The organism is Curtobacterium sp. PhB25 (assembly GCF_004365375.1).
GTDB lineage: Bacteria > Actinomycetota > Actinomycetes > Actinomycetales > Microbacteriaceae > Curtobacterium.
On record NZ_SODR01000005.1, the window covers coordinates 223,304 to 338,646 of the forward strand.

103 protein-coding genes, 3 tRNA genes, 1 other RNA gene and 1 pseudogene (2 of these 108 running past the window's edge) are annotated in these 115,343 nt (G+C 71.1%); 72 read left to right on the forward strand and 36 right to left on the reverse strand.

Translation table 11 applies throughout. From position 1 onward, the window contains the following. Positions 1-639 carry the beginning of a bifunctional PIG-L family deacetylase/class I SAM-dependent methyltransferase gene (locus tag EDF51_RS11835; protein ID WP_166673254.1) on the reverse strand. Its footprint begins 717 nt before the window's first position, so only the first 639 of its 1,356 coding nucleotides appear in the window; it begins with the start codon at positions 637-639; the stop codon falls past the left edge of the window. Further along, entirely contained in the window at positions 636-1,673 is a 1,038-nt protein-coding gene (locus EDF51_RS11840) for an acyl-CoA dehydrogenase family protein (protein ID WP_133938464.1), read from the reverse strand. Before EDF51_RS11840 ends, EDF51_RS11835 begins: the two co-directional genes overlap by 4 nt. 110 nt (positions 1,674-1,783) lie before the next feature. On the opposite strand from EDF51_RS11840, the gene EDF51_RS11845 reads away from it, so the two are divergent. The 4 genes from EDF51_RS11845 to rplL all read left to right on the forward strand — a co-directional run bounded on the left by EDF51_RS11845 (position 1,784) and on the right by rplL (position 5,249). Further along, a complete protein-coding gene (locus EDF51_RS11845; protein ID WP_197068690.1) occupies positions 1,784-2,518 on the forward strand; it encodes a response regulator transcription factor in 735 nt (244 codons plus the stop codon). After that, complete coding sequence (locus EDF51_RS11850; RefSeq protein WP_133938462.1) at positions 2,515-4,035, forward strand: HAMP domain-containing sensor histidine kinase; 1,521 nt, start codon at positions 2,515-2,517, stop codon at positions 4,033-4,035. The genes EDF51_RS11845 and EDF51_RS11850 overlap by 4 nt, the downstream gene beginning before the upstream one ends. Before the next feature lie 266 nt (positions 4,036-4,301). Beyond that, positions 4,302-4,817, forward strand: a complete 516-nt coding sequence (gene rplJ / locus EDF51_RS11855) for a 50S ribosomal protein L10 (RefSeq protein WP_123292121.1) — start codon at positions 4,302-4,304, stop codon at positions 4,815-4,817. Between the two features lie 51 nt (positions 4,818-4,868). Further along, on the forward strand, positions 4,869-5,249 hold the full coding sequence (gene rplL / locus EDF51_RS11860; RefSeq protein ID WP_123938632.1) for a 50S ribosomal protein L7/L12: 381 nt from the start codon (positions 4,869-4,871) through the stop codon (positions 5,247-5,249). Between the two features lie 135 nt (positions 5,250-5,384). Here rplL and EDF51_RS11865 read toward each other — a convergent pair whose 3' ends face one another. Next, entirely contained in the window at positions 5,385-6,311 is a 927-nt protein-coding gene (locus EDF51_RS11865; RefSeq protein ID WP_131879269.1) for a hypothetical protein, read from the reverse strand. Positions 6,312-6,497: 186 nt separating this feature from the next. After that, positions 6,498-7,922: an amino acid permease gene (locus EDF51_RS11870; protein WP_123338869.1), complete on the reverse strand. Its 1,425-nt coding sequence runs from the start codon at positions 7,920-7,922 to the stop codon at positions 6,498-6,500. Between the two features lie 141 nt (positions 7,923-8,063). Here EDF51_RS11870 and EDF51_RS11875 point away from each other — a divergent pair, with 141 nt between their 5' ends. The 5 genes from EDF51_RS11875 (at position 8,064) to EDF51_RS11895 (ending at position 14,763) form a co-directional block, all read left to right on the forward strand. Then, positions 8,064-9,956, forward strand: a complete 1,893-nt coding sequence (locus EDF51_RS11875; protein ID WP_243698063.1) for an ABC transporter ATP-binding protein — start codon at positions 8,064-8,066, stop codon at positions 9,954-9,956. A 181-nt stretch (positions 9,957-10,137) separates the two neighbouring features. After that, positions 10,138-11,502, forward strand: a complete 1,365-nt coding sequence (locus EDF51_RS11880) for a cystathionine beta-synthase (RefSeq protein ID WP_131879267.1) — start codon at positions 10,138-10,140, stop codon at positions 11,500-11,502. 14 nt (positions 11,503-11,516) lie between these two features. Then, positions 11,517-12,662, forward strand: a complete 1,146-nt coding sequence (locus EDF51_RS11885) for a cystathionine gamma-synthase (protein WP_131879265.1) — start codon at positions 11,517-11,519, stop codon at positions 12,660-12,662. Positions 12,663-12,752: 90 nt separating this feature from the next. Next, on the forward strand, positions 12,753-14,159 hold the full coding sequence (locus tag EDF51_RS11890) for an MFS transporter (protein ID WP_131879263.1): 1,407 nt from the start codon (positions 12,753-12,755) through the stop codon (positions 14,157-14,159). A gap of 31 nt (positions 14,160-14,190) precedes the next feature. Continuing rightward, positions 14,191-14,763 (forward strand): substrate-binding domain-containing protein, encoded by a 573-nt coding sequence (locus tag EDF51_RS11895; RefSeq protein WP_165932355.1) that lies wholly within the window; start codon positions 14,191-14,193, stop codon positions 14,761-14,763. Between the two features lie 56 nt (positions 14,764-14,819). Here EDF51_RS11895 and EDF51_RS11900 read toward each other — a convergent pair whose 3' ends face one another. Beyond that, positions 14,820-15,401: a TetR/AcrR family transcriptional regulator gene (locus EDF51_RS11900; protein WP_159573139.1), complete on the reverse strand. Its 582-nt coding sequence runs from the start codon at positions 15,399-15,401 to the stop codon at positions 14,820-14,822. A gap of 225 nt (positions 15,402-15,626) precedes the next feature. On the opposite strand from EDF51_RS11900, the gene EDF51_RS11905 reads away from it, so the two are divergent. Further along, positions 15,627-16,883 carry a multidrug effflux MFS transporter gene (locus EDF51_RS11905; protein ID WP_134194986.1) on the forward strand — a complete coding sequence of 419 codons (1,257 nt, stop codon included), beginning with the start codon at positions 15,627-15,629 and terminating at the stop codon, positions 16,881-16,883. Between the two features lie 64 nt (positions 16,884-16,947). Continuing rightward, positions 16,948-18,966 (forward strand): helicase HerA-like domain-containing protein, encoded by a 2,019-nt coding sequence (locus EDF51_RS11910; RefSeq protein ID WP_134194987.1) that lies wholly within the window; start codon positions 16,948-16,950, stop codon positions 18,964-18,966. Positions 18,967-18,985: 19 nt separating this feature from the next. Here the strand turns inward: EDF51_RS11910 and EDF51_RS11915 are convergent, their stop codons facing one another. Both EDF51_RS11915 and EDF51_RS11920 read right to left on the reverse strand, forming a co-directional pair. Further along, the gene (locus EDF51_RS11915; RefSeq protein WP_134194989.1) at positions 18,986-19,630 is read right to left on the reverse strand and encodes a hypothetical protein; all 645 of its coding nucleotides are present in this window, start codon (positions 19,628-19,630) and stop codon (positions 18,986-18,988) included. Between the two features lie 292 nt (positions 19,631-19,922). Then, positions 19,923-20,010 (reverse strand) — tRNA-Ser (locus EDF51_RS11920). A gap of 121 nt (positions 20,011-20,131) precedes the next feature. On the opposite strand from EDF51_RS11920, the gene pta reads away from it, so the two are divergent. Continuing rightward, on the forward strand, positions 20,132-22,240 hold the full coding sequence (pta, locus tag EDF51_RS11925; RefSeq protein WP_134194991.1) for a phosphate acetyltransferase: 2,109 nt from the start codon (positions 20,132-20,134) through the stop codon (positions 22,238-22,240). A 66-nt stretch (positions 22,241-22,306) separates the two neighbouring features. Continuing rightward, positions 22,307-23,503, forward strand: coding sequence for an acetate kinase (locus tag EDF51_RS11930; RefSeq protein ID WP_134194993.1), 1,197 nt, complete (start codon positions 22,307-22,309; stop codon positions 23,501-23,503). Between the two features lie 309 nt (positions 23,504-23,812). On the opposite strand, the gene EDF51_RS11935 is transcribed toward EDF51_RS11930, so the two are convergent. Further along, a complete protein-coding gene (locus EDF51_RS11935; protein ID WP_131845678.1) occupies positions 23,813-24,487 on the reverse strand; it encodes an SDR family oxidoreductase in 675 nt (224 codons plus the stop codon). Positions 24,488-24,524: 37 nt separating this feature from the next. Between EDF51_RS11935 and ffs the strand changes: the two genes are divergently transcribed. The 12 genes from ffs (at position 24,525) to EDF51_RS11995 (ending at position 38,885) form a co-directional block, all read left to right on the forward strand. Next, an RNA gene (gene ffs, locus EDF51_RS11940) (signal recognition particle sRNA small type) lies at positions 24,525-24,621 on the forward strand. Between the two features lie 253 nt (positions 24,622-24,874). After that, complete coding sequence (locus EDF51_RS11945; RefSeq protein ID WP_132100068.1) at positions 24,875-27,691, forward strand: DNA polymerase III subunit gamma and tau; 2,817 nt, start codon at positions 24,875-24,877, stop codon at positions 27,689-27,691. Next, on the forward strand, positions 27,691-28,290 hold the full coding sequence (gene recR / locus EDF51_RS11950; RefSeq protein ID WP_111084231.1) for a recombination mediator RecR: 600 nt from the start codon (positions 27,691-27,693) through the stop codon (positions 28,288-28,290). The genes EDF51_RS11945 and recR overlap by 1 nt, the downstream gene beginning before the upstream one ends. Positions 28,291-28,406: 116 nt before the next feature. Next, on the forward strand, positions 28,407-29,672 hold the full coding sequence (locus EDF51_RS11955) for an aspartate kinase (RefSeq protein ID WP_123292139.1): 1,266 nt from the start codon (positions 28,407-28,409) through the stop codon (positions 29,670-29,672). A 32-nt stretch (positions 29,673-29,704) separates the two neighbouring features. Further along, on the forward strand, positions 29,705-30,757 hold the full coding sequence (locus EDF51_RS11960; RefSeq protein WP_132100069.1) for an aspartate-semialdehyde dehydrogenase: 1,053 nt from the start codon (positions 29,705-29,707) through the stop codon (positions 30,755-30,757). A 115-nt stretch (positions 30,758-30,872) separates the two neighbouring features. After that, a complete protein-coding gene (locus tag EDF51_RS11965; protein WP_134194995.1) occupies positions 30,873-32,360 on the forward strand; it encodes a malate:quinone oxidoreductase in 1,488 nt (495 codons plus the stop codon). A 46-nt stretch (positions 32,361-32,406) separates the two neighbouring features. Further along, positions 32,407-33,513, forward strand: coding sequence for an Rv2578c family radical SAM protein (locus tag EDF51_RS11970; RefSeq protein WP_134194997.1), 1,107 nt, complete (start codon positions 32,407-32,409; stop codon positions 33,511-33,513). Between the two features lie 153 nt (positions 33,514-33,666). After that, positions 33,667-34,920, forward strand: a complete 1,254-nt coding sequence (locus EDF51_RS11975; RefSeq protein ID WP_134194999.1) for an ATP-binding protein — start codon at positions 33,667-33,669, stop codon at positions 34,918-34,920. Continuing rightward, positions 34,917-36,146, forward strand: a complete 1,230-nt coding sequence (locus tag EDF51_RS11980) for a hypothetical protein (RefSeq protein WP_134195001.1) — start codon at positions 34,917-34,919, stop codon at positions 36,144-36,146. Before EDF51_RS11975 ends, EDF51_RS11980 begins: the two co-directional genes overlap by 4 nt. Continuing rightward, positions 36,133-36,834: a response regulator gene (locus EDF51_RS11985; protein WP_235035937.1), complete on the forward strand. Its 702-nt coding sequence runs from the start codon at positions 36,133-36,135 to the stop codon at positions 36,832-36,834. Before EDF51_RS11980 ends, EDF51_RS11985 begins: the two co-directional genes overlap by 14 nt. Next, positions 36,834-37,460 carry a thymidine kinase gene (locus tag EDF51_RS11990; RefSeq protein ID WP_134195003.1) on the forward strand — a complete coding sequence of 209 codons (627 nt, stop codon included), beginning with the start codon at positions 36,834-36,836 and terminating at the stop codon, positions 37,458-37,460. Before EDF51_RS11985 ends, EDF51_RS11990 begins: the two co-directional genes overlap by 1 nt. 375 nt (positions 37,461-37,835) lie before the next feature. Further along, positions 37,836-38,885: an LLM class flavin-dependent oxidoreductase gene (locus EDF51_RS11995; RefSeq protein WP_134195005.1), complete on the forward strand. Its 1,050-nt coding sequence runs from the start codon at positions 37,836-37,838 to the stop codon at positions 38,883-38,885. 91 nt (positions 38,886-38,976) lie between these two features. On the opposite strand, the gene EDF51_RS12000 is transcribed toward EDF51_RS11995, so the two are convergent. The 5 genes from EDF51_RS12000 to EDF51_RS12020 all read right to left on the reverse strand — a co-directional run bounded on the left by EDF51_RS12000 (position 38,977) and on the right by EDF51_RS12020 (position 44,446). Beyond that, positions 38,977-39,594, reverse strand: coding sequence for a response regulator transcription factor (locus EDF51_RS12000; protein WP_131879233.1), 618 nt, complete (start codon positions 39,592-39,594; stop codon positions 38,977-38,979). Beyond that, a complete protein-coding gene (locus tag EDF51_RS12005; RefSeq protein WP_134195007.1) occupies positions 39,591-40,616 on the reverse strand; it encodes an ATP-binding protein in 1,026 nt (341 codons plus the stop codon). Before EDF51_RS12005 ends, EDF51_RS12000 begins: the two co-directional genes overlap by 4 nt. Positions 40,617-40,766: 150 nt before the next feature. Next, positions 40,767-40,840 (reverse strand) — tRNA-Pro (locus EDF51_RS12010). Between the two features lie 91 nt (positions 40,841-40,931). Continuing rightward, entirely contained in the window at positions 40,932-41,888 is a 957-nt protein-coding gene (locus tag EDF51_RS12015; RefSeq protein WP_123292148.1) for a metallophosphoesterase, read from the reverse strand. After that, on the reverse strand, positions 41,885-44,446 hold the full coding sequence (locus EDF51_RS12020) for a transglycosylase domain-containing protein (protein WP_133938439.1): 2,562 nt from the start codon (positions 44,444-44,446) through the stop codon (positions 41,885-41,887). Before EDF51_RS12020 ends, EDF51_RS12015 begins: the two co-directional genes overlap by 4 nt. A 50-nt stretch (positions 44,447-44,496) precedes the next feature. On the opposite strand from EDF51_RS12020, the gene EDF51_RS12025 reads away from it, so the two are divergent. Together EDF51_RS12025 and EDF51_RS12030 are read left to right on the forward strand one after the other, a co-directional pair. Then, positions 44,497-44,655, forward strand: a complete 159-nt coding sequence (locus EDF51_RS12025) for a DUF4177 domain-containing protein (protein WP_017888699.1) — start codon at positions 44,497-44,499, stop codon at positions 44,653-44,655. Then, on the forward strand, positions 44,652-45,113 hold the full coding sequence (locus EDF51_RS12030; RefSeq protein WP_134195009.1) for a RidA family protein: 462 nt from the start codon (positions 44,652-44,654) through the stop codon (positions 45,111-45,113). The genes EDF51_RS12025 and EDF51_RS12030 overlap by 4 nt, the downstream gene beginning before the upstream one ends. A gap of 79 nt (positions 45,114-45,192) precedes the next feature. Here the strand turns inward: EDF51_RS12030 and acs are convergent, their stop codons facing one another. Then, a complete protein-coding gene (gene acs / locus EDF51_RS12035) occupies positions 45,193-47,145 on the reverse strand; it encodes an acetate--CoA ligase (RefSeq protein ID WP_134195011.1) in 1,953 nt (650 codons plus the stop codon). Between the two features lie 717 nt (positions 47,146-47,862). Between acs and EDF51_RS12040 the strand changes: the two genes are divergently transcribed. The 12 genes from EDF51_RS12040 to EDF51_RS12095 all read left to right on the forward strand — a co-directional run bounded on the left by EDF51_RS12040 (position 47,863) and on the right by EDF51_RS12095 (position 57,897). Continuing rightward, positions 47,863-48,966, forward strand: coding sequence for a TadA family conjugal transfer-associated ATPase (locus EDF51_RS12040; RefSeq protein ID WP_134195013.1), 1,104 nt, complete (start codon positions 47,863-47,865; stop codon positions 48,964-48,966). A 59-nt stretch (positions 48,967-49,025) separates the two neighbouring features. Further along, positions 49,026-49,826, forward strand: coding sequence for a type II secretion system F family protein (locus tag EDF51_RS12045; protein ID WP_166673536.1), 801 nt, complete (start codon positions 49,026-49,028; stop codon positions 49,824-49,826). A gap of 84 nt (positions 49,827-49,910) precedes the next feature. Next, the gene (locus tag EDF51_RS12050; protein ID WP_123938659.1) at positions 49,911-50,123 is read left to right on the forward strand and encodes a DUF4244 domain-containing protein; all 213 of its coding nucleotides are present in this window, start codon (positions 49,911-49,913) and stop codon (positions 50,121-50,123) included. Continuing rightward, on the forward strand, positions 50,107-50,469 hold the full coding sequence (locus EDF51_RS12055) for a TadE family protein (protein ID WP_123938660.1): 363 nt from the start codon (positions 50,107-50,109) through the stop codon (positions 50,467-50,469). Before EDF51_RS12050 ends, EDF51_RS12055 begins: the two co-directional genes overlap by 17 nt. A gap of 16 nt (positions 50,470-50,485) precedes the next feature. Then, positions 50,486-50,935, forward strand: coding sequence for a hypothetical protein (locus EDF51_RS20175; protein ID WP_207896142.1), 450 nt, complete (start codon positions 50,486-50,488; stop codon positions 50,933-50,935). Next, positions 50,911-53,718 carry a type I DNA topoisomerase gene (gene topA, locus EDF51_RS12065; protein WP_134195017.1) on the forward strand — a complete coding sequence of 936 codons (2,808 nt, stop codon included), beginning with the start codon at positions 50,911-50,913 and terminating at the stop codon, positions 53,716-53,718. Before EDF51_RS20175 ends, topA begins: the two co-directional genes overlap by 25 nt. Next, entirely contained in the window at positions 53,715-54,350 is a 636-nt protein-coding gene (tmk, locus tag EDF51_RS12070; RefSeq protein WP_134195019.1) for a dTMP kinase, read from the forward strand. The genes topA and tmk overlap by 4 nt, the downstream gene beginning before the upstream one ends. A gap of 61 nt (positions 54,351-54,411) precedes the next feature. Further along, entirely contained in the window at positions 54,412-55,554 is a 1,143-nt protein-coding gene (locus EDF51_RS12075; protein WP_123292158.1) for a DNA polymerase III subunit delta', read from the forward strand. Positions 55,555-55,602: 48 nt separating this feature from the next. After that, positions 55,603-56,238 (forward strand): TetR family transcriptional regulator, encoded by a 636-nt coding sequence (locus EDF51_RS12080; protein ID WP_134195021.1) that lies wholly within the window; start codon positions 55,603-55,605, stop codon positions 56,236-56,238. 46 nt (positions 56,239-56,284) lie between these two features. Then, a tRNA-Thr gene (locus EDF51_RS12085) sits at positions 56,285-56,357 on the forward strand. A gap of 194 nt (positions 56,358-56,551) precedes the next feature. Next, positions 56,552-57,355, forward strand: a complete 804-nt coding sequence (locus tag EDF51_RS12090) for a glycoside hydrolase family 16 protein (protein ID WP_134195023.1) — start codon at positions 56,552-56,554, stop codon at positions 57,353-57,355. 101 nt (positions 57,356-57,456) lie between these two features. Beyond that, positions 57,457-57,897 (forward strand): BLUF domain-containing protein, encoded by a 441-nt coding sequence (locus EDF51_RS12095; protein ID WP_123938665.1) that lies wholly within the window; start codon positions 57,457-57,459, stop codon positions 57,895-57,897. A gap of 3 nt (positions 57,898-57,900) precedes the next feature. Here EDF51_RS12095 and EDF51_RS12100 read toward each other — a convergent pair whose 3' ends face one another. Further along, positions 57,901-58,809, reverse strand: coding sequence for an HAD family acid phosphatase (locus EDF51_RS12100; RefSeq protein WP_134195025.1), 909 nt, complete (start codon positions 58,807-58,809; stop codon positions 57,901-57,903). Positions 58,810-58,938: 129 nt separating this feature from the next. Between EDF51_RS12100 and EDF51_RS12105 the strand changes: the two genes are divergently transcribed. The 4 genes from EDF51_RS12105 to EDF51_RS12120 all read left to right on the forward strand — a co-directional run bounded on the left by EDF51_RS12105 (position 58,939) and on the right by EDF51_RS12120 (position 63,704). Beyond that, positions 58,939-59,934, forward strand: coding sequence for a Gfo/Idh/MocA family oxidoreductase (locus tag EDF51_RS12105; protein ID WP_134195027.1), 996 nt, complete (start codon positions 58,939-58,941; stop codon positions 59,932-59,934). A gap of 73 nt (positions 59,935-60,007) precedes the next feature. After that, positions 60,008-61,516: a D-alanyl-D-alanine carboxypeptidase/D-alanyl-D-alanine-endopeptidase gene (gene dacB / locus EDF51_RS12110; RefSeq protein WP_243837122.1), complete on the forward strand. Its 1,509-nt coding sequence runs from the start codon at positions 60,008-60,010 to the stop codon at positions 61,514-61,516. 23 nt (positions 61,517-61,539) lie between these two features. Continuing rightward, positions 61,540-62,160 (forward strand): isochorismatase family protein, encoded by a 621-nt coding sequence (locus tag EDF51_RS12115; protein WP_134195029.1) that lies wholly within the window; start codon positions 61,540-61,542, stop codon positions 62,158-62,160. A gap of 116 nt (positions 62,161-62,276) precedes the next feature. Continuing rightward, positions 62,277-63,704 (forward strand): NAD-dependent succinate-semialdehyde dehydrogenase, encoded by a 1,428-nt coding sequence (locus EDF51_RS12120; protein ID WP_243837124.1) that lies wholly within the window; start codon positions 62,277-62,279, stop codon positions 63,702-63,704. Between the two features lie 19 nt (positions 63,705-63,723). Here EDF51_RS12120 and EDF51_RS12125 read toward each other — a convergent pair whose 3' ends face one another. The 10 genes and pseudogenes from EDF51_RS12125 to EDF51_RS12170 all read right to left on the reverse strand — a co-directional run bounded on the left by EDF51_RS12125 (position 63,724) and on the right by EDF51_RS12170 (position 73,247). Further along, positions 63,724-65,577 (reverse strand): ABC transporter ATP-binding protein, encoded by a 1,854-nt coding sequence (locus EDF51_RS12125; protein ID WP_134195033.1) that lies wholly within the window; start codon positions 65,575-65,577, stop codon positions 63,724-63,726. A gap of 7 nt (positions 65,578-65,584) precedes the next feature. After that, positions 65,585-65,800 carry a hypothetical protein gene (locus tag EDF51_RS12130; RefSeq protein ID WP_123292166.1) on the reverse strand — a complete coding sequence of 72 codons (216 nt, stop codon included), beginning with the start codon at positions 65,798-65,800 and terminating at the stop codon, positions 65,585-65,587. 160 nt (positions 65,801-65,960) lie between these two features. Beyond that, the gene (locus tag EDF51_RS12135; RefSeq protein ID WP_131881370.1) at positions 65,961-67,340 is read right to left on the reverse strand and encodes an MFS transporter; all 1,380 of its coding nucleotides are present in this window, start codon (positions 67,338-67,340) and stop codon (positions 65,961-65,963) included. Positions 67,341-67,528: 188 nt separating this feature from the next. After that, a pseudogene (gene ribA / locus EDF51_RS12140) lies at positions 67,529-68,182 on the reverse strand (GTP cyclohydrolase II); the annotation flags it as partial. 29 nt (positions 68,183-68,211) lie between these two features. Continuing rightward, the gene (ribD, locus tag EDF51_RS12145) at positions 68,212-69,276 is read right to left on the reverse strand and encodes a bifunctional diaminohydroxyphosphoribosylaminopyrimidine deaminase/5-amino-6-(5-phosphoribosylamino)uracil reductase RibD (RefSeq protein WP_243834077.1); all 1,065 of its coding nucleotides are present in this window, start codon (positions 69,274-69,276) and stop codon (positions 68,212-68,214) included. Positions 69,277-69,396: 120 nt separating this feature from the next. Next, a complete protein-coding gene (locus tag EDF51_RS12150; protein WP_166673255.1) occupies positions 69,397-69,954 on the reverse strand; it encodes a GNAT family N-acetyltransferase in 558 nt (185 codons plus the stop codon). A 2-nt stretch (positions 69,955-69,956) separates the two neighbouring features. Then, a complete protein-coding gene (trpS, locus tag EDF51_RS12155; protein WP_111084195.1) occupies positions 69,957-70,967 on the reverse strand; it encodes a tryptophan--tRNA ligase in 1,011 nt (336 codons plus the stop codon). Positions 70,968-71,009: 42 nt separating this feature from the next. Continuing rightward, positions 71,010-71,852 carry an exodeoxyribonuclease III gene (locus tag EDF51_RS12160; RefSeq protein ID WP_123292347.1) on the reverse strand — a complete coding sequence of 281 codons (843 nt, stop codon included), beginning with the start codon at positions 71,850-71,852 and terminating at the stop codon, positions 71,010-71,012. A gap of 282 nt (positions 71,853-72,134) precedes the next feature. After that, positions 72,135-72,407 carry an HPr family phosphocarrier protein gene (locus EDF51_RS12165; RefSeq protein ID WP_111086640.1) on the reverse strand — a complete coding sequence of 91 codons (273 nt, stop codon included), beginning with the start codon at positions 72,405-72,407 and terminating at the stop codon, positions 72,135-72,137. A gap of 69 nt (positions 72,408-72,476) precedes the next feature. Next, a complete protein-coding gene (locus EDF51_RS12170) occupies positions 72,477-73,247 on the reverse strand; it encodes a DeoR/GlpR family DNA-binding transcription regulator (protein ID WP_111086639.1) in 771 nt (256 codons plus the stop codon). A 252-nt stretch (positions 73,248-73,499) separates the two neighbouring features. On the opposite strand from EDF51_RS12170, the gene ptsP reads away from it, so the two are divergent. The 4 genes from ptsP (at position 73,500) to EDF51_RS12190 (ending at position 78,450) form a co-directional block, all read left to right on the forward strand. Beyond that, a complete protein-coding gene (gene ptsP / locus EDF51_RS12175) occupies positions 73,500-75,155 on the forward strand; it encodes a phosphoenolpyruvate--protein phosphotransferase (RefSeq protein WP_123292171.1) in 1,656 nt (551 codons plus the stop codon). 65 nt (positions 75,156-75,220) lie between these two features. Further along, positions 75,221-76,759, forward strand: coding sequence for a PTS mannitol transporter subunit IICB (locus tag EDF51_RS12180; RefSeq protein ID WP_165903544.1), 1,539 nt, complete (start codon positions 75,221-75,223; stop codon positions 76,757-76,759). Positions 76,760-76,849: 90 nt separating this feature from the next. Next, a complete protein-coding gene (locus tag EDF51_RS12185; protein ID WP_027466426.1) occupies positions 76,850-77,287 on the forward strand; it encodes a PTS sugar transporter subunit IIA in 438 nt (145 codons plus the stop codon). Next, positions 77,284-78,450, forward strand: coding sequence for a mannitol-1-phosphate 5-dehydrogenase (locus EDF51_RS12190; protein WP_133938424.1), 1,167 nt, complete (start codon positions 77,284-77,286; stop codon positions 78,448-78,450). The genes EDF51_RS12185 and EDF51_RS12190 overlap by 4 nt, the downstream gene beginning before the upstream one ends. Before the next feature lie 72 nt (positions 78,451-78,522). Here the strand turns inward: EDF51_RS12190 and EDF51_RS12195 are convergent, their stop codons facing one another. Beyond that, a complete protein-coding gene (locus tag EDF51_RS12195; protein ID WP_133938422.1) occupies positions 78,523-79,482 on the reverse strand; it encodes a diacylglycerol kinase family protein in 960 nt (319 codons plus the stop codon). A 186-nt stretch (positions 79,483-79,668) separates the two neighbouring features. Here EDF51_RS12195 and EDF51_RS12200 point away from each other — a divergent pair, with 186 nt between their 5' ends. From EDF51_RS12200 to EDF51_RS20180, 5 genes are all read left to right on the forward strand, one after another. Then, positions 79,669-80,934, forward strand: a complete 1,266-nt coding sequence (locus EDF51_RS12200) for an ice-binding family protein (RefSeq protein ID WP_166673256.1) — start codon at positions 79,669-79,671, stop codon at positions 80,932-80,934. 10 nt (positions 80,935-80,944) lie between these two features. Continuing rightward, positions 80,945-81,877, forward strand: coding sequence for an NADP-dependent oxidoreductase (locus tag EDF51_RS12205; protein WP_133938418.1), 933 nt, complete (start codon positions 80,945-80,947; stop codon positions 81,875-81,877). Between the two features lie 132 nt (positions 81,878-82,009). Beyond that, the gene (locus tag EDF51_RS12210; protein WP_133938416.1) at positions 82,010-82,555 is read left to right on the forward strand and encodes a DUF805 domain-containing protein; all 546 of its coding nucleotides are present in this window, start codon (positions 82,010-82,012) and stop codon (positions 82,553-82,555) included. 70 nt (positions 82,556-82,625) lie between these two features. Beyond that, a complete protein-coding gene (locus tag EDF51_RS12215; protein ID WP_123292176.1) occupies positions 82,626-83,204 on the forward strand; it encodes a DUF805 domain-containing protein in 579 nt (192 codons plus the stop codon). Then, positions 83,201-83,968 carry a DUF805 domain-containing protein gene (locus EDF51_RS20180; RefSeq protein WP_208321844.1) on the forward strand — a complete coding sequence of 256 codons (768 nt, stop codon included), beginning with the start codon at positions 83,201-83,203 and terminating at the stop codon, positions 83,966-83,968. Before EDF51_RS12215 ends, EDF51_RS20180 begins: the two co-directional genes overlap by 4 nt. Before the next feature lie 70 nt (positions 83,969-84,038). Here EDF51_RS20180 and EDF51_RS12225 read toward each other — a convergent pair whose 3' ends face one another. The 6 genes from EDF51_RS12225 to EDF51_RS12250 form a co-directional block, all read right to left on the reverse strand. Further along, positions 84,039-84,683: a TNT domain-containing protein gene (locus tag EDF51_RS12225; RefSeq protein ID WP_111086631.1), complete on the reverse strand. Its 645-nt coding sequence runs from the start codon at positions 84,681-84,683 to the stop codon at positions 84,039-84,041. Between the two features lie 52 nt (positions 84,684-84,735). Then, positions 84,736-85,506, reverse strand: a complete 771-nt coding sequence (locus EDF51_RS12230; protein WP_123292177.1) for a succinate dehydrogenase iron-sulfur subunit — start codon at positions 85,504-85,506, stop codon at positions 84,736-84,738. 1 nt (position 85,507) lies between these two features. Further along, entirely contained in the window at positions 85,508-87,301 is a 1,794-nt protein-coding gene (gene sdhA / locus EDF51_RS12235) for a succinate dehydrogenase flavoprotein subunit (protein WP_134195035.1), read from the reverse strand. A 49-nt stretch (positions 87,302-87,350) separates the two neighbouring features. After that, a complete protein-coding gene (gene sdhD / locus EDF51_RS12240) occupies positions 87,351-87,797 on the reverse strand; it encodes a succinate dehydrogenase, hydrophobic membrane anchor protein (RefSeq protein ID WP_111086628.1) in 447 nt (148 codons plus the stop codon). An 11-nt stretch (positions 87,798-87,808) separates the two neighbouring features. After that, positions 87,809-88,258, reverse strand: a complete 450-nt coding sequence (gene sdhC, locus EDF51_RS12245) for a succinate dehydrogenase, cytochrome b556 subunit (protein WP_131845642.1) — start codon at positions 88,256-88,258, stop codon at positions 87,809-87,811. A 78-nt stretch (positions 88,259-88,336) separates the two neighbouring features. After that, positions 88,337-89,572: a glycosyltransferase family 1 protein gene (locus EDF51_RS12250; RefSeq protein ID WP_235035928.1), complete on the reverse strand. Its 1,236-nt coding sequence runs from the start codon at positions 89,570-89,572 to the stop codon at positions 88,337-88,339. 188 nt (positions 89,573-89,760) lie between these two features. Between EDF51_RS12250 and EDF51_RS12255 the strand changes: the two genes are divergently transcribed. The 13 genes from EDF51_RS12255 to EDF51_RS12320 all read left to right on the forward strand — a co-directional run bounded on the left by EDF51_RS12255 (position 89,761) and on the right by EDF51_RS12320 (position 103,989). Further along, on the forward strand, positions 89,761-90,876 hold the full coding sequence (locus EDF51_RS12255) for a mannose-1-phosphate guanylyltransferase (RefSeq protein ID WP_123672266.1): 1,116 nt from the start codon (positions 89,761-89,763) through the stop codon (positions 90,874-90,876). 198 nt (positions 90,877-91,074) lie between these two features. Then, complete coding sequence (locus EDF51_RS12260) at positions 91,075-92,139, forward strand: BMP family ABC transporter substrate-binding protein (RefSeq protein WP_123292183.1); 1,065 nt, start codon at positions 91,075-91,077, stop codon at positions 92,137-92,139. Between the two features lie 138 nt (positions 92,140-92,277). Continuing rightward, entirely contained in the window at positions 92,278-93,798 is a 1,521-nt protein-coding gene (locus EDF51_RS12265; protein ID WP_123292184.1) for an ABC transporter ATP-binding protein, read from the forward strand. A gap of 77 nt (positions 93,799-93,875) precedes the next feature. Then, on the forward strand, positions 93,876-95,132 hold the full coding sequence (locus tag EDF51_RS12270; RefSeq protein WP_208321847.1) for an ABC transporter permease: 1,257 nt from the start codon (positions 93,876-93,878) through the stop codon (positions 95,130-95,132). Beyond that, positions 95,129-96,418: an ABC transporter permease gene (locus tag EDF51_RS12275; RefSeq protein WP_123338926.1), complete on the forward strand. Its 1,290-nt coding sequence runs from the start codon at positions 95,129-95,131 to the stop codon at positions 96,416-96,418. The genes EDF51_RS12270 and EDF51_RS12275 overlap by 4 nt, the downstream gene beginning before the upstream one ends. A 97-nt stretch (positions 96,419-96,515) precedes the next feature. Next, on the forward strand, positions 96,516-96,983 hold the full coding sequence (locus EDF51_RS12280; protein ID WP_134195101.1) for a cytidine deaminase: 468 nt from the start codon (positions 96,516-96,518) through the stop codon (positions 96,981-96,983). A gap of 5 nt (positions 96,984-96,988) precedes the next feature. After that, complete coding sequence (locus EDF51_RS12285; protein ID WP_134195037.1) at positions 96,989-98,287, forward strand: thymidine phosphorylase; 1,299 nt, start codon at positions 96,989-96,991, stop codon at positions 98,285-98,287. 120 nt (positions 98,288-98,407) lie between these two features. After that, entirely contained in the window at positions 98,408-99,520 is a 1,113-nt protein-coding gene (locus EDF51_RS12290) for an adenosine deaminase (protein ID WP_111086617.1), read from the forward strand. Between the two features lie 3 nt (positions 99,521-99,523). Beyond that, complete coding sequence (locus EDF51_RS12295) at positions 99,524-99,970, forward strand: PTS sugar transporter subunit IIA (protein WP_134195039.1); 447 nt, start codon at positions 99,524-99,526, stop codon at positions 99,968-99,970. Beyond that, entirely contained in the window at positions 99,967-100,245 is a 279-nt protein-coding gene (locus EDF51_RS12300) for a PTS sugar transporter subunit IIB (RefSeq protein WP_123292189.1), read from the forward strand. The genes EDF51_RS12295 and EDF51_RS12300 overlap by 4 nt, the downstream gene beginning before the upstream one ends. Before the next feature lie 101 nt (positions 100,246-100,346). Continuing rightward, positions 100,347-101,189: a purine-nucleoside phosphorylase gene (locus EDF51_RS12305; protein WP_123292190.1), complete on the forward strand. Its 843-nt coding sequence runs from the start codon at positions 100,347-100,349 to the stop codon at positions 101,187-101,189. After that, positions 101,186-102,862, forward strand: coding sequence for a phospho-sugar mutase (locus EDF51_RS12310; RefSeq protein ID WP_134195040.1), 1,677 nt, complete (start codon positions 101,186-101,188; stop codon positions 102,860-102,862). The genes EDF51_RS12305 and EDF51_RS12310 overlap by 4 nt, the downstream gene beginning before the upstream one ends. A 329-nt stretch (positions 102,863-103,191) precedes the next feature. Continuing rightward, positions 103,192-103,989 carry a hypothetical protein gene (locus EDF51_RS12320; protein ID WP_166673537.1) on the forward strand — a complete coding sequence of 266 codons (798 nt, stop codon included), beginning with the start codon at positions 103,192-103,194 and terminating at the stop codon, positions 103,987-103,989. A gap of 89 nt (positions 103,990-104,078) precedes the next feature. Here the strand turns inward: EDF51_RS12320 and EDF51_RS12325 are convergent, their stop codons facing one another. Both EDF51_RS12325 and EDF51_RS12330 read right to left on the reverse strand, forming a co-directional pair. Then, the gene (locus tag EDF51_RS12325; RefSeq protein ID WP_134195046.1) at positions 104,079-105,863 is read right to left on the reverse strand and encodes a biotin carboxylase N-terminal domain-containing protein; all 1,785 of its coding nucleotides are present in this window, start codon (positions 105,861-105,863) and stop codon (positions 104,079-104,081) included. A 79-nt stretch (positions 105,864-105,942) separates the two neighbouring features. Beyond that, positions 105,943-106,737: a Maf family protein gene (locus tag EDF51_RS12330; protein ID WP_134195048.1), complete on the reverse strand. Its 795-nt coding sequence runs from the start codon at positions 106,735-106,737 to the stop codon at positions 105,943-105,945. A 14-nt stretch (positions 106,738-106,751) separates the two neighbouring features. Between EDF51_RS12330 and EDF51_RS12335 the strand changes: the two genes are divergently transcribed. The 4 genes from EDF51_RS12335 (at position 106,752) to EDF51_RS12350 (ending at position 111,323) form a co-directional block, all read left to right on the forward strand. Next, positions 106,752-108,011: a TRAM domain-containing protein gene (locus EDF51_RS12335; RefSeq protein WP_131845634.1), complete on the forward strand. Its 1,260-nt coding sequence runs from the start codon at positions 106,752-106,754 to the stop codon at positions 108,009-108,011. A gap of 131 nt (positions 108,012-108,142) precedes the next feature. Next, positions 108,143-108,859 carry a response regulator transcription factor gene (locus EDF51_RS12340; protein WP_111086608.1) on the forward strand — a complete coding sequence of 239 codons (717 nt, stop codon included), beginning with the start codon at positions 108,143-108,145 and terminating at the stop codon, positions 108,857-108,859. Between the two features lie 5 nt (positions 108,860-108,864). Next, complete coding sequence (locus EDF51_RS12345) at positions 108,865-110,277, forward strand: ATP-binding protein (RefSeq protein WP_134195050.1); 1,413 nt, start codon at positions 108,865-108,867, stop codon at positions 110,275-110,277. Then, entirely contained in the window at positions 110,274-111,323 is a 1,050-nt protein-coding gene (locus EDF51_RS12350; protein ID WP_123292196.1) for a hypothetical protein, read from the forward strand. The genes EDF51_RS12345 and EDF51_RS12350 overlap by 4 nt, the downstream gene beginning before the upstream one ends. Before the next feature lie 600 nt (positions 111,324-111,923). Here EDF51_RS12350 and EDF51_RS12355 read toward each other — a convergent pair. Further along, the gene (locus tag EDF51_RS12355) at positions 111,924-112,178 is read right to left on the reverse strand and encodes an acyl-CoA carboxylase subunit epsilon (protein WP_134195052.1); all 255 of its coding nucleotides are present in this window, start codon (positions 112,176-112,178) and stop codon (positions 111,924-111,926) included. Between the two features lie 13 nt (positions 112,179-112,191). Beyond that, positions 112,192-113,787, reverse strand: a complete 1,596-nt coding sequence (locus EDF51_RS12360) for an acyl-CoA carboxylase subunit beta (protein ID WP_134195054.1) — start codon at positions 113,785-113,787, stop codon at positions 112,192-112,194. Between the two features lie 74 nt (positions 113,788-113,861). On the opposite strand from EDF51_RS12360, the gene EDF51_RS12365 reads away from it, so the two are divergent. The 3 genes from EDF51_RS12365 to EDF51_RS12375 form a co-directional block, all read left to right on the forward strand. After that, on the forward strand, positions 113,862-114,662 hold the full coding sequence (locus tag EDF51_RS12365; RefSeq protein ID WP_134195056.1) for a biotin--[acetyl-CoA-carboxylase] ligase: 801 nt from the start codon (positions 113,862-113,864) through the stop codon (positions 114,660-114,662). 4 nt (positions 114,663-114,666) lie between these two features. Next, on the forward strand, positions 114,667-115,215 hold the full coding sequence (locus EDF51_RS12370) for a PH domain-containing protein (RefSeq protein ID WP_165901355.1): 549 nt from the start codon (positions 114,667-114,669) through the stop codon (positions 115,213-115,215). A 66-nt stretch (positions 115,216-115,281) separates the two neighbouring features. Continuing rightward, positions 115,282-115,343: the beginning of a UDP-glucose/GDP-mannose dehydrogenase family protein gene (locus EDF51_RS12375; RefSeq protein ID WP_134195058.1), read on the forward strand. Its footprint extends 1,246 nt past the window's final position; only the first 62 of its 1,308 coding nucleotides appear in the window; the start codon lies at positions 115,282-115,284; the stop codon falls past the right edge of the window.

The following is a 115,343-nucleotide window of genomic DNA, read 5'->3' on the forward strand; positions in this document are numbered from 1 at the left end:
GTCGAGGGCGGCGCGTTTCCGCTCACGGACGGCGTCGGCCAACGGCAGGACCCGGGCTCGGTCCCACGGCTGTGCGGACGCGGACGGGTCGTCCCAGTGCCACGCCCAGATCGGGTACGTCAGCAGCGACACCCCGGCGGCCTCGGCGGTGACCGCTTCGGCGACCTCGCCCGCGATGCGGTGGTCCCGGTGACCGTCCCCGCGCCACGGCGCCACCACGAGCGTCGGTCGCACGGCGTCGTCGAGCGCTCGCCGCAGGGCGTCGGTGACCTCGTCCCGGTGCTCCCGCGTCCCGCCGTCGGAGATCCCGACCGACGACGCCGTCGCCCCGGGGTGCAGCGTGGCGAGGGCCCGGGTGAACTCGTCGTCGCGCACGGTGGCCAGCTCCGACGCCGTCGTGGTGGGGGAGTCCGGGTGCGAGCGCTCGCCGCGGGTGAGGAGCACGACGTGGGTGGGGAGTCCCGCGTCGGCTGCGGTCGCGATGAGCCCGCCGGCACCGAGGGTCTCGTCGTCGGGGTGCGGCGCGAGGACGACCACGGAGCCGATGCCGTCCAGGTCGACGGGTGCGGCCGACCGTGTGTCGAGGAACGGCGTCCACACCGCGGGATCGGTGCCCGGCTCGCGGTGGTCGAAACTCACCACGCGACACCGCCGCGCTCCGTCACGATGCGGCCGATCCGGGCGAGGTCACGGGCCCCGTGGTCCTGCAGCACGTAGAGCTCGAGGTCGGCGACCCGCGCCGCGACCGCGGGGTCCGAGGTCAGGGGAGCCGGGCCGACGGTGGCGACGACCCGCTCGCGCACGGCGTCCACCGCTCGGCGCACCCGGGAGCGCACCGTCTGGGCGAGCAGCGGCCAGTCGGCGTCCGGAGCATCGGCGGCCTCGGACCGGTCGATCCGGGCGGCGGCGTCGGCGAGGACGTCCTCGGCGTCCGCGAGGTCGAGCACGGTCGCACCGAGCGCGGCCTGCAGCAGTTCGGACTCCGGGTGGGCCGCGGCCAGCGCGCGCAGGACCCTGCCGAGGCCCACCGCACCGCCCCACCAGCATGCGGCGACGCCGATGCCGCCCCACGCGAAGCCCGGTCGCTGCAGGTACCAGCCGGGTGCGCCGACGAGCCGTGCCGTGGCACCGTCGAAGTCCACCGGGCCGCTCGGCACGTCGGGCATGCCCCGGGCGACCCAGGCATCGTCGTGCGCGGTGACGCCGTCCTGGCGCAGGTCCACGGCGACGAGGACACGGTCGTCGCCGGCGTGCGCGGTCACCAGCGCGTGCGACAGCGTCGACGCGAGGGAGCACCACGGCTTCGTGCCGGTCAGGAGCGCCGTGCCGTCGTCCTGGAGCGCGGCCTCGAGTTGGAGTCCCGGGCCCTCGGCGGCGAAGACGCCCCAGGTCGAATCAGCGGGGACCGGCACGTCGGCCTGCTGCAGGATGCCGAGCGCGTCGAGGTGGGGTTCGACGGTGCGCGCGGTCGCGACGTCACCCGCGGCGACGGCGGCGAGCGTGGCGAGGAACCCGCCGGCGGTCCCCGCGGACAGGAGCGGGGTGGTGGTGGCGAGCGTGCGCGCGGCCGTCAGACGGTCTGCCGGGCTCGAGCCGGGCCTCCCGGCCGTCTCCTCGATCCCCGCGGTGTCGACGTGCCTGGCGGACGGTGGCCAAGCGGAGGATCGCAGCATCCCCCCAACCTACGAAGGAGCGGCCGAGTGCACTCGGAGCGATCCACAGAGCGCGGAGGGGCGGTCCACAGACAGCTCATAGGAATTCCTCGATACTCGAAGACGTGACCATCTCCCAGCCTGCAGCAGCCCCGCGCCTCACGCGTGCCGACGGAACCCCGTTGCGCATCCTGGTCGTCGACGACGAAGCCAGCCTCACCGACCTGTTGTCCATGGCGCTCCGCTACGAGGGCTGGGACGTCAAGAGCGCGAACGGCGGGCAGGACGCCCTGACGACGGCGCGGGAGTTCAAGCCCGACGCGATGGTGCTCGACGTGATGATGCCGGACCTCGACGGTCTGCAGGTGCTCAGCCGGCTGCGGCAGAACAACGACGACACCCCGGTGCTGTTCCTCACCGCGAAGGACTCGGTCGAGGACCGCGTGACCGGGCTCACCGCCGGCGGTGACGACTACGTCACCAAGCCGTTCTCCCTCGAAGAGGTCGTAGCCCGGTTGCGAGGCCTCATCCGCCGCTCGCAGATCTCGATCTCCGAGGCCGGCGACTCCCGCATCGTCGTCGGCGACCTCGTGCTCGACGAGGAGTCGTACGAGGTGCACCGTGCCGGCCGGCCGATCGAGCTGACCGCCACCGAGTTCGAGCTCCTCCGCTTCCTGATGCGCAACCCTCGTCGCGTGCTGTCGAAGGCGCAGATCCTGGACCGCGTGTGGTCGTACGACTTCGGCGGCAAGTCCTCGGTCGTCGAGATCTACATCTCCTACCTGCGCAAGAAGATCGACGCCGGTGAGACCCCGATGATCCACACGGTGCGCGGCGTCGGGTACGTCATCAAGCCCACCTCGTGACCCTCCGGCGTCGGCTCGTCCTGAGCATCGTCGCGCTCGTCGTCGTCGTCAGCGCGGTGATCGGGGCGGTGAGCATCATCGCGCTCTCGTCCATCCAGACGGGTGCGATCGACAAGCAGATCACGAGCGCCACCCACCGTGCGCAGCGCTACCTCGAGCAGAACCAGAGCGGGCAGCCGAGCATCGACCTGTCCCGTCCGTCGGGGCAGGCCGCGGGGACCCTGACCGCCTACTTCGTGGACGGGCAGGTCGTCATCGCGAACGTCCTCGACGACTACGGGCGACCGAGCTCCATCACGCAGTCGAGTGCCGCGGCCCTCGGCCAGGTGCGCGTGGGCGGCGACCCGGAGACGGTCGACCTCGGCTCGGACATCGGGCGCTACCGGCTCACCGCCGTGACCGTCGGTCCCGCCGTCCTGGTCGTCGGACTGCCGATGGCCCCGGTCTACGCCAGCGTCTGGTCGCTGTTCTGGGTGGTCGTCATCGTCGTCGGCACCGCCCTGCTCGCCGCGTCGATCGTCGCCGCCGTCGTGGTCCGGCGTTCGCTGCGCCCGCTCGAGCGCGTCGCCGAGACCGCCTCGACCGTGGCCCGGATGCCCCTCGACCGCAGTGACGCCCTGGACGGCGTCCGCGTGCCCGACACCGACCCCCGTACCGAGGTGGGCCGCGTCGGCAGCGCCTTCAACCGGATGCTCGGACACATCGCAGGCGCCATGCAGGCGCGGGAACGGTCCGAACAGAAGGTCCGGCAGTTCGTCGCGGACGCCTCGCACGAGCTCCGCACGCCGCTCGCCTCGGTGCGCGGGTACGCCGAGCTCACCCGTCGGATGGGCGGTGACCTGCCGAAGGACGTCGTCTACGCCATGAGCCGTATCGAGTCCGAGTCGATCCGGATGACGTCGATGGTCGAGGACCTGCTGCTCCTCGCCCGCCTCGACGAGGGGCGCGAGATCCAGTTCGACGAGGTCGACCTGACCGGCCTCGTGCTCGACGCCGTCAACGACGCCCACGCCGCATCGCCCGAGCACGTCATCGAGATCGACGTGCCGTCGTCGCCCGTCGTGGTTGTGGGGGACGCCGCGCGCCTGCACCAGGTCATCGTGAACCTCGTCACGAACGCCAGGACCCACACCCCTGAGGGCACGCGCATCACCGTGGGCCTCGCGCCGTCGCCGTCGGGCCCCGGTGTCGACCTGACCGTGCGGGACACCGGGCAGGGCATCGACCCGGAGTTCCTGCCGAAGCTGTTCGAGCGGTTCGCCCGTGCCGACAGCTCCCGGTCGCGCACCGTGGGGTCGACCGGGCTCGGGCTCGCGATCGTGGACGCGGTCGTGCAGGCGCACGGCGGCAGCGTCGAGGTGGCGAGCGTGCCGGGCGACACCGTGTTCACGGTGCACCTGCCGGTGGACCCGTCGGCCGCGTCGGAGTCGGAGTCGGCCGCGTCGGCCGCGTCGGCCGCTGCTGCGGTGTCCGCGGACTGGTCGGGGACGCCCGCTGCGGTGGACGCGACCCACTGACGCTGGGGAGGTGCGGGGCGGGCCCGCACCGCGCCTCCCGTCCGCCGTTTGGTCTCGTCCACGGCATCTGCTACTGTTCTCGAAGCCAAAGACCGCCGGATGTCGTGCTGCGTGCAGCATGACCGAAGGTCCTCACTCGTGAGGCATCCCGCGCAGGTGTTCCGAACCACTCCCACCATCTGGTGAGAGCAGCTCCGAGCCTCTGCGCCGGAGCTTTTTTCGTTCGTGGACCTGGGGCTACCGGCAAGAAACCCCCAAGGAGAACCATGGCGAACAAGGAAGCTGCGGTCGCCGAGCTCACGGAGTCCTTCCGTAGCTCGAACGCCGTTCTGCTCACCGAGTACCGCGGTCTCACGGTCGCGCAGCTCAAGGAGCTCCGCAACTCGATCCGTGAGCACGCCACGTACGCCGTGGTGAAGAACACGCTGACCAAGATCGCGGCGAACAACGCCGGCATCTCCTCGTTCGACGAGGAACTCGCCGGTCCGTCCGCTCTCGCCTTCGTCCACGGTGACACCGTCGCCGTCGCGAAGTCGCTGCGTGCATTCGCCAAGGCGAACCCCGAGCTCGTAGTGAAGGGCGGTTACTTCGACGGTAACCCGCTCACCGCGACCGAGGTGGACAAGCTCGCCGACCTCGAGTCCCGTGAAGTTCTGCTCGGCAAGCTCGCCGGCGCCTTCAAGGCCTCGCTGTTCGGTGCTGCGTACCTGTTCCAGGCCCCCCTCTCGCAGGCCGTCCGCACCGTGGACGCCCTTCGCGAGAAGCAGGAGTCCGCGGCCTGATCAGGCTCGCGTTCCACAACCACACGTATTACTGAGTAGTAGGAGAAAATCATGGCGAAGCTTTCGCAGGACGAGCTCATCGAGGCCTTCAAGGAGCTCACGCTCATCGAGCTCTCGGACTTCGTGAAGAAGTTCGAAGAGGTCTTCGAGGTCACCGCTGCTGCCCCGGCCGCTGCTGCCGCTCCGGCCGCCGCTGCCCCGGCCGAGGCCGCTGAGGAGAAGACCGAGTTCGACGTCATCCTCAAGTCCGCTGGTGACAAGAAGATCCAGGTCATCAAGGAGGTCCGTGGCCTGACGTCGCTCGGCCTCGGTGAGGCCAAGGCGCTCGTCGAGACCGCCGACGCCAAGATCCTCGAGGGTGCGAACAAGGAGACCGCCGAGAAGGCGAAGGCGACCCTCGAGGCCGCTGGCGCCACGATCGAGCTCGCGTAGTCTCGACCGTTCGGTTCACGAAGGCCGCTGCCCCTCGGGGTGGCGGCCTTCGTCGTGCGCGACCTTTCGCGCTCAGCGACAGTTCGCGGGTCGCCGGTGGCGTGAGGTGTCGCACAGCGCGTGAGGTCGCACTGCTCAGAAAGAGATGCCGTGCGAGCGGAAGAGCGCGCGGAGGCGATCGGGCTCGACCAGGTGCCACCAGGTGACGCGGATGACGGCGCGGACGATGGGGAGCGCACGGAGCCGGTCTTCACGTCGTTTCTCAGCCCAGAGCACGTCCGCAGGATCGCGCCCCCGCAGCATGGACGGGTCGACGTACTTCTGTCGCCCGTCGAACTCGACGATCACGCCCAACGTCGGGAACCAGAAGTCGACGCGGTCGACGGTGCCGTCTCGGTGTCGGAACTCGGCCTGTGGCTCGCACGGCGGGAGTCCGAGCTGGACGAACCGGATCGCGGCGAACGACTCGCCGACCGACTCGTGTCGAGCGTCCAACGCAGCGAGCACGGTCTCCGCACGCACGGATCCGCGCGCTGGACGGATCGGGACAGACCGGCGGAGGTCGTCGCGAGCGATCGCTCCCTGCCGGACTGCCGCATCGACGGCGACCGCTGCGGTGTGGGGTGCACTCGAGGTGATGAGCGCGAGCGCGGTGTCGAGTGCGGCGGTGACCGGCACACCGTCGAAGGCGACCGAGTCGTTCAGGGGCGGCCCTGGCCAGGGGTGCCGGACGAGACCTGCTCGGTGCTGGATCGACGGGACCGCCGGGTCGATGACGTGGACGCGATCTGGAGCGGTCCCGACCAGCGGCCACCCGTGCATCAATGCGGCGGTGACGTGCGAGAACACCGACCCGACTCGGAGCCGTGGTGCGATCGCCCGTGCGCGAGCGAGGTGCTGGCCGACAGGGCTGAGGGCCTCCCATTCGTCCGCTGGGATGTACACGCCAGCGAGCAGGCGGACGAGTGTGCCCGACGCATGCTTGCGTTGCAGGAGTCTTGCGTTCGCCGGATCCAGTGCTGTCGCCCGGAGCAGGCGTGGCCGGTGGGTGCTCTCGTTCATGCCGTGATGATCGTCGAGGCGGTCCGTGCCGTGTCTGCCCGTCGGACACCTGTGGACCTGGAGCCCCGGCGCCGTCCCTGTGGAGGAATGAGCCAGCATCGAGTTCACGGGCTCAGCGACGTCTCACGGGCAGTGGGGCGCGTGAACTGTCGCTGGGCCCGCGAAGTCGCCGGAGGGAGGCGCGGGTCAGCGCAAGGTGCTGTGACGGCGGCCGTAGGCCAGGTAGAGCACGGCGCCGACGACCATCCAGATGCCGAAGGCGATCCACGTCGTGGCGCCGAGGAACACCGCCAGGAGCACGCAGCTCAGGGCGCCGAGGATCGGCACGACGGGGAACAGCGGGACGCGGTACGAGCGCTCGAGGTCGGGCTGCGAGCGACGGAGCACGATGACCGACACGTTGACGAGCGCGAACGCGACGAGGGTGCCGATGCTGGTGGCGTCGGCGAGCTCGCCCAGCGGGACCAGGGCGGCGACGATCGTGACCGCGATGCCGATGATCAACGTGTTCGCGATGGGGGTGCCGGTGCGCCGGGAGACCCGACCGAAGACCTTCGGGACCAGGCCGTCGCGGGCCATGGTGAGCAGGATCCGGGTCTGACCGTAGAGCACGGTCAGCACGACGCTCGCGATCGCGATCACCGCGCCGATCGAGAACACCAGCGCGACGAGGGGCTGTCCGGTGACGTCGACCACGATGCGGACGAGCGAGGCCTCGGACGACGAGAAGTCCGTCCACGAACGGGCACCGATCGCGGCGATGGCGACGAGGATGTACAGCGCCGTGATGAGCGCGATCGAACCGATGATCGCCCGGGGGAGGTCGCGGCGCGGGTTCTTCGCCTCTTCGCCGGCGGTGGAGGCGGCGTCGAAACCGATGTACGAGAAGAAGAGCCTAGACGCCGCGGCCGTCACCCCAGCGGCACCCATCGGCGCCAGCGGCTCGAAGTTCTGCGCCTGGAAGGCCGTGAAGGCGACGACCACGAAGAACACGAGCAGTGCGATCTTCACGACGACCATGACGGTGTTCACCCAGGCGCTCTCGCGGGCACCAGGGATCAGGACGACGGTGGCGAGCAGGACCAGGACGGCCGCCGGCAGGTTCACGACGCCGCCGTCGCCCGGAGGCGCGGACAGTGCCGTCGGCAGGTGCAACCCGAACACGCGCAGGGTCTCGTCCACGTACTCGCTCGCGCCGACCGCGACCGCGGCCACCGAGACGGCGTACTCGAGGACGAGGCACCATCCGCAGACCCACGCGATGCCCTCGCCCATCGTGGCGTAGGTGTACGAGTAGCTCGACCCCGAGGTCGGGACGGCTCCGGCCATCTCGGCGTAGGACAGTGCCGAGAGCAGGGCCGCGATCCCGGCGACGACGAAGGAGATCCACACGGCGGGACCCGCGAGCGGCACGGCCGTGCCGAGCACCACGAGGATGCCGGTCCCGAGGGTCGCGCCGACGCTGATCATCGTCAGGTGCCAGACACCGAGCGACCGGCGGAGCGGTTCGCCGTTGACGCCGACGGCCGCCTCGGACTGCAGTTGCTCGATCGGCTTGCGGCGGGCGAGCTGCTGGCGGAGGGACGTGGGACGGGACGGCGCGGACGTCATGGGACCTCGGTGGTGCGGGGGCGGGGACGGCACATGCTCGCACGCCCCCTGAACGGGGTCAAATACGGCCGTCGGACTGCACTGCGGAACGGCGGTCGTCGAGCGCGCGCCGATGTCCGACCGCGGGGATACGGTTGCTGCATGAGCATGGGCGGCGGGATGCGCGGGGGCGGCGGTGGCGGTGGTCCGCGCGGCGGCGGCCGGATCTCCAGCGGTGACTTCCGTGCGCAGAAGGCCGCCAACGCCGAAGCGCCGAAGATCCCGCACCTGGTGAAGCGGATCGCCGGGCTGTTCGTCCCGCACCGGCGGTCGATCGTCCTGACGGTCGTCCTCGTGCTGGTCGGTGCTGCGATCTCGGTGATCCCGCCGCTGTTGACGCAGCAGGCGTTCGACCGGGGCCTGTTCCCACCCTCCGGCAGCCCCGACGTCCCGGTGCTGGTCGAGCTCGTGTCGGCGATGGTGTTCCTCTGGATCGCGAGCGCCGGGGTGGGCGTCTGGCAGACCTACCTGACGGCGACGGTCGGCAACAAGGTCATGGGTGCCATGCGGATGCGCCTGTTCGGGCACCTGCAGCGCATGGAACTCGCGTTCTTCACCCGCACGAAGACCGGGGTCATCCAGTCCCGCCTGCAGAACGACGTCGGCGGCGTCGCGAGCGTGCTGAACAACACGATCTCGTCGGTGCTCGGCAACACCGTCACGGTCATCGCCGCCATCGTCGCCATGCTGCTGCTGAGCTGGCAGATGACCCTGGTCGCGGTCGTGCTGCTGCCGTTGCTCGTCATCGCGCAGCGTCGGGTCGGGCAGGTCCGTGCCCGCATCGCCGGGCAGACGCAGGAGTCGCTGTCCGACATGACGGCGATCACGCAAGAGGCACTGAGCGTCTCCGGCATCCTGCTGGCCAAGAGCTTCAACCAGCAGCGCAGTGAGACCCGCCGCTACGGGGACGAGAACCGCAACCAGATCCAGTTGCAGGTCCGCCAGCAGATGTCCGGGCAGTGGTTCTTCGCGATCGTGCAGATCTTCCTGTCGATCATCCCGGCGATCATCTACCTCGTCGCGGCCTGGCTGATCATCGGCGACGTCCCGATCACCGCCGGCACCATCGTCGCGTTCACGACGGTGCAGTCGCGCTTGCTGTTCCCGACGGTCGGCCTGCTCCGGGTGGTGCTCGACCTGCAGACCTCCGGAGCGCTGTTCGCTCGGATCTTCGAGTACTTCGACCTGAAGCCCGCGATCACCGACTCGCCCACGGCGAAGCCCGTCGACGACACCATGGTCGGTCACGTCGCGTTCGACGACGTGACGTTCACGTACCCGGACGGCGAGGCCGACAAGCCGACGCTCCGCGGGGTCTCGTTCGACCTCCGACCCGGGCAGTTCGCCGCCTTCGTCGGTCCATCGGGCGCGGGCAAGACCACCGTGTCGTACCTGGTGCCACGGTTGTACGAGGCGACCGAGGGTTCCGTGCGGTTCGCCGGACAGGACGTCCGCGACCTCGTGCACGAGGACCTCATGCGCCACGTGGGGATCGTCAGCCAGGAGACGTACCTGTTCCACGCGACGATCGGCGACAACCTGCGCTACGCCAAGCCGGACGCGACCGACGACGAGGTCGAACGGGCGGCACGCGCGGCGAACATCCACGACACGATCGCCTCGTTCCCGGACGGCTACGACACGGTCGTGGGGGAACGCGGGTACCGACTGTCCGGCGGCGAGAAGCAGCGGATCGCGATCGCGCGGGTGCTCCTGAAGGACCCTCCCGTGCTCGTGCTCGACGAGGCCACGAGCGCGCTCGACTCGATCTCGGAGCGCGTGGTGCAGACCGCGCTCGACACCGCCGCCGCGGGGCGCACCACCATCTCGATCGCGCACCGGCTGTCGACGATCCGGGACGCCGACGTCATCTTCGTGCTCGACCACGGGCGGATCGTCGAGCAGGGCACGCACGACGAACTCCTCGCGCTCGACGGCACCTACGCGCTCCTGCACCGGCAGCAGAACGCCCCGGCGGACGCCGTCGGCCGCTGACCCCGCCGATCACGGCCACCGACCTGCGGGCGGGCGCGCCGATCGGACACGCGCCCCCAGACCGGACGGGAGGCCCGTGGCGGCCCCGCCACGGGCCTCCCGTCCGACACGGGGCACGACCAGGGCGAGGCGCACGTCACGACCCAGCAGAACGCGGTGTCGGCGTCCTAGACTCGGCCCCGTGCGTTACGCGAACTCCGTGGTCGACCTCGTCGGCGACACCCCGCTCGTCAAGCTCAACCGCGTCACCGAGGGGGTGCGCGCGACCGTCCTGGTGAAGGTCGAGTACCTGAACCCCGGCGGATCGTCGAAGGACCGCATCGCCACGCGCATCATCGATGCTGCCGAGGCCTCCGGTGACCTGCGACCCGGCGGGACGATCGTCGAACCCACCTCGGGCAACACCGGGGTCGGGCTGGCGCTCGTCGCTCAGCAGCGCGGCTACCGGTGCGTGTTCGTGCTGCCGGACAAGGTCGGCGAGGACAAGCGCAACGTCCTGACGGCGTACGGCGCCGAGATCGTCGTCACACCGACGGCAGTGGCGCCCGAGCACCCGGAGTCGTACTACTCGGTGTCCGACCGGCTCGTCCGCGAGATCCCCGGCGCCTACAAGCCGAACCAGTACGCGAACCCGAACGGCCCCCGCAGCCACTACGAGACCACCGGTCCGGAGATCTGGCGCGACACCGAGCAGCAGATCACCCACTTCGTCGCGGGCGTCGGGACGGGTGGCACCATCTCGGGCACCGGGCGCTTCCTGAAGGAGGCGTCCGACGGCCGTGTCCGCATCGTGGGGGCCGACCCCGAGGGCTCGGTCTACTCCGGCGGCACCGGCCGGCCGTACCTGGTCGAGGGTGTGGGCGAGGACTTCTGGCCGACCGCGTACGACCCCGAGGTGCCGGACGAGATCATCGCGGTGTCGGACGCCGACTCGTTCGCGATGACCCGCCGCCTGGCGCGGGAAGAGGGCCTGCTCGTGGGCGGGTCCAGCGGGATGGCGGTCGTCGCCGCGATGCGGGCCGCCCGCGACCTGACCGAGGACGACGTCGTCGTGGTGCTGCTGCCCGACGGCGGTCGCGGCTACCTCGGCAAGATCTTCAACGACCGGTGGATGCGCTCGTACGGCTTCGCCGAGACCGACGAGGCGCGCACCGTCGGCTCGCTCATCGCCGGCAAGGACGGACGTCTGCCCGACCTGGTGCACGCGCACCCGGCGGACACCGTGCGCGAGGTCGTCGACATCATGACCAAGTACGGGGTGTCCCAGATGCCCGTGCTCAGCGCGGAACCGCCGGTCGTCATCGGCGAGGTCATCGGCGCCGTCGCCGAGAAGGACCTGCTCGAACAGGTCTTCACCGGTGCCGCGAAGATGACGGACGCCCTGACCGGTTTCGTGGGCGAGTCGCTCCCGTTGATCGGCGTGGGCGAGTCCGTGTCCGCAGCGCGTCGAGCCCTCGAGACGGTGGACGCCCTGCTCGTCGTCGAGGACGGCAAGCCGGTCACGGTCCTGACCCGCCACGACCTCCTGACCTACCTCTCCGAGTAAGGAACGCAGCCAGCATGACCGAGTTCAGCACCCGCGCCGTCCACGCCGGCCAGGAGCCCGACGGCCCCACCGGCGCCGTCATCCCGCCGATCCACCTGACGTCCACCTACGTGCAGGACGGCATCGGCGGGATGCGGAACGGCTACGAGTACTCCCGTGCCGGCAACCCGACGCGCGACTCCCTGCAGACGCTGCTCGCCGACCTGGACGGCGGCGTGGCCGCGTACTCCTTCGCTTCCGGTCTCGCCGCCGAGGACGCCCTGCTCCGGGCGGCGCTCCGTCCCGGGGCCCGCGTCGTGATGGGGAACGACGTGTACGGCGGGACCCACCGTCTGGTCAGCCGACTGCACGTGCCGTGGGGCGTCGAGCTCGTCGTCGTCGACATGAGCGAGCTCGACCAGGTCCGGGCCGCGCTGCAGGGCGCCCCCGAGGACACCGTGCTCTGGGTCGAGACGCCGACCAACCCGCTCATGAAGATCGCCGACATCGCCGGACTCGCGACCCTCGGGCACGAGGCCGGTGCACTCGTCGTCGTGGACAACACCTTCGCGTCGCCGTACCTGCAGCAGCCGCTGTCGCTCGGTGCCGACGTCGTCGTGTACTCGACGACGAAGTACCTGGGTGGCCACTCCGACGTCGTCGGTGGGGCCGTCGTACTCGCCGACCAGGAGCTCGCGGCGAAGGTGCAGTTCCTGCAGTTCGGCGCCGGTGCGATCTCGTCGCCGTTCGACGCCTTCCTGACCACCCGCGGCATCAAGACCCTGGCGGTCCGGATGGAGCGGCACTCCACGAACGCGCAGGCCGTCGCCGAGGGGCTCGTCGCAGCGCCGGGCATCGAGCGCGTCTACTACCCGGGGCTCGCCGACCACCCGGGGCACGACATCGCCGCCCGCCAGATGCGCGGGTTCGGCGGGATGCTGTCCGTCGCACTGTCCGGCGGCCCGGACGCTGCCCGGCGCTTCGCGGAGTCCACGGAGCTGTTCGCGCTGGCCGAGTCGCTCGGGGGAGTGGAGTCGCTCATCGGGTACCCGAGCGAGATGACGCACGCCTCGGTGAAGGGCACGGAGCTCGCGGTGCCCGAGAACGTGGTGCGCCTGTCCGTCGGCATCGAGGACGCGGGCGACCTGATCGCGGACCTGCAGCAGGCGCTGACGCGCTGACGCGGACCTGCAGCACGCGCTGACGCGCATCGCGCGTGGTCCGCGCCCCGCGACGTCGGCGGTGTCGCCCCTCGCCCCTACGATGAGCGGGTGAGCACCACGGCGACGAGGACGGGCCTGCTGAGCGGGCGGTACGCCCTCGCGACGATCGGCATGGTCGCCATCGTGGGCGTCGCGGCGTTCCAGAACCTGGCGATGACGACGATCATGCCGGTGATCAGTCGCGACCTGGACGGCGAGGCCCTGTACGCCCTGGCCTTCGCGGCACCGCTCGCGGCCGGGGTGCCCGGCATGGTGCTCGCCGGCAACTGGACCGACCGCGCGGGCGGCCGGATCGTCGCCTGGGTCTCCGCGCTGCTGTTCGCCGTCGGGACCGCCGTGGTCATGCTCGCGCCGACGATGGAGGTCTTCCTCGTCGGTCGACTGGTCGAGGGCTTCGGTGCCGGCTCGATCGACGTCGTGCTGTACGTGCTCGTCGCCCGGATCTTCCCCGCCGAGCTGCACGGACCGGTGTTCGCCGGGTTCGCGGCCGCGTGGGTGGTCCCGGCGCTCATCGGCCCGGCGATCGCCGGCATCGTCACCGACACCTGGAACTGGCACTGGGTCTTCGCGGGGGCGCTCGTGATCGCCGTGGGTGCGTTCACCGTGCTCGTGCCGACGCTTGGGCGGCTGCAGGCACCGGCGGTCGAGCTGCGACCGCCGTGGCAGCGGATCCGGATCGGGTGGTCGGTCGCCGCGGCCGTGTCGATCCTGCTGCTGAACGTCGCGCCGGACCTGACCCCGCGGGGGATGGTGGCCGCGGTCGTGGTCGGCCTGGTCGGGACGTGGTTCGCGCTGCGCCCGCTGCTGCCGACCGGCACCTTCCGCGCCGCCGCGGGCCTGCCCTCGGTGGTGCTGCTGCGCGGGCTCGTGGCGGCGTCGTTCTTCGGCAGCGAGGCGTACGTGCCGTTCCTGCTGCAGGCGAAGCACGGCCTGTCCGCTTCGGCTGCGGGGCTCGCGCTGACCGTCGCCGCGCTCAGCTGGGCGGCGTCGAGTTGGGCGCACGGTCGGCTGGGGGAGCAGCGCTTGACCGCACGTCGGACCTTCGGTGTCGGACTCGTGCTCGTCCTGGTGAGCCTGCTGGCGGCCTTCGCGGTGGCGACGCTCGACCTGCCGTGGTGGGTGCTCGTCGCCGGCTGGTTCGTCGGCGGCGCGGGCATGGGGGCGATCTACCCGCGGACGTCGATGCTCACCCTGCGGTTCTCGGGCGAGGGCGACGACGGCTTCGCGAGCTCGGCGCTCACCATCGCCGACGCCGCGGGCAGCGTCATCGGCCTGGCGGTCACCGGGCTGCTGTTCACCGCGACCGGCGGCGCCGAGGGCACGGTGTCCTTCCCGCTGGTCTTCGCGGCGATGATCTGCTTCGCCGCACTGGCGATCGCCGCGGTCCGGCGGCTCGGACCCGTCCCCGTCCCCGCGCCGGTGTCGTCGGCGTCGTCGGACCGCGCAGCCGGGTAGCGTGGCAGACCGGACCGAAGAGGAGACACCCGTGGTGCGCATCGTCGCTGCAGCCGTCATCCTGACGGCCGCCCTCGCGTTGGCCGGCTGCCAGGGCACGACGTCCGCTGCGCCCACGCCGGTGCAGAGCACGGACCTGACCAGCTCCGACGGCGGGTTCGACAAGCAGGCCGTCATCGGCGTCGTGCTGGTCGACGACGACGCGGCCCTGGGCGAGGACCTGCGGACCGGCCTGTCCGATGCCGGGTTCCGTCCCGACGTCCGGGTCGCACCCGCGTCCGGTGCGGCGGCGTCCCAGCGGACCGCGGTCGCCCAGCTCGTCCGCAAGGGCGCCAAGGCCCTGCTCGTGCACGCGGCTCGGCCGTCCGCGCTCACCGGGGTGATCCAGACCGCGCACGACGCCGGTGTCGTGGTGGTGTCCCTGGGCGATCCGCTGCCGGCGAGCGGTACCGGCGGCGACGGTGTGTCGGCCGACTACCGGGTGCCCGCAGCGGCGGACGACGCGGACCTGGCGGCCACCGCGGTCGAGGTCGTGCAGTCGTTGCAGCGCGGCGAGAAGCCGGAGACCGAACCGAGCGACGGCGACTCGACCGACGCCGAGTGAGCCGAGGCGAGCCGCGCCACCAGGCCGGTCAGCGCCGTGCCACCAGGCGGCTCAGCTCAGCTCCACCAGGCCGGGAACGACAGCGTGATCGTCTCGACCAGCGCCTTCCGCGACCGTCGGGGTCCGGCGAGCCACGCCTCGATCGCTCCGACGAAGCCCTGCGCGACGTAGCCGGCGGCCACGTCGTCGAGGAGCTCCGGGCGGCGGTCGGCGTCGAGTTCGCGGATGTGCAGGGCACTCGACTCGGTGAAGTGGCCCACGAGCAGCCGGTGCAGTGACGCGTCGTTCGGGTCCGGCAGTGCCTTGGCGTAGATGTCGCGGTGGGTGGTCACGTGCTCGACGACCGCGTTGATGCCCCGCCGTGTGATGGTCGCGAGCTCGGCCGCGTCGGCTCCGCGGGCGGCTGCGGCCCGTCGGTCGTCGGCGTCGTCCTGCCGGATGCGGTCGAGCTCCGGCGTCAGCACGTCGGCGAGCAGCGATCCGGGGGAGACCGCGTGCGAGTAGAACGTCGCGCGGTTGATGCCGGCGGCACGGGTGACGTCCGCGACGGTGATCTCGGAGACGGGGCGGTCGGCCGCCAGTCGCAGGATCGCTTCGCGCAGGGCGGCGGTCGTGTGCAGGATCCGGGCATCCACCATGACGCCCACCCCCTTCTGATCCGGTTCACCCGGAGGCCCCCGAGCAGTCCGACGGTACCGCATGGCACGGGATCGGCACGCGGACGGCGGGTGGCAACACGCGGGCAATCCGAGCCGACGGCGTCGGGAGCGCTCCTGCGGCCCGTAGGATGGTTCCGCGGACGAATCGATTCGATCGACGCCGCGATCACCTCCCCGCCCCTCACCGCCGAAGGACTCCTGCTCGTGACCGCGCCCGCCACCACCGGTTCGCTCCGGGTCGTCCTGCACCCCGGAGACTCACTCTCCCGTGGGCAGCGACTCGTCTACGTCTTCGTCCTGGGCGCCCTGACGGCGCTCGGGCCGTTCACGATCGACCTGTACCTGCCGGCGTTCCCGGCCATCAAGGAACAGTTCGGCGTCACCGACGGCGCCGTGCAGCTGACGCTCACGGCGACGACGCTCGGGTTCGCGTTCGGGCAGCTGCTCGTCGGCCCGTGGAGCGACAAGGTCGGCCGCCGGCTGCCGCTCATCATCGCGACGACCGTGCACATCGCCGCGTCGATCGGCGCGGCGACCGCTCCTGACATCGAGCTCCTCGCGGTGTTCCGCGTGCTCCAGGGCATGGGCGCGGCCGCCGGCGGTGTCGTCGCGATGGCCACCGTCCGCGACCTGTTCGGCGGCAAGCCGCTCGTCCGGATGCTGTCCCGCCTGGCGATGGTGAACGGGCTGGCGCCGATCCTCGCGCCGCTCATCGGCTCGCAGATGCTCCAGTTCACCAGCTGGCACGGCATCTTCGTGTTCCTCGCCTGCTACGGCCTGGCCGTGGTGATCGCGTCGATCCTGCTCATCGTCGAGACCCTGCCCCCGGCCCGTCGCCGCGAGGCCGGCCACTCCACGATCGGTCAGCGGTACAAGGCGCTGTTCTCCGACCGGATCTTCGTGGGGGTCGCGCTCATCGGGGCGATGGTGTTCAGCGGGTTGTTCTCGTACCTCAGCTCGTCGCCGTTCCTGTTCCAGGGCGTCTACGGACTCGACGCCCAGCAGTACGGACTGCTCTTCGCGGTGAACTCGGTGGGCGTCGTCCTCGGTGTGCAGATCTCCGCGCGGTTGGCGCAGCGCGTCGGGCCGCAGTGGATCCTGGCGTGCTCGACGGCGACCCTGTTCCTGGCGTCGATCGCGATCATCGTGCTCGACCAGCTCGGTGCGGGACTCGTGGGCGTGCTCGTGCCCCTGTGGTTCTTCATCGCGGCGTGCGGGTTCTCGTTCCCCCTCGTCCAGGTCATCGGCCTGGCCGCGCACGGCAAGGAGGCCGGGACGGCGGCGTCGCTGCTCGGCGCCCTGAACTTCGGTGTCGCCGGCCTGATCTCGCCGATCGTCGGTTGGCTCGGCATCACCACCGCGACCCCGATGGCGATCGTGATGGCCTCGACCTCGGTGATGGCCATCCTGATCCTGTGGTTCGTGGTGCGGCCCCGGACGGTCCCCGAGCTCACGCACTGACGCGTTCTCCACAGCTGCCCGGATCAGCCGGACAGCGGCCCCCGCGCGTCCATAGGCTGTGCCCATGAGCGACGCGGTGGAGCAGGCACGGGCAGCGGCCGAGGCCGCCAGGCAGGCAGCGGACGAGGCACGCCGGCTGGCCGACGAAGCCGTGCAGCGGGCCGAGGAGCTCGCCGCCGCACTCGCCGGACAGGAGGCCCGGCTCGCCCCCGACGCGGAGCCCGCCTCCGCCACCCCACCGGCTCCAGAGCCCACCACCGCAGGACCCACCGCAGCCGTCCCGGACGACGCGACGGCGGCTCCCGACGCGGCCGTCCCGGTACCGGCGGACGCCCCGGCGGCCGGCACCGCGCCTCCCGGCAGTGGCGCAGCCCCGCTCGGGCCGGACGCCGTCGCCGCGATCCGCACCGGCTACACCGTCGAGGGGCAGGCGCTCGAACTCGGTGCGCTGGTGAACGGCGAGGCGCAGCCCGACGTCCAGGTCCGCATCCCGCTCGGCATGCTGAACCGGCACGGGCTGGTCGCCGGCGCGACCGGTACCGGCAAGACCCGCACGCTGCAGGTCCTCGCCGAACAGATCGCGGCGAACGGCGTGCCGGTCTTCGCGGCCGACATCAAGGGCGACTTGTCCGGGCTCGCGGTGGTCGGGCAGGGGAACGAGAAGCTGCTCGCGCGCACCGCGGGCATCGGCCAGCAGTGGCAGGGCGTCGCGAGCCAGGCGGAGCTCTTCTCGCTCGGTGGTCAGGGCGCGGGCGTGCCGATCCGCGCGACGGTGTCCGGGTTCGGGCCGTTGCTGCTGTCGAAGGTGCTCGGCCTGAACGACACCCAGGAGTCCTCGCTCGGACTGGTGTTCCACTACGCCGAGCAGGCCGGGTTGCCGCTCGTCGACCTGGCCGACCTGCGGAGCGTGCTGACGTTCCTGGTGGGCGACCAGGGCAAGGGCGAGCTCGCCGAGCTCGGTGGTCTGTCGAAGCAGACCGCCGGGGTGATCCTGCGCGAGCTCATCACGTTCGCCGACAAGGGTGCCGACCAGTTCTTCGGCGAGCCCGAGATCGACACGCAGGTGTTCCTGCGCACGGCGGCGGACGGCCGGGGGATCGTGAGCCTGCTCGAGGTCCCGGGCGTGCAGGACCAGCCCGAGGTCTTCTCGACGTTCCTGATGTGGCTCTTGGCCGACCTGTTCAACGAACTGCCAGAGGTGGGCGACCAGGACAAACCCAAGCTGGTGTTCTTCTTCGACGAGGCGCACCTGCTGTTCAGCGGGGCGTCGAAGGACTTCACGGACCAGATCGTGCGGACCGTGCGGTTGATCCGGTCGAAGGGCGTCGGGATCTTCTTCGTGACCCAGACCCCGAAGGACGTGCCGAACGACGTCCTGGCGCAGCTCGGGTCGCGCATCCAGCACCAGCTGCGGGCGCACACCCCCGACGACGCGAAGGCGCTCCGGGCGACGGTGTCGACCTACCCGTCGAGCGACTACGACCTGGGCGAGGTGCTGACCTCGCTGGCGACCGGCGAGGCGATCGTCACCGTCATGAACGAGAAGGGTGCGCCGACGCCGGTCGCGTGGACCCGGTTGCGCGCGCCGCAGGGGTCGATGGACCCGATGCCCGCCGCCGAGATGCTGTCGCGGGTGCAGGCATCGCCGTTGCTCGCGACGTACGGCACCCGGGTGGATCCGGACTCGGCGCACGAGATGCTCGCGCGCCGGATGGAGGCAGCTGCTGCCGAGGCCGCGGCGGCGGACGCGCAGAAGGACGCAGCCATCGCGGCGGCCGAGGCCGAGAAGGAAGCCGCGCGTGCTGCGGCGACCGCGGCCAAGGAAACCGCGGCGCAGGCCAAGCAGGAGGAACGCGAGCGGGCTGCTGCGCAGAAGGAGTACGAGCGGACGCAGCGCGAGTTCGAGAAGGCCGAGCGGGCTGCGGCGTCGCGGCGTTCGGGCCGGTCGGGGCGGAGCACGCGGACGACGACCTCACGGAAGGCGGACGACCCGCTGTCGGACCTGCTCGGGTCACGGCTCGGCGGCACGATCGCGAAGGAGGTCGTGCAGGGGATCTTCTCGACGCTGCGCCGACGTCGGTGACGTCCAGCGGCTCCGAGCGTCAGCGACCGAGCAGGCCGGTGAACTCGACGACGAGCAGACCCAGGACGACGAGTGCTGCCACGCCCCCGACGAGCAGGTAGGCCGGCCGCTGTTCGTACCAGGCGCGGCTCGAGGGGTAGCGCTTCGCGAAGACCCGGGCCGAGACCGGACGTGCCTCTTCCGTCACCTGGACGCCCAGGGCGTCGACGACCTGGGCGAGCCCGTCGTCGCCCCACACGTCGGCACGGATGCGGAACAGGTGCGCACCCGTCGCGTCGAACGCCACGAGTTCGCGCATGGTGCGGTCGACCGAGCTGCCGTAGGTGGTGGCGAGCACCAGACTGTGCACGCGGTTGCGGGGGATCCGACGGTGCGCGGTGACCACGCCCCGGATCGTCAGGCCGTCAGGGTCGATGCCGATGTACGCCGTGCTCAGTCGGACGAACACGACGCCCACGAGGACCGCCAGCGCGACGACCACGGTCGCGACCATCGCCCACGTCCGGAACGGGAACGACACCCAGACCAGGGCGACGGCGAGCGGCACGGCCGAGAACACGATGCTCAGCGCAGTCGAACGGACCAGGGACCGGCGGGGGCGGAGGACGACGTCGTACACGGTGGCACGCAGGTGCGGCGTCGCTGGCACCGTCATGTCCCCCATGCGCGTCTCCTGAACCCTCGGGTCTCCCGGGCACGCCGAATCGGCCGCCCTGCGAGCGACGCCCCTGCCGCTCGATGCACCGCGGTCGACTCGTCCCGGAGTCGTCCGCTCCGGCAAGCATAGGTGCACGACGGGGACCGGGGACAGCCCGTTCCACCCCGGATCGGCGTTTGACGGCCAGTCCTTGGCGAACAGGGGACAGGTGGGTCCGCCGCGTGGGGGACCAGCCGGCGCGATCACGACGCGCGCCGCCCGGAACGACGAAGGCCCCGCACTCGGTGCGGGGCCTTGCTGGCGGAGAATGGGGGATTCGAACCCCCGAGGGCTTGCACCCAACACGCTTTCCAAGCGTGCGCCATAGGCCACTAGGCGAATTCTCCTTGTGCTGTCTCGCGACGGCGACACCCAATGGTACAGGTTCCCGGGGGTGCTCACGACCGTGTGTCGTCGAGGCCCGTGCTCCCAGTTGTCGTGACATGTCCGGCGACTACCCTGGGGCGCGTGTCGACCCGCATCTACATCACGTCAGCAGAAGGGCACACGGGCAAGAGCACCGTCGCCCTCGGTGTCCTCGAGACCCTCGCGCGCTCCGTCGGCCGCGTCGGCGTGTTCCGCCCCGTCGCCCGCTCGGTCGCCGAACCCGACTACGTGCTCGAACTGCTGCTGCAGCACACCGCGGTCGGGATCTCGTACGACGACGCCGTGGGGGTCACCTACGACGACGTCCACGCGGATCCGGACGCAGCGCTCGGCACCATCGTGAACCGCTTCGCCCAGGTGGAGCGGCAGTGCGACGCGGTGGTCGTGCTCGGGTCCGACTACACCGACGTCGGCAGCCCAACCGAGCTGTCGTTCAACGCGAAGGTCGCCGCGAACCTCGGTGCCCCGGTACTCCTCGTCCTCGGTGGTCGTGACGCAGCCGAGCGCGGTGCCCGCACGCCCGAGGGGATGGCGCAGGTCGCGGACGTCACGACGAGCGAGCTGCGAGCGGCACACGCGCAGCTGTTCGGTGTCGTCGTGAACCGCGCCGACCCAGAGGCCCTCGCCGCGATCGTGGCGAGTGTCGAGCGGGCCGTGCACGACGACCACCCGGACGTGCCCGTGTGGGCGATCCCGGAGGACCGCGTCCTCGTCGCCCCGACCGTCCGTGCGCTGCTGCAGGCGACCGACGCGACCCTGGTGCGCGGGGACGACGCCCTGCTCGACCGCGAGGCGCTCGGTACCGTCGTCGCCGGCATGAGCATGGAGAACGTCCTGCCCCGCCTGATCGAGGGCGGCATCGTCGTGGTCCCGGGCGACCGCAGCGACGTCCTCATCGCGACCCTGCTGGCGAACCAATCGGACACGTTCCCGAGCCTGGCCGGCGTGATCCTGAACGGCGGGTTCGAGACCGCACCGCAGATCTCCCGGCTGCTCGAGGGCCTGTCGAGCTCGCTGCCGATCGCGCAGAACGACCTGGGCACGTACGACACCGCCCTCCGCATCACGCAGACCCGCGGGCGCCTGGCGGCGGACTCGCCCCGCAAGGCCGACCTCGCGCTCTCCCTGTTCGAGCAGCACGTCGACGCCGAGTCCCTGCGCGACCGCCTGCAGCTCACGCCGTCCGGCGTCGTCACGCCGCTCATGTTCGAGCACGGCCTGCTCGACCGGGCACGGGGCTACGGCAAGCACATCGTGCTGCCCGAGGGCGAGGACGACCGCATCCTCCGCGCGGCGTCGACGCTGCTCGCCCGCCAGGTCTGCGAGCTGACGATCCTCGGCGACCCCGCCGCGATCCGCACCCGCGCGACCGAGCTCGGACTCGACCTCGACGCCGCCCAGCTCGTGTCGCCGTTCGACCCCGAGCTCCGCGAACGCTTCGCCGAGGAGTACACCCGCCTCAGGGCGCACAAGGGCATGTCGATCGAGCTCGCGCGCGACACCGTCACCGACGTCTCGTACTTCGGCACGATGATGGTGCAGCTCGGACTCGCCGACGGCATGGTCTCCGGTGCGAAGCACACCACCGCGCACACCATCCGGCCGTCCTTCGAGATCATCAAGACCCGTCCGGACACCTCGATCGTGTCGAGCGTGTTCCTGATGGCGCTCGCCGACCGGGTCCTGGTCTACGGCGACTGCGCGGTGATCCCGGACCCGACGAGCGAGCAGCTCGCCGACATCGCGATCTCGTCGGCCGAGACGGCGACCCAGTTCGGCATCGACCCCCGCGTCGCGATGCTCAGTTACTCGACCGGCGACAGCGGCACCGGCGCCGACGTCGACAAGGTCCGCGCCGGTACCGCCTTCGTGCGCGAACGCCGCCCTGACCTGCTCGTCGAGGGCCCGATCCAGTACGACGCCGCTGCCGACCCGACGGTCGCGAGCACGAAGATGCCGGACTCTCCGGTGGCCGGCAAGGCGACCGTCTTCATCTTCCCGGACCTCAACACGGGCAACAACACCTACAAGGCCGTGCAGCGCTCCGCCGGTGCGGTCGCCATCGGGCCCGTCCTGCAGGGACTGCGCAAGCCGATCAACGACCTCTCCCGCGGCGCCCTCGTCAGCGACATCGTGAACACCGTCGCGATCACCGCGATCCAGGCCGGCACCGCGTCCGACGCGGCCTGACCTGCGCGACGCACACCGCGCCTCCCGTCCGGCCGACCAGGCCATGAGCAGAAAGCGACACCACCCGTGACCGCAGCCCTCGTCGTGAACTCCGGATCGAGTTCGTTCAAGTACCAGCTCATCGAACTCGAGGGGGAGCGCACGCTCGCCTCCGGGCTCGTGGAACGCATCGGCGAGTCGGCCGGCGCGTGGAAGCACACCAACGCGCTGACGGGGGAGTCGTCGTCGAACGACGCAGCGTCCGTGCCGGACCACGCCGCCGGGTTCCAGGCAATGATCGATGCGTTCGCCAAGGTCGGTCCGTCGTTCGAGGAACACCCGCCGGCCGTCGTCGGCCACCGCGTCGTGCACGGCGGCACCACCTTCGACCGCGCGACCGTGGTGACGGACGACGTCGAACGACAGATCGAGGCGCTCAACAGCCTCGCGCCGCTGCACAACCCGGCGAACCTCGAGGGGATCCGGGCCGCGAAGCAGGTGTTCTCCGACGTGCCGCACGTCGCCGTGTTCGACACCGCGTTCCACCAGACCATGCCGCCGCACGCCTACACCTACGCGATCCCGGCCGACCTGGCGTCGAAGTACTCCATCCGCCGCTACGGCATGCACGGCACGAGCCACAAGTACGTCTCCGAGCAGGCCGCGGTCTTCCTCGACCGCCCGCTGTCCGAGCTGAAGACCATCGTGCTGCACCTGGGCAACGGTGCCTCGGCCGCAGCGATCGACGGTGGGAAGTCGATCGAGACATCGATGGGCCTTACGCCACTCGAGGGCCTCGTCATGGGCACCCGCTCCGGCGACCTCGACCCCGCCGTCCTGCTGCACCTGCACCGCGAGGCCGGGCTGTCCTTCGACGAGCTCGACACCATGCTCAACAAGCAGTCCGGGCTGCTCGGCCTGACCGGCAACGGCGACATGCGCGACGTCCAGGACGCCGCCCTCAACGGCGACGAGGTCGCCGAAGCGGCGCTCGCCGTGTACCGCCACCGCATCCGTCGCTACGTCGGCGCCTACACGGCGCAGCTCGGCGGGCTCGACGCGTTGGTCTTCACCGCCGGCGTCGGCGAGAACAACGCGCTGCTGCGCCGGCGCGTGCTCGCCGGGCTCGAGCACCTGGGCATCGAGATCGACGCGGACCGCAACGAGCTGGGATCCCGGGAGGCCCGGGTCATCTCCACGGACACGTCACGTGTCGCGGTGCTCGTGATCCCGACGAACGAGGAACTGGAGATCGCCCGACAGTCGGCTGCGGTCGCGCTCTGACGCGCTGCGCGGTGCGCTGCGCGGCCTGGTGCCAGCACGGTGCGGCCTGCGTGGGCTGGTGCGGGGTTGGTGGCTGGGTGCGCGCTTGTAGCGCGGCACGGAGCGTGCAAGTTCGCACGGGGTGTCGAGGTGCGCACGGTGCGGACGGGAGGCGCGGGGCGGGCTGGCGCCGTGCCTCCCGTCCGGCGCTGGGTCGCGGTCACCGCACGGTGTGGCCTGCGTGGGCTGGTGCGGGGTTGGTGGCTGGGTGCGCGCTTGTGGCGCGGCACGGAGCGTGCAAGCTCGCACGGTGCGGACGGCGCGCGCGCCTCAGGACAGGGCGTCGAGGGCCGCGGGGATCGGCGTGTTCCCGCTCGTGACCTCGAACTGGACCCCGACGGCCGAGTCGTCGAGCAGCGCGTGCAGCACGACCGTGGCGACGTCGGCACGGGGGATCGAGCCGCGTGGGACGGTGCGCCCGACGTCGACCGTTCCTTGCGGCGGCGTGTCGAGCAGGCCTCCCGGACGCACGATCGTCCACCGCAGCCGTCGGGCGCGCAGGTTCGCGTCGGCCTCGGCCTTCGCCCGGAGGTAGACCTGGAACACGGCGGCGTCGTCCTTCGCGGGGACCACCGCGGCCTCCGGGTCGTAGGTGTCCGCCGCCATCGCCGACACCATCACGTAGCGGTCGATGCCCGCGCGCTCCGCGGCGTCCGCGAGCAGGATCGCGCCGTCCCGGTCGACGGTGAGCTTGCGCTCCGCACCGCTGTTCGGCCCGGCGCCGGCGGCGAACACCACAGCGTCGACCCCGCGGAGGCGCAGTGCCAGGTCGTCGTCGCCGAGCTGTTCGAGGTCCGCGACGATCGCCGTGGCACCCTGCTGCTCCACGTCGGCGACGTGTGCAGGGTTGCGGACGATCGCGACGGCGTCGTGTCCGGCGTCGGTGATCTGGCGGGCGAGGAGCAGTGCGATCTGGCCGTGTCCTCCGGCGATGGCGATCTTCATGTGTCAATCCTGCCCGGTCGCATCCGGTAGAGTTGTCGGCGGCTCCTCACGTGACGCCATCCAGGTGAACTCCCCCAGGGCGGAAACGCAGCAAGGGTAGCCGGGCTCTGGCGGGTGCGTGGGGAGTCTTTTCTGTCTCCGCGGGGGGAGCCGGGGCTGTGTCCGTCTCCGGCGCGGGTGCGTGAGGAGTCTTTTCTGTCTCCGCAGGGGGAGCCGCGGCTGAGCCCGAGCAGCGTCCCGCACCGCGCCTCCTGTCCGACCCCGTGTCGGCCGGGAGGCGCGGTGCCGTCCGTGCGCTCGGCCCAGCCCGCGCAGGCGGTCCGGTCCAGTGCCCGTGGACCTGTGGAGGGGCACGCGGGTGTCGGTCGTCCCGGCTACCCTGGTCGCGTGGTCACCGCCCTGTATCGCCGTTACCGGCCCGAGAACTTCGCCGAGCTCATCGGGCAGTCGCAGGTCACCGACCCGCTCCGCACGGCGCTCCGCACCAACCGCGTCAACCACGCCTACCTGTTCAGTGGCCCGCGCGGCTGCGGCAAGACGACCTCGGCCCGCATCCTGGCGCGGTGCCTCAACTGTGCCGAGGGGCCGACCGACACTCCGTGCGGCGTCTGCCCGAGCTGTGTCGAGCTCGCCCGTGACGGCAGCGGCTCGCTCGACGTCATCGAGATCGACGCCGCGAGCCACAACGGTGTCGACGACGCGCGAGACCTCCGTGACCGCGCCGTGTTCGCCCCCGCGCGCGACCGCTACAAGATCTTCATCCTCGACGAAGCGCACATGGTCACCCCGCAGGGGTTCAACGCGCTGCTCAAGCTGGTCGAAGAACCGCCGGAGCACGTCAAGTTCATCTTCGCGACGACCGAGCCGGAGAAGGTCATCGGCACCATCCGGTCGCGCACCCACCACTACCCGTTCCGGCTCGTGCCGCCCGCCGTCATGCTCGAGTACATCGAGCAGCTCTGCACGCAGGAGTCCGTGACGGTCGCACCCGGCGTCCTGCCCCTGGTCGTGCGCGCCGGCGGCGGTTCCGTCCGCGACACCCTGTCCCTGCTCGACCAGCTCATCGCCGGCAGCGAAGACGGCGCGATCGCCTACGAACGCGCGGTCGCCCTGCTCGGCTACACCGACGCCGCGCTGCTCGACGACGTCGTGGACGCCCTCGCCGTGGCCGACCCGGCCTCCGCCTTCGCTGCGATCGACCGGGTCGTTCAGACCGGTCAGGACCCGCGTCGGTTCGTCGAGGACCTGCTCGAGCGCTTGCGCGACCTGATCGTCGTCGCGGCGACGAACGAGAGCGCCGCAGCGGTCCTGCGCGGTGTCTCGCCGGACGAGCTCGACACCATGACCCGGCAGGCCGGTGTCTTCGGTGCCACCGGGCTGTCCCGTGGCGCGGACATCGCGAACAAGGCGCTGACCGACATGACCGGAGCGACCTCGCCCCGGCTGCACCTCGAGCTCATGACGGCGCGCATGCTCGTGCCCGAGGCCGACGACACCCAGCGCGGTGCCCTCGCCCGGGTCGAGCGGCTCGAGCGCCGCGTCGGTGTCGGGGACGCCGGCGGACACCAGGCACCGTCCGGCGCAGTCGCGGCGCCGGGGTCCACCCAGCCGGCCGCCACCAGCACGGCGCCCGCACCGGCCCCGTCGTCGGCTGCGGCACCGCGTCGGCAGGAGCCCGCAGCGCAGCAGATCCCCGCCGCCCAGCAGGCCCCGGCCGTCCAGCAGGCCCCAGCGGCGCAGCAGGAGCCCGCCGCGGCGTCGGCGAACGCGGCTGCGGCGGCTCAGTCCGACGCCGGAAGTGCGGCACGTGACGCCGCAGCCTCCTGGGCTGCAGCCGTCCCGAGCGCTCCCGAGCCCGCTGCTCCGACCACCGAACAAGTCAGTGCTTCGTCCACGGGCCAGGGCACGACGATCGGTGACGAGCCGGCGGTCCGGACCGTCGGCGCCGTGGGCTTCCAGCAGATGCGCGACGCCTGGCCGCAGATCGTCGAGCACGTGCAGCACGCCAAGCGGTCGGCGTGGTCGGTGGTCGTCACCGCACAGGTGACCGCGCTGCGCGACGACGTGCTGACCCTGACCTTCCCGAGCCAGCAGGACGTCGCCTCGTTCAAGGAGATGTCCGACCCCTCGGCCAGTGTGAGCGAACTGCTCCGCGCCGCGATCATGGACGTCATCGGGCTCCGCGTGAAGTTCGTCGCCCGCGGTCCCGGGGGGCCTGGTCAACAGCGCACCCCGGTCCCCACGCAGCAGCCGTCCGCCCCGGCCGGCCGTCCGGCGCCGGCGAGCCAGCCCGCTGAGCAGGCGCAGCCGCAGTCGCAGCCGCAGCCGCAGACGTCGTCGGCGCCGCAGTCCGCCGCGCCCGCTCCGACGTCGGCCCCGGCCCCGGCCTCCGAGGCCGCTGCAGCCACCGGGGACGGTCCGGCCGCCCCTGCTGAGGCCGCCGCCTCCGCAGCGCCCGACACGACGGCGGCACCCGAACCCGCGGCGTCCACGCCGGAGTCCGGTCCCGCCGCCACCGAGCCGGAGCCCCGTCCGGCGCAGGCACCCGCTCCGGCGTCGGCGTCGGCTCCCGCTGCTGCGTCGGCACCCGCCCCGGCGCAGGCACCCGCCCCGGCGCAGGCGCCCGCACCGTCCGGCGCACCCGTCACCGACTGGGCGGTCGCGACGATCCCCGCGAGCGACCCCACCGCCGACGCCGTGCCCGAGTCCGTCGAACCCGGCTGGGCGGCCCCCTTCGGCACCGCTCCGGCCGCCGCGCCCGTCGCCCCGGCGGAGTCCGTCGACCCGCAGCAGCCCCGGTCCGAGGCGCCAGCGCAACCCGCCGGTGCCACCGCACCGCAGGGGGTGGAGCCGACCGACGTCGGACCGCAGGCGGCGTCGTCGACGGTCGCCGCGCCTCCCGGAGGACCCGTCGTACCGGGCGTGCCCGTCGACGACTACCCGCTGGACGACGAACCGTACGACGACGGCGCGCCGTTCCCGGACCCCGGTCACGGCCGATCCGCTGCAGCGCCCGCGCAGGCGCCGACCGCCCCGCGCGCGCAGACCGCCCCGCGCGCGCAGACCGCCCCGCCGGCCGCGCCGCGGACCGCACCACCGGCGCGTCGTGCGCCGGTCGCCGGTCGCTACGGCGAGGCCGTCGTGCGTGAGATCCTCAATGCCCAGTTCATCGAGGAGACCGCTCTCCACCAGGATGGTGCCTGATGTACGACGGGATCGTCCAGGACCTCATCGACGAGTTCGGTCGCCTGCCGGGCATCGGCCCGAAGTCGGCGCAACGCATCGCGTTCCACATCCTGCAGACCGAGTCGTTCGACCCGTCGCGGCTGTCCGAGCTGCTGGCGGACGTCAAGGAGCGCGTGCGCTTCTGCGAGATCTGCGGCAACGTCACCGAGAACGTCCAGTGCAGCATCTGCCGCGACCCGCGCCGGTCGCCGGCCACGATCTGCGTGGTGGAAGAGGCGAAGGACGTCGCGGCGATCGAACGCACCCGTGAGTTCCGCGGGCTCTACCACGTGCTCGGTGGCGCGATCAGCCCGATCGACGGCATCGGCCCGGACGACCTGCGGATCCAGCAGCTCATGACGCGCCTGGCCGACGGCACGGTCGAAGAGGTCATCATCGCGACCGACCCCAACCTCGAGGGCGAGGCGACGGCGACCTACCTGAGCCGGCTGCTCGTCCCGATGGGCATCCGGACGACCCGGCTGGCCTCGGGCCTGCCGGTCGGCGGCGACCTCGAGTACGCCGACGAGGTCACGCTCGGCCGTGCGTTCGAGGGCCGTCGCGTCGTCGGCGGCTGAGCCCCACGCAGGATCGTTGCGTCTGGGGCGGCTCGCACGCAACATCCTCGAAACACCGACTACCATTGTGAGACCGCGTGACCTCGCGGTGTCGCCGTCTCCGGGAGTACCAGCCAGTGGCCTTGATCGTGCAGAAGTTCGGTGGATCCTCCGTCGCGGACGCCGAGAGCATCAAGCGCGTGGCGAAGCGGATCGTCGAGACGAAGAAGGCCGGCAACGACGTCGTCGTGGCGGTCTCGGCGATGGGCGACACCACCGACGAGCTCGTCGACCTGGCGCACTCGGTCACCCCGATCCCCGCCGGCCGTGAACTCGACATGCTCCTGACCGCGGGGGAGCGCATCTCGATGGCGCTGCTCGCGATGGCGATCAAGAGCCTCGGGGTCGAAGCCTCGTCGTACACCGGCAGCCAGGCGGGCATGCTCACCGACGCGCAGCACGGCAAGGCGCGCATCGTCGACGTCACCCCGAAGCGCGTGCGCGAGGCGCTCGACTCCGGCCACGTCGCGATCGTCGCGGGGTTCCAGGGGTTCAACCGCACGACGGGCGAGATCACCACGCTCGGCCGGGGCGGCTCGGACACGACGGCCGTCGCCCTCGCCGCCGCGCTCGACGCCGACGTCTGCGAGATCTACACCGACGTCGACGGCATCTTCACCGCCGACCCTCGTGTCGTGCCGAAGGCCCGCAAGGTCGACCGCATCACGAGCGAGGAGATGCTCGAGCTCGCGGCGTCCGGCGCCAAGGTCCTCTACATCCGTGCCGTCGAGTACGCCCGCCGGCACGGCGTCACCCTGCACGTCCGGTCCTCGTTCAACAACACCGAGGGCACCATCGTCTACAACCCTGCCGAGGGGGAAACCGTGGAAGAACCGATCATCACCGGGATCGCCGGAGACCTCTCCGAGGGGAAGATCACCGTCGTGGGCGTCCCGGACCAGCCGGGCAAGGCCGCCGAGATCTTCACCAACGTCGCACGCGCCGGGGCGAACATCGACATGATCGTCCAGAACGTGTCGGCGGCGTCGACCGGGCGGACGGACATCTCGTTCACCCTGCCGAAGGACCAGGGCCAGACCGTGCTCACGGCGCTCGAGGTCGCGAAGTCCGACATCGGCTACGAGAGCATCCAGTACGACGACCAGATCGGCAAGCTCGCCCTGGTCGGTGCCGGCATGCGCACGAACGCCGGCGTCTCGGCGAAGCTCTTCCGCGCGCTGCACGACGCGTCGATCAACATCGAGATGATCTCCACCTCGGAGATCCGCATCTCGGTCGTCACCCGTGCCGACACCCTCAACGAGGCGATGCGGGTCGTGCACAACGCGTTCGACCTCGACGCCGAGGCCGAAGCCGTCGTCCACGCCGGCACCGGCCGCTGACCCACGCTGACCCGCTGAACCAGGAGCACCGCATGAGCACCCTCACCGTCGCCGTCGTCGGCGCCACCGGACAGGTCGGCGCCGTGATGCGTCGTCTGCTCGAAGAGCGCGCGTTCCCGGCCGACCAGGTCCGGTTCTTCGCGAGCGCCCGGTCCGCCGGCACGACCCTGCCGTTCCGCGGCGAGCAGATCGTGGTCGAGGACTCCGAGCTGGCCGACCCGTCGGGCATCGACATCGCCCTGTTCTCGGCCGGTGCCACCGCCTCGCGGGCCCTCGCGCCGAAGTTCGCCGCAGCCGGGGCGCTCGTCGTCGACAACTCGAGCGCCTGGCGCATGGACCCCGAGGTCCCGCTCGTCGTGAGCGAGGTCAACCCGCACGCGATCGACCAGGCCCCCAAGGGGATCATCGCGAACCCCAACTGCACCACCATGGCGATCATGCCGGTACTCAAGGTGTTGGACACCGAGGCCGGGCTCCGCCGTCTGGTCGCCACGACCTACCAGGCCGTCTCCGGCTCCGGGCTCGCCGGCGTCGAGGAACTCCTCGGCCAGGCGCGTGCCGCCCTCGAGCAGGACACCGCAGCGCTCACCCACGACGGTTCCGCGGTGACGTTCCCCGAGCCGGTCAAGTACGTCCGCCCGATCGCCTTCGACGTCGTGCCGCTCGCCGGCAGCATCGTCGAGGACGGCCTGGGGGAGACCGACGAAGAGAAGAAGCTCCGCAACGAGAGCCGCAAGATCCTCGAGCTCCCCGACCTGCTCGTCGCCGGCACGTGCGTGCGTGTGCCGGTCTTCACCGGCCACTCCATCTCGGTGCACGCCGAGTTCGAGAGTCCACTGTCGCCCGAGCGTGCGACCGAGATCCTGTCGAGCGCACCGGGCGTGGAGCTGTCGGACGTGCCGACGCCGCTGCAGGCCGCCGGTCAGGACCCCGCGTTCGTCGGGCGCATCCGTGCCGACCAGTCCGCGCCCGAGGGGCGTGGGCTCGCACTGTTCGTCAGCAACGACAACCTGCGGAAGGGTGCAGCGCTCAACGCGGTGCAGATCGCCGAGGCGATCGTCGCGCGTCGTACCGTCGCCGCGTAGCCGCACCGTCGCCGCGGAGCGGCAGAGTCGCCGCGGAGCGGCACGGCCGCGCGCCGCGACTCGTTCACCGCGCGCGGCTGACCGGCCTGTCGGTCGACGCCGGTAGGATCGACGGGTGGCAGTGAAGCAGGTGGACCCGATCGATGTCGTCCTCGTCGGGGGAGGCATCATGAGCGCCACCCTCGGCGCGATCATCCACCGGCTCGAGCCTTCGTGGAAGATCCGCGTGTACGAGCGTCTCGGCGCCGTCGCGCAGGAGTCCTCGAACCCGTGGAACAACGCCGGCACCGGGCACTCCGCGCTCTGCGAGCTGAACTACACGCCCGAGCTCGCCGACGGTCGCGTCGAGATCGCGAAGGCCGTCACGGTCAACGAGCAGTTCCAGGTCTCGCGGCAGTTCTGGTCGCACCTGGTCGAGATCGGTACGCTGCCCGACCCGTCCAACTTCATCAACCCGACCCCGCACATCTCCTTCGTCTGGGGTGCGGACAACGTCGAGTACATGCGCAAGCGGTACGAGGCGATGCGGGGACACCCGCTGTTCGCCGGGATCGAGTTCTCCGACGACCCCGCTCAGATCCGCAAGTGGGCGCCCGCACTCATCCCCGGCCGCAAGAAGGACCAGCCGATCGCGACGACCTACTCGGCGGCGGGCTCCGACGTCGACTTCGGGTCGCTCACCCGGCAGCTGTTCGACCAGCTCGAGCTCGACGGGCTCGAGTTCGAACCGAACCACCAGGTCAAGAACATCTCGCGGGGCAAGGACTTCGACGGCTGGGCGCTCGACGTCCTGAACGAGGTCGGTCGGTCGACGCAGAAGATCGCCGCGAAGTTCGTCTTCGTCGGTGCCGGTGGTGGGGCCCTGCAGTTGCTGCAGAAGTCCGGCATCCCGGAGATCCGCGGGTACGGCGGCTTCCCGGTCTCCGGCGAGTTCCTGCGCACCGACGACCCCGAGGTCGTGCAGAAGCACGCCGCCAAGGTCTACGGCAAGGCCAGCGTGGGGGCGCCGCCGATGTCGGTGCCGCACCTGGACACCCGCATCGTCGACGGCAACGCGTCGCTGATGTTCGGGCCGTACGCCGGGTTCAGCCCGAAGTTCCTGAAGCAGGGGTCGATGCTCGACCTGTTCAAGTCGATCCGACCGCACAACCTGCGCCCGATGCTGAGCGTCGCGTTCTCGAACTTCGACCTGGTGCGCTACCTGATCGGCCAGCTGCTCGCCTCGAAGCAGACGAAGTTCGACGCGCTGCGCGACTTCATGCCGAGCGCCGAGCCCGAGAACTGGCACAAGATCATCGCGGGCCAGCGGGTGCAGGTCATCAAGCCGGACAAGGACAAGGGCGGGGTGCTGCAGTTCGGCACCGAGGTCATCACGGCCGCCGACGGTTCGATCGCCGGGCTCCTCGGGGCGTCGCCGGGGGCGTCGACCGCCGTGCCGATCATGCTCGGCCTGCTCCGGAAGTGCTTCCCCGACCGGTGGGACGGCTGGCAGGACGCGGTCCACGAGATGGTCCCGACCTACGGGCAGGACCTCGGTGACGACGCCGCCCTGGCCGACGCCACCCTCGAGCGCACGGCGAAGGTGCTCGGCCTGCACCACTGACCAGCTCCGGCTTGCGGCCTGTTCGAACATGTGTTCGAATGGCGCCATGCGGTGGAGTGGACAGGCGATCGATGCCGAGCAGAGCGACGCACTGCCGGGCATGGAGTCGAACAGCGGGTTCGTCCGGAGTGTGACGACGCCCGAGTTCGCGGGTGTCACGTTCCACGAGGTGCTGGCGAAGAGTGCGCTGAACCGGGTGCCGAGCGCCGACGGTTCCGGCACCTACGGCTGGACCATCAACCCGTACCGGGGGTGCAGTCACGCGTGCGTGTACTGCTTCGCGCGGCCGACGCACACCTACCTCGAGTTCGACGGCGGAGCCGACTTCGACCAGCAGATCGTCGTGAAGACGAACGTGGCCGACGTCCTGCGGCGTGAGCTCGGCAAGCCCACGTGGGACCGTCACCCGATCGCGCTCGGCACGAACACCGACCCGTACCAGCGTGCCGAGGGTCGGTACCGACTGATGCCCGGGGTGATCCAGGCGTTGGCGGACAGCCGCACACCGTTCAGCATCCTGACGAAGGGCACGCTGCTCCGGCGCGACCTGCCGCTCCTGGCCGAGGCGGCGAAGGTGGTGCCGGTCGACCTCGCGATGTCGATCGCCGTGTACGACGACGACCTGCAGCAGTCGGTGGAGCCCGGCACGCCCACGACGGCTGCGCGGCTCGCCACCGTGCGGGCGATCCGCGACGCCGGGCTCGACTGCGCGGTGTTCCTCATGCCCGTGCTGCCGTACATCACCGACACCCGTGCACACCTCGACGACGCCGTCGGTCGGGCGGCGGCGGCCGGTGCCACGACCGTCATGTACTCCGCGCTGCACCTGCGGCCGGGCGTGAAGCCGTGGTGGTTCGAGTGGCTCGGACGCGAACGGCCCGACCTGGTGGCGCGCTACCGGGCGATGTACCTCGACAACACCTTCGCGCCGAAGGACTACCGCCGCTGGCTGTCGGAGCGCATCCGACCGATCCTGGCGGCGCACGGCGTCGGCCTCGGGCGCGTGGACCCGGCGACGGGGTCGATGGGCTTCTCGGACCCCTCGACGGTGCCGCAGGAACAGTCGATCCCCACGACGTCGCCGCTCAAGCGCGCGGATCCGGGCTTCGACCGCCGTCTGCTCCGACCGGTCGCGACACAGACGTTGTTCTGAGCAACGAAGGTTGCGCGTTCGGGGGACATCGGTGCGTCGTGGGGGCCGGTATCATCGACCGGGTCGCCGAACGGACGCTGTTTCGGGGTACACGGTCAGCACCGAGGTGTTTGATCGTGGGCGGCATTCCCGCCACCCGGAAGGACCCATCTCGTGCTCGGCATCCCCACGCACCTCGCTCCGCGAGTGAACGCGTGGTCGACGGTGCGGGCCTTCCACGCCGGTGCGATCGGATCGTTGGTGGCGGCGGCGATCGCGCTGTTGCTGTACCGGCTGTCCGAGCCCGACGTGCAGGTGATCAGTGCGGTCCTGGCGCTCGTCCCGATGCTCGGCATGATCGGCGTGCACGTGCAGTTCGGCACCTGGCGCTCCGCGGTCGCGTTCCTGGTCGTCGGCGGCGTCTGTGCGTGGTGGTTCGCGATGGTCGTGCAGCAACAGGTCCCGTTGGGCTGGGTCACCTCGTACCTGCTGTCGTTGGCGGTCATCCCGCTCATCCTGGTCGGCGGGGCCGGCGCGGTGCCGAGCCGCGTCGTGCTGTGGTCCTTCCTCGGGTTCCTGACCGGACGGGCGGCGACGTGGATCGCGGTCGTCCAGGCCGACGGCCCACCGCGTCCGCTCGTGCTCGCCTGGGTGACGCTCGGCTTCGTGGTCGTCCTGGTGCTGTTCACGAGCCGGAGCACCGGTCGGTCGGAGCGGGTGCAGCCGGAGCTGCTGCGCTCGGCGCGTGAGGAGCACGTCTCCGCGTACCGTGCCGGGGTCGAGGCCGAGGCGGCTGCGATCCTGCACGACACCGTCCTGAACCACCTCAACGCGATCGCCCTGGCGCCCGACGGGCCGATGGACCCGCACCTGGCACGGACCGTCGAGGCCGACGTCGCCGTCCTGACCGGCAAGGGGTGGCTGGCTCCGGCCGCCCGGCAGCGACCGGGTGCAGCCGTCGACGCGTTCGCCGTCATGGTCGACGAGCACCGTGCGGCCGGTCTCGATGTCACGGTGTCCGGTGATCCGTCCGCCCTCGACCGGCTCGACCAGCGGGCCGTCACCGCGCTCGTCCGCGCCGTGGGGCAGTGTCTGGCCAACGTCCGCAAGCACGCCGGTGTAGACGCGGCCGAGGTCAGCGTCTTCGACGACGGTGCGTCGTGCACCGTGATGGTGGTCGACGACGGTCGCGGTTTCGACGAGGACTCCACTGGCTCCGACCGGATGGGCCTGCGTGGCTCGGTCCGCGACCGCATCGGTCGGGTGGGCGGCGACGTCCAGATCTGGTCGTCGCCCGGTTCGGGCACGAGCGTGATGATGACGGTGCCGTTCGGACCGGTCACCGCCACGACGGACGCCGTGGCCACCGACCACGCCGGCACCGTGGTCCCCGACGAGGTCGGCGGCGTGCAGGGAGCCGACCGGTGAGCGCCACGACCGAGGCCCGTCGGACCGCGCAGCAGTACGACCCGCTCGGCGCGATGGGGTCGCGCCCGCTCGCGATCGGGCTCGGCGCCGCCAGCATCGTCTGGGCGCTCCTGGTGTCCGTGTTCGACCGTGACGTCGTGGGGAGCCCCACCCTCAGCGCACTCACCGTCATCCTGGTCGCGGCGTCGGCAGCGGTCGTGTTCACCGCCTCGAGTCCGTTCCGAGCACCGTTCCCGCGGTGGGCCTTCATTGCGCACGTCGGGCTGCTCGGCCTGGCGTCGGTGACGAGCGTCGCCGCGCAGTGGGGACCCGACCGCAGCGCGCTGAACGACTTCATGTCGCTCATCACGGCGACCGGCATCGTGATGGTCGCGCCGTACCGGCCCTGGACGGACCTGACCATCGGCGGCGCCCTGCTCGCCGTCGTCAACGCCGCGACCTGGGGCGTCGGTGCAGCGACGTTCCCGCACGAGATCCCCGTCGCCGTCGCGGCCTTCCTGGCGGCGGCACCGACCCTGGTGCTGACCGCTGCGTCGGCCGTCTTCGCGTGGACGTTCGCGGGTCTGGCCGAGCGGGTGCAGATCCGGGCTGGTTCCTACTCGGTGGAGCGTGCGGAGCGGGACGGCATCGCGGCGAGCGTGCAGCAGGACCGGTCGACGATCCTCGCCCGCGACGTCGCACCGTTCTTCGCCGAGCTGCGCACGCGCGAGGTCATCACCGATGCCGACCGCGAGCGGGCACGACTGATCGCCGACGGCATCCGCCGGGCGATGGTCGCCGACGCGGACCGCACCTGGTTCGAGCAGGCCGTGCGGGTCGAGGGCGGGGAGGCCCCGGTCGTCGACGACCCGGACGGGCTCGCCGCGATGCTCGACGCCGACCAGCGCTCCGTGGTGCGGACGTTCCTGCGGGCCGCCTTCCGTGCCTCGACCGTCGACCCGGCCGGGTTCCGGGCAACGCTCCGACGCGCGGACGGGCAGGACGACGCGGCCACACGCGGCGATGCAGCGCGCACCGACCCGGCCCGCACCGACCAGGCCCGCACCGACCCCGCCCGCGACGCCCGCGTCCTGCTCGAACTCGACCTCGCCGTGGCCGACTCCGACATCGGGATCCACCGCACCTTCGACCCCTACTTCGCCGTCCTCCGTGTGACGTTCCCCGACCTCGACGTCGCGGTTCGTCCGTCCGCCCTCGCACTAAGGTTCTCCTATGACCAGCACTGACCCGAACAGGCTCTCGGAGGGGTCCCCGTCCCTCCCGAACCCGGGGGCACGACGTGTGCGGTTGGCCATCCTCGACGACCACGAGGTGCTGCTGGACAGCCTGTCGAGCTGGATCGCGGTGAACGCGTTCGACTTCGACCTGGCCCTGACCGCGCACACCTGGCTCGAGATGGTCCACAGCGACAGCTTCCCGACCGACCTGGTGTTCCTCGACTTCCAGCTCAAGGAACCCGTCTCGATCGAGGCCCGTGTCCGCACCTGCCGTGCCGCCGGTGCGAAGGTGATCGTGCTCTCCAGCGTCGACAGCCGCGAGTCCCGCGACCGTGCCCTGGCAGCAGGCGCCGCGGCGTTCCTGTCGAAGTCCCTGCCGATGCGCGAGGTCATGGACGTCGCCCGCGAGATCATGGGTGTCGCACGCGAGACCCCGCAGCCGCGGGAGTGGCGTCCGCTGCCCACCGGAGCGGCTGCGCACCAGCGTCCGAAGCTCAGCCACGGCGAGGAAGAAGCGCTCCGGCTGTACGTGTCCGGCTACTCGACGAACGAAGTCGCCGCGCAGATGAACGTGCAGTACGAGACCGCGAAGACCTACCTGCGCCGGGTCCGCGAGAAGTACAGCAAGGTCGGCCGTCCCGCCTCGAAGAAGTCCGACCTGATCCGGCGGGCCGCCGAGGACGGGTTCCTCGCGTAGTGGCGAAGCTCTACTTCCGCTACGGCGCGATGAACAGCGGCAAGAGCACGGGGCTCCTGCAGGCTGCCTACAACTACGAGGAGCGCGGCCACCGGGTCCTGCTCGCGAAGCCCGCGGTGGACACCAAGGGCGACCGTGAGATCGTGTCCCGCCTCGGCGTGACCCGCACCGTCGACCTGGTCTTCGCCCCCGACGCCGACGTCCGGTCCGCGGTCGCCGCGGCCGGCGCCGTCGACCCCGAGTCCGACCGCCTCGACGGCATGGGCCGCGCGGTCAGCTGCGTGTTGGTCGACGAGGCGCAGTTCCTCACCCCGCGCCAGGTCGACGACCTGCTGCGCATCGCGGTCCTCGACGAGATCCCGGTGATCACCTACGGCATCCGCACCGACTTCCGCACCGAGGCGTTCCCGGGCAGCGCCCGCCTGCTCGAGGTCGCGCACTCGCTCGAAGAGCTCAAGACGATCTGCCGGTGCGGTCGCAAGGCCGTCTTCAACGCCCGCACCGTCGACGGCCGGTTCGTCTTCGACGGCTCGCAGGTCGCCATCGACGGTGTCGACGTCGCCTACGAGTCGCTCTGCGCCAACTGCTACCTGACAGAGTCCGGCGGCCGGCTCGACGGCGCCTGACCCGCTCTGCCGGCAGATCATCACACATCGCTCGCGTTCGCCGAGCGGACACGTCGCGTCGCCGGTGCGCCCGTCGGGCGACCGGACGCGACCAGTCCGCGAGGTGCGCGCGGCAGGTCGTGACCGCTCGGCGCTCGAGACGCGACCGCAGGCGGCCTGGAGGCGCGGTGCAGCCCCGCCAAGGGCCTCCCGGCCGTCGCGCCTGACGTCCAAGGCGCGCCGCATGCGTCCGCCGTTCGGTCGCGAACCGTCGCTTGTTCGACGTCCGGGCGACGCCTGGTGACCGGTCGGCCGGCGGACGACGGCGTGTCCGGACCGGTGGTGGAGGCGGTCTCGTCGTGGAATGCGTGCGCCGCGGCGCACGTTGGTGACCACATGAGCGACGACACCCTGCACCTGTCCGTCCTGGACCTGGCGACGCGCGAGTACGGCCAGTCCAACACCGAGGCCCTGCAGGGCTCGATCGACATGGCGGTCCACGCCGAGAAGCTCGGCTACGAGCGGTTCTGGGTCGCCGAGCACCACGGCATGCCCGGCATCACCTCGTCGGCCCCCGCGGTGCTGCTGAGCGCCGTCGGCGCGGCCACCTCGACCATCCGCATCGGCTCCGGCGGCGTCATGCTGCCGAACCACGCACCCCTCGTCATCGCCGAGCAGTTCGGCACGCTCCGAGCGCTGTACGGCGACCGCGTCGACCTCGGACTCGGCCGTGCGCCGGGCACCGACGGGGCGACCGCGATGGCGCTGCGCCGCACCGACCGGCTCGACGTCGACGACTTCCCGGACCGCCTCGCCGACCTGATCGGGTTCTTCACCGGCATGGACGAGTCGAACCCGCTGTCGGGTATCCGTGCGGTGCCGGGCTACGGCGACGTGCCGGAATTCTGGCTGCTCGGGTCCTCCGGGTACAGCGCGCAGGTGGCCGGGGCGCTCGGCGTCTCGTTCGCCTTCGCCCACCACTTCGCGTCGGACAACACCGAGGCGGCGCTCGCACTGTACCGCGACTCGTTCCGGCCCTCGCGGTTCCGCCAGACGCCGAACGCACTCATCGGCGTGCAGGTCGTCACGGACGAGGACCCGGCCGTCGTCGACGAGCAGAGTGCTCCCGGGATGATCTCGTTCATCCGGATGCGCTCCGGACGGAAGCCCGAGCCGGTCTCGATGGACGAGGCCCGCGCGTACGAGTTCAACGACCTCGAGCGTCGGTTCATCGCCGCGCGTACCGAGCGCCAGGCGTACGGCACCGCTGACCAGGTGGCGGACAAGATCAACGCGCTCGTGGCGTCCACCGGGGCGAACGGCGTGATCGTCGCTCCGGGTGCTGCGCAGGCGCGGTACCGGCACCAGGCGCTCGACGTCGTCGCGGGGCTGCACGCCGCCGGGCGGCTCGTGCGCGCTGGCGCGGCGGCGTCCGCGTCGGTCTAGCTCGTTCGCTCGTTCGTTCGCTTGGTGAGCAGAAATGGTCGGGTCGCCGTCGGGCACCCGACCATTTCTGCTCACCAAGTGGAGCGGAGCCTCAGGTGAGCAGGCCGAGGCGCGTCGCCGCAGCCACGGCGCCGACCCGCGAACCGACGTCGAGCTTGCGGAACACGTTGTAGACGTGCCGCTTGACCGTGCCGATCGCGAGCTGCAGGTCCGTCGCGATCTCGGCGTTGGTGCGCGCAGCCGCGAGGAGCCGCAAGACCTCGAGCTCGCGGTCGCTGAGCGGTGATCCCGCGCGGGCCTCGGTGACCAGGTCGACCGGGAACGTCACCGGCGCGGCATCGGCGTGTGCGGCCCGGGCGATGCGGTCGACGAGCTCGCGGCTCGGGGTGTCCTTCGTCACGAAGTCGACCGCACCGGCGTCGAGCAGTGTCCGACGCAGGACGGCATCGCGGTGCATCGTGAGCACCACCACGCGGACGTCCGGACGGGTGCGGCGCACCGTGGCGATCGTGGTGCGTGCCGGCGGACCGTCGAGCTCGACGTCGAGGAGCAGGACGTCGATGGCGGCCGCCTCGGGGGAGTCGAGGACGTCGGACGGACGCTCGCCGTGTGCGACCACACGGATCGTGGGGACAGCGGCGAGGATCGTGGCCAGTCCTTCGCGGAACAGCTGGTGGTCGTCGACGATGGCGACGTGCGTGACGGTCACAGCGTGCCCCTCGGGATCGTCAGGCGGACGGTGGTGCCGGTGCCTGGGGTGCTCTCGACGTCGAGTCGCGCGCCGATGACCGCGGCCCGCTCGCGCATGGTCTGCTGCCCGAGGCGTCCGTCGGCGTCGGCATCGGGGTCGAAGCCCGGACCGTCGTCGGAGACCGTCACGACGAGGGATGCCGTGGTCCACGCGAAGTGCACCTCGGCGGTGGAGTGCGGAGCGTGCTTCCGGCGGTTCGTGAGCGCCTCGAGCAGGATCGTCAGTGCTTCTTCCGCCTGCCAGTTCGGCAGGTGCTCGGGCGTACCCGTGGTGCTGAACGACAAACGGTCGTCGTCGGAGAACAGGTCCCTGGCGTGCCGGGCGAGCGCATCGTCGAGCAGGGCGTCGCCGACGCGGGCGTGCAGGCTCACCGCGAGGTCCTGCACGTCGCCGAGTGCTCCGCGCAGCAGCCGTGCGGCGTCGTCGAGCTGGTCGGCTCGTTCACCGGCCGGGGGATCGGTCAGCAGCACGAGGTCGAGCCGCTGGAGCCCGGCGAGGATGCCGTGCGCGACGCGGTCGTGCAGGTCACGGGCGATCTGCGTGCGGGAGTCCAGGTGCGCCGTCGTGGCGCGCTGGCGCAGCGCTTCCGTGTAGGCGACGGCCCCGGCGGGGAACCGGCTCCAGATGCCCGCGTGGAGCGCCCTGGTGGCACGCAGGACCTCGGCGGTGGATTCCGCGCCGACCTCGTCCACGAAGAGCGGCAGGTAGGCGTCGAAGAGCATCTCCGCGGCGAGCATCGCGCCGGCGGGGGGCTGGGACTGTTCGGCGTGCAGGGAGCCGGAGGCCAGGTGCTCCGGATCGAGGTACGCGCCGCTCACCACGCTGTCCTCGGCACCGGCGGCGTAGCGCGCGTGTGCCTCGGCGATCATCGACGTCACGTTGTCGACGAGGTTCTGCGTCAGGACCGGGTCGTCGGCGAGCTCGGGGAACTGTGCGGCGATCCGTTCGAGGACCGGGCGGAAGTGGTCGGCGCGTGACATCGCTGTCGAGGGTATCTGCGTCGTCGCAGCCGGCGGAGCGGCGGCCACGTCGTGTGTCGGGAGGTGTAGTGCCGAGCGCTCGACCGTGGAAAAGCAGAAGGCCCCGGTTCCGGAGAACCAGGGCCTTCTTCGTACTGTCTCAACACAGTGTCGGGGTGACAGGATTTGAACCTGCGACCTCCTCGTCCCGAACGAGGCGCGCTACCAAGCTGCGCCACACCCCGCGGTGTGATCACTCCGTACCGGAGCAACCCGACAATACTATCCGATGATCGGGGGTGCTCACGACCATCCGGCGAACTCCCGGGCGCGTCGTCAGGAGGTGCGGGCGGTGAGGGTGACGACGACCGCTTCGGGCCGGCAGGCGAACCGGACCGGCGCGTAGATCGAGGTGCCGAGACCGGCCGAGACCTCGAGCCACGACCAGTGGTTCCGGTGCTCCCACTTGTGCAGCCCGCTGACGTACCGGCGGGGGAGGTCGCTGTTCGTGACGAGGGCACCGACCCCGGGCACCTGGACCTGGCCACCGTGGGTGTGGCCAGCGAAGATGATGTCCGCACCCTGGGTGACGAAGGCGTCGAGCACGCGGCGGTAGGGCGCGTGCGTGACACCGATCGCGACGGGAGCTGGGCCGTCCTCGTCTTCGGACCAGGGCACCTCGCCGCGCATCTCGTCGACGTTCGTGGGGAGCAGGTCGAGCCGGTCCCAGTCGCGGTGCGCGTCCGAGGTGCCGAACAGCTCGAACCGCGAGCCGCGGAGCTCGATGGCGCGAGCGTGGTCGTTCAGGTCGAGCCACCCGAGGGACTCGAAGAACGCCGTCTGCCGGTCGATGTCGAGCTCGACGGGCTTCGCCTCGCTGTGCATGCGGCTCGGGCCGGAGAAGTACTTCAGCGGGTTGCGCGGCGACGGTCCGAAGAAGTCGTTCGACCCGTACGCGAACACGCCGGGGACACCCCGGAACGGCTCGAGTGCGTACTCCACGGCCGCGTTCGCCGTGGGGTGCCCGAGGTTGTCGCCGGTGTTCACGATGAAGTCCGGCTCCACCAGGGACAGGTCGCGCAGCCACTGCTGCTTGTCGGCCTGCCACGGGGCCATGTGGATGTCGGACAGGTGCAGGACCGTCACGTCACGCGACCCCGGCGGGAGGACCGGGACGGTCTCCCACCGGATGCCGAAGCGTCGACGCTCGACGAGCGAGCCCCAGGCGAACGAGGCAGCGCCGACGGCCGCGCCGGCTGCGAGGACCCCGAGCGCGGCGCGACCGCGGGTCACTTGCAGTCCTTGGGCGCCTTGCCGTTCTTGTCGCCGTACAACTGGACGTTCACGTCGGCGTTCTTGTCGGCGGCGGCACCGATCGCGGGTTCGACGGCTGCGACCTTGCAGGTCTTGTTGCCGCCGCCCTTCGCGAAGTCGTCCGACACGTTGACGTTGCCGAAGCCGGCGTCGTTCAGCGCCGAGCGGGCGTCGCCGAGTGAGTCGCCGCCGATCTCGGGCACGTTGGCCTGCGACCCGTCCGAGGTGTAGACCGTCACGCTCGATCCGGAGGACAGGAGCGCACCGGCGGACGGCGAGGTCGACGACACCGAACCGGGGTTGCCGGTGCCGGGGCGGGCGCCACCGTCGACGTAGGTAAAGCCGGCGCCGGAGATCGCTGCGCGGGCTTCGTCAGCGGTCTTCCCCTGCAGGTTCGGGAGTGCCTTGGCGTTGCCTCGGATCGCCGTCGGCTGCGGGTCCGTGAAGGCACCGGCGGGGTAGGTGGCGTTGACCGCGGTCATCGCTTGACGCCAGACGTCGGCACGGGAGCCGGCGTAGGTCCCGCCCACGCCGTTGCTGTAGTGCCGGAGGTTGTTCTTCTTACCGTCGGTGTTGCCCTGCCAGTAGGCGGTCGCGACGCGCGAACTTGCACCGACGAGCCAGATCTGGTCCGCCTCGTCGGTGGTGCCCGTCTTGGCGAACATCTGGGTGCCGTCCGGCGTCTGTGCACCGCGCGCGGTACCGCTGGTGATCGTGCCCTTCATGGCGTAGATCGCAGCCTGCGCGAACGCCGGGTCAACTGCCTGCTGGCAGTCCTTCGTCTGTCCGCCGAGCTGCTTGCCGGACGGCGAGGTGATCTGGTCGATGGCGATCGGCTTGCAGTAGATGCCGTTGTTCGCAACAGCGGCGTACGCGGCGGCCATCGTCATCGGGGCGATCTCGTTGGTGCCGAGGATCGCGGACGGGTTCTGGTACTGCAGCTCGCCGCCGTCAGCACGGTGCACGCCGAGCGACTGCGCGATGTCGCGGATGTCGCAGAGGTCGAGCTTCTGGGCCATCGATGCGAACGCGCCGTTGATCGAGCCAGCGGTGGCCCCGAGCACGCTCCAGTTACCGCCCTCGCCCGGAGCATCGTTCGAGACGTCGAACTTCGTGTAGTCGGTCTGACCGCAGATGGTCCACGGCGTGACCACACGTTCAGCACCGCTGACGGTCTCGTTGAGCCCGTGGCCCGCCTTGATCCAATCCAGCAGCGTGAAGAGCTTGTAGGTCGAGCCGGTCTGGAACCCGCCGGAGTTGCCGTACTTGTAGTCGACGCTGTAGTTCAACGAGGTCGACGTCGGTGCCGACTTCAGCGACTCGTCGAAGTCCTTGTTCTGCGCCATCGTCACGATGCGGCCGGAGCCGGCCTCGATCGAGTTGAGTGTCGCACCGAGCGCCAGGTTCGTCTCGGCCTTGTTGTCGTACGTGTTGAGGAGCTGCTTCTGCTCGGCGTTCAGGTCGATGTTCAGCGTCGTCTGGATCTTGTAGCCGCCGTTCCGCCACGCGGTGTCGCGAGCCTTCTGCGACGAGCCGAGCTGCGACATCTCGAGCACGACCTTCTTGGCGTAGTCGCAGAAGAACTGCGAGCCGTCGCCGACCGATGCCCGGCAGCCCTGCGACGGCTGCGTCAGGTGCACGTAGTCCGCCGGCTTCGACAGGCGGGCCGTGCGGTACTCGGCTTCGGTCAGGTTCTTCTGGTCGTACATCGAGCGCAGGATGACGTTGCGTCGAGCGACGTTGGCGTCGTACTTCTTCGGCGTCGACAGGTTGCGCGCCTCGGGGTACTGCACGATGGCCATCAGCGAGGCAGCCTCGGCCGGGGTCAGGTTCGTCGCGCTCTTGTTGTAGTAGTGCTGCGCGGCGGCCTGCACGCCGTAGGTCTGGTCACCGAAGTAGGCGATGTTCAGGTAGGCGGTGAGGATCTCCTTCTTGGAGTACTTCTTCGCCAGCCCGATCGCGAGCTTCATCTCCTCGAGCTTGCGGGGGATGGTCTGCTCGACGGCCTCGTTGTAGGCCTTCTGCTGCTCCTTCTTCGTGGGGAGGTTCAGCGCTTCGTTCATCTTGATGTTGCGGACGAGCTGCATGGTCAACGTCGACCCACCGCCCGAGTCGCCGAGTCCACCGGCGATGCTGCCCACGCCGGCGCGGATGAGCGAGGTCATGTCGACGCCGCCGTGGCTGTAGAAGCGCTTGTCCTCGCCGTCGATGGCGGCGTTCTTCAGCTGGTCGCTGATCTGGTCGAACTTCAGTTCCTGCCGGTTCTGGTCGTACAGCGTCGCGAAGTGCACCGACTTGCCGCCCGAGTACGCGTACAGCTCGTTGCGCTGCGGCAGGTCACCGATCTCGATGTACTCCGGCAGCGACTCGAACACACCGATCGTCGAGGTCGTCGTGACACCGGCGACCGCGATGGCCGGGGTGACCCCGATCGTGACGAGCAGGCCGGCGAGGGCACTGAACCCGACGAATCCGATGAAGGCGCCGACTGCTGAGACGGGCTTGGTCCGCGAGGCAGACGTCTTCTGGGCAGACATAGGATGCAGCCTAAACGACACCCACGACTGAAAGGCTGGCAAGGAACCGCATGACTCGCTGGGAGTACTTCACCACGCCCCTGATGATCCACAACACCACCGCCATCCTCAACAACTACGGGGACGAGGGCTGGGAGCTGGTCCAGATCGTCACCGGCCCCGAGGGTGGGCTCGTCGCGTACCTCAAGCGTCCGAAGGCCGACGCATGAGCGTCGTGGACCGCCTGACCGAGCTGGGGCTGACGCTCCCGCCGGTCGCCGCACCCGTCGCCGCCTACGTCCCTGCGGTCGTCACCGGCCAGTACGTCTACACGGCCGGCCAGCTGCCGTTCGTCGACGGCGCACTGCCCGTCACCGGCAAGGTCGGGGCGTCGGTCGACGCCGAGACCGCCACCGCGCAGGCCCGCGTGGCCGCGCTCAACGCACTGGCCGCAGTCGAGTCGGTCGCCGGCTCGATCGACCGCGTCGCCCGGGTCGTCAAGGTCACCGTGTTCGTCGCGTCGGAGCCGTCCTTCACGGGCCAGCCCGGGGTCGCGAACGGCGCCTCCACCCTGGTCGGCGAGGTCTTCGGTGACGCCGGCGTCCACGCGCGCAGCGCGGTGGGCGTGGCGGTGCTGCCGCTGGACGCTCCTGTGGAGGTCGAGCTGGTGGTGGAACTGACGTCCTGACGGACCGTCAGCAGTGAAGCGAACGCAGGTGGGGCCTCCCGTCCGACATGGACTGGAGGCCCCACCTGCGTGACACGGACTACATGAGTTCCGCGATGGTCGCCATGATCGTCGGGTCGGCCAGCGTCGTCGTGTCGCCGATGCGGCGCCCCTCGGCCGCGTCGCGGAGCAGACGCCGCATGATCTTGCCGGAGCGCGTCTTCGGCAGTTCGGGCACGATGACCACCTGACGGGGCTTCGCGATCGCACCGATGCGCTTGCCCACCCAGTTGCGGAGTTCGGTCGATGCCGATTCGCGGTCGACGTCGGCCGCTGCCTCCGCGGTCAGGATGACGTACGCGACGACCGCCTGTCCGGTGGTCTCGTCGGCGGCTCCGACGACGGCGGCCTCGGCGACGCCCTCGTGCCCGACCAGGGCGGACTCGATCTCGGCCGTCGACAGGCGGTGCCCGGAGACGTTCATGACGTCGTCGACGCGGCCCTGTATCCAGATGTCGCCCTGACCGTCGAGCCGCGCTCCGTCGCCGGCGAAGTACCGGCCGGGGAACCGCGACCAGTAGGTCTCGACGAAGCGGTCCGGGTCGCCCCAGATGCCGCGCGCCATCGACGGCCACGGCTCCGTGATCGTGAGGTAGCCACTCTCGCCGGGGTCGGCCCGGTTGCCGTCGTCGTCGACGATCTCGGCGACGATGCCGGGCAGCGGCGTCTGCGCGGCACCGGGCTTGAGCTTCGTGACGCCGGGCAGCGCGGAGATCATGATCGCGCCGGTCTCGGTCTGCCACCACGTGTCGACGATGGGCGTGCGGTCGTGGCCGATGACCTGGCGGTACCAGTTCCACGCCTCGGGGTTGATCGGTTCCCCGACACTGCCGAGCAGACGGAGGGTCTCGAGACTGCGCGCCTCGGGGATCTCGCGGCCGGCCTTCATCGCCGCACGGACCGCCGTCGGCGCCGTGTACAGGACGGTGACGCCGTAGGAGTCGACGATGTCCCACCAGCGGCCGGGCTTCGGCTCGTCGGGCGTGCCCTCGTAGAGCACCTGCGTGACGCCGTTCGCCAGCGGGCCGTAGACGACGTACGAGTGCCCGGTGATCCAGCCGATGTCGGCGGTGCACCAGTAGACGTCCTTCTCCGGGTGCATGTCGAACACGTTCTTGTGCGTGTACGCGGCCTGGGTCAGGTACCCGCCGGAGGTGTGCACGATGCCCTTCGGCTTCCCGGTCGTGCCCGAGGTGTACAGGATGAACAGCGGGGTCTCGGCGGGGAAGGCCTCGGGCGTGTGCTCCGGGGCGGCCTTCGCGACCTCGTCGTGCCACCACAGGTCGCGGTCGTTCCAGGCGATCTCGTTGCCGCCGCGCTTGACGACCAGGACGTGCTCGACGCTGTCGGTGCCCTCGCCCTCGAGTGCCTCGTCGACCGCGGGCTTGAGCGCTGACACCGCGCCACGGCGCCAGCCGCCGTCTGCCGTGACGACGAGCTTCGCGCCGGCGTCCTCGATGCGCGCACGGAGGCTCTCGGCGCTGAACCCGCCGAAGACGACGGAGTGCACGGCGCCGATGCGGGCGACGGCGAGCATCGTCACGACGGCCTCGGGGATGAGCGGTAGGTAGACGACGACGCGGTCGCCTTGCCCGACGCCGAGGTCGGTGAGCATGTTCGCGGCGCGCTGCACGTCGGCGGTGAGTTCGGCGTAGGTGATCCGGCGGGTGTCGCCGGGTGCGCCCTCGAAGTGGATCGCCACCCGGTCGCCGTTGCCCGCGCGGACGTGCCGGTCGAGGCAGTTCTCGGCCACGTTGAGCGTGCCGTCGGCGAACCACCTCGCGAACGGGGCGCCGGACCAGTCGAGGGTCTGCGTGAACGGGGTGCGCCAGTCGAGCAGACTGCGGGACTGCTCGGCCCAGAAGGCCTCGCGGTCGGCGGCGGCGGCCTCGTGCAGGTCTTCGTGCGCGACGGCGTCGGCGACGAACTCGGGTGTCGGCGGGAAGGTGGCGCCGTCGTCCTCGCGGTGGTCGGTCTGGGTCGGAGTGGACATCGATGTCCTTTCGCGTCGTTGCGTCCTCAGGGTGCGCCACGGAGACTACCCCTCGGCCCGTGCGCTGCGCGGTTGCGTGACGAGCGGCGGGCCCGGGTGCGGGGGAGCCGGGCCGCGGCGGCGGCGGGCCCGGGTCTGGGGGCGCGGGGCCGCGGCGGCGGGCGCAGGTTTGGGGCAGCGGGGCCGCGACGGCGCACGCCGGTGTGTCCTGGTCGCGGCGGCACGCCCGGCGGTCGTGTCGGGGGTTGCCCCGAGGGGCGGATCGTGGGGTACAGTAGTTCCTGCTGGACTCGTTTCCGGCGGCATCGAATCGGATTCCCCCCAATCCTTCGATGTCCAGGCGGCACCAGTTCCCCCCAACCGGTGCCGCCTCTTCTTTTGTCCGGGGTCCGGCTCGAGCGATCAGCGCTCGCCGGCCGCCGGTGATCGGCGGCGATCCGCACGGGGACGCCGGTCGAGTGGACAGACCGGTACATGCTTTCGCATGGAACGTTCGACGGGCCCGTAGCAATTGCTACTCCGTCCCGGCGCCCGTGATCGAGAGGACCTGCTCGTGTGGTCTGTCGTCGCGCTGCGTCGGGCGCTCCTCGCCGAGTGGGGTACGGCTTTCCGTTTCGGGGGACAAATCGGTCCGTTGGTGCCATCAGCGCTTACCTCTCCACAGGCTGGTTGTGGCACCGGATGCCGAAAACGGCTCTCCTCCTACGCTCTGGCGTCATGCACCGTCACCGTGCCACGCCGTTCCTGCCCGCGTCCGGGCCTGTTCCGCCCAGGGCCGGACCGTTCCTGCCCGGGGCTGGGTCCGTTCTGCCCGGGGCCGGGCCTGTTCCGCCCGGGGTCGGGCCTTTCCCACCCGGGGCTGCCGCTGCCGCTCTTCGGCGCAAACCGCACGGTGTCGTCGAGTTCGAGGAACTCGCCGGTCTCGTGACGGACGCCGGGGTCACCGACGTCCTGGTCGTCGGCGGCGTCGGCACCTGGACCGACCGTGGCGGCGGACTCGAAGCCGCCGCGCCGCGCCTGAGCGAGGCGCGCACCCGGGAGCTCGCCACGCGGCTGGTGGCGCTCGGCGGACGCCACGTCGACGAGACCACTCCGTGCGCCGACGTCCGGCACGGCGACGGGATCCGGGTGCACGTCGTGCTCGCCCCGGTCTCGGTCGGTGGCACGGCGATCTCGATCCGGCTCCCACACCCCGCCCGGCCGACCCTCGCAGCACTCGACCGCGCCGGCACCTTCGAGCACGTGCCGCGCTCGGTCGTCGAGGCCGCCGTGCACCAGCGCCGCAACGTCCTGGTCACCGGTGCCACCGGCAGCGGCAAGACCACCCTGCTCGCCGCGATGCTCGGCGCCGTCCCGGCCGACGAGCGGATCGTCACGGTCGAGGACGTCGCCGAGCTGCGCATCGCCCACCCGCACGTGGTCGCACTCGAGGCGCGGCAGGCGAACGCCGAGGGCGTCGGCGCGCTCGGCCTCGACCGGCTCGTGCGTGAGGCCCTGCGGATGCGCCCGGACCGGATCGTCGTGGGGGAGTGCCGGGGCGCCGAGGTCCGCGAGCTCATGTCCGCGCTGAACACGGGCCACGACGGGGGCGCCGGCACCGTGCACGCGAACGGTGTCGCGGACGTCGCCGCTCGGCTCGAGGCGCTCGGCGCCCTCGCTGGGCTCGGCGTCGAGGCGCTCGCCCGACAAGCGGTCAGCGCGTTCGACCTGGTGCTCCACGTCGAGCGTCGGGCAGGCGGACGACGGCTCGCTGCGGTGGGCGCGTTCCACGTCGGGGCGGACGGGAGGCTCGGGGTGCGCCCGGTGGACGGGGCACCGTGAGCAGGGGGTCGCTCCTGGGACGTCGGGTCCGGCGTCCCGCGCCGTTCGACCCGGCGCGCGTGGCCGGCACCCTGGACCGCGTCGCGACGCTCGTCGCCGCCGGGGTCCCGCCGCCGCGGGCCTGGGAGCTCGTCGGCAGGCTCCCCGCAGGGACCGCTCCCGCGTCCGCGGACATCGCCGTCGTCCTGCGGGTCGCGGACCGGACCGGCGCCCCCGTCGCGGAGACGCTCGGGGCCCTCGCCGGAGCGCTCCGCCGATCGGCAGCGTCGGACCGGGCGATCCGGGTCGCCCTCGCCGGCCCGCGCACCAGCGCCCACGTCGTCCTGGCGCTGCCGTTGTTCGGCCTCGGACTCGGGGCCGCGTGGGGGTCCGGAGCCGTGCAGGTCCTCACGAGCTCGCCGCTCGGCTGGGTCTGCTCGGCGCTCGCCACCGTGCTCGTCCTGTCCGGGCGCGCTTGGACCGCGCGGCTCGTCCGGTCGGCGACGCCGGACGGACGCGTGCCCGGGGTCGTCCTCGACGCCTGGGCGGTGGCCGTCTCGGGCGGTGGTTCGTGGATCGCCGCCGGCGAGGCGGTCCGTCGTGCTGCCGACGGGATCGTCCCGCCGGCTGCCGACGTGGTCCGCCTGCGCGAGGTCCTCGACCTGGCCGTGCGAGCGGGCGTGCCCGCGGCGGGACTGCTGCGCCGCGCCGCGGAGGACGTCCGTGACGACGCTGCTGCCGCCGGCCTCGCCGCGGCCGAGCGCCTGGCCGTCCGACTGGTGCTGCCGCTCGGTGTCTGCGTCCTGCCCGCGTTCGTGCTCGTCGGAGTGGTCCCCGTCGTGGTCGGCGTCCTCTCCTCCACCGTCGTCGGTGCGCGATGACCTCTCCACAGATGCCGCTCGAGGCCCCGATCGTGCGGTGGCCACGCGCCACGCTGGGATCACCGCAACAGAAGGGACGAACCCATGAGCACCACCCCGAACCGAATCCATCGCACCAGCCGCGTCGTCGACCGGCTCCGCGCCGTCGCGCAGGACGACCAGGGGTCCGCGACCGCCGAGTACGCGGTCGTCATCCTCGCCGCCGTGGCGTTCGCCGGCGTGCTCGTCGCCGTCATGCGCTCGGGCGAGGTGCAGACCATCCTCACCGAGCTCGTCCGCGGTGCCCTCTCGCTGTGACCAGGCGCGGCGCCCCGACCGGGACTCCGACCGGGGCTCGGTCACGGTCGAGTTCGCGGTCGTGCTGCCCGCCGTCGCACTCGTCCTCACCCTGCTCGTCGCGGCCGTGCTGGTCGTCGACGGACAAGGACGCCTGCAGTCGGCCGCCGCGGCGGCTGCGCGGGGCGTCGGGCGCGGGGACGACGCCGTCGGACTCGCCGCCGCCGAGCGGATCGCGCCGGGATCCTCCGTCACGATCCGGCGCACCGACGACCTGGTGTGCGTCGACGCCACGCGCGGCGGCACCGGTCCGTTCTCGGCGCTGCCGCTCCGGGCGACGGCGTGTGCTGCGGCCGGGGGACGCTGACCCCGAGCGCGGTTCGGTGACCGTGCTCGTCGCCGCCGTCCTCGGCGTCGGGGTGCTCGTCGCGTCGTCAGCGCTCGCCGCCGCCGGACACCGCACGCAAGCGGTCCGGGCCGGGGATGCCGCCGACGCCGCCGCGACCTCGGCCGCTGCGGCCTCCGTCGGACTCCTGACCGGCTCGCCGTGCGACGTCGCCGAGCAGGTCGCACGGGCGAACGGCTCGGCCCTCGTGGCCTGCGACCTCGCCGCCGCGACGGCCCGGGTGCGGGTGGTCGTCGGCTCCGGACCGTTCGCCGTCGGCGCGTCCGCGGTCGCCGGTCCGGCGGACGACCACCCCGACCACGGTGTGTATGGTGTGCCTGTCGGCCACCGGTCACCGATGTCCCGGGCGACCCGGACACGTTCGTGTCCAGGGCCGACCAGCACCACGGATCAAGGAGACACGTGCCAGGCACGAAGAAGCTCGTGATCGTCGAGAGCCCTGCGAAGGCGAAGACGATCGCGCAATACCTCGGTGACGGATACGAAGTCCAGGCCTCGGTCGGACACATCCGCGACCTCGTCGAGCCCAAGAACCTGCCGGCCGAGCTCAAGAAGGGCTCCCTCGGCAAGTTCTCGGTGGACGTCGACAACGGCTTCGAGCCGTACTACGTCGTGTCCGACGCCAAGAAGAAGACGGTCGCCGAGCTCAAGCGTGCGCTCAAGGATGCCGACGAGCTCTACCTCGCAACAGATGAAGACCGCGAGGGTGAAGCGATCGCCTGGCACCTGCTCCAGGTCCTCAAGCCGAAGGTCCCCGTCAAGCGGATGGTCTTCCACGAGATCACGAAGGAAGCGATCCAGCGGGCGCAGGAGGCCACCCGTGAGCTCGACACCGCCCTCGTCGACGCGCAGGAGACCCGCCGCATCCTCGATCGCCTCTACGGGTACGAGGTCTCGCCGGTCCTGTGGCGCAAGGTCGCTCCCGGCCTCTCCGCCGGTCGCGTGCAGTCCGCCGCGACCCGGCTCGTGGTCGACCGCGAACGCGAGCGACTCGCCTTCGTCTCGGCCAACTACTGGGACCTCTCCGCTCGGTTCGAGAAGGCGGGGGAGTCCTCCTTCTCGGCGCGACTCGCCCGGATCCAGGGCACCCGCGTCGCCTCGGGGCGTGACTTCGACGACCGCGGTGCGCTCAGCGGTGACGTCGTGCGTCTCGACGAGGCCGCAGCCGCCTCGCTGACCACCGTGCTCGAGCGCGCCGGGGACGCCACCGTCCGCAGCGTCGACTCGAAGCCGTACACCCGCCGTCCGGCGGCACCGTTCACCACGTCGACCCTGCAGCAGGAGGCAGCGCGCAAGCTGCGCCTTTCGCCGCGGCAGACGGCGCGTGCAGCACAGACGCTGTACGAGAACGGGTACATCACCTACATCCGTACCGACTCGGTCTCGCTCTCGAAGCAGGCGATCGACGCGGCCCGTAAGCAGGCGGCCGACCTGTACGGCGCCGCGACCGTGCCGGACAAGCCCCGTCTGTACGCGAGCAAGAGCAAGAACGCGCAAGAGGCGCACGAGGCGATCCGTCCCTCGGGCGACTCCTTCCGCACTCCGCAGGAGCTCCAGGGCACGCTCACCGGTGTCGAGTGGCGGCTCTACGACCTCATCTGGAAGCGCACCGTCGCTTCCCAGATGGCGGACGCCAAGGGGTCGACCGCATCGATCGTGCTCGGTATCTCGTCGGCCGAGTCGGTCGAGGGCATCACGTCGACCGCGAGCGGCACGGACGCCGAGTTCACCGCGTCCGGCACCGTCATCACCTTCCGCGGGTTTCTCAGCGCCTACGAAGAAGGCCGCGACGAGGACCGCCACGAGTCGAGCGAGCGTGCCGGCCAGGACGTCGCACTGCCCGACGTCAAGCAGGGCGAGCACCTCGAGGTGCACGACGTGCTGGCGAAGGGGCACGACACCACGCCGCCGCCGCGCTTCACCGAGGCCAGCCTCATCAAGACGCTGGAAGAGCTCGGGATCGGGCGTCCGTCGACCTACCCGACGATCAGCCCGACGATCATCGACCGCGGCTACGTCTCCCTGCGCGGCACCCAGCTCGTGCCGAACTGGATCGCGTTCAGCGTGGTCCGGTTGCTCGAGGAGTACTTCGGCGAACTGGTGGAGTACGACTTCACCGCCGAGATGGAAGAGGACCTCGACCGGATCGCCCGCGGCGACGCCGACCGGGTCGACTGGCTCAAGGGCTTCTACTTCGGTGGTGGCGCCGACGACCAGCGCGGCCTGCGGACCGTCATCGACAACCTCGGCGAGATCGACGCGCGTGAGATCAACTCGGTCGAGCTCGCACCGGGCCTCACCCTGCGGATCGGTCGTTACGGCCCCTACATCGAGGTGCCGAGCGACGACCCGGAGAAGCCGCGTCGCGTCAACGTCCCCGAGGACCTGGCACCCGACGAGCTGACCGTCGAGAAGGCCAAGGAACTCGTCGACGCCCCCGTCATCGGCGACCGCGTCGTGGGCATCAACCCGGACACGGGCAAGGAGGTCCTGGCGAAGGACGGCCGCTTCGGCCCCTACGTCACGGAGCGCACCCCGGAGCCCGAGCCCACCGTCGACCCGAAGACCGGCGAGGTCGTCGACGCCGCGGCCGCCGCCCCGGAGCCCGCAGCAGCCGAGGCCCCCGCCGAGACGACGACCGGCAAGAAGGCCCCGGCGAAGAAGGCCCCCGCGAAGAAGACGACGAAGAAGGCCGCGGCGCCCAAGGAACGGACCGCCTCGCTCTTCAAGTCGATGGACCCGGCGACCGTCGACCTCGAGACCGCGCTGAAGCTCCTCGACCTGCCCCGCGTCGTCGGACAGGACCCGGAGACCGGCAACGACATCACCGCGCAGAACGGTCGCTACGGCCCGTACCTGAAGAAGGGGACGGACACCCGAACGCTCCCGGGCGAGGACGCGATCTTCGACATCGACCTCCCCGGTGCGCTCGAGATCTTCTCGCAGCCGAAGTACGGCGGGAACCGTGCCGCGAGCTCCGCGCTGAAGGAGTTCGAGGCGGACCCCGTGTCCGGCAAGCCGATCAAGATGAAGGACGGCCGCTTCGGCCCCTACGTCACCGACGGCGAGACGAACGCGACGATCCCGAAGGGCGAGGACGTCGAGGCCGTCGACCACGCCCGTGCGGTCCAGCTCATCGCGGACAAACGCGCCAAGGGCCCGGTCAAGAAGAAGACGCCCGCCCGACGGGCGCCGGCGAAGAAGAAGTGACCGGACGGTTCATCACGCTCGAGGGCGGCGACGGCGCGGGCAAGACGACCCAGGCCGAGCTGCTCTCGGCGTGGCTCGTCGGGCACGGCCGCACCGTCCTGCGCACCCGCGAGCCCGGCGGCACCGACCTGGGCCTCCGGATCCGCGAGATCGTGCTGCACGAGCGCGGGCACGTGTCGCCCCGGGCCGAGGCGCTGTTGTACGCGGCAGACCGCGCGCACCACGTCGAGACGGTCGTGCGTCCGGCGATCGCCCGCGACGAGGTCGTGCTGCAGGACCGGTACATCGACTCGTCGGTCGCCTACCAGGGCGTCGCGCGCGGCCTCGGCGCCGAACACATCCGCTCGGTGTCGGAGTGGGCGGCGGACGGCCTGGCGCCGGACCTGACGATCCTGCTCGACCTCGACGTGACGGTCGGACGCGCCCGGGTCGCTGCGGCCCGTGGCGACACGTTCGACCGCCTGGAGTCCGAGGCCGAGGCGTTCCACGAGTCGGTGCGACAGGCCTTCCTGGACATGGCGGCAGCCGAGCCCGACCGCTTCCTGGTGGTCGACGCTGGCGGATCCACCGAGGACGTGCAGCGTGCGATCCGGGCCGCGGTCGCCCCGCTCGTCGCGATCGACCCGGCATGACCGTGGTCGCCCGCAAGATGGTGGTCGCCCGCATGACGGTGGTCGCTGACAGGATGGTCCCGTGAGCGTGTGGGACGGCCTGACCGGTCAGGAAGAAGCAGTCGCCTCCCTCCGGAACGCCGCGGAGTCGACCGACGGCACCGGCGGCATGACGCACTCGTGGTTGATCACGGGGCCGCCCGGGTCTGGCCGGTCGAACGTGGCGACGGCGTTCGCCGCGGCCCTCGTGGGCAACGGTCCCGACGACGACCACACCCTGCAGCAGATCACCGCGAAGACCCACCCCGACGTGTCGGTGCTCACGACGCAGCGCGTGATCATCACGATCGACGAGATCCGGCAGCTCGTGACCTCGTCGTACTACTCGCCCTCGGTCGGGCGGTACCGCATCGTCATCATCGAGGACGCCGACCGCATGACGGAACGCACCTCGAACCTGCTGCTCAAGGCGCTCGAAGAACCTCCGGAGCGCACCGTCTGGATCCTCTGCGCCCCGAGTGAAGCCGACCTGCTGCCCACCATCCGGTCGCGCGTCCGCTCCGTACGCCTTCGGGTCCCCGGCATCGAGTCCGTCGCCGACCTGCTCGTCGCCCGCACCGGCATCGACCGCGCCCTCGCGATGGACGCAGCACGGCAGGCACAGAGCCACATCGGCATGGCGCAGCGCCTGGCGACGAGCGAGGACGCCCGCGATCGTCGCCGCCGCACCCTGACGACCGTGCTCGGCGTCCGGAGCGTCGGCGACGCCGTGATGGCCGCCGCCGACCTGCTCGCCGTTGCCGACGAAGACGCCAAGGCGATCACGCAGCAGCGCGACTCCGAAGAACGCGACGCCGCACTGCGATCGCTCGGCATCGAACCCGGCGGGACGATCCCGCCGGCCCTCCGCTCGCAGCTCCGGCTGCTCGAGGACGACCAGAAGCGCCGTGCGACCCGCAGCCTGCGCGACGGTCTCGACCGCATCCTGGTCGACGTGTCCTCGCTGTACCGCGACCTGCTCCTGCTCGGTCTTGGTGCCCCGGCGGAACCCGTCAACCTGGCGATGCGCGACCACCTCGACCAGGCGCTGCAGTCGGTCACGCCGGCCGCGGCGCTCGAGGTGCTCGACGCGATCGCCCTCGCCCGGCAGCGGATCGCCGCGAACGTGGCGGCGTTGCTCGCGCTCGAGGCGCTGCTCGTCACGATCGCCCGCGTCCGGCACTGACCGCGACGGACTCTCCCCGCGACGAGTGGGGCATGGGACAATCACGGCATGCCCGACGCTGAACCCGGCCTGCGCGAACGGAAACGCCGCGCCACCCGCCGCGCCATCCAGGCGGCCGCGCTCCGCATCGCGATCGAGGACGGCCTCGGTGCGGTCACCGTGGACGAGATCTCGCGTCGAGCCGACGTCTCACCCCGCACGTTCTTCAACTACTTCCCGAGCAAGGAACAGGCGATCCTCGGGGACGACCCGGAGCTGCCCGACGACGCCGCGCTGCAGGAGTTCGTCGACGGGGGTCCGGACGGCGACCTGCTGTCGGACCTCGGTGCACTGCTCGTCCACTCGACGCAGGAGCTCATCGAGGAACGCGGACTCATCGAGGAACGGCAGCAGGTGCTCCGGGCGAACCCCGAACTCTTCAGCCGTCGCATGGAGTCGATGAAGGAGTTCCAGGCCGAGATCCAGGCGGCGGTCGCCCGGCGGCTCGAACGCGAGGATGCCGAGCTCGCCGCGGACCCCGATGCGCTCCGTCGTCGGGCGCGCCTGGCGTCGATCGTGGCGCTCGGTGCGCTCCGGCACGCGTGGTGGGAGTGGTCCGGTTCCGAGGCCGGTTCGCACCTGGTCGACGAGCTCCGCAGGTCCTTCGCAGAGCTCGGCGTGCTCGTTTCGCGTTCACTCGTCTGAACCTGTATAGTCATTGATCGTGCCGCTCCGGGTTCGGAGCGAGCGCGCCGCCTTAGCTCAGTCGGTAGAGCGATTCACTCGTAATGAATAGGTCGTCGGTTCGATTCCGACAGGCGGCTCAGAACACATCCCCGGTCACGGATCTGCAACAGGTCCTGACCGGGGATTTCTGCGTCTGCGGGAAACCGCACCCCTTGGCTCCGGACCAGACAGCGGAGGAGGCCGCGGGTTAGCCTCGTCAGGACGCGGGGATCCCCGCGACCGACCACCTGCACCGCCCCGTACCCCTCGGCGGACGACCGACGGAGGTACCGTGTTCAAGCGTGCGACGACCGTCATCCTGGTGGCTGCTGCGGCTGCTGCGCTGGCCATCACGGCCGCCGCGGTACCGGAGTCGCGGGCGACGTCATCGGCGGCCCCGGCCGGCGGATCGAGCAGCAGCGCGAGCCCGACCCCGCACCCGACCACGGTGGCCACCGATCCGACCATCGGGCGCACGCCGACGTTCTCGGTGGACTTCGACACGCCGGCTGCGGCGAACGGCCCGTTCGCGGCGACGTACGCGCAGTCGTGGCAGCCGTACCCGGACGGCACCGGCGGCAAGTACTACTCGAGCAAGATGGTCAGCGCGCACGACGGGTACATGGACATCGCCCTCGACGGCGAGCACGGTTCGGCCGGAACGTTCGGCACGCCCGAGGACGCCTGGTCGCACGTCGGCGGTTCGTTCAGCGTCCGTGCCCGTGCCACCGGCGGCGACAAGAACGGCGCAGCGATCATGCTCTGGCCGACGTCGAACGACTGGGCGGACGGCGAACTCAACTACCCCGAGGGCAACTTCGACGGCTCGCCGCGGGTGTTCCACCACTCGATGCTGCCCGGGGACGAGAAGGCGTCGGACAACTACAACACCCGGGTGTCCTGGCGGGACTGGCACACCTACACGACGGAGTGGATCCCCGGGCGGGCGATCCACTACTACCTCGACGGCAAGCTCGTCTTCACGGTCGCGCGGAACGTCCCGACGACCCCGCACCGCTACATGGTGCAGGTCGGCAACTGGGGCAAGGCCGGCCACCTGCAGATCGACTGGGTCCGCACCTACGACGCGCAGTGACGCCGGGCCGCGCCGGCCCGCTCCCCGTTCTGGGGCTGCGCCAGACCCCCGTCGTGCGGGACGATCGAACCGAAGCCGTGTTCTCCGTTCGGAAGGTCGTCATGCTCCTGTCACTCGTCTACATGAGCGCCGCCGACGAACCCTTCGACCAGCCCCGCCTCGACGCGCTCCTCGAACACGCCAGGGCCCGGAACGCCGCATCGGGCCTGTCCGGCCTGCTCGTGTACAAGGACGGCCGCTTCATGCAGCTGCTCGAAGGGCCCGAGGCCGCGGTCCTCGAGACGTACCAGCGCATCACCGAGGACCCCCGGCACACCGACGTCGGGCTGCTCGTCGAGGAGCGGATCCACACGCCGCGGTTCGGCGAGTGGACGATGGCGTTCGACCGCGACCACGAGACCGCGCTCCCCGACGGCTTCGACACGTTCCTGTCCGACGGCGACCGGAGTGCGGACACCAGCAAGGCGCGAGCGTTGCTGCGCTGGTTCCGCACCCACCCGATGGCCGCGCCTGACGCCGCACTCGGCAAGCACCGGCGCTGAGGGTCAGGGCAGGTAGTACGTCGGGTTCGGCAGCTTGACGCTGCGGTCCGCCGAGCCCCCGAGCAGGTCGCTGTACTGGTCGCCGAAGTTCGCGACCACGTCGTAGCGGCCGCCCGATCGTGACTCGATGTGCGCCCGGGTCTGCGACTTGTACTCGACGGTGGTGCACTTCGCCGTGGCGCAGGTGATGTACGACGGCTGCTGCGACGCCCCGACCCCGGTCCACTTCGTGTAGTACGTCTCGGTGCCGCGCTTCGTGGCCGAGAACTGCGGGTAGCCGACGCGCTGCAGGTTGTCGATGGTGGCGGTCTCCTGATCGGCGTTCCGGCCGGTCAGCCCGATGATCGTGCAGCCGGAACGCTGTGCGATCGACACGAGCGAGGTCATCGACGGGGTCGCGGGGAACCGTTCGTCCTGCACCCACTCGTCCTGCCGTGCGGGGTCGAAGACGAAGTGCATGTCCGCGACCTCCATGTCGTAGGTCCAGAGCGTGGTGTCGTCGGCGTCGAGGACGATCGCGGGCTTCTCGCCGTGGCGGACGGCGCGGTCGTGGATGCGCTGCAGCGACGCTCCCTGGCGGGCGACGATCGATCGCATCTCGCGGATGTAGGGGGAGTCGGTCCGGTTCGCCAGGCCCGTGCCGGGGTCGCCGTAGTAGGTGGCGATGGTCTTCTTGACGGAGTCGATGTTCGGGATGCCCTCGCCGCCCTGGGTCGCACCGGACGTGCCGTCGGCAGCCATCGTGAAGTGCGTCCGCGGGGTCAGGCCGGCGTCGGCGGAGTGCCCCGGCGAGTGTCCCGGTCCGTGTCCTGGGTCGCCCCACCCGTGTGCGCTGGCCGGACCGCCGACGAGGGTGGACGTGAGGACGATCGCCGCACTGGTGGCGACGACGGAGAGGACGGAACGGCGCATGGAGGACCTGCACACCTTCGACTCGGGGAGGAGTGACCCCCGGATGGGGGATCTCGCAGCACGTTAGCTGGCAATCACCCGTGGAGTCCATACCAAAGTGCTGCGGCCCGTCCTGGTAGACATGGCCGCATGACGGTTCGCTGGGGAGTCATCGGCACGGGCGGCATCGCCCGGTCCTTCGTGGGCGACTGCGTCGCCGCGGGCATCGAGTTCACGGCGGTCGGCAGCCGCACCCGCGACGGTGCCGAGGCGTTCGCGGCGGAGTTCGGCATCCCACGGGCGCACGGCTCCTACGAGGACCTCGTCGCCGACGACACGGTCGATGCCGTGTACGTCGCGACCCCGCACGTCCGGCACGCCGAGGACGCCCTGCTCGCGATCCGCGCCGGCAAGCACGTCCTCGTCGAGAAGGCCTTCACGATAACGGCGGCCGAGGCGCGGAACGTGGTCGATGCTGCCCGTCGAGCGGGAGTCGCGGTGACCGAGGCGATGTGGACCCGGTTCCTGCCGCAGATGGCGATGATCCGCGAGGTCCTGGCCGAGGGGCGCATCGGCCGGCCGGTGCTCGTCGAGGCGACGCACCACCAGGCCCTGCCCACCGACCCGTCGCACCGGCTGCGCGATCCCGCCCTCGGCGGTGGAGCCCTGCTGGACCTGGGCGTGTACCCGGTGTCCTTCGCCGTCGACGTGCTGGGCGTGCCCACCTCGCTCGTCGCGGCCGGCACGCTGAGCGCGCAGGGAGTCGACACGCAGATGGGCATCGTCCTGACGCACGACGGCGGTGCGCAGTCGGTGATCCACTTCGGGATGGACGTGCGCAGCCCGAACACGGCCTCGGTCATCGGCGAAGCGGGGCGCATCGACGTCGACTCGACCTGGTACACCCCGACGACGTGGCGGATCCGGGACCGCGACGGCGTCGTGGTCGAGGAGTTCGACGCGCGCGAGGAGCTCGCCGGCTACGGCCACGAGGCGCGCGCGTTCGAGGCGATGGTCACGTCCGGCGCGCACGAGGGCGGTCCGATGGACGCCGAACAGTCGGTCGCGATCATGGCCGTCATGGACGAAGCCCGCCGCCAGGTCGGCGTGCGCTACCCCGCGGACGACGCCTCCACAGCGCCCTGATCCGGGTCGCGTCGTCCACATCGGGACGATCCGGCCTGGAGGCTCCTGCCGCAGTTCCGTAGGATCGGTCGCGATGTCCGAGCAGCAGCCCACCCCGCCTTCCGTACCGGAGCGTGTCCGCGCCGCCGTCGCAGCCGCGCGCGCCTCCGCCGTGCGCCGCCCGGTGCCCTGGATCGCCGGTGGGCTCGCGGCCCTGCTCGTGATCGGTTCGGGCGGGGCCGTCGCGGTCGCCGCGGCGATGACACCGGACACGGGCACGACGTCCGCGCCGGCGACCACGTCGCGGGCGACCTCGACGCCGAGCCGGTCGACCGCCACCACGAAGCGACCGACGAGTACGCCGACTCCGACCCCGGACACCCGCGCCGTGCCGAAGGAACCGGCCGGCCCCTCCGCCCTGCGCACCTGCTCGATCGCCGGCGCGGCGTCGGCGAGTGGTCTCGGCGCGTTCGAGGGGTACGTCATGGACGCGAAGACCGGCGAGGTCCTGTTCTCGAAGGACGGCGACAAGGCCGCCCAGACCGGCAGCGTCATGAAGACCCTGACGACGGCGACGGCGCTCGCGGTGCTCGGCGGCGACCACCGCATCCCGACCACGGTCACGCAGGAGTCCGGCGGGACCATCGCGCTGGTCGGGCACGGCGACGCCACCCTGTCCGCCGGCAACGGCACGGTCTACCCGGGGGCCCCGACGCTCGCGCAGCTCGCCCAGCAGGTCAAGGCGAAGGTCGGCGACACCCCCGTCACCACGATCGTCACCGACGACACGTACTGGAGCGACGCCGACGCGTGGGACCCCACGTGGCCGGTGTCCGAGCGCACCATCGGGTACCAGCCGAAGGTGACGGCGCTCATGGTCGACGGTGACCGGGCGAACCCGGCCGCGGCGACCTCGCCCCGGTCCGAGGACCCGGTCGGCCGTGCGGGCACCGCGTTCCGGACGGCACTGGCGAACGCCGGGGTCGCCGGGGCGGGGTCGGCACAGATCGTCAAGCGCGCCACGACCAGCACGGACACCATCGCGACGGTGTCGTCGCAGCCGGTGTCGACACTGATCGGGCAGATGATCCCGAACTCGGACAACACCCTCGCCGAGATGCTCGCCCGGGTGTCGTCGAAGGAGTCCGGCTCGAACGGCTCGGCGGCGTCGCTGACCTCGGTGTACCAGTCGGCGCTCGGTTCCTACGGCGTCGACCCGGCCGGCATCGTCATCAAGGACGGCTCGGGCGAGAGCGCCGCGAACGCGGTGTCGCCGAACTTCGTCGCCCACCTCATGGTGCAGGTCGCCGCCGGCGCGACGGGCCTCGGTACCCTCGCGAACGCCCTGCCCGTTTCGGGCCAGTCCGGCACCCTCGCCAGCCGCTTCACCGGCGCGAACGCCGTCGCCCGCGGCAAGGTGCACGCGAAGACCGGGTGGATCGACAGCGCGAACACCCTCGGCGGGTACATCGACGCCGCGGACGGATCGCGCCTGACCTTCGCGTTCTACGCCATCGGGTCGTCGCGCGCGGCCGCGCTGCCGGCGCTCGACGCGGTGACCGCGGCGACCTACTCGTGCGGGAGCAAGCTCACCGACTCCTGAGTCACCGGGTGTTGGATGGGCCCATGGCACGGGCTCTCATCATCGTCGACGTCCAGAACGACTTCACCGAGGGCGGTGCGCTCGGTGTCACCGGGGGCGCGTCCCTCGCGGAACGGATCAGCGCGTTCCTCGGCCGGCACGCCGAGGAGTACGACCTGATCGTCGGCTCCCGCGACTGGCACCACGGCGACGACGACAACGGCGGACACTTCGCCGGACCCGAGGGCCCCGACTTCGTCGACACGTGGCCCGTGCACTGCGTGGCCGGCACACCGGGCGCCGAGTACCAACCGGAGCTCGACACCGAGCCGATCGACGTCGACGTCTTCAAGGGCCAGGGCACGCCGGACTACTCGGCGTTCCAGGCGCGGACCGAGTCGGGCGTGCCGTTGCCGGAGATCCTGACCGAGCACCGGGTGTACTCCGTCGACATCGTCGGCATCGCCACCGACCACTGCGTCCGGGCCTCGGCCCTCGACGCCCGCGCCGCCGGCATCGACGTCGCGGTCTACGAGGACCTGGTCGCCGGCGTCGACGTCGAGCGCAGCGCCCGCGCGCTCGACGACATCCGAGCGGCCGGCGGGCACGTCGACCGCAGCGACATGGACGAGGGGCTCGCGAACCCCGGAGGAGCACAGTTGTGACCGAGACCAGCACCGAGACCAACACGGACACGAGCACCGACACGAGCGCCACGACCGGCGACCTCACCACGACCGTGGGCGACGACCACGTCACCGTGCAGGGCGTGCCGACCGGCCTGTTCATCGGCGGGTCCTGGCGCCCGTCGACCAGCGGCGCGACGTTCGCCGTCCGCGACCCCTCGACCGGCGACGTCCTGGCCGAGGTCGCCGACGCCACGCCCGAGGACGGCATCGCCGCGCTCGACGCCGCGGTCGCAGCGCAGCAGGAGTGGGCGGCCACCGCACCGCGCCATCGCTCCGACGTGCTGCGCCGCGCGTTCGACCTGGTGCGCGCGCACGAGGACGACCTTGCCGCCCTGATGACGCTCGAGATGGGCAAGCCCCTGGCCGAGGCCCGCGGCGAGGTGGTCTACGGCGGCGAGTTCCTCCGTTGGTTCTCGGAGGAGGCCGTCCGCATCGGCGGCGACTACCGCACCAACCCCGAGGGCACCGGACGCGCGATCGTCCTGAAGCGTCCGGTCGGCCCGGTGTACGCGATCACCCCGTGGAACTTCCCCCTCGCCATGGCGACCCGCAAGATCGGCCCCGCACTGGCGGCCGGCTGCACGGTCGTCGTGAAGCCGGCGGAGCTCACGCCGCTGACCACGCTGTTCCTGGTCGAGCTGTTCCGTCGTGCCGGGCTGCCGGACGGCGTGCTCAACGTGGTGCCGTCCCTCGACGCCAAGGGCCTGTCCGAGCCGATCATCGCCGACCGCCGCCTCCGCAAGCTCACCTTCACCGGATCGACGCCGGTCGGGTCCGCGCTCCTCAAGCAGGCGGCGGACAACGTGCTCAAGACGAGCATGGAGCTCGGCGGCAACGCCCCGCTGTTGGTCTTCGACGACGCCGACCTCGACGCCGCCGTCACCGCTGCGATGCTCGCGAAGTTCCGGAACGTCGGCGAGGCTTGCACTGCCGCCAACCGGTTCTTCGTGCAGGACGGCATCGCCGACGCGTTCGTGGCCGCCCTCACCGCGAAGGTCGACGCGCTCCGCATCGGCCGGGGCACCGAGGACGGCACGACGATGGGGCCGCTCATCGACGACCGTGCGGTGGACAAGGCCGCCGGACTCGTCGACGATGCGGTCACCCGCGGCGCGCGGCTCGTCACCGGCGGACACCGCGTTGAGCGGCCCGGCACCTACTACGCGCCCACGGTGCTCGACGACGTGCAGCCGGGGTCGGAGATCCTGACGACCGAGATCTTCGGACCGGTCGTGTCGATCACGCGCTTCGCGACCGAGGACGAGGGCATCCGGCTCGCCAACGACACCGAGTTCGGGCTCATCGCCTACGCGTTCACGACGGACTTCCCGCGCGGGCAGCGGCTCGCCGAACGCCTGGAGACCGGGATGCTCGGACTGAACACCGGCGTCGTGTCGAACGCAGCGTTCCCGTTCGGCGGGGTGAAGTCGTCCGGTCTCGGCCGCGAGGGCTCGCACGAGGGCATCGAGGAGTACCTCGAGACCGTGTACGTGCTCACCCCGGACCCGTTCGCCGCCTGAACGGGCCCGACGGCGGGGCTCAGACCAGCAGCTGGTGCTTCGCCAGGTCGCGGTAGAGCGGCGTCGACTCGACGAGCTCGGAGTGCGTGCCGGCGCCGACGACCCGGCCGTGCTCGAGCACGACGATGACGTCGGAGTCGACCACGGTGGACAGCCGGTGCGCGATGACGAGCAGGGTGCGGTCCTCGGCGACGGCATCGATCGCCAGCCGCATCTTCTGCTCGTTCACGCCGTCGAGCGACGACGTCGACTCGTCGAGCAGCAGGATCGGGGGAGCGGCGAGCAGGGCGCGGGCGATGGCGAGCCGTTGACGCTCTCCGCCCGAGAGCATCACGCCGTCCTCGCCGACCTGGGCGTCGAGCCCACGCGGGTCGCGGTGCAGCACCTCGCCGAGGTTGACCGCCTCGAGCACGCGGACGCAGTCGTCCTCGGTCGCGTCCGGCGAACCGAGCAGCAGGTTCGCGCGGATGGTGCCGGCGAGTACCGGTGCGTCCTGCTCGACGTAGCCGATCTGGGCGCGGAGCTCCTGGCGGTCCATGCCCCGGACGTCGATGCCACCGAGCCGGATGACGCCCTCGGTCGGGTCGTAGAACCGCTCGATCAGGGCGAGGGTCGTCGACTTGCCAGCACCCGACGGACCCACGAGTGCGACCCGCGAGCCGCGGGGAACGCGGAACGACACGTCGTGGAGCACCACGTCGTCGACCGGACGCTCGTCGGCGAGGCGATCCGGGCCTCCCGGTCGGTCCACCGCGCCGGACGCGACGGCGCCGTCCGGACCGGACGCATCCGCTGCAGCCGCGTACCGGAACGTGACGTGCTCGAACGTGATGGCGTCGTCGGAGGCGACCGCGGCGGCGGGGCGCGCAGCGGCGTCGTCCTGCGCCTCGGTCGGCAGGTGCAGGATCTCCTCGATCCGGCCGAGCGCACCGAGCGCCTGGGCGACCGCGACGGCAGCGCCCATCGCCTGGCCGAGCGGCATGATCATCATGAAGAGCAGCAGGATGAACGTGATGAGCGTGGCGATGGTGATGGTGCCCGCGGCGACCTGGGCCCCGCCGACGCCGAGCACGGCGATGAACGCCACCTGCATGACGATGCTCGCGACCGGGACGACGAACGCGGACATCTTCGCGATGTCGAGGCCGCGCTGGTAGGCCTCGGTCGCGTGTCCGTCGACCTCGTGCACCTCGCGCTCGGTGGCACCCGCCGCGCGGATGGTGCGGACGGCGCCGATGCCGCGCTCGACCGCCGCGGTCAGGTCGCCGACCTTCTCCTGCGCACGCTTCGACGCGATCCGGATGCGCCGACTCAGTCCGCCGACGACCACGATCGCGACCAGGACGATGACGACCACGATCACGAGCAGCAGCGGGTCGATGATCGCCATCGCGATGATCGCGCCGATGAACGTGAGGGCGCCGCCGATCGACTCGATCAGGCCCTGGGTCAGGACGGCGCGCAGGAGCGTGGTGTCGCTGCCGACTCGGGACACCAGGTCGCCGGTGCGGCGGGTGTCGAACTCCGAGATCGGCAGGTTGAGGATGCGGGCGATGAGCTTGCGGCGCGTCGAGAGCACGACGCCCTCGCCCGCACGCTGGAGCAGGAAGTGCTGCACACCGTTCAGGATGCCGGCGACCAGGACGAGCCCGACGAGCAGCCAGACGAGCGTGCTGAGCGTGTTGCCCTGCTGCACCGCCGTGACGACCTGGTTGACGAGCAGCGGCTGCGCGAGCGACGCCCCGGCGCCGAGGATGCTCAGCACGATGATGACGACCATCGCCGGCTTGTTCTCGAACAGGTAGGACAACAGGCGGCCGAAGGTGGCGCGGGGGCCGTCGGTCTTCTTGGGGCGCGCGAAGGGGAGACTCATCGTGTTCCTAGTTTCTGCCGTACTTCTTGTGCACTGCCTGTCGGCTGACACCGAGCAGGGTCGCGATCTCCTGCCACGACGCCCCGGCGTTGCGGGCGGCACGGGCAGCGAGCTCTTCGGTCCGGTCGAGTTCACGGCGGAGCTCGCGCACGTTGGCGAGGGCGGAGAACGGGTCGTCCCCGGAGGCTCCGGCCGCGAGGCTCGTGATGGTCGGTCGGTCCATGGCTGTCAACCTACATTGACGCGCTGACAGCTGTCAACCTGAGTTGACGGACAGGTTGGTGCGTCGACGTCGTGCGCCGGGCAGTCGGGGCGCGCACACGACGGACGGGAGGCCCGGTGCCAGCTGGCACCGGGCCTCCCGTCCCACAGGTGGTCGCGTCTCAGGCGTCCGTGAAGTCCTTGCTCTTCGTCTCGCGGACGAAGAGCAGCGCGACGAGCGTCACGACGGCGGCGATCGTCAGGTACAGCCCGACCAGGAAGATGTTGCCGTCGGCCTGCCACAGCGCCAGGGCGATCGTCGGCGCGAGCGAGGCACCGAGGATCGACGCGACGTTGTACGCGATCGCCGAACCGGTGTACCGGACGTTCGTCGGGAACAGCTCCGGCAGCAGCGCACCCATCGGCCCGAAGGTCAGCCCCATCAGGGACAGCCCGACGATCAGGAACGTCACCACCGTGATCGGACCCTGCGACGCGGCGAACCAGAACTGGAACGTCAGACCGAACAGCGCGATGCCGATCGTGGTCGGGATGAGGGTCTTCCGGCGCCCGAACTTGTCGGCCAGGATGCCGGCGATCGGGGTGAAGATGCCGAAGAACACGACGCCGATCATGAGCAGCGTCAGGAACTCACCGCGGCTGTAGCCGAGGCCGACCTTCGGGACGAGCGGACCGGCCTCGGCACCGGTGGTGCCGTACGACAGGGTGAACGTGGTCATGAAGTAGAAGAGGACGTACGTCGCGACCATGCCGAACGTGCCGACGATGAGCGCCTTCCACGAGGTGCGGAACACCCGGCCCAGCGGGATCTTCGCGACCGTGCCGGACTCCTGGACGCCGCGGAACACCGGCGACTCGACGAGCTTGAAGCGCACGTAGAGCCCCACGATGACGAGGACCGAGGAGAGCAGGAACGGGATGCGCCAGCCCCACGCCTGGAAGTCGGCGTTCGGGGTGCCGTCGGCACCGGCGGGCATCGCGGCGTTGATCGCGATGAACAGGCCGTTCGCGAGCAGGAAGCCGATCGGTGCGCCGAGCTGCGGCATCGAGCCGAAGACGCCGCGCTTGCCCTTGGGGGCGTTCTCGGTGGCGAGCAGTGCCGCACCGGACCACTCGCCGCCGAGGCCGACGCCCTGGGCGAAGCGCATCACGGCGAGCAGGACCGGCGCCCACACGCCGATGGTGCTGAAGGTCGGCAGGCAGCCGATCAGGAACGTCGCGGTGCCCATGACGAGCAGCGACGCGACGAGGGTGGTCTTGCGGCCCACCCGGTCACCGAAGTGCCCGAAGATGATCGACCCGATCGGCCGCGCGAAGAAGGCGAGGGCGAACGTCACGAACGACGACAGCTGCGATGCCGTGGGGTCCTCGTTCGGGAAGAACAGCGTCGGGAAGACGAGGACCGCGGCCGTCGCGTAGACGTAGAAGTCGTAGAACTCGATCGAGGTGCCGACGAGGCTGGCGATGACGACGCGCGAGCGCGGGTTGCCTGCTGGTGCCGGAGCTGAGGTCGGGGTTGCTGGTGCCGGTGCGGCGGTCATGGGTGTCGTGTGGTCTTCCGTGGTGCGCACTCCTGGCAGGGAGCACGGATACCCGAAACGGCGGACACCGATCGGTTCGCGCTGGGTGGCGCGGGCACCGATGGGGTGCGTTCGGTTGGTGGGGGACCGCTTGTGACGGAAGACAACATCGTACGACAGATGTCGCCCACCTGCGAATCAGCCCAGAGTCAGCTGGCGGCTCCTGCGCCGGCGCCCGCCCCGGCGCTGGCGCCGGCCTCGAGGTGCGCGGGCAGCTGGTGCCCCATCCGGTCGCGCTTGGTGTCGAGGTAGCCGGCGTTCTGCGCCGAGACACCGACGACCAGCGGCACGAGCGACTCGACGGTGATGCCGTGCTCCTCCAGCTGGCGACGCTTCTCGGGGTTGTTCGAGAGCAGTCGCACGCGGGTGATGCCGAGTTCGGCGAGGATGCCCGCGGCGCCCCCGTACGCACGGGAGTCGGCCGGCAGCCCGAGCGCCAGGTTGGCGTCGAGCGTGTCGAGGCCGTCTTCCTGCAGTCGGTAGGCCTTGAGCTTGTTGATGAGCCCGATGCCGCGGCCTTCCTGCCCGCGCAGGTAGACCACCACGCCGCCCTCGGCAGCGATGGTGTCGAGGGCGGCGTCGAGCTGGGGCCCGCACTCGCACTTCAGCGAGCCGAACGCCTCGCCGGTCAGGCACTCGGAGTGCACGCGGACCAGGGCGCCGTCGGACGGGGCGGACCCGTCGGGCAGCGCGCCGATGATCGCGACGTGCTCCGCGCCGGTCACGAGGTCGCGGTAGGCGCGCATCTGGAACGTGCCGTGGGTGGTGGGGACGTTCGTCGACACCTCGAACTGGACGGGGCTGCCCGGGGTGGAGGAGGTCAGCGCGTCGGTCATGGGGTGCTCCGGTCGTTCGTGGGCCCGTCGTCTCCGAACCCGGGTGCTGCGTCGTGCTGCTGCGGTGTCGCGCTGCGTTGCGGTCGGGCTCGGACCAGCAGGTCAGGGCCCAGGCTGGTGGTCGATAGTACGTCCAACCGCCGACGCCCGGACATGCTTCCCACCCCGAGGTCGTCGAGGGCGACCCGGGGTCCGCCGAGCAGGATCGGGGCGACGTACACGAGGTACTCGTCGACGAGCCCGGCGGCGATGAGCGCGGACGCGACGGTGGGGCCGCCCTCGACGAACACCGAGTGCACGCCGTGCCCACGCAGCGCGGCGAGCGACGCGGCGAGGTCGTGCCCCGGCAGCGTCACGAGCCCACGGGGGTGTCGCCGGACCGCGGCGTCGTCGGGGACGGCGCGGTCACCGAGCACGACCGCGAGCGGCTGGTCGGCGAGGAGTTCGCCCGCGTCACCCCGAGCGGTCAGGCTCGGGTCGTCGGCGAGGACGGTGCCGGTGCCGACCAGGATCGCGTCGTGCGCGGCACGCTGCTCGTGGACGTGCTGCCGGGCTGCGGCGCCGGTGATCCACTTGCTCGTCCCGTCGGCAGCCGCGGCCCGGCCGTCCAGGCTCGAGGCCCACTTCACGGTCACCCATGGGCGTCCGAGTCGAACCGACAGGAGCCACCGTTCGAGGAACGCCTCGGCCTCGTCGGCGAGCACCCCGGACACGACGTCGACCCCGGCGGCGCGGAGTCGGTCCGCACCGCCGTGCACGTCCGCGCCCGGATCGTCGATCGCGTACACGACACGGGCGACCCCGGCCTCGATCAGGGCGACGGCGCAGGGGCCGGTGCGGCCGGTGTGGTTGCAGGGCTCGAGGGTCACGACGGCCGTCGCGCCGCGCAGCTGAGTCGGATCGACCTTCGCCATCGCGTCGACCTCGGCGTGCGGGGTTCCGGCACCCATGTGCCACCCCTCGGCGAGGACGTCGCCGGCGGGGGAGAGGATCACCGCGCCGACCCGAGCGTGGTCGCCCACGACGGGCCCGAGGGCCGCGAGTTCGAGCCCGCGGCGCATCGCCCGGACCTCGGTGGGTCGTGCCGTGTCGCTCACGGATCGAGCCTACCGGCGGTGGATCGGTGACGCGTCATCGTCGGGAACGCGGCGTCATGCGGGACCGGGTCACGGGGCGCTGCGTCACGGAGCGTCGGGCCACGGGAGGTCCGATGCGGGCGCACCGTCGGCCCGGCGCAGGGCGGTCCAGGCGGTCGTCGGTCCGCCGTCGCGTCCGGGGATCCGGGCGGGCCCGACGCCGGTGAACGAGAACCCGGCGCTGCGGGCGACCGCGGCCGACGCCGTGTTGCCCTCGTAGCACTCCCAGTAGACGTCCGGAGCACCATCCTCGAACGCCCAGTCCACGACGAGCTCCACCGCATCGCGCATCAACCCGGCACCGCGGGCCGAGGGCGCCAGCCAGAAGCCGAGGTCGCGGCCGGCCGTGCGGTACCCGATGATCCCCTCGAGCCAGGAGGACCCACTGCGGCGGATCGCCCAGGTGTACTCGCGGTCCGATGCCCAGCCGGGGCCGACCAGGGCGTCGACGAAGGTCCGTGCGTCCTGTTCGCGGTACGGCGTGGGGATGGTCGTCCAGCGGATGATGTCCGGGTCCTGACAGGCGTCGGTGATCGCCGCGGTGTCCGCCCGGGTCGGGACGTCGAGTCGGACCCGGGCGGACTCCAGCGTGACCGGCAGCACGGTCAGCCGCGCGAGCGCGGGACGAACCCGATCCGGTCGTACACGCGCGCCAGGGTCTCCTGCGCGATGGACTCGGCACGGTCCGCGCCGACGGCGAGCAGCCGGTCGAGCTCCGCGGGGTCGTCGAGCAGCTCGAGCGTGCGGGTGCGCACCGGCTCGAGCTCGGCGACGACGGCGTCGGCGACCGCGCCCTTGAGGTCTCCGTAGCCCTTGCCCGCGAACGATGCCTCGAGTTCGGCGACGGGGGTCCGGCTGAAGGCGGACAGGATCGCGAGCAGGTTCGTCACGCCCGGCTTCGCCTGCCGGTCGGAGCGGATCTCGCGCTCGTCGTCGGTGACCGCCGACTTGATCTTCTTCGCGGTGCGCTTCGGGTCGTCGAGCAGCCGGATCAAGCCGCTGTCGGACGCCGCCGACTTGCTCATCTTGCTCGTCGGGTCCTGCAGGTCGTAGATGCGCGCCGTCTCGGTGCCGATCCGCGCCTCGGGCACGACGAACGTGTCGCCGAACCGCGAGTTGAAGCGTCCGGCGAGGTCGCGGGTGAGCTCGACGTGCTGGCGCTGGTCGTCGCCGACCGGCACGACCTTGGTGTCGTACAGCAGGATGTCGGCGGCCATCAGGACCGGGTACGTGAAGAGCCCGACCGACGCGGCCTCGGACCCCTGCCGCGCCGACTTGTCCTTGAACTGGGTCATCCGGCTCGCCTCACCGAAACCAGTGAGGGTGTTGAGCACCCAGGCGAGCTCGGCGTGGGCCGGCACGTGCGACTGCACGAACAGCGTCGACTTCGTCGGGTCGATGCCCGACGCGATGTACTGCGCGGCCGTCGCCCGGGTGCTCGCGCGGAGCTCGGCCGGGTCCTGCGGCGAGGTGATCGCGTGCATGTCGACGACGCAGTAGATGGCGTCGAAGTCGTCCTGCAGGTCGCGCCACTGCATGAGCGCCCCGACGTAGTTGCCGAGGTGCAGCGAACCGGCGGACGGCTGGATGCCCGAGAAGATGCGGGTCTTGGTCATGGTGGTGTTCCTGTGGGTCAGGTGGAGCGCAACGAGTGGGGATCAGAGTTCGTAGTCGACGACCACGGGGGCGTGGTCGGACCATCGCTGGTCGTACGCCGCGGCGCGGTCGACCGTGTACTCCGTGACCTTCGCCGCGAGGTCGGGCGTGGCCATCTGGTAGTCGATGCGCCAGCCGGTGTCGTTGTCGAACGCCTGGCCGCGCCAGGACCACCACGTGTACGGCCCCTCGACGTCGCCGGCCTGCGCACGCCCGACGTCCACCCAGCCGAGCCCCGGGCCCGTCGAGCCGTCAGCGCCCTCGACCGGTTCGCCGTCGGCACCGAAGAAGCGCGAGAAGTAGGCACGCTCGCGCGGCAGGAAGCCCGCTCGCTTGACGTTGCCCTTCCAGTTCTTGATGTCGCGCTGGTCGTGCCCGACGTTCAGGTCACCGACGACGACGGCGAGCGGGTTGTGCGCGCGGAGGGCGGGCAGCCGCTCGGTCATGGCGTCGAGGAACTTCCACTTCTCGTCCTGCTTGGGGGTGTCGACCTCGCCCGAGTGGACGTAGGTGGACACGACCGTGACCGTGGTGCCGCCGATCTCGTAGTCGGCCTCGAGCCAGCGGCCGGCGGAGTCGAACTCGTCCGGTCCGAGGGCGACGCGGTGGATCTGGGCCGAGTGCCTGGACGCGATCGCGACACCCGCCCGGCCCTTGGCGGTCGCGGGGTCGTGCACGATGTCCCACTCGTCGCCGAGCAGACCGGCCAGGTCCTCGCTCGACGCACGGACTTCCTGCAGGGCGAGCACGTCGACGTCGCGGGTGGCGAGCCAGTCGCCCATGCCCTTGCGGAAGGCGGCGCGGACGCCGTTCACGTTGACGGATGCGAGGCGCAGGCGTGTCATGCCGACCACCTTATCGGCGGGCGCCGACAGCCCCGGACCGCACCGGTTCGAGGTTCCACGACTCGCCGCGTGCCGTCCGCCGAGGTTCCACGGACCGACGTGGGGGACGCCGAGATGACGAGATTTCGGAACCCCGGCGGGGCCGGACGGGCGGGGCGGACGGGGTGGGCGCGGGGCCGGACGGATGGGGCGGGCGCGGGCCCGGCAGTGCGGGGGACCGCAGGACGGACGGGAGGCACGGTGCCAGCTGGCACCGTGCCTCCCGTCCGTCGCAGTGCGGCGTCAGGCCGCGTCGTGGTCCGTCTGCAGGAACTCGACCAGGCTGTCGGCGGTGGTCTCGGCGTCGTCGCCGGTCACGGTGAGGCTGACCTCGTCGCCGTTCTCGATGCCCAGGCCGAGCAGGGCGAGGATGCTGCCGGCGTTGCCGGACTTGTCGCCCTTGGCGATCGTGACCTGGTGGCCGGAGGCCGTCACGGTCTGGACGAAGAGGGACGCGGGGCGCGCGTGCAGGCCGGACGCGCTGGCGACGGTCACGGTGCGGGTGGCTTCGGACATCGATGTACTCCTGTCGATGGGTGGTGCGCTCATGCTAGCGAGCGCCGGATGGGCGGGTCGGGCGAGCGGTCAGGGTCGACCGGGCCAGAACACCTCGGTGCCGGCGGCCTCGACCTCGCGGACCAGGTCGAGGTTGACGGCGGGATCGGTGATGATCGTGTCGATGGCGGCGAGGGGTGCGACGCGGCCGAACTCCTCGCGACCGAACTTGGTGTGGTCGGCGAGCAGGATGCTGCGGCGGGCGGACTTGATCATCGCCGACTTCACCGCGGCCTCGGCCATGTTGTGGGTCGTCAGGCCGCGCTCCGGGGTGATCCCGTTGATGCTCACGAAGGCGACGTCGACGCTCACCATGCCGATGAGCTGGTGCGTCCACGTGCCGACGCCGGCCAGGGAGTCGCTGCGGATGTTGCCGCCGAGCAGGTGCAGGTCGATGCCCGGGCGGTTCGCGACGGCCATCGCGACGGGGAGCGAGTGGGTGACCACGGTGAGTCCGCGGTCGGTCGGCAGCATCTCGGCGAGGCAGATGGTGGAGGTGCCGGCGTCGATCATGATCGAGCCGTTCTCCGGCAGCTCCTCGAGCGCGGCCTCGGCGATGACCATCTTCTCGGCCTGGTTGATGCCGCCCCGGTCGCCGACACCGGGGTGGATCGTGATGCGCTCGACCGGGATGGCGCCGCCGTGGGCACGTCGGACCAGTCCCCGTCGCTCCAGCGAGGTGAGGTCGCGGCGGATGGTCTCGGGCGTGACCTCGAGCAGCTCGGCGAGGTCCTTGACGTCGACCCGCCCCTGCGCGCGCGCCTGCTCGACGATGCGCTGGTGGCGTTCTGGTGCGTACATCGGACCTCGTCGTCTCCTGGTCGGAACGGAACGGACATGACCGGGCACGAACCTGACGGAACCGAGCCGGAGCGGCTGGCCGCCAGACGCAAACGGGCATCTGTTTCTGCATTTTTATCCCCGGATGTGTTTGTTTGTCAACGCGGATCGGGGTAGTGTGCTGCTCAGCCGCACCGGCGAGGTCCCGTCTCAGCCGTGCGCGCACCGAACGAACACCCCACCGCAAGCGCGTGTGAGATGAAGGAGTCTCGAATGTCCGAACTGCTCGGCACCGGCGTCGGTCGTGGCGTCGCCCACGGCCCCGTGCTCCGCATGGCGGACCCGCTCGGCGAACCGTCGAAGGACGCCCTGACCGGTTCGGCGGACGACGCGAAGCAGGCCGTGCACGACGCACTGGCCGCGGTGGCCGAGGACCTCAACAAGCGCGGACAGCTCGCCGGCGGCGACGCCCAGGCCGTGCTCGAGGCGCAGGCGCTCATGGCGCAGGACCCGACCCTCCTCGACGACGTGCACACGCGCATCGACGGCGGCACCAACGCCGAGCGTGCCGTGTACGAGGCGTTCGCGCAGTTCCGCGACCTGCTCGTCGGCATGGGCGGCTACATGGGGGAGCGCGCAGCCGACCTCGACGACGTCGCCCAGCGCATCATCGCGAAGCTCCGCGGCGTGCACGCCCCCGGTGTCCCCGAGTCGGACACCCCGTTCGTCCTCGTCGCCCGTGACCTCGCTCCGGCCGACACCGCACTGCTGGACCTCGACAAGGTCCTCGCGCTGGTCACCCGTGACGGCGGCCCGACCTCGCACACCGCGATCCTCGCCCGCGCCAAGGGCATCACCGCGATCGTCGGCGTCACCGGTGCCGACGACCTGGCCGACGGGCAGCCGATCGTCGTCGACGCCGTCGCCGGCACCGTCGTGACCGAGCCGTCCGAGGCCCTGGTGGCCGACGTCGAGCAGCGCATCGCCGACCGGCTCGCCGCGGCGGCCGCACCGCTCACCGCCGGTGCCCTGGCCGACGGCCACGTCGTGCCCCTGCTCGCGAACCTCGGCAGCCCCGCCGACGCCGCGGGCGCCGTTGCTCTCGGTGCGGAGGGCGTGGGGCTCTTCCGCACCGAGTTCCTCTTCCTCGACTCGCCGAAGGCGCCGACCGTCGACGAGCAGACCGAGTCCTACCGTCAGCTCCTCGCCGCGTTCCCGGGCAAGAAGGTCGTCGTCCGTGCGCTCGACGCCGGTGCCGACAAGCCGCTGCCGTTCCTCACCGACAAGGACGAGGAGAACCCGGCGCTCGGCCGTCGCGGGCTCCGTGCGCTGCGCAACCACCCCGAGGTGCTGCGCGACCAGCTCGTCGCACTGGCCCAGGCGGACGCCGCGACCGAGGCCGACCTCTGGGTCATGGCCCCGATGGTCGCCGACGCCGAGGAGACCGAGTACTTCGTCACCCTGGCTCGCGAGCTCGGCATCCGCACCGCCGGCGTGATGGCCGAGGTGCCGTCGCTCGCCCTGATGGCCGAACAGGTGTTCCAGAACGCGGACTTCGTGTCGATCGGCACGAACGACCTGACCCAGTACACGATGGCCGCCGACCGCATGCTCGGCACCGTCGCGTCCTACCAGGACCCGTGGCACCCCGCCGTCCTGCGCCTCGTCGCGCAGCTCGGTGCGGCCGGTGCCGACGCGGGCAAGCCCGTCGGCATCTGCGGTGAGGCCGCAGCCGACCCGCTGCTCGCCGTCGTGCTCGTCGGCCTCGGCGCCACCACCCTCTCCATGACCCCCGCGGCCCTGGCCGACGTGCGCGCCGAACTCGGTCAGCACACGCTCGAACAGGCCCGGGAGATGGCCCAGGCGGCACTCGCCGCGTCCACGGCGGCGGCCGCGAAGTCCGCCGCAGCGGCCGCGCACGCCGTCTGAGCCGCACCATCCCCAACACCCCGTCCGCACCAGCAGCAGCTCCACCACACAGAAAGTCACCGCACATGACAACGTCGTCCGTTGCAGCGCCCGACGCACCCGCGAAGTCGCGGGGCGGCGCACGCGTCGCCGTTCAGAAGTTCGGCACGTTCCTCTCCGGCATGGTCATGCCCAACATCGCGATCTTCATCGCGTGGGGCCTGATCACCGCCTTCTTCATCGAGACCGGATGGACCCCCGTCGGGATCCTCGGCGGGTTCGGTGAGACGGACGGTGTGGCCAACATCGGTCTCGTCGGCCCGATCCTGACGTACCTGATCCCGCTCGCGATCGCCTTCCAGGGCGGCCGGATGATCTACGAGACCCGCGGCGCCGTCGTCGGCTCGATCATGGCGATGGGCGTCATCCTCGGCGCCAACGGCACGATCATGATCCTCGGCGCGATGATCTGCGGGCCGCTCGGCGCGTACCTCATCAAGCAGATCGACAAGATCTGGGACGGCAAGATCAAGCCGGGCTTCGAGATGCTCGTCAACAACTACGCGGCCGGCATCCTCGGCTTCGGGCTGGCGATGGTCGGGTTCTTCTGGCTCGCCCCGCTGTTCAAGCTCATCGCCGAGGGCCTCGGCGACGCGGTGAACTTCCTCGTCCAGCACTCGCTGCTGCCGCTCGCCAGCGTCATCATCGAGCCGGCCAAGGTGTTCTTCCTGAACAACGCCATCAACCACGGTGTGCTCGACCAGCTCGGCGCCCAGCAGGTGCAGGACTCCGGCAAGTCGATCCTGTTCCTGCTCGAGGCGAACCCCGGCCCCGGTCTGGGCATCCTGCTCGCCTTCACCTTCTTCGGTGTCGGCATCGCCCGCTCGACCGCTCCCGGTGCGATCCTCATCCAGTTCTTCGGTGGCATCCACGAGATCTACTTCCCGTACGTGCTGCAGAAGCCGGTCCTGTTCATCGCCGTCATCCTCGGTGGTGCGACGGGCGTCGGCACGAACGTCCTGTTCGGCTCCGGCCTGGTCGCCCCGGCATCGCCCGGATCGATCTTCGCCGTGCTGACGGCGACGGCGAAGGACAGCTACGTCGGCGTCATCCTGTCGGTCATCCTGTCCGCAGCGGTCACCTTCGCGGTCGCGTCGTTCTTCCTGCTGGCCAGCCGCAAGCGCGACCTCGCCAACGGCGGCGGCGACATGACCGCAGCGTTCGACAAGATGCAGGCCACCAAGGGCCGCGACGCGAACGCCGCGACCGCAGGGCTCTTCGGCGGCACCGCCCCGGCCAACTCGGAAGAGGCAGCCGCCGCCGGCACCACCGCCACCGCGACGAAGGTCCAGAACCTCGTGTTCGCCTGCGACGCCGGCATGGGGTCGAGCGCCATGGGCGCCAGCGTCCTGCGCAACAAGATCAAGAAGGCGGGCATCGAAGGGGTCACGGTCACCAACAAGGCGATCGCGAACCTGTCCGGTGACGAGGACCTGATCATCACGCAGGAAGAACTGACGGACCGCGCCAAGCAGAAGAACCCGAACGCGCAGCACGTGTCGGTCGGCAACTTCATGAACGCGCCGCAGTACGACCAGGTCGTCGACCAGCTCAAGAACCAGTAACGCCACCACCAGTAACGAAGTGCAGTATCGGAGGGGACGGGGACATCCCCGTCCCCTCCGTCACGTCCTCGAACACCAAGGAGAACCACGATGCCCGTCCTGCAGGAGAGCCAGATCCGGATCCACACCGAGGACACCGCGCCGACCAAGTCGGAGGCGATGAAGGAGGCGGCCGAGATCCTCGAAGCTGCGGGCGCGGTCACCGCTGACTACTACCCGGCGATGCTCGAGCGTGAGAAGAGCGTGTCCACGTACATGGGCAACTTCCTCGCCATCCCGCACGGCACGAACGACGCGAAGGACGCCATCAAGTCGTCCGCGCTGTCGTTCATCCGCTACGCCAGCCCGATCGACTGGGACGGCAACCCCGTGCGCTTCGTCGTCGGCATCGCCGGCGTGAACAACGAGCACCTCGACATCCTGTCCAAGATCGCGATCGTGTTCTCCGACGAGGACGAGGTCCAGAAGCTCACCGACGCGGCCGACACCAGCGCGATCCTGTCGATCCTCGGCGAGGTCAACGAGTGAGCACCACCGACCGGGGCACCGCCGTCCACTTCGGTGCCGGCAACATCGGCCGCGGCTTCGTCGGGCTCCTCCTGCACGAAGCGGGCTACGAGGTCGTCTTCGCCGACGTCGCCGCGCCGCTCATCGACGCCCTCGCCGCCGCCGACTCGTACACCGTGCACGAGGTCGGCACCGGAGCGCAGGACCACGAGGTCACGAACTTCCGCGCCCTGAACAGCGCGCAGGACGAGGATGGCGTCGTCGCCGAGATCGCCACTGCCGCGATCGTCACCTGCGCGGTGGGCCCGAACGTCCTGAAGTTCATCGCCCCGGTGATCGCGCGGGCGCTGCAGCAGCGCGACGCGGACGCTGCGCCCATCGCCGTGATGGCGTGCGAGAACGCCCTGAACGCCACGGACCGTCTGCGCGAGTTCATCGTCGACGCGCTCCCGGCCGACGGCCGTGACGCGGCGCTCGCGAAGGCCGTCTTCGCGAACACCGCCGTCGACCGCATCGTGCCGGCCCAGCCCGAGGGCGCCGGACTCGACGTCACCGTCGAGACCTACTTCGAGTGGGCCATCGACCGCACGCCGTTCGGCGGCAACGAGCCGGAGATCCCCGGCGCGCACTACGTCGACGGCCTCGCCGCCTCGATCGAGCGCAAGCTCTTCACGGTGAACACCGGGCACGCCACCGTCGCGTACCACGGCTTCGTCGCCGGGGCCGACAAGATCTCCGACGCCATCGCGATCCCCGCGGTGCGCTCCGAGCTCGAGTCCGTCCTCGCCGAGACGAGCGACCTGCTCGTCCGCCGCCACGAACTCGACCCCGAGGTGCACCGCGCCTACGTCCAGGCGATCATCGCCCGGTTCGAGAACCCGCACCTGCCCGACACGGTGACCCGCGTCGGCCGGCAGCCGCTCCGCAAGCTGTCGCGTGACGAGCGCTTCGTCTCGCCCGCCGCGGCGCTGGCCGAGGACGGCACCGAGCCGACCGCGCTGCTCGACGCGATGGGCGCGGCGCTCCGCTTCGACGTCGCCGACGACGAGCAGAGCGTCGAGCTGCAGGCGCTCCTGGCCTCGGACGCGTCCGATGCCGACGTGGTGACGCAGATCACCGGCCTCGCCGCGGAGCACCCGCTGCACGCAGCGTTCGCGGACCAGGTGCGTGTCGCGCGCGGCTGACGCCCTCGACGTGGCCCGGTGATGACGGGAGGCCCGGTGCCAGCTGGCACCGGGCCTCCCGTCTTCACGTGGTCACCGCGACGGCCTCACCCGGATGGTGAGCCCGCCGTGGTCCACCGTCAGCCGCACCGCCACCACGGTGCCGAAGGGGTCGCCGTCGAGCTGGACCTGCTCGGGCTGGTCCAGCTCGAGGTCGAGGACCCGCGCGCTCGTGTACCGCAGCGTCCGGGTGGCCGGGATGAGCCACGACAGGAACCGGCCGAACCCGGTCCGGTGGAAGAAGCGGTTCAGCGACAGGCCGTAGCCGACGCCGGCCCAGCCGACCGTCCGACCGGGGCGGAACGCGACCGCGTCGAGCACCCCGTCGTCCGGCTTCGCGGCGGGCAGCAGCAGGACGCCGGCGGTCAGGGTGCCGCAGTTACCGACGATGACGGTGTGCGCCCGCATCGTCCGGGTTTCACCGTCGTCGAGGCGGTACCGCAGGTCGATCTGCCGGTTGCCGATGACGGACCGCATGATCGGGTCGGAGTACGCGAGCCACCCGAACCGCTTCTTGAGCCGCGCGTTGGTGTTGGCCGCCATGTTCGCGTCGAGGCCGATGCCCGCCATCACCAGGAAGGCGTTGCGCGTCGTCGTGCCCTGCGGGTCGGTGAGCTCGGCGAACGCGAGGTCGACCCGTCGATCCGTCCCGGTGAAGGCGTCTCGGACCGAACCGGCGACGTCGTTCAGCGGGATGCGCAGGTTCCGGGCGTACAGGTTCCCGGTGCCGACGGGGAGCACGGCGAGGGGCACGCCGGAGCCGTGCAGCACCTCGGCTGCGACGCGCAGCGTGCCGTCGCCGCCGACGACCAGGACGACGTCCGGCGCGGTGGCGAGTGCGTCGACCGCAGCGGCACGGCCGTCGTCGGACGCCGCGGTCTCGAACCAGGTCGTGGGAGCCCAACCGGTCCGATCCTCCTCAGCCGCGACGGTGTTGCGGAGCACCCGCAGGTCGACCTTGGACGGGTTGACGACGATCGCGGCGCGCGGCATGTGAGGACAATACCGAACAGCCGTCGTCGACCGGAACGGACGGGTCCTGTCCGGTATCGGCTGATCCGGGCGAACCTGGGAGTCAAGACCTCGGAACACATGCGATCCGGACACACTCGGGACACGGTGAACGCCGGGTGTCTCCGATGCCCGATCGGCTCTTCGCCATCTCAGGCAGGGGCCTCCGTGGCCAGAACGCCCATCCTCCGTCCGCTCATCGTCGTCAGCACCGGGATCGGGTTGGCCGCAGCGCTCGCCCTCGGCGCCTCCTCGGCCGCGTCCGCCGCCACCATCATCGACGGCCCCGTCGGTCTCGGGACCGCAGCGAGCTACGGCGTCCTCGGCGCGCAGACCGTGACGAACACCGGGCCGACCGTGGTCAACGGTGACCTCGGCGTCTCGCCCGGTACCTCGATCACCGGCTTCGGCGGCACCGGCAACGGGACCGTGAACGGCACCGTGCACCAGACCGACGCGGCGGCCGCGCAGGCCCAGTCGGACACCACGACCGCCTACGACGTGGCCGCTTCGCTGACGCCGACGCAGACCGGCCTCCAGGAGCTCAACGGGCTCAGCCTCAGCCCGGGCGTCTACAACGGCGACACGCTGCAGCTCGCGAACACCGGCCAGCTCACCCTGGCCGGCAGCGCGGACTCCGTCTGGGTGTTCCAGGCCGCGTCGACCCTGACCATCGGGTCCGGCACGAGGATCGTCATCACCGGTGGCGCGAGTTCGTGCAACGTGTTCTGGCAAGTCGGCAGCTCAGCGACCATCGGCAGCGCCGCCCAGTTCCAGGGCACCGTCCTCGCCGACCAGTCCGTGACCGCCACGACGGGTGCGACGGTCGTGGGCCGACTGCTCGCCCGGAACGCAGCGGTGACGCTCGACGACAACACCATCACCCGGCCGACGAACTGCCCGGCTGCGGGGACGCCGTCCGAGAGCGTCGCACCGACGATCACCTCGGGCACCCCGACTGACGCGACCGCCGGCACGCCGTACTCGTTCCCCGTCACCGCGACGGGCAACCCGGCACCGACGTACTCCGATGGCGGCACCCTCCCGCCCGGACTCACGATCAACCCGGACACGGGCGTCATCTCCGGCACGCCGACCACGCCCGGCACCACGACGGTGACGATCACGGTCGACAACGGCACGGCACCGCCGGACACCGAGACCTACGTCGTGACCGTCCGTGCGCCGGCACCGACGCCCACGGCGACGCCGACCGCTTCGGCTCCCGTGCCCACCGCTCCCACGTCGACAGCACCCGCGGTCCCGGTCATCGGTGGAGGCGACACCGGCGGCGGCACGACGGAACTGGCCTTCACCGGCAGCGACCCGACGATCCCGCTCGCCGCGGCAGGAGCGATGCTGCTCGGCGGCATCGCCGTGATGGTGCTCCGGTCACGGACCCTCCGCGCACGCCGCCGGCGGATCGGGGCGTAGCGTCGGCCGCATGACGAAGCACTGGGTGGCACCGCGGTTCGGCGGCAGCGAGGTCCTCGAGTTCGTGGACACCGAGGTCGCCGCACCCGGACCCGGTGAGGTCACCATCGCGGTCCGCGCCGCCGGCATGAACCCCGCCGACACGAAGCACACGCGGCAGGGCGACCCGGCCGACCTGCCCGTGCCCGTCGGCTACGAGGTCGCCGGCGTGCTCACCGCCCTCGGACCGGACACCACCATCGCCTCCGGCGGGGGAGCGGTCGGCGACGAGGTCCTGGCGTTCCGGATCGCCGGCGGTTGGTCGTCGTCCCTCACCGTCCCGGCCGCGGACGTCTTCGCGAAGCCCGTCGGGCTCGGCTTCCCCGAGGCGGCGAACCTGTTGCTCGCGGGCACCACCGCAGCCGACATGCTGCGCGTCACCCGTGCCGCGGGGCGCGACACCGTGCTGGTGCACGGTGCCTCCGGAGCAGTCGGCGTCAGCCTGCTGCAGCAGCTCCACCTGCTCGGCGCGCGCGTCATCGGCACCGCCTCCGAGCGGGGTGCGGACGTCGTGCGACGCTTCGGTGGCGAATGGGTCGCGTACGGCGACGGCCTGGAGGCACGGGTCCGGTCGCTCGCACCCTCCGGCATCGACGTGGCACTGGACTGCGTGGGCACCGACGAGGCCGTCGACGTCTCGCTCGCGGTGGTCGCGGACCGCGACCGGATCGTCACCATCGCCGCGCAGGCGCGCGCCGCTGAGGCGGGGTTCGCCGCCGTCGGTGGGGCGCAGCCAGCGAGCAAGGCGTTCCGCGACTCGGTGCGACAGCGACTGATCGACCTGGCCGGGGCCGGACAGCTCGAGGTCCCGGTGGCGCGGACGTTCCCGCTCGCCGAGGCGAAGGCGGCCGCGGAGCTGCTGGAGTCCGGGCACCCCGGCGGCAAGCTGGCGCTGGTGCCCTGAGTCGGTCGAAGCGCCGGTCGGAGCGCTGTCCCAGCGCAGTCGCTGCGCTGTCCTCCGCTGGGGGGACGCGTCCGGTCGCCGCCGCTGCCAGACTCGACGGTGATCGCAGTCGGCCTCGGAAGGAACGAACCAGTGAGTGACCAGTACCCGCCGCAGAACCCGTACGGCCAGCAGCCCGGACCGTACGGCCAGCAGCCCGGACCGTACAGCCAGCAGCCCGGACCGTACAGCCAGCAGCCCGGACCGTACGGCCAGCAGCCGACCGGCCCGCGCCAGCCCCCGCTGTGGGCGCCCTGGTACGGGATCCCGTTCGTGCAGGCGTTCCCGCGGTTCTGGAAGAAGTACGTCCGGTTCGACGGCCGCGCCAGCCAGTCGGAGTTCTGGTTCTGGGCCCTCTGGTACGTCATCGGCTCGGCGGCCACCGGCATCGTCGGTGGGTTCTTCAACGTGCTGCCGTTCTTCGACGACGCGTCGAACGGGTTGAGCGGGCTCTGGGCCCTGGCCTGCGCCCTCGGCTTCATCGCTCTGACGGTGCGACGACTGCACGACGTGAACCTGAGCGGGTACTTCGCCTTCCTCTTCATCATCCCGCCGCTCGGCGTCCTGTTCTCGCTGATCGTCGGTCTGATGGGCTCGAACCCGCAGGGGCAGCGGTACGACGAACCCCACCGCGCGTAGCGAGCGACGGCCGCGCGACGGTTCTGGTTGACTCGGACCCGACTACCAGCCAACGATCGAGGGGGACACCGTGAGTGACCAGTACCCGCAGAACCCGTCCGGCCAGCAGCCGGGCGGCCAGCCGAACCCGTACAACGGAACGCCGCAGTACGGCCAGCAGCCGGCGACCGGCCCGAACGGCGAGCCGCCGATCTGGGCCCCCTGGTACGGGATCTCCTTCGGCAAGGCCGTCGGACGCTTCTTCAAGAAGTACGCGACCTTCAGTGGCCGCGCGAGCCGCAGCGAGTTCTGGTGGTGGTACCTGGCGAACGCGATCGTCGGCATCGTCCTCGGCATCCTGTACGGCATCGGCTTCGCCACGTCGGAGCGCTCGACGGTGTCGATGTCGACCGCGACCTCGGCGAGCGTGCAGTCGACGGTGACCAGCCCGTCCGCGCTCTTCGTGATCGCCGGCATCCTGCTCGGACTCTGGGGTCTCGCGATCATCATCCCGACGCTCGCCCTCGGCTGGCGACGCCTGCACGACGCGAACCTGCCCGGTGCCCTGTGGATCATCGCGATCTTCGTCGGCATCGTCGGCATCGTGTTCGGCCTGCTGCCCTCGAACCCGCAGGGCGAGCGCTACGACCGACCGACCGGCGCTCGATGAGCAACGACACACCGCAGTGGGGCCAGCCCGGCGGCGACCAGCCGTCGGGGCAGCCTGACCCTGGGCAACAGCAGCCGGGGTACGGGCAGCAGCCTGGTGCCTACGGGCAGCAGCCCGGACCCTACGGACAGCAGCCTGGTCCGTACGGTCAGCAGCCCCAGTACGGCCAGCAGCCTGCCCAGTACGGCCAGCAGCCTGCCCAGTACCGCCAGCAGCCTGCCCAGTACGGCCAGCAGCCCGGGTACGGCCAGCAGTACGCCGACCCGTACCCGCAGGCCGGTCCGCCGATCCCGGTCGGGCCCGACGGAGCTCCGCCGCTGTGGGCACCCTTCTACGGTGCCGGCTTCCTCGACGCCTTCACGCGCTTCTTCAAGAAGTACGCCCGGTTCGACGGGCGCGCCAGCCGCAGTGAGTACTGGTACTGGGTCCTGGCGAACGCGATCGTGACCCTCGTTCTGTACGGCGGGTTCATCGCCGGCATCATCTCGTGGAGCGTCTCGGCCTCGACCACCGACGAGTACGGCTACACCCAGACCGAGGGTGCACCCCCGGCGTGGATCTTCATCCTGCTCGTCCTGTACGGCCTGTGGTGGCTCGCGACCCTCATCCCGAACATCGCACTGGGGTGGCGCCGCGTGCACGACGCGAACCTCGCCGGTCCGCTCTGGCTCATCGGGATGTTCGTCGGCATCGCCGCGATCGTGTTCGGCTGCCTGCCGCCGAACCCGGCTGGTGCGCAGTACGACCGCCCCGACCAGGCGTAACCCCACACAACGGCAATCGGCCCGCACTGCGCGAAAGCGCGGTGCGGGCCGATCTGCGTCGTGCGCGGGGTCAGACCACGCGGAGTCGAGCCAGTGCACCGTCGACGACGAGGTCGCGCACGGTGACCGTGGGATCGGCGATCTGGAAGCGGAGCGCACCGCCCGGCTGCTCGAACCACGGCTGCACGAAGCGGACGTTCACCATGAACGGGCGCTCGACCAGGTAGCGGTGGGTCTCCGGGACGCCGGCGACGTGCGGCGGCAGCGACCGGCTCGGCAGCGGGGTGTCGAGCGGGTGCAGCAGGTAGCCGTCCGGACCACCGATGCGGTCGACGGGGACGCCCGCGGGGATCTGGATGGTCAACCCCTGTTCTCCAGCCTGCGACACCTGCTGCGCCAGCTGCGGGTACGTCGACGCCGCACGGTCACGGAGCCCGTCGAGCTCGTGCCGGGCGATGTCGCGCGGAGCCGGGAACGGCCGGTTCAGGAACCGACGGAGCATCTCGACCGCGTCCTCCTCACCGCGCGCGGTGGCGAGGCGACGAGCCGTGCCGTAGTCGACGACCTCGAGCGCGAACTCGTCGGACGCCTCGGCCGGGACCACGCGGAGCGCACCCTCGACCGGCGGCTCGTGCAGGGTCTCTCCGGGGAGCTGCACGTAGCGGATCGTGTAGCCGAGCTGGTCGAGGATGGGGCGGGTGGCCGCGAACGTCATGGAGCGGAGCCTATCGGTGGAGTCGATGTCGAGTCTTGGACGACCCCGAGTGTCAGGCGCGGCCCCGCATGACGGCCTGCTTGACCTCGGAGATCGCCTTCGTCACCTGGATGCCACGGGGGCAGGCGTCGGTGCAGTTGAAGGTGGTCCGGCAGCGCCAGACCCCTTCCTTGTCGTTGAGGATGTCGAGGCGGACCTCGGCGGCGTCGTCACGCGAGTCGAAGATGAAGCGGTGCGCGTTCACGATCGCGGCCGGGCCGAAGTACTGCCCGTCGGTCCAGAACACCGGGCACGACGAGGTGCACGCAGCGCAGAGGATGCACTTCGTGGTGTCGTCGAAGCGTGCGCGGTCGGCCACCGACTGGATGCGCTCCTTGCCCGGGGTGGGCGCCGTCTTCGGCTGCAGGAACGGCTGGACCTCGCGGAAGGACTTGAAGAAGGGCTCCATGTCGACGACGAGGTCCTTCTCGAGCGGCAGGCCCTTGATCGCCTCGACGTAGATCGGCTTCGAGACGTCGAGGTCCTTGATCAGGGTCTTGCACGCCAGCCGGTTCCGGCCGTTGATGCGCATCGCGTCCGAGCCGCAGACCCCGTGGGCGCAGGAACGTCGGAACGTCAGGGAGCCGTCCTGGTCCCACTTGATCTTGTGCAGGGCGTCGAGGATGCGGTCGGTCGGCAGCATCATGACGTCGAAGTCCTGCCAGCGCGGCTCGTCGTCGACGTCCGGGTCGAAGCGCCGGATGATGAGCGTGACGGAGAAGGACCCGGGAGGCGCGTCGGTGGTGTCGGTCCGGGGTGCGTCGGAGACCAGGGTGTCGGTCATCTCAGTACTTCCTCTCCATCGGCTGGTACCGGGTCACGACGACCGGCTTCCAGTCCAGCGTGACGTGGTCGTCGGCGAGTGACGAGTGCGGGTCGCCCGTCAGGTACGCCATCGTGTGCTGCATGTAGTTCTCGTCGTCGCGCTTCGGGTAGTCGTCGCGCATGTGGCCGCCGCGGCTCTCCTTGCGGTTGCGGGCCGAGTAGACGACCACCTCGGCCAGGTCGAGCAGGAACCCGAGCTCGACGGCCTCGAGCAGGTCGGTGTTGAACCGCTTGCCCTTGTCCTGCACGGAGACCTGCATGAAGCGGTTCCGGAGCGTGTGGATGGTCTCGGTGACGCGGGCGAGGGACTCGTCGGTGCGGAACACCTGGGCGTTCTTGTCCATCTCGTCCTGCAGCTCCTTGCGCAGGACGGCGATGCGCTCGGTGCCGGTCGAGGCGCGCAACTGGTCGAGCATCGCCCGGACGCCGGCAGCGGGGTCTTCGGGCAGCGGGAGGAACTCGGCGGTCTTGACCCACTCGGCGGCGTTGTTGCCCGAGCGCTTGCCGAAGACGTTGATGTCGAGGAGCGAGTTCGTGCCGAGACGGTTCGAGCCGTGCACCGAGACGCACGCGCACTCGCCGGCGGCGTAGAGGCCGGGGACGACGGTGGTGTTGTCGTAGAGCACCTGTGCGTCGGTGTTCGTCGGGATGCCACCCATCGCGTAGTGCGCGGTCGGCATGACGGGCACCGGCTCGACGACGGGGTCGACGCCGAGGTAGGTGCGGGCGAACTCCGTGATGTCCGGGAGCTTGGTCTCGAGGACCTCGGCACCGAGGTGCGTGCAGTCGAGCAGGACGTAGTCCTTGTTCGGGCCGGCACCGCGGCCCTCTGCCACCTCTTGCACCATGCACCGGGCGACGATGTCGCGTGGGGCGAGGTCCTTGATGGTGGGGGCGTAGCGCTCCATGAAGCGTTCACCGGAGGCGTTGCGCAGGATCGCACCTTCGCCACGAGCACCCTCGGTCAACAGGATGCCGAGGCCCGCGAGGCCGGTCGGGTGGAACTGGAAGAACTCCATGTCCTCGAGCGGCAGGCCGGTGCGCCACACGATGCCGACGCCGTCGCCGGTCAGGGTGTGCGCGTTCGAGGTCGTCTTGTACATCTTGCCGAAGCCGCCGGTCGCGAAGATCATCGCCTTGGCGTGGAACACGTGCAGCTCACCCGTGGCGAGCTCGAACGCGACGACGCCGGCCGGCTGCTTGCGCGTGACGCCGTCCTCGCCCACGACGTCGACCATGATGAGGTCGAGCGCGTAGAACTCGTTGTAGAACTCGACGCCGAGCTTGACGCAGTTCTGGAACAGCGTCTGCAGGATCATGTGGCCGGTGCGGTCGGCCGCGTAGCAGGCCCGGCGGACCGGTGCCTTGCCGTGGTCGCGGGTGTGGCCGCCGAAGCGACGCTGGTCGATCTTGCCCTCGGGCGTGCGGTTGAACGGCAGGCCCATGTTCTCGAGGTCGATGACGGCGTCGATGGCTTCCTTCGCCAGGATCTCGGCGGCGTCCTGGTCGACCAGGTAGTCGCCGCCCTTGATCGTGTCGAAGGTGTGCCACTCCCACGAGTCCTCTTCGACGTTCGCGAGCGCCGCGGCCATCCCGCCCTGCGCCGCACCGGTGTGCGAGCGGGTCGGGTAGAGCTTCGAGATGACGGCCGTCTTCGCCTTCGGGCCGGCCTCGATCGCGGCACGCATGCCCGCGCCTCCTGCGCCGATGATGACGATGTCGAACTGGTGGTGGTGCACGGTGGTCTCGGTCACAGGGGTCTTTCCGTAGACGGTGGGAAGGCGGTCGGCAGCGGGGATGGTGCTACTGCGCCGGGCAGAAGGAGGGCAGGTCCGCGGCGGCTGCGCCGGCGGGGCACGGGTCGAACGTCCAGCAGACGAGCAGGCCGAGGACGATCAGCACGACGCACGCGATGAGGATCGCGGCGAGGAGCGTCTTCCGGATGCCCGGCTTCGACACGTAGTCGTTGACGATCGTGCGCATGCCGTTCGAGCCGTGGATGAGCGCCAGGACGAGCATGAGGGAGTCCCACACCTGCCAGAACGGGTTGGCCCACTTGCCGGCGACGAAGGCGAAGTCGATCTGCTTGACACCCTCGCCCGCCACCATGTTGACGAAGAGGTGGCCGAAGATCAGCACGACGAGCAGGACGCCCGAGCCGCGCATGTAGATCCAGCCCCACTTCTCCCAGTTGGTGGAGCGGCGAGCGGCCGAGGCGGAACGGGGAGGTTCGACGATCTGCGTGGTCATCAGGTGCCCCTCTAGTTGAAGTCCGCGAAGAGGTTCATGAGCTGGCGGGGCAGGAAGCCCGCGATCGCGATCGCCCACAGGGCGATGACGACCCAGAACATGGCCCGCTGGTACTTCGGCCCCTTGGACCAGAAGTCGACGAGGATGATCCGGAGCCCGTTGAACGCGTGGAACACGATGGCCATCACCAGGGCGATCTCGCCGAGGTTCATGATCGGGGTCTTGTACGTGCCGATGACCGCGTTGTACGCCTCGGGCGAGAGGCGCACGAGTGCCGTGTCGAGGATGTGCACGAGCAGGAAGAAGTAGATCGCGACACCGGTGATCCGGTGCAGGACCCACGACCACATGCCGGTCGACCCGCGGTACAGCGTGCCCTCGAGTTTCCGAGAGGCGCGGGGCGCCTCGATCGTGACTTCGGGGACGGCGGTCGCCGTACCGCCGCCGGTGGGCTCAGCCATGAGCTCGTCCTTCCATAGGACGGGCTCGCCCGATCGGCGAGCCCTTGCCGTTCGTGTTCGTGTGGAACACGTCCCATCCTATGCGCGGGTGCTGACCTTCTCGTCCCGACCGGCCCGCAGGCCCCGACCCACGGGCGGCGCGCCGATGTTCCTGGCCGTGTCGTGGTGCCCCAGGAGCTGGTCGCCGACGGCCTCCCACGTGGTGCCCTCGACCCGGAGACGGCCCGCCGATCCCATCCGTTCCGCGAGTGCGCGGTCGTGGTGGAGCCGCAGGACCGCCTGTCGCAGGGCCTGTGGTGCGTCGGTGTCGTAGAGCTCGCCGTCGAGTCCGGGGGCGACGAGGTCGAGCGGACCACCCGACGCCGGCGCGATCACCGGCAGCCCCGAGGCGTGCGCTTCCTGGAGGGTCTGCCCGAAGGTCTCGGCCGGACCGGTGTGCACGAAGAGGTCGAGCGAGGCGTACGCGTCGGCGAGGGCGTCGCCGCGCAACGGTCCGGTGAAGGTGACGTCGAGGTGCCGCAGTCGCCGTTCGAGCAGCGCGCGGGACGGTCCACCGCCGGCCACGACGACGCGGATGCCGGGGATCCCGCCGAGCTCGGCGAGCCGTTCGACCTCCTTCTCCGGGGCCAGCCGTCCGACGTAGCCGACGATCGTCTCGCCGTGCGGCGCGATCCGGCGTCGGAGCGCTCGGACGTGGGCGGACTCCCGTCGGGCCGGGTGGAAGAGCTCGGTGTCGACCCCGCGCCCCCACCGTGCGACGCGGGGGACGCCGTCCTCGGCGAGCATCGCGGCGGTCGCGCTCGACGGCGCGAGCGTCAGCGAGGCGCCGGCGTGGATGCGGCCGAGGATCCTGCGGACCAACGGGACGGTCGCCGTCAACCCGTTGCGGCGGGCGAAACCGGCCACGTCGGTCTGGAAGACGGCGACGGAGGGGATGCCGAGCCTCCCGGCTGCCGTGATCGCGCGCCCACCCAACAGGAACGGACTCGCGGCGTGGAGCACGTCGGCGCCGGAGGCGGCGAGGATCGTGTCGAGGACGGGGTGGGGGAGTGCGACGGGGAACTGCCGGTACGCGACGGCGGGGATCCGGTGCACGTCGAAGGAGCGGTAGCGCTCGACACTGCTGCGCGAACGGAACTGCGCGAGCCCCGGGGTGTCCGGCGCGATCACGACCGCGCGGTGGCCTCGGCGTTCCAGGTGGTCGAGGACCGCCAGGACGCTGGTGGTCACGCCGTTGAGGGTGGGCAGGAAGCTCTCGGTCACGACGGCGACGGTCCGGGGGGACGTGCCGCGCTCCACGCTGCGTGCGCTCATGGTGTTTCCCATGCTCCGGGCGTGACGTGACCCCGCGGGGCCGACGACGTGAACGGGGCGGAGGCGACGGGTGAACAACGCAACGTCGTCGCCGCGCGCACGCGCGTCACTGCCCTGCGGGAGCCCGCATGCGGGAATCGTGCGGAGACCACCCAGGATCCGCGCGGCAGGACCGGTACGGTGAGCGCGTGGCTGACGCTCTCGAAGACTTCTACGCGATCATCCCCGCAGGGGGCATCGGATCGCGCCTGTGGCCGCTGTCGCGCGCGGACGCACCCAAGTTCCTGCACGACCTGACCGGCTCCGGCACCTCGCTGCTCCGGCAGACCTGGGACCGGCTCGCCCCGCTCGCGGGCGAACAGCGGATCATGGTCGTGACCGGACGGGCGCACCGCGTCGCCGTCGAGTCGCAACTGCCGGGAGTCGAGGACCACAACGTGGTGCTCGAGAGCGAGCCGAAGGACTCCACGGCGGCCATCGGGCTCGCCGCGGCGATCCTCGTGCGCCGCGAACCCGACGTCGTCATCGGCTCCTTCGCCGCCGACCACGTCATCGGCGACGCCCGCGGCTTCCGCCGTTCCGTGCGCGAGGCCGTCGCCGTCGCCCGTGCCGGGTACATCACCACCATCGGCATCACGCCGACCGAGCCCGCGATCGGCTTCGGGTACATCCACGCGCACGGCGACACCCTGGACATCGAGGGCGCACCGACCGCGCACGCCGTCCGGTCGTTCGTCGAGAAGCCCGACCTGGACACCGCACGCTCCTACGTCGAACAGGGCACGTACCTGTGGAACGCGGGCATGTTCATCGCCCGCGCCGACGTGCTGCTCGAGGAGATCGGCCGGAACAACCCGACGCTGCTGGCCGGCATCAACGAGCTGGCGGACGCTTGGGACACCTCGGCCCGCGGCGCGGTCGTCGACGCGGTGTGGCCCACGCTCGAGAAGATCGCGATCGACTACACGGTCGCCGAGCCGGCCGCCGCGGCGGGCCGCATGGCGGTCGTCCCCGGCGACTTCGACTGGGACGACGTCGGCGACTTCGCCTCGCTCGCCAAGCTGCAGTCCGGCGGTCGCCCGAACAACCTTGCCGTCCTCGGCGACGGCGCCCGGATCCTCGCCGACTCGTCGAGCGGCATCGTGATCTCGCACAGCCAGCGGCTCATCTCGCTCATCGGGGTCGAGGACATCGTCGTCGTGGACACCCCCGACGCGTTGCTCGTGACGACCAGCGCGAACGCGCAGCGGGTCAAGGGCGTCGTGGATGCGCTCAAGATCAGCGGCCGCGGCGACGTCCTGTAGCGCTCCACCGACAAACCCCTCGAACTGGGGGTCCGAGCGTGACCCCGCGTTACGGGCGCGTTTCGGCGCGGTCGCGATCCCGTAACTGATCCGTCCGGTGCTCAGAACGGGTCCTGTACCGGCCGGGCGGTCGTGTACTGTCGCCACGATCGCCCGGAACGCACGTGGTCCGGGCACGCTCCCCGGAGGAACCCACCCGTGACATCTCGTACCCGACGCGTCGTCCTCAGCGGCTTCGCGCTCCTCGGCACCGCCGCCGTCCTCGCAGGCTGCGCCTCGGCGCCGTCCGACACGACGACCGCCAAGAAGACCGACTTCCGCCCCTGCATGGTCTCCGACGCCGGTGGCTTCGACGACAAGTCGTTCAACCAGCTCGGCTACGAGGGCATGAAGGACGCCGCCAAGGACCTCGGTGCCACCTACAAGGAAGCCGAGTCGAAGGACGCCACCGTCTACGACTCGAACATCCAGCAGCTCATCGGCCAGAACTGCAACCTCGTCGTGACCGTCGGCTTCAACCTCGCCGACGCCACGAAGAAGCAGGCCGCGGCGAACCCCGACACCGACTTCGCGATCATCGACGACAGCTCGATCGACGCGAAGAACGTCAAGCCGATCACGTTCGACACCTCGCAGGCCGCGTTCCTCGCCGGCTACGCAGCGGCGTCCTACTCGAAGACCGGCGTCGTCGGCACCTTCGGTGGCATGCAGATCCCGACCGTCACCATCTTCATGGACGGCTTCGCGGACGGCGTGAAGTACTACAACGAGCAGAAGGACAAGGACGTCCAGGTCAAGGGCTGGAACGTCGACACCGGCAAGGGTTCGTTCACCGGTGGCTTCGAGGCCGGCACGCAGGCCAAGTCGGTCGCGCAGACGCTCCTCGACCAGGACGCCGACGTGATCCTGCCCGTCGGTGGTCCGATCTACCAGTCGGCTGCCGAGGCCATCAAGGACGCCGACAACGGCTCCGTCCTGATCGGTGCGGACAGCGACCTCTACGAGGCCGACCCGCGCTACAAGGACATCGCCTTCACCTCGGTCGAGAAGGGCATGCGCCCGGCCGTGAAGGACGTCGTCGAGCAGGCGGCCGACAAGAAGTTCTCGAAGACCCCGTACGTGGGCACGCTCGAGAACGAGGGCGTCGGCATCGCGCCGTTCCACGACTACGAGTCCAAGGTCGACAAGGGCCTGCAGGGCGAACTGGACGACATCAAGGCCGGCATTATCGACGGCTCGATCAAGGTCAAGACCCAGTCCTGACCCGACGAACGCGGGCGAGGGGCTTCCCTCGCCCGCGTTCTCGTGCGCCCGAGCGGTGCACGCGATACCGTGCGCCCGAGCGGTGCACGCGACCGTGCGCCCGCGTGGCGCACTCGAGACAGAAATAGACTCCCGAACATGAAGCTCGAACTCCGCGGCATCACCAAGCGGTTCGGCGCCCTGGTCGCCAACGACCACATCTCGCTCACCGTCGAGCCGGGTGAGGTCCACTGCCTCCTGGGTGAGAACGGCGCCGGCAAGTCCACCCTGATGAACGTCCTCTACGGCCTGTACGACGCCGACGAGGGCGAGATCCTGCTCGACGACGTGGTCCAGGACTTCGACGGCCCCGGTGACGCCATGCGCGCCGGCATCGGCATGGTGCACCAGCACTTCATGCTCGTCCCCGTCTTCACCGTCGCCGAGAACGTCATGCTCGGTCAGGAGCAGACCACCTTCGGTGGACGGCTCGACCTGGCCGGCGCCCGCAAACGGGTGAAGGAGATCTCCGACCGCTTCGGGTTCGACGTCGACCCCGACGCCAAGATCGAGGACCTGCCCGTCGGCGTCCAGCAGCGCGTCGAGATCATCAAGGCGCTCTCCCGCGACGCCTCCGTGCTGGTGTTCGACGAGCCGACGGCCGTCCTCACCCCGCAGGAGACCGACGAGCTGATGGGCATCATGCGGCAGCTCCGCGAGGCCGGCACCGCGATCGTCTTCATCACCCACAAGCTCCGCGAGGTCCGCGAGGTCGCCGACCGCATCACGGTGATCCGGCTCGGCAAGGTCGTCGGAGAGGCCTCGCCCGCGGCGACCAACAACGAGCTGGCCGCGATGATGGTCGGCCGCGCGGTCTCCCTCGTCGTCGACAAGACGCCGTCGACCGGTGGCGAGGACGCCCTGGTCGTCGAGGGCCTCACCGTGACCGACCCGTCCGGCATCGTGCTCGTCGACGACGTGTCGTTCTCGGTCCGTCGTGGCGAGGTCCTGGCGATCGCCGGGGTGCAGGGCAACGGACAGACCGAGCTCACCGAGGCGATCCTCGGTCTCGAGCCCGTCCACGCCGGCCGCATCACGCTGGACGGCAAGGAGCTCACCGGCCGCAGCGTCAAGCAGGTGCTCGACGCCGGCGTCGGCTTCGTCCCCGAGGACCGCAAGGAGGACGGCCTGGTCGGCGAGTTCACGATCGCGGAGAACCTCATGCTCGACCGGTCCGACCACGACGCGTTCGTCCGCGCCGGCACCATCCGCGCCGCCGAGCGCGACGCCTTCGCCGACGAGAAGATCGCCGAGTTCGACATCCGCACGCCGGGCCGCGCGACCGCTGCCGGTCGGCTGTCCGGCGGCAACCAGCAGAAGATCGTCCTCGCCCGGGAGCTCAGCCGCGAGCTCCGGCTGTTCGTCGCCGCGCAGCCCACGCGCGGCATCGACGTCGGGTCGATCGAGTTCGTGCACAAGCGCATCGTCGCCACCCGCGACACCGGTGTGCCCGTCATCGTCGTCTCCACCGAGCTCGACGAGGTCGTGGCACTGGCCGACCGCATCGCCGTCATGTACCGCGGCGGCATCGTCGGGATCGTGCCGGCGACCACCCCGCGAGACGTCCTCGGCCTCATGATGGCCGGCGAGATCCCAGAAGGAACGGAGCTGGCAGCGTGACCGCGCAGGACCCAGACAACACGCAGCAGCCGCTCACCGACGACCGCCTGCAGGAGGCCCCGGAGACCCCGCACCTGATGACGGACTCGGTGGACGACACCGAGCGACGGAGCGGCGCCCCCGGCACCGACCGCTGGCACGCCGCGATGCAGAGCATCCTGAACGGCTCCGTGCTCGTCACGGTCCTCGCGGTCGTGCTCGCCCTCGTCGCCTGCGGCATCCTCATCGCGCTGACCGACGAGAACGTCCGCGCCACGGCCGGCTACTTCTTCGCCCGTCCCGCTGACATGCTCCAAGCCATCGGCACCGCGGTCGGCGGCGCCTACGCCTCGCTGTTCCAGGGCTCGGTGGTCAACTTCGGCGCCACCAGCTTCCAGCAGGCGATCGCCCCGCTCACCCGGTCGATCGACTACGCGGTGCCGCTCGTCGTCGCCGGCCTCGGGATCGCGCTGTCCTTCCGCGCCGGGTTGTTCAACATCGGCGGCCAGGGCCAGATCCTGATGGGGGCCGCGGCCGCCGGCTGGGTCGGGTTCTCGTTCGACGGACCCGCCGCGATCCACATCCCGCTCACGATCGTCGCCGGCATCGTCGGCGGTGCGGTCTGGGGCGGGATCGTCGGTGTCCTCAAGGCGCGCACGGGTGCGAACGAGGTGGTCGTCACGATCATGCTCAACTACGTCGCGCTCTACCTGGTCAGCTACCTGCTCCGGACCCCCGGTCTGCTGCAGGCTCCCGGCAGCAGCAACCCGATCTCCCCGGCCACGAAGGACAGCGCCCTGCTGCCGCAGCTGTTCGGCGTGCGGTACGGCGTGGACCTCGGCTTCATCGTCGCGATCATCGCGGTCGTCGTCGTCTGGTGGCTCGTCAACAAGTCGTCGCTCGGCTTCCGGTTCCGCACCATCGGTGAGAACCCCCGTGCCGCCCGTGTCGCCGGCATGAGCGTGCCGGCACTGACGATCTGGGTGATGGTCATCTCCGGTGCCCTCGTCGGCATCGCCGGTGCCTACCAGGTGCAGGGTGCGGTCACGACGGGCTTCACCTCGGGCATCGACGCCGGCATCGGCTTCGACGCGATCACCGTCGCGCTGCTCGGCCGCTCGAAGCCGTGGGGTGTGTTCTGGGCCGCGATCCTGTTCGGTGTGCTGAAGAACGGCGGCTACGCCATGCAGGCCGCCAACGGCATCCCGATCGACATCGTCGGTGTCATCCAGGCCCTCATCGTCCTGTTCATCGCGGCGCCGCCGCTCGTCCGCGCGATCTTCCGGATCCCGCAGCCGGGGGCCCGCCAGCGCACGAAGACGAGCAAGAACAGCAAGAAGGCGGTCGCCGCGTGAGCACCCTCAGCCCCACCGCGGCGCCCGCGTCGCCCCTGTCCGACCGTCCGGTCGAGACGACCCGCAGCTGGAAGCTCCCGATCGGGTACGCCGTGTTCACGCTGCTCGCGGTCGTGTTCTTCGTCCTGCTCAGCCGTGCCGGCACGACCACCTTCCGGCTCGCGAACGCCGGCGACTTCGTCGCGCTGCCGAACGTCCCGCTGTCGGCGGCACCGACCGGCTACGTCGTGGTCGTGCTCCTGGCGATCGCCACGGTCTACGCCTTCGTCGAGGTCCGCGCGTACCGGCACGTCCCGCTCTGGGTCACGTCGGTCTTCGCGATCGTCTTCGTCGTCGGCTTCCTGACGTGGGCAGCGGCCGGCGCCACGATCCCGCTGCCCGGCCTGCTGGTCGGCGCACTCGGTCTGAGCGTCCCGCTCGTGTTCGGTGCCCTCGGCGGCGTCATCTCCGAGCGGGTCGGCGTGGTCAACATCGCCATCGAGGGCCAGTTCCTCGCGGGTGCGTTCACCTCGGCGCTCATCGCGTCGCTCACCGGCTCCGCGTGGGTCGGGCTCGTCGGCGCGCTCGTCGCCGGTGTGCTCGTCTCGTTCATCCTGGCTGCGTTCAGCATCAAGTACCTCGTCGACCAGGTCATCGTCGGTGTCGTCATCAACGCCCTCATCTCGGGGCTGACCGGCTTCCTGTACTCGCAGGTGCTGTCCCCGAACGAGACCACGCTGAACGTCGGCGTCCGGTTCCCGAAGTTCGAGATCCCGCTGCTCCACCAGATCCCGGTCATCGGTCCGGTGTTCTTCGAGCAGAGCGTCATCGTCTACCTGGCGTACGTGGCCGTCGCGGTCGTCACCTTCGGCCTGTTCAAGACCCGCTGGGGCCTGCGCCTCCGCGCGGTCGGCGAGCACCCGCAGGCGGCCGACACGGTGGGCATCAACGTCACGAGCACCCGGTTCTGGAACGTGTCGCTCGCTGGCGCGATCGCCGGCCTCGGTGGTGCGTACTTCACGCTCGACGCGGTCGGACCGTTCACGAAGGACATGACCGCGGGCGCCGGCTACATCGCCCTGGCCGCCGTCATCTTCGGTCGCTGGGACCCGATCAAGGCCACGCTGGCGGCGCTGCTGTTCGGCTTCGCGTCGAACCTGCAGAACACGCTCGGGGCGATCGACTCGCCCGTGCCGAGCGAGTTCCTGCTCATGCTGCCGTACGTGGTGACGATCTTCGCGGTGGCCGGCCTGGTCGGGCAGTCGCGCGGTCCCGCCGCGTCCGGCAAGCCGTACATCAAGAGCTGACGGCCAGGAGGCACGGCACATGACCGAAACGCACGCTGCGGACGACGGCACGGCCGCGTCCACCGACGCGATCGCCTGGACGGACCCGGCCACGGCCCTGCGCGCGGGAGGCGGCGACACCGCCGCCGACGGGGCGGACGCGGCCACGGGCCTCCCGGTCGACGACGTTGACTGGGGCGTCCTGCGGGACGCCGCCACGGCCGCGATGCGGCGCGCCTACGCGCCGTACTCGTCGTTCCCGGTGGGCGCCGCGGCGCTCACCGACGACGGCCGGATCGTCTCCGGCTGCAACGTCGAGAACGCGAGCTACGGGGTGACGCTCTGCGCGGAGTGCTCGCTCGTGTCGCAGCTGCACATGACCGGCGGCGGCAAGCTCGTCGCGTTCACGTGCGTCGACGGCGACGGGGCGACCCTGATGCCGTGCGGCCGCTGCCGCCAGCTGCTGTTCGAGCACTCGACCGAGGGCATGCTCCTCGAGACGGTCTCGGGCATCCGCACCATCGACGAGGTCCTGCCCGACGCGTTCGGGCCGCGCACCCTCGCCACCTACCAGCAGGAGCACTGATCCACATGGCCGTCGAGCCGTTCGACACCGTCGACCTCATCCGCACGAAGCGCTCCGGCGGCGCCCTGAGCACCGCCGAGGTCGACTGGCTCGTCGACGCGTACACCCGCGGTTACGTCGAGGACCCGCAGATGGCCGCGATGGCGATGGCGATCTTCCTGAACGGGATGGAGCGGCGCGAGGTCAAGGACCTCACGCTCGCGATGATCGCGTCGGGGGAGCGGATGTCGTTCGGGTCGCTCGGCAAGACGACCGTCGACAAGCACTCCACGGGCGGGGTCGGCGACAAGATCACGCTGCCGCTCGCACCGCTGGTGGCGTCGTTCGGCGTCGCGGTGCCGCAGCTGTCCGGCCGCGGCCTCGGTCACACCGGCGGGACGCTCGACAAGCTCGAGTCGATCCCCGGGTGGCAGGCTGCGCTGTCGAACGACCGGATGATGGAGATCCTGTCCGACGTCGGCGCGGTCATCTGCGCCGCTGGCTCGGGTCTCGCACCCGCCGACAAGAAGCTGTACGCCCTGCGCGACATCACCGGCACCGTCGAGTGCATCCCGCTCATCGCGTCGAGCATCATGTCGAAGAAGATCGCCGAGGGCACCGGTGCGCTCGTGCTCGACGTGAAGTTCGGTTCCGGTGCGTTCATGCCGACGTACGAGGCGTCGCGCGAGCTCGCGCAGACGATGGTCGACCTCGGGAACGACGCCGGGGTGAAGACCTCGGCGCTGCTGACCGACATGGAGGTCCCGCTCGGGCTGACGATCGGCAACGCGCTCGAGGTGCGGGAGTCGGTCGAGGTGCTGGAGGGCGGCGGTCCGGCCGACGTCGTGGAGCTGACCGTCGCGCTGGCCTCCGAGATGCTCACGCTGGCTGGACTGCCGGACGCCGATCCCGCCGCGGCGCTAGCCGACGGTCGCGCGATGGACACCTGGCGCCGGATGATCTCCGCGCAGGGTGGGGACCCCTCCGCCGCGTTGCCGGTCGCTCGCGAGCAGCACGTCGTCACCGCGCCGTCGTCCGGTGTGCTGGCGCAGCAGGACGCCCTGCCGTTCGGCGTCTCGGCCTGGCGCCTCGGCGCCGGTCGTGCCCGCGCGCAGGACCCGGTGCAGGCCGGGGCGGGCATCGAGCTGCACGTCAAGCCCGGTGACACCGTGACCGAGGGGCAGCCGCTCTGGACGCTGCACACCGACGACGCCTCGCGGATCCCGCGCGCGCTCGAGTCGCTCGAGGGTGCGTGGTCGATCGGCTCGTCCGACGCTGCCGTGGCGGCCCGCGGGCCGATCGTGCGGGAGCGCATCGCGGGCTGAACGCGACCGTCCGACCGACTGGAGGCTCTCCGCACACGTGTGGAGAGCCTCCAGTCGGTTCGTCCGTCTGTTGTGCACAGGTGCCTGCGCGCGGTCGGTGACCACCGATAGCCTGGACGCATGAGCGCCGACGCCCCGACCTACCGCCTGCCCGACGCCGGAGCGGTCATCAACGACCTGCCGAAGGTCTCGCTGCACGACCACCTCGACGGCGGCCTGCGCCCCGCGACGATCGTCGAGCTTGCCGGTGCTGCGGGCGTCACGCTGCCGACCACCGACCCGTCCGAGCTCGGGCAGTGGTTCGCCGACCAGTCGAACTCGGGCTCGCTCGTCGAGTACCTGAAGACGTTCGACGTCACCATCTCGGTCATGCAGACGGCTCCGCAGCTGCACCGCGTCGCGAAGGAGTTCGTCGAGGACCTGGTCGCCGACGGCGTCGTGTACGGCGAGGTCCGCTGGGCGCCGGAGCAGCACCTGCAGGGCGGCCTGACCCTCGACGAGACGGTCGAGGCCGTCCAGGCCGGCATCGAGGAAGCGGTCGACGCCGCGGGCGGGCGCATCCGCGTCGGCCAGCTCGTCACCGCGATGCGCCACGCCGACCGCTCGCTCGAGATCGCCGAGCTCGCCGTCCGGCACCGTGACAACGGGGTCGTCGGCTTCGACATCGCCGGTGCCGAAGCCGGGTTCCCCGCCTCGAACCACCGTGCCGCGTTCGACCACCTCGCATCCGAGCTGTTCCCCGTCACCGTCCACGCGGGCGAAGCCGACGGACTCGCCTCGATCCGGTCCGCGCTCGTCGACGGCCGCGCGCTGCGCCTCGGGCACGGCGTCCGGATCTTCGAGGACGTCACCCTCTCCGACGCCGGTGACGGCTCGACGCTGGCCTCCCTCGGCGAGGTCGCGTCGTGGGTCCGCGACCGCGAGATCCCGCTCGAGGTCTCGCCGTCCTCCAACCTGCAGACCGGTGCGATCGCGGCCTGGGGGGACGACCTCGCCGACCACCCCTTCGACGTGCTCTACCAGCTCGGCTTCCGGGTCACGGTGAACACCGACAACCGCCTGATGAGCGGGACGTCGCTGTCGAAGGAGCTCGCACTGCTCGCCGGCACGTTCGGCTACGACCTCGACGACCTGGCGGCGTTCCAGATCAACGCGGCGCTCGGCTCCTTCCTGCCGCTCGAGGACCGCGAGGAGATCATCGCGACCATCACCTCCGGGTACTCGGAGGCCTGACGCATGGGACTGCCGCCGCTACCGGACGCCGCCGTCCTCCTCGGGGCCACCGCGCCCACCTGGCGTGACGCGATGCGCCTGGCCGGCGGCGCGCTCGTCGCGTCCGGAGCCGCGACCGACGAGTACACGGACGCCATGATCGGCATGGTCGAGGAACACGGGCCGTACATCGTGATCTCCCCGGGCCTGGCGTTCGCCCACGCCCGACCGGGCGGCGCAGTCCTGCGCGACGGGCTCGCCGTCGTGACCCTCGCGACACCGGTCGCGTTCGGCCATCCGCACAACGACCCGGTCCGCGTGGTCCTGGGGCTCGCGGTCGCCGGGGTCGGCACGCACCTCGAGTCCATCGGCGAGATCGCGAACCTGTTCAACGACCAGGCCGTCACGGGGCGGATCGCCGACGCGACGACGGCGGACGAGGTCCGCACGATCATGGGGGTGTCCGCGTGAAGATCGTGACCATCTGCGGTGCGGGCATCGGCTCGAGCGGGATCCTCAAGGTGAACGCCGAGAAGGCGTTGTCGGCCCTCGGTCTGCAGGCATCGGTCGTCGCAGCCGACGTGGCCTCGGTGCGCGACGTGTCCGACGACGCCAACGTGATCCTCACCAGCCAGGAGTTCGTCGAGGCGATCGGCGACACCTACGCCGAGGTCATCGTGATCCGGAACCACTTCGACCAGGGCGAGATCACGGCGGCGGTGGACCGGGCGCTCGGCGAGCACTGAGGCGGGTGCGGCGGCGGCCGCTGCGGCGGGTGCGGCGGCGGCCGCTGGGGCGGGAGCGGCGGCGGCCGCTGCGGCGGGCGTCGGCCCTTTAGAGTTGGGGCATGAGCACCGAGAACCCGCTGAACGACCCCGCTGCCGACCCGTTCGAGGTCGCGCGGGACGCCGCCGCCGTCATCGCCGCGAAGTCCGGAATCGAGCGGCACGACATCGCCCTGACCCTCGGCTCGGGCTGGGGCAAGGCCGCCGACATCATCGGTGAGACCGTGTCCGAGATCCCGGCGGACCAGGTCCCCGGGTTCAGCGCCTCGGCCGTGCCCGGACACTCCGGCACCATCCGGTCGATCCGCCTCGCCGACGGCCGCCACGCGCTCGTCATCGGCGCACGCACGCACTACTACGAGGGCCACGGCGTCCGCCGGGTCGTGCACAGCGTCCGCACCGCCGCGGCCACGGGCGCCACGGTCATGGTGCTGACGAACGGTGCCGGTGGCATCAAGGAGCACTGGACGCCCGGCACGCCCGTGCTCATCAGCGACCACATCAACCTGACCGCCGACAGCCCGCTCGAGGGCGCGACGTTCATCGACCTCACGGACCTGTACTCGTCCCGGCTGCGTGACGTGGCGCGGTCGGTCGACCCGTCCCTGGACGAGGGCGTCTACACGCAGTTCCGCGGCCCGCACTACGAGACCCCTGCAGAGGTCCAGATGGCCAAGGCCATCGGCGGACACATCGTCGGCATGTCAACTGCACTCGAGGCCATCGCCGCCCGACAGGCCGGCATGGAGGTCCTCGGGTTCTCGCTCATCACGAACCTCGCCGCCGGCATCCAGAAGACGCCGCTGTCGCACACCGAGGTGCTCGAGGCCGGCAAGCAGGCCGAGCCCGTGATCGCGGACCTGCTCGCCCGCGTGGTGACCGCCCTCGGGCAGCCGGCGTCGTGAAGATCGATCTCGACCACGTGCTCGGCACGGCTCGGTCCTGGCTCGCGCAGGACCCCGATCCGCAGACCCGCGACGAGCTGACCGCCGCGATCGACGCCGCCTCCGACGGCTCCGGTCCGGCTGTGCAGGCCCTGGCCGCGCGGTTCGGCGGCCGGCTGCAGTTCGGTACTGCCGGACTCCGCGCCGAGCTCGGCTACGGCCCGCTCCGCATGAACCGGGTCGTCGTGTCGCAGGCCGCTGCCGGTCTCGCACGCTTCCTGATCGACACGGGCCGGTCGCGCAGCGTCGTGATCGGCTACGACGGCCGGGTGAACTCCGACGTCTTCGCGCGCGACTCAGCCGAGGTCATGCGCGGCCTCGGGCTCGAGGTCACGCTGCTGCCGGTCGCCCTGCCCACGCCGGTGCTCGCGTTCGCCGTGCGGCACCTCGACGTCGGCGCCGGGGTGATGGTCACCGCGAGCCACAACCCGCCCCGCGACAACGGGTACAAGGTCTACCTCGGACAGGACGACGACGGGTCGCAGATCGTGCCGCCGGTCGACGGCTCGATCGCTGCGGCCATCGAAGCCGTCGCTGCCGGGTCGATCACGGACCTGCCCCGGGGCACCGACTACACCGTCGCGTCGTCCGCGCTGCTCGATGCCTACGTGGCCGCGACGGCCGCCATCGTGCCGGCCCCGACCCTGGCGCCGCAGGAGCAGCCGACGGTCGTGTACACGGCGATGCACGGTGTCGGGTGGGAGACCGCACGCGCGGTGTTCGCCGCCGCCGGGTTCGCGTCGCCCGCGGTCGTGCCGGAGCAGATCGAGCCGGACGGAGCGTTCCCGACCGTGTCGTTCCCGAACCCAGAAGAGCCCGGCGCGATGGACCTGGCGATCGCTCGCGGTGTCGCCGTCGGCGCAGACCTCGTCATCGCGAACGACCCCGACGCCGACCGGCTCGCGCTCGCGATCCCGGCGGTGTCCGACTCCGGGGCTCCGACCTACCGCCGCCTGTCGGGCAACGAGGTCGGGTGGCTGCTCGGGTGGCAGGCTGCCGTCCGCGCGTCGGAGACCGGTGCCACGGGCACCCTCGCGGCGTCGATCGTCTCGTCGCCGGCGCTGGCCCGTGTCGCCGCCCGCCACGGCCTGGAGTACCGCGACACCCTGACCGGCTTCAAGTGGGTCTCGCGGGTCCCCGGGCTCCTCTTCGGGTACGAAGAAGCCCTCGGCTACCTGGTGGACCCGTCGGTCGTCCGCGACAAGGACGGCATCTCGGCGGCACTGTCGCTGCTGTCGTTGGCGTCGGACCTCGCCGCTGCCGGATCGTCGATCGCCGGGCAGCTCGACGCCTTCGCTGCCGAGTTCGGGGCGTTCGCGTCGGGGCAGGTCGCGACCCGCGTGGACGACCTGTCCCGCATCGGCGAGATCATGGCCTCGCTGCGGTCCGCGCCGCCGTCGTCGCTCGGCGGGCTGGACGTCCGCACCGTGACGGACTACGTCGACGGGGTGGAGGGCTTCCCGCCGTCGGACATCCTGCGGTACGACCTGACCGGTGACGCGCGGGTGATCGTCCGACCGAGCGGCACCGAGCCCAAGGTCAAGGTCTACATCGACACCGTCGCCGAGACCCCCGCCGAGGCCCAGCGCCTCGTCGACGCCCTCGCGGCGTCGGTCCGCCCCTTGGTCTCGTAGCGCCGCCGTCCGCCGCCCCGCCCGGAACCAGGTTCCGGACACAGCACCGCGCAACTTCGCGGTGCTGTGTCCGTTCCGCGGTGTCTCGTGGGGCGGGCACCGCTCCACAGCGGCAACGGGTCAGCTGGTTCTCCACAGCGACCAGGGCATCGTGCCACGAGAAGCCGCCCGGACGACACGCTGGCCCGATGGAACGACTCACGCTCATGACGACACCGCTGGACACCGCGACGGCTCGGAACGTGCGGCGCAGCACCGCGCGGGGCGATCTCCTCCGAATCGGACACGGGGTGTCGACGCCCGCCAGAGCATTCCGCGACGCATCGGAGATGGTTCGTCACCGGGCCCGGATCGACGCCGTCCTCGCGGTCTCCAGGCCGGGCCTGATCGTCTCGCACGCGTCGGCCGTCGTGATGCACGACCTGCCGTGGTTCGGGCCACTCCCGGATCGTGTCGTGCTCACCGATCCGACCCGCGACCGTGCGCAGCGTCTGCGGTTCAGCGACAAGGTGCCGGCGCGCGGTCGGGAGGTGGCGACCGTGATGATCGACGAGGTCGAGACGACGGACCTGGTGACGACGGCCATCGACGTCGCGCTCCGATCCGACCGAGGCCATGCGCTGGTCATCCTCGACGCGGTGCTCGGCCGAGGGGTCGATCGTCGGGATCTGCTGGTCGAACTCGAATCACGACCGACCCGCCGCGGTGTCCAGCGGGTCCGAGCGCTCCTCGAGCTCGCGGACGCTCGGATCGAGTCCGTCGGTGAGAGCCTCGCGCACTTGGTGATGCACGATCTCCGGCTGCCGAAGCCGGAGCTGCAACAGGAGTTCTTCGTGGGCGGTCGATGCATCGCGCGGGTCGACTTCTGGTTCCCTGAGCACGGGGTGGTCGTGGAGTTCGACGGGCTGGTCAAGTACCGGGCCGGTGACGTCCGGGGCACGCGGACTGCAGATGACGTGGTCGTCGCGGAGAAGTTCCGAGAAGACGCGGTGCGTGCAGTCCCGGGGGTCCGGAGCGTTGCGCGGCTGACCTGGCGCGAGGTCCTTCCCGGCGGGGACGCTCCGACCACGCTCCGGAGGTCGGGGCTTCCGGTCTCGCTGGCGCACCGCACGACGCCGGCCTGGTGACACACCGTCGAACGGACACAGCACCGCGCGGATGCACGGTGCTGTGTCCGGAACCTGGTTCCGAGCGGAGCGAACCCCGCCGCGCGGGCCTACGCCAGCTCGAGCAGCACGTGACCGGACGAGACCGTCTGGCCGACCGGGGCGTTCAGGCCGGTGACGACGCCGTCCTTGTGGGCCTGCACGGGCTGCTCCATCTTCATGGCCTCGAGCACGACGAGCAGGTCGCCCTTCACCACGGTGTCACCCTCGGCGACCGCGAGCTTCACGACGGTCGCCTGCATCGGCGACGCGACGGACCCGCCGGACTTCGCGATGCCGCCCTTGACCGCCGACGAGCGGCGCTTCGGTGGAGCGGAGGGACCGGCCGGACGACGACCGGCGACACCGGCAGCGGCACCGCCACCGACGATCGACGGCATGGTGACCTCGATGCGCTTGCCCTGCACCTCGACGACGACCGAGTCGCGCGAAGCCGGCGCCGGCAGTTCTTCAGGAGAACCGCTCCACGCCGGGATCTCGTTGACGAAGTCGGTCTCGATCCACTGCGTGTACACGGAGAACGGCGAGGAGTCGTCCGTGGCGAACGCCGGGTCCGACACGACCGCACGGTGGAAGGGCAGCACGGTCGGCAGGCCGGTGACCTCGAACTCGGCCAGTGCACGACGCGAGCGCTCCAACGCCTCGGCACGGGTCGCCCCGGTGACGATGAGCTTCGCGAGCATGGAGTCGAACGAACCGGACACGACGTCGCCGCTCACGACTCCCGAGTCGACGCGGACGCCGGGGCCCGACGGCGCGTTGAAGGCGTGCACGGGGCCGGGCGCGGGGAAGAAGTTGCGGCCCGGGTCCTCGCCGTTGATGCGGAACTCGAACGAGTGACCGCGCGCCACGGGGTCGGAGTAGTCGAGCACGCCGCCCTCGGCGATGCGGAACTGCTCGCGCACCAGGTCGATGCCGGTGACCTCTTCGGACACGCAGTGCTCGACCTGCAGGCGGGTGTTGACCTCGAGGAACGACACCGTGCCGTCGGCGCCGATCAGGAACTCGCACGTGCCGGCACCGACGTAGCCGACCTCGCGCAGGATCGCCTTCGACGACTCGTACAGGCGCTCCTGCTGCGCGTCCGTCAGGTAGGGCGCGGGTGCTTCCTCGACGAGCTTCTGGTGCCGGCGCTGCAGCGAGCAGTCACGCGTCGACACGACGACGACGTTGCCGTGCTCGTCCGCCAGGCACTGGGTCTCGACGTGGCGCGGCTTGTCGAGGTACTTCTCGACGAAGCACTCGCCCCGACCGAACGCCGCGATGGCTTCACGCGTCGCCGACTCGAACTGCGAGGCGACCTCGTCGCGCGTCCGTGCGACCTTCAGGCCACGGCCACCGCCGCCGAAGGCCGCCTTGATGGCGACCGGCAGGCCGACCTCGTCGGCGAACGCGATGACCTCGGAGGCGTCCTTGACGGGCTCGATGGTGCCGGGCGCGAGCGGCGCGCCGACCTTCTCGGCCACGTGGCGCGCGGAGACCTTGTCGCCGAGGCGCTCGATCGAGTCCGGCGACGGGCCGATCCAGGTCAGTCCGGCGTCGATGACGGCACGGGCGAAGTCGGCGTTCTCTGCAAGGAACCCGTAGCCCGGGTGCACGGCGTCTGCGCCGGACCGTCGGGCGACCGAGATGATCTTGTCGATGACGAGGTAGGTGTCGGCGCTCGTGGTGCCGTTCAGCGCGTAGGCCTCGTCGGCGAGGCGGGCGTGCAGGGCGTCACGGTCCTGGTCGGCGTAGACGGCGACCGATGCCTTGCCTGCGTCGCGGGCCGCGCGGATGATGCGAACGGCGATCTCGCCGCGGTTCGCGATGAGGACCTTGCTGATACGGGGCATGAGACATCAGCGTATTCGTGCAACGGGAGCACGAATTGACTGGCACCCACAAAGAACCGTGCCGAACAAGTGCGGATGTCTACAGTGACCAGAACTCGTGCCAGCGGACGCCGAAGCCGCGGAGCAGCATCGACCGCAGCACCGGCAGGGACAGCCCGACCACCGCCGACGGCGCCCCGTCGATGCGCGAGATGTACGCCGCCGCCCGCCCGTCGATGGTGAACGCCCCCGCGACCTCGAGCGGCTCGCCCGTCGCCACGTACGCGTCGATCTCCTCGGCGGACAGGTCGTCGGCGAACGTCAGCGCGGCGCTGTCCACGGCGACCACGCGGTCGCCACCGGCGGCCAGGGCCGACCCGCCGGGCGCGACGTCCCCCAGCACCGGCACGCCGGCAGGAGACGTCACCAGGCTGCGGACGGGAGGCGCGGGGCGGGCCGCATCCGGGCCTCCCGTCCGCCCCGTGGCCGGGTCCAGGTCGCGGCGCCGGTCGTCGCGTCGTCGATCGATCACGCAGTGTCCACTCCACAGCGTCCCGCCGCCGGCGGCGAGCATCTGCCGCCAGCGCTCCCGGGCCACCGACGGGTCGTGCGGCTTGCCGTACAGGCGCCCGTCGACCTCGAAGGCGGAGTCGCCGCCGAACACGAAGCCGTCGACCGGCGACCCGGCGACGTCGGCGTCCGCGACGGCTGATGCCTTGGCGACGGCCAGCAGCGACACGAGCTCCGGGCCGGTCAGGTCACGGCCGAGTGCGGCGGCGGCCGCGGACGCCGCGGCGTCCTCGTCGACCCCGGGCGACACGAGCACGGGCTCGATCCCGGACTGGGCGAGGAGTGCTCGGCGGGCGGGGGATGTACTCGCGAGGTACAGACGCATGGGACCATCGAACCATGGGTGAATCCGTCGGAACGCTGCTCGAACTCGACGTCACCGGGATCGCCCACGGCGGCATCTCGGTGGCACGGCACGAAGGCCGGGTGGTCTTCGTCACGGACGCGATCCCCGGGGAGCGCGTCGTCGCCCGGGTGACCGAGGACCGGAAGAAGTCGTTCTGGCGCGCCGACACCGTCAGCGTCGTCACCCCGAGCGAGCACCGCGTCGACCACGTCTGGGCCGAGGCCGCGCTCGACCGCGACCCCGAGACGCGCCCGGGCGGTGCCGAGTTCGGCCACATCGCCCTCGCACACCAGCGCACGCTGAAGCACGACGTGCTCGTCGACTCGTTCTCGCGGTTCGCACACACGGACCTGGCATCGGTGCTCGGCTCGGACGTCGTCGTCGAGGCCGCACCCGGTGACGACGCCGCGAACGGCCTCGGCTGGCGCACCCGGGTCCGGCTGCACGTCGACGAGCACGGCACCGCCGGCCCGTTCGCCGCGCGCTCGCACTCCGTCATCCCCGTCACCAGCCTGCCGCTCGCGAACGACGCCGTGCAGGAGAGCGCGCCGCTCGGCCGTGGCGTGATGCCCGGCTCGTCGGTCATCGACGTGCTGGCACCGAGCGGCTCCGAGGGGGCGCGCCTCGTCATCGACGAGCAGAAGCCCACCGTGGTGACCGAGGTCGTGGGGGAGCGCACCTTCGCGGTGGACGACAACGGCTTCTGGCAGGTGCACCGTGCCGCGGCGTCGGTGCTCACCGAGGCCGTGCAGGACCTGGTCGACCGCGACCGGCTCGACCCCGAGGGCACCCACCTGGACCTGTACGGCGGCGTCGGCCTGCTCGCCGCCGCACTCGGCGACCTCGTCGGCCCGAAGGCGCGCCTCACGAGCGTCGAGAGCGCCGCACGCGCGACCGAGCACGCGCAGGAGAACCTCGCCGAGTGGCTCGGCGCGCGCGCCGAGACCGGCCGGGTCGACCGCTGGCTCGCGAACACGGTGGCGAACGCCTCGCGCGCCGAGAAGGACCGGTTCCGCGCCGGCACGATCGTCCTCGACCCACCGCGCGCCGGTGCCGGTCGTCAGGTCGTCGAGCAGATCGCGGCCCTGCACCCGTCGCAGGTCGTCTACGTCGCCTGTGACCCGGTCGCGCTCGCCCGCGACGTCGCGACGTTCGCCGACCTGGGGTACAAGCTCGAGGCGCTGCGGGCGTTCGACCTGTTCCCGCACACCCACCACATGGAGGCCGTGGCGCGCCTGACGCCCGCGCGCTGACGGGCAACCGGGCGGTTTCGTCCGCGTGGCGCGTCCGGTTTCCCCGGACCTGAGTCCAGCCTGGGTATCCTGGGCGCTGATGGCGATCCGGTTTCAGGGGCCGGGGACGCACATCGGAACGAGAGGCCACAGTGGGAGCAGGAACGACAACCGCAGCCGAGACGTCGGGCACGGCCACCAGGCCGGTCCGGGTCGCGATCGTGGACGACCACGAGTCCGTGCGACTCGGGATCCAGGCGGCGTGCCAGAACGAGGGCTTCGAGGTGGTGCTCACCGCCGCGAGCGTGCCCGAGTACGTCCAGAACCTCGACGGGCGCGAGGTCGACGTCGTCGTCCTCGACCTGTCCCTCGGTGACGGCTCGACCGTGACCGAGAACGTCAAGGGCGTGCAGGGGACCGGCTCCGCCGTGCTCGTGCACTCCATCGCGGACCGCGTCGCCAACGTCCGTGAGGCACTCGCAGCAGGGGCTGCCGGTGTCATCCCGAAGTCGTCCGCCACGAAGACGGTGATGGCAGCGGTCGCCACCGTCGCCCGCGGCGACGTGCTGAACAACCTCGAGTGGGCGAGCGCCATCGACGCCGACCGCGACTTCGCGAAGGCCCAGCTCGGCCGGCGCGAGCGCGAGATCCTGCACCTGTACGCCTCGGGCCTGCCGCTCAAGCTGGCGGCGCAGCAACTCGGCATCGGGTACTCCACGGCTCGTGAGTACCTCGACCGCATCCGCGTGAAGTACGTCGAGGTCGGTCGCCCGGCCCCGACGAAGGTCGACCTCCTGCGGCGGGCGGTCGAGGACGGCATCCTCCCCGGGCTCGACTCGGGCATCGACCCCGACGGTGACGGTCGCTGAACACGATGGCGAGCGCGGCTGAGCCGGCGTCGCGCCGGGGGAGCGGCCCGGGGACCGGTCGGGGGACCGGTCGGTGGTTCGGCCGCGGGTCGGGCGGCGCTGGTGCGGCGTCCGGCCATGCCGGCCGCGTCCCAGCAGGCTCGGGCCGTGCTCCCGGTGGCGACCCGGTCGGATTCGGGGACGGCGCGCCGTTCGGCGCCGACCCGTCGCGCAGCGTCCGCGCGTCGATCACGCAGGCGTCGGTGGAGCGTGCCTTCGCGATCCTGCTGGCGATGACCGCGGTCGGCCTCGGCATCGTCGACACCCCGGCGGTCCTCGCCCAGTTGCCGTACCTCGACCCGTTCTGGGGCCCGGTCGTCGCGATCGCGCTCGGGGCGTCGTTCGTCCTGGTCGGGGTCTCGGCGTTCGTGCCGCGGGTGGCGCAGTTCGCGCAGATCCTCTGCGCCCTGCTCTTCCTGGTCGCGTTGACCACGTGGCCGCTCACGGTGCAGGACTCGATCCCGTCCACGCAGCAGCCGTGGCCGTGGTGGTTCTGCACCGTCGGCTCGACCGCGGCGGCCATGGGCTTCGCCACCTGGCGGGCCACGATCTACACCGCACTCGTGCCGGCGATCTACGTCGTCCTCCGGCTCACCCCGGTCGGCGGCGACGCCGGGCTCGTCCGTGCGCTGCTCGACGGCGTCTACACGGCGCTGCTCAGCGGTGCGGTGCTCGTCATCGCCGTGGTCCTGCGCCGTGCCGCTTCGTCGGTCGACACGGCGCAGTCGACCGCGGTCCGCCGGTACTCGCACGCCATCCGTGAGCACGCGGTCGAGGTGGAGCGCGTGCAGGTCGACGCGATCGTGCACGACAGCGTGCTGACGACGCTGCTCTCCGCCGCGCGGGCCGACACGCTCGAGGCGAAGACCCTCGCCGCCCGCATGGCACGGAACGCCATCGACCACCTCGAGGCCGCAGCGGCCGACGGTCCGGACGACGACACCCCGGTCACGCTCGCCGACCTCCGCACCCGCATCGGCGAGGCGATCGGTGCCCTCGCGGCGCCCGTCCGGCTCGTCCCTGCCCCGTCCGGGTCGGTCCGGCTGCCGGCGTCGGTCGCCGACGCCCTCGCGTCAGCAGCACTGCAGGCGGCCGTCAACAGCGTCCAGCACGCCGGTGGGCCCGACGTCGCCCGGTGGGTCCGCGTCGAGCAGCACGACGACGGCGTGCACATCGAGGTCGGTGACGACGGTCGCGGGTTCGAGGTCGCGACGATCCCGTCCGAACGACTCGGGGTGCGGCGGTCGATCATCGAGCGCGTCGCCGCCGTCGACGGGCGTGCCGAGGTGCACACCGCCCCGGGCGAGGGCACGCGCATAGAGCTGAGCTGGTCGCCGACCACGCCGTCCACGCCCACGACGACGGGAGCCGCAGCGTGAAGGTCTCCCTGCCCGCGAGCATCGCGCTCGGCCTGGCGTCGCTGTTCTCCGTCTACCACCTGGTCCTCGCCGTCGCGTCGCTGCAGCGCGTGCACGACGTCGGCCCCGTGATCGCCTGCATGGTCCTCTACGCCGCGGCCACCGGCACCGCGTTGTTCGTGCCCGGCAAGGTCCTGCCGGTCTGGACGGCGTGCTTCTCGCTCGCAACCGCGATCATGATGCCGCTCGTCGCGGCGCCGGTCGTCGACCTGGCGAAGGGCCCGGGGTCCGCCACGTGGTGGATCGCCGCCGTCGGCACCCTGATGGTCGTGCTCGTCGTGCGGGGACGCGGCCCGTTCGCCTGGGCAGGGGTCCTGTTCCTCGCCGTGTACACGGTCGCCTGGGCCGGTCTCGATGCGCTCGGCACACTCGGGGTGCTCGGCAGCGTGGCCTGGGTCGCGATCGCCACGGTGTTCGCCATCGCCATGAACCGCGCCATCCGGAACACCCGCGAGCTCATGCGCGCTGAACAGGAGACCGCCGACTGGCAGGCTGCGCAGGACGCCCACGTCTTCGAGCGGCAGTTCCGCCTGAGCCAGACCACGCGGATGGCCCTGCCGATGCTGCAGCGGATCATCGACTCGTGCGGTGACCTCGACGACGCGGACCGGGCCGAGTGCCTGCACCTCGAGCAGGCCATCCGCGACGAGATCCGCGGTCGCTCCCTGCTGTCCGAGGACGTCCGCGACGAGGTCATGCGCCTGCGCCGCCGGGGTGCGACGGTGCAGCTGCACGACGACGGCGGTCTCGACGAGCTCGAGGTCGACGACGTTCGCCGCATCCACGCCCGCATCGCCGAGGCGCTCCGCCAGGCCCGCGAGGCCGACAACGTCATCGTCCGCACCGTCAGCGAGGGGTCCGACTCCGCGGTGACGGTCGTCGGGCTCAAGCTCGACACGGCCGCGAGCGAGTCCGCCGCCCTCGGAGCGGGCATGGAGGACGACGACGGCGACGAGGACGACTCCGTGGCCCTCTGGCTCGAGATCCCGCGGCACGAGCCCGCCTGAGGCGCGCTGCGCCCGCTCGAGCTGGCACCTGCGTGCACATCTTGCGACGGACCACGAGGTGATCGACGCGTGGAATGTCGCGAAAGTGGTGCGCGCGGCGGTGGACGCGGGACGCAGCGGCCGGGAGGCACGGGGCGGCGCCGCCACGGGCCTCCCGGCCGCACCGTGGTCGCGCCGGGCTGGCGCCGACGGCTGACGCGACCATTCCGACAACACACGAGTCGTTCGACGCGTGGAGTGTCGCGAATGGGGTGCGCGCGCACGCCCCGGAAACGGGGAACGGGCCGGTCGTATCCGACCGGCCCGTTCACGACCCGAGGCTGAGCGACAACCCGAATGTCGCCCTGCCTCGCAGCGGGCGGTGGCGTCGTACCCTAGTCGGCCACCGACCTGCGATGTTCTTCGTTGAAGGACACCGAACACCAGTAACTATGCCAACCCACAACCGCTGTGTCAGTCGTCATTATGGGGGACAAATTCGGCATTTCCGGTCCTCTTCGGCGTTTCGTGTCCCCCGTGCGAGGGGATACCGACCGGGAAGTGCAGCCTGCAACGTCCGCCGGGTCGGGGACACCAGGGGTACAGGGATGCCAAGGTCCGTCAGCGGAGCGAGCGGCCCCAGGCGCCGGGGCCGTGGTCGAGCGGGCGGCGCAGGCCGCGGGCCGAGGCCTGCCACCCGCTGCGCGGCTCGTCGACGACCTCGGCGCGACCGGCTGCTGCGGCCTCGTCGGCCTGGCGCTGCAGCACGGCGACGACCGCTGCGAGCTCTTCGGGGGTGGGCTCACCGGAGACCACCCGGACGTCGGCCACCGAGGCGGGCTCGTCCGAGGGGACCGGTGCTGCGTGACGACCCATCAGTGCGCACCCATCAGAGGGGGATGTTCCCGTGCTTCTTGGGCGGCAGCGTCGCACGCTTGCCGCGCAGGGCACGCAGGGCCTTGATGACCGAGACGCGGGTGGCGTGCGGCTGGATGATGCCGTCGAGCTCACCGCGCTCGGCCGCCAGGTACGGCGACGCGACGTTGTAGGTGTACTCGTTCGCGAGCTTCGTGCGGACCGCAGCGACGTCCTCGCCGGACTCCTCGGCGCGCTTGATCTCGGCGCGGTACAGGATGTTGACGGCGCCCTGACCGCCCATGACCGCGATCTCGGCGGTCGGCCATGCCAGGTTGATGTCGGCGCCGAGCTGCTTCGACCCCATCACGATGTACGCGCCGCCGTAGGCCTTGCGCGTGATGACGGTGACGAGCGGGACGGTGGCCTCGGCGTAGGCGTACAGCAGCTTCGCGCCGCGGCGGATGACCCCGGTCCACTCCTGGTCGGTGCCGGGCAGGTAGCCGGGCACGTCGACCAGGGTCAGGATCGGGATGCCGAACGCGTCGCAGAACCGCACGAAGCGGGCTGCCTTCTCACCGGCATCGATGTTCAGGGTGCCGGCCATGGCCTGCGGCTGGTTCGCGATGATGCCGACGGTGCGGCCCTCGACCCGGCCGAAGCCGATCAGGATGTTCGGCGCGAAGAGCGGCTGGACCTCGAGGAACTCGCCGTCGTCGACGACGTGCTCGATGATCGTCGTGACGTCGTACGGCTGGTTCGTCGAGTCCGGGATCACGAGGTCGAGCTCGTGGTCGGCGTCGGTGGTCTCGAGCTCCGTGGCGACGTCGTAGGCGGGGGCGTCGGACAGGTTGTTGTCCGGCAGGAACCCGATGAGCGAGCGGGCGTAGTCGAGCGCGTCGGTCTCGTCCTCGGCCAGGTAGTGGGCCACGCCGGAGACCGCGTTGTGGGTCTGCGCGCCGCCGAGCTCCTCGAAGCCGACGTCCTCGCCGGTGACGGTCTTGATGACGTCGGGGCCGGTGACGAACATGTGGCTGGTCTTGTCGACCATGATCACGAAGTCGGTGAGGGCGGGGGAGTACACCGCACCGCCGGCCGCCGGGCCCATGATGATCGACAGCTGCGGGATGACGCCGGACGCCTGGGTGTTGAGGCGGAAGATCTCGCCGTACTTGCCGAGCGCGACCACGCCTTCTTGGATCCGGGCCCCGCCGGAGTCGAGGATGCCGATGATCGGCACGCCCGTCTTCAGCGCGTGCTGCATCACCTTGATGATCTTCTCGCCGGCGACCTCGCCGAGCGAACCGCCGAAGACGGTGAAGTCCTGCGCGTACACGGCGACGTTGCGGCCGTGGATCGTGCCGACGCCGGTGACGACCGCGTCGCCGTAGGGGCGCTTGGCGTCCATGCCGAACGAGGTGGTGCGGTGGCGGACGAACTCGTCGAACTCCACGAAGGAGTTCTCGTCGAGCAGCTGCTCGATGCGTTCGCGCGCGGTGCCCTTGCCCTTGGCGTGCTGCTTGGCGATCGCGGACTCGCCCGCAGCGGTCACGGCTTCGTGGTACCGCTCGCGGAGGTCGGCCAGTCGGCCTGCCGTCGTCGAGAGATCGGGGGTGTCTCCTGAAGTCACCCGCTCACCCTACCGGCGGCGACGTCGGGGCCGGTTGGAGGACCCCCACGGTTCCTGCCCGTACATTTGCGTGCATGTCCACATCCCCGTCGTCGTCGTTCCCCGCCACCAGCGAAGCGGTCCGGTCGACGGGCGCGACCCTCACCGTCCCCGACGAGACCGGCTCGACCAACGCCGACCTGCTCGCCGTGGCACCCGAGCAGCAGCACGGCAGCATGGTCGCGACGCTCCACCAGACCGCGGGCCGGGGACGCCTCGACCGCACGTGGAGCGCACCGGCGGGTGAGGCGCTGGCCGCGAGCCTGCTCGTGCGCGCCGACCTCGCCGACCACGACCGTGGCTGGCTGCCCCTCGTCGCCGGCGCCGCCATGCGTGGCGCGATCGCACGGGTGCTGCCCGCCGGCGCCGACGTCGCCGTCAAGTGGCCGAACGACGTCCAGGTCGCGGGCGACAAGGTGTGCGGCATCCTCTGCCAGGTCGCCTCCGACGGCAGCATCGTGGTCGGCGCCGGCGTGAACCTCACGATCCCCGCCGACCGCCTGCCGACCCCGACGTCGACGTCGCTGCTCGTGGCGGGCGCGGTCGACGACGCCCCCGCGTTGGCCGACGCGGTCCTGTCCGCCTTCCGGGCAGCCGTCCTGGAGGCCGTGGCCGGCCTGGTCGCCGGTGGTCCAGCCGCCGAGTCGGTCCGGTCCCACGTCCGCGCCGCGTGCGGCACGATCGGTCGCCGCATCCGCCTCGAGCTGCCCGACGGCTCCGTGGAGGAGGCCGACGCCACCGGCATCGACGACGAGGGCCGCATCACGATCCGGGATCGAGCGGGTGACTCCAGGGGCGTCGCCGTGGGGGACGTCACCCACCTGCGGTATGCATGACGGCATGACCGCCGAGCCGCCGCCCGAACGCGTCGTCGCTCGCCTGCGACCGCACGCTCGTCGGCTCGTGCGCCCGGCGGTGTTCGTCGTGCTGGTCGTGGTCGCCGGCGGGTTCGGGTTCGGGGTGTTCCAGGCGCAGCTGGCGTGGCTGAACGTCGTCGTCGCTGGACTCGTCGTGGTGCTCGTGGTGTTCGGCGGCGCCGTGCCGCTGTTCCGCTGGATGTCCGAGCGGTACGTCGTCACGACCCGGCGGCTCGTCGTCGTGCACGGGCTCGGCACCCGGACCCGGCAGGAGCTCCTGCACTCCCGCGGGTACGACGTGACGGTGCGCCGGCGTGGGCTCCAGGGCGTGTTCCGCTCCGGCGACGTCCTGGTGTTCCCGGGCGACGACCCCGCCGTGGTGCTCGCGGACGTCCCGCACGCCGACCTCGTGGTGGCCGTCCTGCACGACCTGGTCGAGGCGTACGAGGCCCGGCGGCGGCACCGCGAGCCGGACTGGGACGAGATCGTCGGCGGCCCGGACCGACCGCCGTGGGGCGACGTCCGCGCCTGACGCCGCCGCGACACCCTGGGTGCCGGGGTGCTGGAACTCCCACGAGAAACCGGTACCTTCTTCGTCGTGCGTATCTCTGTCATCGGCTGCGGGTACCTCGGTGCCGTGCACGCCGCCTCCATGGCCAA

What these genes read in the sequence shown, in the direction of transcription:
- EDF51_RS11885 (WP_131879265.1), top strand. Translation starts at nt 11,517, where the DNA reads ATGACCGAGTTCAGCACCCGCGCCGTCCACGCCGGCCAGGAGCCCGAC.
- EDF51_RS12100 (WP_134195025.1), bottom strand. Translation starts at nt 58,809, where the DNA reads ATGCGCCGTTCCGTCCTCTCCGTCGTCGCCACCAGTGCGGCGATCGTC.
- EDF51_RS20180 (WP_208321844.1), top strand. Translation starts at nt 83,201, where the DNA reads ATGAGCAACGACACACCGCAGTGGGGCCAGCCCGGCGGCGACCAGCCG.
- EDF51_RS12330 (WP_134195048.1), bottom strand. Translation starts at nt 106,737, where the DNA reads ATGCGTCTGTACCTCGCGAGTACATCCCCCGCCCGCCGAGCACTCCTC.
- EDF51_RS12170 (WP_111086639.1), bottom strand. Translation starts at nt 73,247, where the DNA reads ATGTACGCACCAGAACGCCACCAGCGCATCGTCGAGCAGGCGCGCGCG.
- ribD (WP_243834077.1), bottom strand. Translation starts at nt 69,276, where the DNA reads ATGCGCCGCGGGCTCGAACTCGCGGCCCTCGGGCCCGTCGTGGGCGAC.
- EDF51_RS12080 (WP_134195021.1), top strand. Translation starts at nt 55,603, where the DNA reads ATGCCCGACGCTGAACCCGGCCTGCGCGAACGGAAACGCCGCGCCACC.
- EDF51_RS11865 (WP_131879269.1), bottom strand. Translation starts at nt 6,311, where the DNA reads ATGAACGAGAGCACCCACCGGCCACGCCTGCTCCGGGCGACAGCACTG.
- EDF51_RS12105 (WP_134195027.1), top strand. Translation starts at nt 58,939, where the DNA reads ATGACGGTTCGCTGGGGAGTCATCGGCACGGGCGGCATCGCCCGGTCC.
- EDF51_RS11935 (WP_131845678.1), bottom strand. Translation starts at nt 24,487, where the DNA reads ATGAAGATCGCCATCGCCGGAGGACACGGCCAGATCGCACTGCTCCTC.
- EDF51_RS11960 (WP_132100069.1), top strand. Translation starts at nt 29,705, where the DNA reads ATGAGCACCCTCACCGTCGCCGTCGTCGGCGCCACCGGACAGGTCGGC.
- EDF51_RS12265 (WP_123292184.1), top strand. Translation starts at nt 92,278, where the DNA reads ATGAAGCTCGAACTCCGCGGCATCACCAAGCGGTTCGGCGCCCTGGTC.
- trpS (WP_111084195.1), bottom strand. Translation starts at nt 70,967, where the DNA reads ATGACCAAGACCCGCATCTTCTCGGGCATCCAGCCGTCCGCCGGTTCG.
- EDF51_RS11910 (WP_134194987.1), top strand. Translation starts at nt 16,948, where the DNA reads ATGAGCGACGCGGTGGAGCAGGCACGGGCAGCGGCCGAGGCCGCCAGG.
- EDF51_RS12130 (WP_123292166.1), bottom strand. Translation starts at nt 65,800, where the DNA reads ATGGACCGACCGACCATCACGAGCCTCGCGGCCGGAGCCTCCGGGGAC.
- EDF51_RS12370 (WP_165901355.1), top strand. Translation starts at nt 114,667, where the DNA reads ATGACCGCCGAGCCGCCGCCCGAACGCGTCGTCGCTCGCCTGCGACCG.
- EDF51_RS12225 (WP_111086631.1), bottom strand. Translation starts at nt 84,683, where the DNA reads ATGACGTTCGCGGCCACCCGCCCCATCCTCGACCAGCTCGGCTACACG.
- EDF51_RS12115 (WP_134195029.1), top strand. Translation starts at nt 61,540, where the DNA reads ATGGCACGGGCTCTCATCATCGTCGACGTCCAGAACGACTTCACCGAG.
- EDF51_RS12285 (WP_134195037.1), top strand. Translation starts at nt 96,989, where the DNA reads ATGGCCGTCGAGCCGTTCGACACCGTCGACCTCATCCGCACGAAGCGC.
- EDF51_RS12040 (WP_134195013.1), top strand. Translation starts at nt 47,863, where the DNA reads ATGCACCGTCACCGTGCCACGCCGTTCCTGCCCGCGTCCGGGCCTGTT.
- EDF51_RS12020 (WP_133938439.1), bottom strand. Translation starts at nt 44,446, where the DNA reads ATGTCTGCCCAGAAGACGTCTGCCTCGCGGACCAAGCCCGTCTCAGCA.
- EDF51_RS12195 (WP_133938422.1), bottom strand. Translation starts at nt 79,482, where the DNA reads ATGCCGCGCGCCGCGATCGTCGTCAACCCGTCCAAGGTCGACCTGCGG.
- EDF51_RS12250 (WP_235035928.1), bottom strand. Translation starts at nt 89,572, where the DNA reads ATGAGCGCACGCAGCGTGGAGCGCGGCACGTCCCCCCGGACCGTCGCC.
- EDF51_RS11875 (WP_243698063.1), top strand. Translation starts at nt 8,064, where the DNA reads ATGAGCATGGGCGGCGGGATGCGCGGGGGCGGCGGTGGCGGTGGTCCG.
- EDF51_RS11900 (WP_159573139.1), bottom strand. Translation starts at nt 15,401, where the DNA reads ATGGTGGATGCCCGGATCCTGCACACGACCGCCGCCCTGCGCGAAGCG.
- EDF51_RS12180 (WP_165903544.1), top strand. Translation starts at nt 75,221, where the DNA reads ATGACAACGTCGTCCGTTGCAGCGCCCGACGCACCCGCGAAGTCGCGG.
- sdhC (WP_131845642.1), bottom strand. Translation starts at nt 88,258, where the DNA reads ATGGCTGAGCCCACCGGCGGCGGTACGGCGACCGCCGTCCCCGAAGTC.
- EDF51_RS12165 (WP_111086640.1), bottom strand. Translation starts at nt 72,407, where the DNA reads ATGTCCGAAGCCACCCGCACCGTGACCGTCGCCAGCGCGTCCGGCCTG.
- EDF51_RS12125 (WP_134195033.1), bottom strand. Translation starts at nt 65,577, where the DNA reads ATGAGTCTCCCCTTCGCGCGCCCCAAGAAGACCGACGGCCCCCGCGCC.
- EDF51_RS12305 (WP_123292190.1), top strand. Translation starts at nt 100,347, where the DNA reads ATGAGCACCGAGAACCCGCTGAACGACCCCGCTGCCGACCCGTTCGAG.
- recR (WP_111084231.1), top strand. Translation starts at nt 27,691, where the DNA reads ATGTACGACGGGATCGTCCAGGACCTCATCGACGAGTTCGGTCGCCTG.
- EDF51_RS12230 (WP_123292177.1), bottom strand. Translation starts at nt 85,506, where the DNA reads ATGACCGACACCCTGGTCTCCGACGCACCCCGGACCGACACCACCGAC.
- EDF51_RS12290 (WP_111086617.1), top strand. Translation starts at nt 98,408, where the DNA reads ATGAGCGCCGACGCCCCGACCTACCGCCTGCCCGACGCCGGAGCGGTC.
- EDF51_RS11915 (WP_134194989.1), bottom strand. Translation starts at nt 19,630, where the DNA reads ATGGGGGACATGACGGTGCCAGCGACGCCGCACCTGCGTGCCACCGTG.
- EDF51_RS12320 (WP_166673537.1), top strand. Translation starts at nt 103,192, where the DNA reads ATGGTTCGTCACCGGGCCCGGATCGACGCCGTCCTCGCGGTCTCCAGG.
- EDF51_RS12325 (WP_134195046.1), bottom strand. Translation starts at nt 105,863, where the DNA reads ATGCCCCGTATCAGCAAGGTCCTCATCGCGAACCGCGGCGAGATCGCC.
- EDF51_RS11995 (WP_134195005.1), top strand. Translation starts at nt 37,836, where the DNA reads ATGAGCGACGACACCCTGCACCTGTCCGTCCTGGACCTGGCGACGCGC.
- rplL (WP_123938632.1), top strand. Translation starts at nt 4,869, where the DNA reads ATGGCGAAGCTTTCGCAGGACGAGCTCATCGAGGCCTTCAAGGAGCTC.
- EDF51_RS12270 (WP_208321847.1), top strand. Translation starts at nt 93,876, where the DNA reads ATGACGGACTCGGTGGACGACACCGAGCGACGGAGCGGCGCCCCCGGC.
- EDF51_RS12135 (WP_131881370.1), bottom strand. Translation starts at nt 67,340, where the DNA reads ATGACCGCCGCACCGGCACCAGCAACCCCGACCTCAGCTCCGGCACCA.
- EDF51_RS12160 (WP_123292347.1), bottom strand. Translation starts at nt 71,852, where the DNA reads ATGACACGCCTGCGCCTCGCATCCGTCAACGTGAACGGCGTCCGCGCC.
- EDF51_RS12030 (WP_134195009.1), top strand. Translation starts at nt 44,652, where the DNA reads ATGAGCGTCGTGGACCGCCTGACCGAGCTGGGGCTGACGCTCCCGCCG.
- sdhD (WP_111086628.1), bottom strand. Translation starts at nt 87,797, where the DNA reads ATGACCACGCAGATCGTCGAACCTCCCCGTTCCGCCTCGGCCGCTCGC.
- EDF51_RS12335 (WP_131845634.1), top strand. Translation starts at nt 106,752, where the DNA reads ATGGGTGAATCCGTCGGAACGCTGCTCGAACTCGACGTCACCGGGATC.
- EDF51_RS12295 (WP_134195039.1), top strand. Translation starts at nt 99,524, where the DNA reads ATGGGACTGCCGCCGCTACCGGACGCCGCCGTCCTCCTCGGGGCCACC.
- EDF51_RS11870 (WP_123338869.1), bottom strand. Translation starts at nt 7,922, where the DNA reads ATGACGTCCGCGCCGTCCCGTCCCACGTCCCTCCGCCAGCAGCTCGCC.
- EDF51_RS12095 (WP_123938665.1), top strand. Translation starts at nt 57,457, where the DNA reads ATGCTCCTGTCACTCGTCTACATGAGCGCCGCCGACGAACCCTTCGAC.
- dacB (WP_243837122.1), top strand. Translation starts at nt 60,008, where the DNA reads ATGTCCGAGCAGCAGCCCACCCCGCCTTCCGTACCGGAGCGTGTCCGC.
- EDF51_RS12365 (WP_134195056.1), top strand. Translation starts at nt 113,862, where the DNA reads ATGTCCACATCCCCGTCGTCGTCGTTCCCCGCCACCAGCGAAGCGGTC.
- EDF51_RS11840 (WP_133938464.1), bottom strand. Translation starts at nt 1,673, where the DNA reads ATGCTGCGATCCTCCGCTTGGCCACCGTCCGCCAGGCACGTCGACACC.
- acs (WP_134195011.1), bottom strand. Translation starts at nt 47,145, where the DNA reads ATGTCCACTCCGACCCAGACCGACCACCGCGAGGACGACGGCGCCACC.
- EDF51_RS12005 (WP_134195007.1), bottom strand. Translation starts at nt 40,616, where the DNA reads ATGTCACGCGCCGACCACTTCCGCCCGGTCCTCGAACGGATCGCCGCA.
- EDF51_RS12205 (WP_133938418.1), top strand. Translation starts at nt 80,945, where the DNA reads ATGACGAAGCACTGGGTGGCACCGCGGTTCGGCGGCAGCGAGGTCCTC.
- EDF51_RS12025 (WP_017888699.1), top strand. Translation starts at nt 44,497, where the DNA reads ATGACTCGCTGGGAGTACTTCACCACGCCCCTGATGATCCACAACACC.
- EDF51_RS11970 (WP_134194997.1), top strand. Translation starts at nt 32,407, where the DNA reads ATGCGGTGGAGTGGACAGGCGATCGATGCCGAGCAGAGCGACGCACTG.
- EDF51_RS12050 (WP_123938659.1), top strand. Translation starts at nt 49,911, where the DNA reads ATGAGCACCACCCCGAACCGAATCCATCGCACCAGCCGCGTCGTCGAC.
- EDF51_RS12185 (WP_027466426.1), top strand. Translation starts at nt 76,850, where the DNA reads ATGCCCGTCCTGCAGGAGAGCCAGATCCGGATCCACACCGAGGACACC.
- EDF51_RS11985 (WP_235035937.1), top strand. Translation starts at nt 36,133, where the DNA reads ATGACCAGCACTGACCCGAACAGGCTCTCGGAGGGGTCCCCGTCCCTC.
- EDF51_RS12345 (WP_134195050.1), top strand. Translation starts at nt 108,865, where the DNA reads ATGGCGAGCGCGGCTGAGCCGGCGTCGCGCCGGGGGAGCGGCCCGGGG.
- rplJ (WP_123292121.1), top strand. Translation starts at nt 4,302, where the DNA reads ATGGCGAACAAGGAAGCTGCGGTCGCCGAGCTCACGGAGTCCTTCCGT.
- EDF51_RS12355 (WP_134195052.1), bottom strand. Translation starts at nt 112,178, where the DNA reads ATGGGTCGTCACGCAGCACCGGTCCCCTCGGACGAGCCCGCCTCGGTG.
- ptsP (WP_123292171.1), top strand. Translation starts at nt 73,500, where the DNA reads ATGTCCGAACTGCTCGGCACCGGCGTCGGTCGTGGCGTCGCCCACGGC.